The sequence below is a fragment of the Paeniglutamicibacter quisquiliarum genome, assembly GCF_019084045.1.
In the GTDB taxonomy this organism is placed as follows: Bacteria; Actinomycetota; Actinomycetes; order Actinomycetales; family Micrococcaceae; genus Paeniglutamicibacter; species Paeniglutamicibacter quisquiliarum.
On record NZ_JAHRED010000014.1, the window covers coordinates 1 to 97,823 of the forward strand.

The following is a 97,823-nucleotide window of genomic DNA, read 5'->3' on the forward strand; positions in this document are numbered from 1 at the left end:
CTTTCGGGCTACGCTGCGGTGCTCGGTGCGAGAAACAACTCTACGCCCATCCCGCCCGAATGTCCAAACGGCAGGAACCCGCACCACCAAGGGTCCGCAAACCCCGCAAAGACGGGGAATAACCCCTTCTTGGAACGGCCTTTCGGGCCGTTCGGGGGGAATCTCCAACTGAGCCCTGCATCACAACGCCGCCACCTGGCCGGTCATAGACTGAAAACATGCCTGAACTTCCAGTAGACGCATCGGCCAGACTCCAGCCCCTTAACTCTTTGCAACAGATACTCGGCTACACGGAGCCCATCTTCAATGCCCCGATGGCCGGGGCGGCCGGCGGCGCGCTGGCCGCCGCCGTATCGGCAGCCGGTGGCTTTGGCATGTTGGGTATCGGCGGCAATGTCACCAAGGAATGGATCGACAGTGAAGCGTCACTGGCCGCGTCCTCCGGCCGGGGCTGGGGTGCCGGCCTGATGGCATGGGTCCTGGCGAAAAACATGGATCCGCTCGAGCATGTGCTGGCCCATGGACCATCGTTTGTCTGCATCAGCTTTGGCGAACCAGGACCCGCCGCCGCCCTGGCACATGAGTCCGGGTCCCTGGTGGGAATGCAGGTTGGCAATGCGGCAGAACTTTCCCGCGCCCTTGAGGACGACATCGACGTGGTGATCTGCCGCGGCAATGAAGGCGGAGGTCATGGGCGCAATGAAGTGTCCACCCTTCCCCTGCTTCAGCTGGCCCTGGAAAGGACCGGCAAGCCGGTCATTGCCGCCGGTGGCCTGGCCACGGCTGCCGGGGTAGCCGCCGTCCTGGGTTCGGGCGCTTCGGCCGCATGGATCGGCACGCGCTTCGCCGCGGCCACCGAATCCATGAGCCACCGAAATATCAAGGAGGCCATTGGGGCGGCCGGCATCGACGACACCGTATACACGAGCGCCTTCGACATCGCCCAGCGCATAGACTGGCCGGTCCATTACGGCGGCAGGGCCCTGCGCAACGACTTCAGCGACACCTGGGCCAGCGACATCGATGCACTCAAGGCAGCCGTCGGTGCCGACGACACCCTGACCAAGCATGTCGACGGCGCCCGTGCGAAGGGCGATATTTCCCTGGCCCCGGTCTATGCCGGCCAGTCAGCGGGGCTGTCGAAAGCGGGGCAAGGCGCCGCCGAGATTGTTGCGGACCTTGCCGGATTCCGTTCGGTGCTCCAGCGGGCCGCCCGGCGCTGGGAAACCGCCTGAGCGATTCGGGCCCGTCGGCTCAGTAGCCCAGTGTCATGTTGTCGATAAGCCGGACCCCGCCGACCTTCGCGGCCACCAGCAGCAGGCCCTCCCCGGTGAACGGGGTGTCCTGGCAATTGAAGGCCAGCTCCTTCAGGGTGCGCGGATCTACCAGCTCGAAGTAGTCGAGTTCCACGAGCGGTTCCATGTCGAAGAGCCCCGCGGCGTCCTCCAGGTACAGCGGTTCGTGGCGGTCGGCCCGTTCCTTGACCAGGACCAGGGCCCGGTGGATCACCAGTGCCGCTTTCGCCTGCTCCCCGGTGAGGAACTGGTTCCTGCTGGAAAGCGCCAGGCCCTCGGCGCTGCGGATGATGGGCACCGAGCGGATCTCGACCGGGTAGTTCAGGTCCGCCACCATGCGGTTGATGAGCACCAGCTGCTGCGCATCCTTTTGCCCGAAGTAGGCGCGGTAGGAGACCGGGACCCCGAGCGTGGCCGGCGGCATGGCAAAGTGAAGCAGCTTGGCCACCACCGCGAGCATCCCGTCGAAGTGCCCCGGGCGCGAGGCACCCTCGAATTTCGATCCCAGTTCACCGGAATCGAGCCTGACCAGCGGACGCCCGTCGGGGTAGACCTCGGTCGCCTCGGGGGCGAAGACGATGTCGGCGCCGGCGCGGGCCAGGATCTCGACATCGGCCTCGAGCGTGCGCGGGTACCTGGCAAAATCCTGGGCATCGTTGAACTGCAGCTCGTTGACGAAGATGCTGACCACCAGCACGTCGTTCTGCGCCCGGGCGGTGGACACCAGCGACTCGTGCCCCGAGTGCAGGGCGCCCATGGTGGGCACCAGGCCCAGGGTGGCGGTGCCGTGCTCCGGTGCCTTCGCTTCGATGGCCTGCGCCATGGCCGCCGAAAGCTCGGCCGCGGTGCGGACGATGCGGGGGGTGCGGTCGGCTGGGTCTGCTGGGATGCTCACCGGTCCAGTTTATCCGCGGGTGCCGTCGATGGCCCTAGTCCGTGGGCGCGCCCAGCGCGGCCAGGATCCCCTCGAGGGTTTCCCGGCCGATCAATCCGCGGGCATGGGCACGCAGCGCCGTCGCCCGGCTCATCGCCAGGTAGCCCGCGCGGGTGTCCTCCCCGATGTCCTCCCCGGCCAGCGCGGCACGGTGCGCGGCAACAGTTTGCACGTCCCCGCGGGCCACCGGCCCGGTCAGTGCGCCCTCCCCGGAGGCCAGCGCATTTTCCAGCGAGGCGCGCATGAGTGCGGAGAGCACCCGTTCGGGGCGTTCGATGCCGATGCCAGCCAGGATGCCCGCGGCCTGTCCGGCGACCGTGACCAGGTGGTTGGAGGCGTGCGACAGGGCCGCGTGGTACTTGACCCGGTCCTGCTCGGCGATGACCACCGGTTCGCCGCCCATCTCCACCACGAGCGCCTGGGCGATGGGCAGAACCATGTTCGAGGCGCTCACCCCGAAGACGCAGTCGCCGAGCCGCTCCAGGTCCATGCTCATCCCGGTGAAGGTCATGGCCGGGTGGATGGCCAGCCCGATGGCGCCTGCGGCCATCGCCGGGGCCAGCACCTCGGTGCCGTAGCGCCCGGCGGTGTGCACGACCAGCTGGCCGGCCTGCCAGTGGCCCGCCGCGGCGAGCCCGGAAACCAGGTCAGCCAGCGCGTCGTCGGGTACCGCCAGGATGACAAGTTCGGCGCGGCGCAGGATCTCGGGGATCTCCAGCACCGGCACGTCGGGAAGGAGCAGTTCTGCGCGTTCCCGTGAGGCCTGAGAGACGGCATGGACGCCGACCACCTGGTGCTCGGCGGCGCGCAGTGCGGCCCCCAGCACGGCGCCGACCTTGCCGGCGCCGATGACGCCGACCCCCAGCCGTCCCGGCTTGCCCGTGTTCCTCATGCGTCCCCCAGCCAGTGGTTTGAATCGGTTTGCCTTCGTGCCGCGGCGGCACGGTCGGCCTGCTCCAGGAACAATTCCCGTCCCGAGCCGATGTCGAGCTGGCGCACTATCGGCACGACCGGACCGGGGATGGTGGCCAGCCACAGGTCCACCACGTCCAGGCGCCGCGCCAGCGGGCCCTGGCGCAGGGACAGGCCCTGGGTGCGCGCGTGCGGCACGATGGCGACGGTGCGGTGCAGCGCGCCGTTGCGCGCCACCAGTGCGGTGTCGGTCAGCGCGTATCCCTGCCTGCGGTAGGCCAGCGGCGCGAGCGGCCGGATCCTGGGCGGTGAGACCACGAAGCCGTGGTCGGTGCCGCTTCCGTTGAGGGCGGCGGCAAAGAACTCGCGCGGCGCCTCGACCCCGGGGGCCGGCAGCACGACCGAAAGCACAGCCAAAACGTCCTCGAAGGTGCCCACCGGCAGCAGCACGCTGCGTTGTTCGGCGTCGTTGGCGGCCCCGCCCCCGATGCCGGCGACGTTCACCGAGACCTTGTACCAGCCCAGCTTCCGCCAGAGGAAGGGGGCGGAGACCTTGATGGCCTGCACCCTGCCCGGGGGAACCGTCTGGTGGCGGGTGTCGAGCAGGCCGTAGCCCAGGCGCAGCCCGTCGGCGCTGGTGGCGGCCTTGAAGTTGTAGCCGGTGTTGAGGTTGTTCCACAGCGCCCCGGCCATGCCCAGCAGCGCCGGCAGCAGGTAGAACGGGGCGAAGCCGTCGATGTTTGACATGGCAATTCCGAGCCCGATGATGGCCAGCACCATGAACACCGTGGAGGGGCGCAGCAGGATCGAGCCCGCGAGCCGGCCCAGCGGGACGCTGGCGACCACGCGCTCGCTCGCGGCCAGGGAGATGTAGGGAGCCGCCTCGGCGGAAACCACCGGAGCCGCATCGGCCGGGGCGGTTTCCGGGCTCCCCATATCCGCCCCGTCGCCGGCCGGTGCCGCCGACGGGGCGACGGGTGCCGGGGGCACGGAGCTGTCCTTCAGCCCGGCGGCGCGGGCCAGGATGGCATTGCGCAGCTCGTGGGCCTCGGAGAGCTTCACGAAGGCCAGGTTCATCGCGGCGGAGCCCGAGTCGGCGACGTCGAAGCGCAGCTCGGCGAGCCCGAAGATGCGGGCGACCAGCGGCTGGACAATGTCGATCGACTGCACCCGGTCGATGCGGGCCTGGCGCTGCTGGCGGAAGACCATTCCGGAATTCACGTTCACGTGGCGGTCGGTGATCTGGTACTTGGTGAACCACCAGGTGCCGAAGAACCCCAACAGGATCAGCAGCAGGATGCCGCCGCCGATGAGCAGCGACACCAGCAGCGGGGCGCCGGAGACGAAGTCCGGCCCGGGATTTGGCTCTTCCTCGCCGAAGAGCGAGGACAGCGTGTTTTGCCCGTAGACGAAGGCGATGGCGACCACCGCGAGCCAGCCGCGCACCAGGGGGGAGACCGGGTGGACCCGGTGCCACGGCGCCTCGGACCCGCCGTGCCCCGGGGCCGGTTCGGGGTTCACAGCCCGGCCAAACGCGATTCGCCGCGGGCCGCCAGCTGCTCCCGCAGGCGCGTGCCCTCGGCCAGGGGCAGTCCGGGGATCTCCGCGGTGGCGTCGGCCGCGGCGGTGTGCAGCTTGACCTTGCACAGCCCCAGCATCCGGTCGATCGGGCCCACTGCCACGTCGACGAATTGCATCCGGCCATAGGGAACCACCAGGACCCGTTGGAACATCAGGCCCTGGCGCACCAGCAGGTCGTCCTCGCGTTCGGCGTAGCCGATCGCGGCGACCTGCCGCGGGATCAACAGCAGGCGCACGATTTCGATCGCCAGCACGACTGCGGGGGCGGCGATGGCCAGCCAGAGCGGGAATCCGCTCCACACCCCGAACCGGTTCAGCACCAGCGGCACGCACAGCACCACCAGTGTCACCAGGGCGCCAACGGCCCAACCCGCCATGCGGACCTTCGCGTAGCTCGGGGACACCCGGGTCCAGTGGATTCCGGCCGGGTCAATTGGTTCCTGCGGCATAGCCTTCCTCGTCCTTGCCCTCGGTCTTGGCCGCCGGGTCTGAGGGATCTTCCGGGGGCAGCTTGCAGAACTGTTCCACAACCCATCCCACGATAACCATCACCAGGGCACCGCCGATCATCACCAAGGATGATTTCACCGCCGCGCTGCCCATTCCGCCGGCGGCGAGCAGGCCCAGCAGGATCCCGCCGTGCCATCCGGCGATCGTGGATCCGGCGTACACGCTGGCCTGGGCGAGCACCAGGGTCCGGGCCGCGGCAATGGGGTTCACGCGCTTCTTGGTTCGTCCGCTCGTGTAGGCCTTGATCCGGATGCCCATGACCAGGGTGAGCAGGCAGGCGGCCCCCATGGTCACCAGGGAGGTCCAGTGCAGCACCGGCACCGGGTAGCCACGGGTCGTGGCAAAGATCTGCAGGGCGTAGCCGCCCACGACGCCTATCACCAGCACCGTGAAGACCCACAGGGGCCGCAGCGAGTTCATGGCCCTAGGCCCCCGCTTCGGCGCGGACGATGTCCGGGGTGTCGGCCGCGGCGGCGGCCAGGGAGGCCACCGGCTTCCCGGAAAGCAGGGCGTCCGGTTCCATCCAGGACCACGGCAGCAGCACGAAACCGCGTGTCGCCGCCCGCGGGTGCGGCAACGTCAGCACCGGGTCTTCGCTGGTTTCATCCCCGTAGGTGATCACGTCGATGTCCAGAGTGCGCGGCCCCCAGCGCACCTCGCGGGTGCGGTGGTGCGCGGCCTCGATCTCCTGGCAGGCCAAGAGCAGTTCACGCGGGGCCAGGTCGGTGTCGATGCGCACCACCAGGTTCAGGAAGTCGGGTTGCCCGGCCGGCCCGCCCACGGGCTTGGTCACCGCGGTGTCGGAGACCTTCAGCACCTCGATGCCCTCGGTGGCGGCCAGCCGTGCAACGGCGGCCTGGAGCGTTCCGGCACGTTCGCCCAGGTTCGAGCCCAGGGCAAGGATGCAGGAAACCATGGGGCTCACTCCCGTTCGCGGTAAATATGGATGGTGACGTCGGTAAACGTCACGGTGATCGGGGCCTTGGGCTTGTGCACGATGACCTCCACCGCCGAGACGGTGCCGAAGGACGCCAGGATCGCCGCGGCGGTCTTCTCCGCCAGCGTCTCGATCAGGTCCCAGGGCCCGTCCTGGATCTGGGCCACCACCAGCTCACCGAGCTCGCCGTAGTGCGCGGTGTCGTCGACGTCGTCGCTGGCCGCGGCCTTCCGGATGTCGGTGTGCAGCACCACGTCGAGCGTGAAGGGCTGCCCGTCGCGCTTCTCGTGCTCGAAGACGCCGTGGTGCCCGATCGCGGTGATGCCCGAAAGGGTGATGGTGTCGCTGCGCATGCTGCCCCCGGTCCCCGAGTCCTAGAGTGCCGGAACGCGGGCCGCGGACCAGGCGCGGGCGACCTTGATGGCGTCAAGGGAAGAGGGCACGTCGTGCACGCGCACACCCCAGGCGCCGTTGGCGGCGGCCAGCGCGCTGGTCGCCGCGGTTGCGGCGTCGCGCTGGGCCGGGGCGGCGGGCTTGCCGTCGACCGTCAGCAGGGCGCCGAGGAAGCGCTTGCGGCTGGTTCCCACCAGCACGCGGTGGCCCAGTGCGGTGAAGCGGTCAAGCGCGTTGAGCAGTTCCCAGTTGTGCTCGTGGTCCTTGGCGAAGCCGAGTCCCGGGTCCAGGATCAGGGCCTCGGGCTTGACCCCGGCTGCAATGAACCGCTCGCGCAGTTCCGTCAGCTCCGCCAGGACCTCGGTGACCACGTCGGTGTAGCTGGCCTCGGTGACCATCGAGGCGGCGTCCCCGCGGCGGTGCATCAGCACGTAGGGCGCGCCGGTCTCGGCCATCAGCGCGGGCATGTCCGGCTCGTGGGTCAGCCCGGAGACGTCGTTGATGATGTGGGCGCCGGCCTCCAGGGCGGCGCGGGCGGTGGAGGTGTGCATGGTGTCGACCGAGATGATCGCCCCGGCCTTGGCCAGCGCCTTGATGACCGGCAGGATGCGCTTCTGCTCCTCGGCGGGGTCGACCGGGTCGGCCCCGGGGCGGGTGGATTCCCCGCCGACGTCGATGATGTCCGCACCGCCGTAGTACATGCGCAGCCCGTGGGAGATGGCATCGTCGGCGTTGGTGTACTTCCCGCCGTCCGAAAAGGAATCCTCGGTGATGTTCAGGATGCCCATGACCAGGGTGCGGTCGACGGGCAGGTCGGCCAGGGTGCGGGCCGTGATTTTCTTGATGACAGGCAGCGGGCTGGTGGCCGGGCCGGTTCCGGGGATTGCTCCAAGTGACATGGGGTTTACCTACTTTCCGAGGATGAGGCTCATGGCCTCTGCGCGGGTGGCCGGCTCGCGGAGCTGGCCACGCACGGCGCTGGTGACGGTCTTGGCGCCCGGCTTGCGGACGCCCCGCATGGACATGCACATGTGTTCGCATTCGACCACGACGATGGCGCCGCGCGGGCTCAGGTGCTCCATGAGCGCCTCGACGATCTGGGTGGTCAGGCGCTCCTGGACCTGCGGGCGGCGTGCAAAGACCTCCACCAGGCGGGCCAGCTTGCTCAGGCCCGTGACCTTCCCCTCTGGTCCGGGGATGTAGCCGACGTGGGCGGTGCCGTGGAACGGCACCAGGTGGTGTTCGCAGGTCGAGTAGAACGGGATGTCCTTGACCAGGACCAGCTCGTCGTGTTCGATGTCGAATGTGGTGCTCAGGTGGTCCGCGGGGTCCTGGTGGAGCCCGGCAAAGAACTCCGCATAGGCCTTGGCAACGCGCTTGGGCGTCTCCACCAACCCGTCGCGGTCCGGGTCCTCGCCGATGGCGTGGAGGATCTCGCGCACCGCGTTTTCGATGCGGAGCAGGTCCACGCCGCCGAGGTCCTGGACGTTGTCATCTTCAAACTGATCGATCTCGTTCACCCTTCAGATCCTAGCCTGTGTGTGCGATCGGTTACTCGCCGGTGACGTCGCCGGACGTGGAGGCGGCGGCATCGGCGGCGATTTCCTTCGCGGAAAGGACCGGTCCGGCGGCGTGCACGGGGCGGGTGTCCTTGCTCAGCCAGACGTCGCGCTCGGGGCGCTTGGTGAGGTCGTGGAAGATTTCCTCGATCTCCTTCTGGTTCAGCGTCTCGTGCTCGAGCAGCGCCAGGGCCAGGCGGTCAAGCACGTGGCGGTTCTCGGTCAGCGCCGCGTAGGCCTCGTCGTGTGCGGTGTCGATCAGCGCGCGGACCTCTTCGTCGACCACGTTGGCCATGGTCTCGGAGTAGTCGCGGCTGCCGGACTGCCCGTACATGGCGTCGCCCGAGGAGGAACCCAGCTTCACGGCGCCCACGCGCTCGGACATGCCGTAGTCGGTGACCATCTTGCGCGCGGTGGCGGTGGCCTTCTCGATGTCGTTGGAGGCTCCGGTGGAGGGGTCGTGGAAGACGATTTCCTCGGCCACGCGCCCGCCCATGGCGTAGGCCATCTGGTCGAGCAGCTCATTGCGGGTCACCGAGTACTTGTCGTCGTCGGGCACCACCATGGTGTAGCCCAGGGCGCGGCCGCGCGGCAGGATGGTGACCTTGGTGACCGGCGCGGTCTGGCGCATTGCCGCGGCGACCAGGGCGTGGCCGCCCTCGTGGTACGCGGTGATCTTGCGCTCGTGTTCCTTCATCAACCGGCTGCGCTTCTGCGGGCCTGCCATGACGCGGTCGATGGCCTCGTCCAGGGCGCGGTCGTCGATCAGCTGGGCGTTGGAGCGCGCGGTCAGCAGCGCCGCCTCGTTGAGCACGTTGGCCAAGTCGGCGCCGGTGTACCCGGGGGTCTTCTTGGCCACGGCCTTCAGATCCACGTTGGTGGCCATCGGCTTGCCCTGCGCGTGGACCTTGAGGATCTGCTCGCGGCCGATCATGTCGGGGGCCTCGACGGGGATCTGGCGGTCGAAGCGGCCCGGGCGCAGCAGCGCCGGGTCAAGGACGTCGGCGCGGTTGGTCGCGGCGATCAGGATGACGTTGGTGGTCGCGTCGAAGCCGTCCATCTCGACCAGCAGCTGGTTGAGGGTCTGTTCGCGCTCGTCGTTGCCCCCGCCGATGCCGGCACCGCGGTGGCGACCGACTGCGTCGATCTCGTCGACGAAGATGATGGCAGGGGAGTTGGTCTTGGCCTGCTCGAAGAGGTCGCGGACACGCGAGGCGCCGACGCCGACGAACATCTCCACGAAGTCCGAGCCGGAGATCGAGTAGAACGGGACGCCGGCCTCGCCGGCGACCGCCTTGGCCAGCAGCGTCTTGCCGGTGCCCGGAGGGCCGTAGAGCAGCACGCCCTTGGGGATCTTGGCGCCGACCGCCTGGAACTTGCCCGGTTCGCGCAGGAACTCCTTGATTTCGTGGAGCTCCTCCACGGCTTCCTCGGCGCCCGCGACGTCGACGAAGGTCACCTGGGGCATGTCCTTGGTGATCAGCTTGGCCTTGGACTTGCCGAACTGCATGACCTTGGATCCGCCGCCCTGGGAGCGGGAGAGGATGAACCAGAACAGGCCCACGATCAGGATCATCGGGATCATGAAGCCGAGCATGGAGGTGAACCAGTTGCTCTGCACCGGCTGGTCGGTGTAGCCGGAGAGGCTGGCCTCGTTGACGGCCTCCACCACCTGGGTTCCGCGCGGCTGGGAGTAGAAGAACGAGACGTTCTTGCCCTTGTCCTCGCCGTCGAGGTTCAGCGGTTCCTTCAGCGTCAGGTCCACGCGCTGCTCGCCGTCGAAGATCTTCGCCTCGGTGACCTTGTCGTCCTTGAGCAATTGCATGCCAACGGAGGTGTCGATGCGCCCGGAATTGCCGCCCAAAAGCGTCGGCAGGAAAATCAGCAGCACCGCGGCGCCCAGAAGCACCCAGACGATCCAGCTGTTAAAGATCTTTTTCGCGTTCATTGATTGGGGGTCCCGCCCCATCCCTCCTGCTTTCAGGCCCTTGGCGGCCCGGGCGCCTGGGCGACGCCGGCATCTTGCTACAAGTTAATTAAGTAAACGCCCTCATGTGTACCCACGGATGGGCTTCACGGTAAGTTCCCCTTTGGGCGTAAGAACACCAATGGCCGCCCCCGGGGAACCGGAAACGGCCATGCACACCCCGCAGGGCGCGGGCGCGGCGGGTGCCGCGCGCTACTGGTAGACGTGCGGAGCCAGGGTGCCGATGAAGTCCAGGTTGCGGTACTTCTCGTCGAAGTCCAGGCCGTAGCCGACCACGAATTCGTTGGGGATTTCCATGCCGACGTACTTCACGTCGATCTCCACCTTGGCTGCCTCCGGCTTGCGCAGCAGGGTGCAGATTTCCACCGAGGCCGGGCCGCGGGAGTGCAGGTTCGCCAGCAGCCAGGACAGGGTCAGGCCGGAGTCGATGATGTCCTCGACAATCAGCACGTCCTTGCCCAGAAGGTCGGTGTCGAGGTCCTTGAGGATCCGCACGACGCCCGAGGACTGGGTGCCCGAGCCGTAGGAGGAGACCGCCATCCAGTCCATGGTCACGTGGGAGTGCAGGGCGCGGACCAGATCGGCCATGACCATCACGGCGCCCTTGAGCACGCCGACAACCAGGATGTCCCGGCCTACGTAGTCGGCGTCGATCCGTGCGGCAAGCTCATTGATCTTGGCCTGGATTTCTTCCTTGGTGTAGAGGACATGCGCCAAATCGGCGCTGACATCTTTCGAATCCACGAGGGCTCCTGGTTCTGGGGTCGGCGATATACCGGTCGAAGGGGGTTTTCTACCCACGAACTAGAGTGCCACAGTCTGGCTTGCGGTGGGGAGCGCGGCACCCCGGTGTTGCCGCGGCCTTGCGGCTGGCGGCCCGGGATTGTGAGGCAATTCTCACCCTCTGCCGCGCCGCAGGGCCGTGGCGTCAAGCCGCAGGACCGGGATCGCACCCGCCGGCAGCCTGGCCCCGGCGAGGCGGGTGGCAAACACCGGGCCCTCGAGCTGGACCGGGCCGGCGGACTTGGAGCCGAGCACCAGGGCCTCGAGGGCGGCCAGGCGCTCGAAGTCGGGTGCCGGCGCCCCCGCTTTCACCACGGCAAGGCGCAGGGCGCGCGAGCGCAGCGGCTCGGGCATGGCGCGCAGGCGGGCCAGGTCGAGGTCGCACACCGTGGCCGCGGCCCCGTCGTCTGCCCCGCCAGCGGCAGCCGGCGCGGCCAGGGTCGCCTCGCTGAGCGCGCCCGCGGCCAACCCGTCGAGGTATTCGGCGTCGGCACGGGCCAGCGCGGCGGTCCGTGCCAGCGCGGCGGGCACGTGGTCCCCCAGCACGCCAAGCAGCACCGGCATCAGTTCGTGGCGCACCCGGTTGCGCAGGTAGCGCGGGTCGGTGTTGCTCGGGTCGTTCCAGTACTCAAGCCCCTCGTGGCGGCAGATCAGTTCGACATCCGCCCGTCCCAGGGCCAGCAGCGGGCGCAGGTAGGGCCCGCGCGCGGCCGGCATCCCGGCAAGCGAGAGCGTCCCGGAACCGCGGGCCAGCCCCAGCAGCACCTGTTCGGCCTGGTCGTCCAGGGTGTGCCCGAGCAGCACGTGGTCGGCGCCGGTTTGCCTCAGGGCCTCCCCGAAGGCGGCGTAGCGCGCGGTGCGGGCCGCCTGTTCGCTGCCTCCGTCCACGTTGACCCGGAGCACCAGCACCTCTCCGAGGCCAAGCTCCCGGCATTGGGCGGCCGCCCGGTGGGCCACCTCGGTGCTGCCCGGCTGCATCCGGTGGTCGATGATGACTGCCCCGGCGTCGATCTCCATCTTGCGGTGCAGGAATGCCGCGGCAGCGGCCAGCGCCAGCGAGTCGGCCCCGCCGCTGCAGGCCACCAGCACCTTGCCGCCCGGCGGCACCATGGCGCGGATCGAGTTGCGGGCCTCGGCCAGCGCGCGCGGCAGCTTCCCGCCCATCCCTGCCCCTCTCCCCCGGTGGGGTGCGTGCCTAGTCGTTTGCCGGTGCCTGCGGCCCGGCCGGGTTCCCGCCCATGCGCGCCACCCATTGCTCCGGGTGGTGCAGCTCGTGCTCGGTGGGAAGGTTTTCCGGGCCCTCCCAGACCCGGTTGAAGCCCTCCATGCCCATGAGCTTCACCGCCTTGGAGACGAAGCGCTGCCCGTCGGCATATTGGCGCATCTTCGCGTCCAGTCCCAGCAGCTTGCGCAGCCACTTCTCCACCATGCCGCGGTCCTTGCCGCGGGCGCCGAAGCGCTGGCGGATGGTGCGCACCGAGGGCACGATCGAGGAGTCCACGGCGTCCATCACCACGTTGGCGTGCCCCTCCAGCAGGGACATCACCGCGGTGATGTGCGAGAGGATCGCCTTTTGCTCGCCGGTGCGCAGCGAGGCCAGCAGCCCGGTCTCCCCGGTTGGTCCTCCTGCCTCCCCGAGGTCGGCGCCTGCCGTCTCCAGGTCCTTCTTGCCGCGGATGACCTCCGACGCGGCGGCGCGCAGGCGCTCGCCCAGCGCCTCGGGCTCGGCCAGCAGCGAGGCCAGCAGCTCGGCGATCTTGGACTGCAGGTGCTCGCGCAGCCACGGGGCGGCGGCGAATTGCACCCGGTGGGTTTGCTCGTGCAAAGTGACCCAGAGCCGGAAGTCGTCGGTGTCGACCTTCAGTTCCCGCTCGATGGCCACGATGTTCGGCGCCACCAGCATCAGCCGGCCCCCGGCCGGAAGGTCCGCGCGCAGCAGGCCCGCGAAGGGGTCGTACTGGCCCAGCACCTTGGAGGACATGAAGGCCAGGATGGCGCCCATCTCCACGCCGGTGGCCGTGGAGGAAAGCAGCTGGGTGGCTTCGCTGATCTTCTCGCCGCGGGTCTTGGCCAGGTTCTCCATGGCCGGGCCCAGCATCGCCTCGAAGCTTTGGGTGTTCGCCTTGGCCCAGCCGGGCCGGTCGACAATGAGCACTTGCGAATCGCGCAGGTCCGCGGCCGCCGCCAACCCGGTGATGCGGTGCACGTGCTCGACCGATGCCTCGGCCTTGGCGCGCAGGTCGGCGACCACCGCGGCAATTTCGGGGCCGGTGAGGCTGGGTCCGGCGCCGGCCAGCTTGGCCGCGGTGGTGGCGGCGAGGTCCCAATTGATCAGCCGGAAGTCGGTGGTGTCCATGCCTTCCATCCCATCACGCTTTTCGCCAGCGCGGCGGGATTGCGCGCTGGGCAAAAAATCCCCGGCCCTGGCGCGGCGCGGGAGCCCGCACCTAGCTGCACCCGCAGCGGGTGAGTGCCGCCCCGGCGGCATCGAGCAGCTGCCGCTGTGGCCCGATGGTACGGTCACGGGTGTTCACGAGGATCGAGAAGGCCAGTGCCCGTCCGTCCCGGGTCACGGTGAGGCCACTGAGGCTGGAGACCTCCATGAGCGATCCGGTCTTGGCGCGCACCATCCCGCGCGTGTCGACTGCGCCGAGCCGGGTGGACAGGGTTCCGGTCGCTCCTGCAACCGGGAGGCCGTAGCCGAGGTTGCGCAGCGCGGCGTGTTCCGAGGTTGCCGCGTATGCCAGCGCCCGAGCCAGGGCCAGCGGGCTCACGCGGTTGGTGTTGGCCAGCCCGGAGGTGTCCGTCAGTGCCATCCCCGTGGTGTCGATGCCCAGGTCGGCGAGCGCCTGCTTCACCGCGGCGGCTCCGTGGGTGTAGTCCCCCGGCTGGCCCAGCTTCACCGCGACGAGGCGGCCGAGCGCCTCGGCCACGTAGTTGTCCGAGACCTCCAGCATGAACCTGACCTGTTCGCCCAGCGTGGCGGAGGTGACTGCACCCAGCTCGGTGCCCTGCACACCGGGGGCGGAGCGCGTGACCTCGGTGGCGACCTGCGGGCCGCCGGCCGCCGAGCCCACGGCGGTGCGCAGCGCCTTGGCGAATGTCGTCGCCGCATACATGCCCGGGTCCCCCACCCGTTCGGCCTTCGGATTGGCGTTGGCGCGGGCCCCGTACAGGGCGACGGGGGAAAGGGGCGCGATGTTGTTGGTGGTGACAAGCGACGCGTCCCAGTCGGGGTTCAGCGCCGGGCCGGCAAAGAGCGAGTCGTCCAGCTGGACTGACACCGCGTCGGCGGTTTCCCCGGCGGCGCGGGCCGCCACCAGCGACTTTGCGGCACGACGTGCGAGCGTCTCGAGCCCGGCCCGGCCGCTGGCTGATTCCGCACCCGTGCCGGCGCCCAGCAGCACGTCTCCGCCACCCACCAGCACCACGGTGTTCGGGTCCGCGAGCACCGCCCTGGTGGTGAAGCGATGGTCTTCGCCGATCACCTGCATGGCGGCAATGGCGGTGAACACCTTCAGGCTCGAGGCCGGGATGCCCGGCTGGTCGCCGGCATGCGAATACAGTGTCTCCCCGCTTGCCACGTCGATGACGCCGGCGCTGACGGAGGCATCGGCGGGGGCGGCGGACAGGATCGGATCCAGCTTCGCTGCCAGCACGGCGGCAACCGGTGCCGGAGCCGCGGGATCAAGCGGAGGCAGCGCCGTGGCAGCGGCGGGGGCGAGCACCGGGGGAACCGGCTCCTCGACGGCCTCCTTGGCTGCGAACCCCGAAGCCGCCACGGGAATGAGGAAGAACGCCACCAGGCCCATCAGCAAGCCCAGGACCACCGCCGTGATGCCCAGGCGCCGGATTTGGCTCGCATGCTTCATTCAACATCCCCGAAATCGTCGTAGTCAGCGTGCGCCATATACCCTTAAGCGCAGCTACCTAAGACTAGACGGCAATCGGACGCGCCCGCATCCGTGAGTGCCGCTGGTCGCGAGAGTCGAGGAGACTTTTCATGAGCCACGACGTCACCATCGAGATCCCTGCCGGATCGCGCGTGAAGTACGAGATCGACCACGAGACCCACCGCCTGCGTCTGGACCGCGTGTTGTTCACGTCCATGCAGTACCCGACGCACTACGGCTTCTTCGATGACACCCTGGGCGAAGACGGCGACCCGTTGGACGCCCTGGTCTTCATCCCGGGCGTTGACCTGTTCCCGGGCGTCGTGGTGGAGTCCCGCCCGATCGCCGTGTTCAACATGACCGACGACGGCGGCGGAGATGCCAAGCTCGTCTGCGTTCCGGCCGACAAGCGCTTTGACCACATCCAGGAATTCGAGGACCTCGACGGGTGGCTCATCAAGGAAATCGAGCACTTCTTCCTGCGCTACAAGGACCTGGAGCCGGGCAAGTGGGTCAAGGCCGAGGGCTGGATGGGGCGCGCCGAGGCCGAGGCCGAGCTGGAGCGCTCGATCGAGCGCTACAAGGCCCAGGCCTAGGTTTTTCGCCGGCATTGCCGCATCCCGGGGACGGGGTCCGATTCATCGCGTTGACGCGTTGTTCGGGCCCCGTCGCCGTTTAATGCCGCGGGGCGGGGTTTTGCCGTGGGCGGGAATCAGGCGACAGCCTTCCAGGCCGCAACCAGCAGCGGCAGGGCCTGGCCCAGATGTTCACCGTCAAGGGCGTAGGGCACGCGCAACCAGTGGTCCAGGCCGTGGTCATCCACGGCGAAGGTGGAACCGGGGCTCAGCACCAGGCCGGCCTTCCGGGCCCGCGCCACCACGGCCATGGACCGGGGCGCAGGAAGATTGCACCACAACGACATGCCCCCGCCGGGCTTTCGGATCTTCCATTCGGGCAGTTCCGCCTCGAGGGCGCCGTGTAGCCAGTCGCGGCTTTTGCGGAGTCCGGCACGCGTCTGCCCGTCCAGGCCCGCGCGTTCGGTGATGAGCAGGTTCAGCACCAGCTGCTCGAGCACCGGTGCGCCGAGGTCAACGGTGGCCCGCACCTGGTTGATGGCCCCGACCAATGCCCGCGGCGCCCTGATCCAGCCGAGCCGAAGCCCTCCCCAATACGTCTTGCTGGCGCTGCCCACGGTGATCAGGTTCTCGCCGAACTTCGCCATGGGAAACACCGGCGGCCGCTCGTCCAGCCACAGCTCGGCGTTCGTCTCGTCAACGATCCCCTGCACGCCGTTGCGTGCCAATGCCCGCGCCCAGCGCTCGCGTCCCTCGTTGTCCAGCAACGTTCCGGTGGGGTTGTGAAAATCGGGCAGGCACAGCATGGCCCCGATGCCGCCGCGGGCCAGTGCCGCCTCGATGCCCGGGACGTCGCTGCCCTCGGGCCCGATGGGCAGTGCCGTCATGCGGGCGCCGTGCTGCCGCAGCGAGGTCACCGAGTTGGGGTAACTGGGGCTTTCGGCCAGCACCCGGGCACCGCGTGCAAGCACCGCCCGGGCCGCGGTGGCCACCCCCGACAGCGCGCCGGCGGTGACGATGATCTGTTCGGGTCCGGTGGGCAGGCCGCGCCGGGCGTAGTCCGCGGCTATTGCCTCGCGCAGCACGGGCAGCCCCATCGGGTAGTAGCCCATCCCGCCAATGTAGCCGGGCAGCTGGTCAAGGGCGCGTTCGTAGTAGCTGGCCAGTCCCAGCGGGGCCGTGGGAGCACCGCAGGTGAGGTCGATTCCCCCGGGCGGGAGTGTTTCCTGGACTCCCACGGCCAGCGGCTCGAACCCGCCGCCGATCTCCCCGCCGGGAATCCGGATCCTGGTCCCCGAGCCCTGCCTGGCCTCGGCAAAGCCGCGTTCGCGAAGCTCCTGGTAGGCGCGCGTGACGGTGGTGCGGCTCATTCCGAGCTCGGCCACCAATTCGCGTTCGCTGGGCAACATGGTCCCGTGAAGCACCCGGCCGTTGGCCACGAGGTGCCGGATTCCCTCCGAAAGCCAGGTGTAGGCGGGTTGTTCCCCGGCCCGCTCGCCCAGCATCCCGCGCAGGCGTCGGGCGGGAAGATGGCGCTGGATGACTGGCATGAGTCCAGTGTGCACCAATTGGCACTTTTTTTGAAGGCCACTTACCGGGATGATTGATCCATGACAAAGTTCCGCTCCCCCGAATTGGCCCGCCTGACACCACTCGCGCAATTGCGCGCCGGGCGACTTCCCCTGCGCCTGATCCAGCTCTTCGTGGGCCTGACACTCTTTGGCCTGGCCATGGCGGGTTTTGTCCGTTCGGGCCTCGGCCTGGCCCCGTGGGACGTGCTCCACTACGGCGTCACCCTGCACACCGGCCTCAGCCTGGGCACCGTGGTGATCCTCTTCGGGTTCATTGTGCTGCTGCTGTGGATCCCCCTGCGCCAGATGCCCGGACTTGGCACCATCGCCAATGTCCTCTGGCTAGGCGTTTCGGCCGACATCGGATTGGCGCTCATTCCCGAGGCCCACGGCCTGCCCGCCCAACTGGCCCTCTTCGTCGGGGCCCTGCTGGTGAACGGACTCGGCGGCGGGCTCTACATCGGCAGCCAGCTGGGCCCGGGTCCGCGCGACGGACTGATGACGGGGCTGCATGCACGCACCGGCGTCAGCCTGCGCCTGGCTCGCACCGGCGTCGAGGTCATCGTGCTGGTCATCGGCTGGTTCCTGGGCGGCATCGTCGGATTCGGCACCGTCCTGTACGCCGTGGCCATCGGACCGGTCACCCAATTGTTCCTGCGATTCTGCATCGTCGAACTCCGGCCAGAAAGAAGCACCGAGGAAGTCCGCTCTACCGCCCCGTAGGCTGCGTCTGGCCTCCGGCGGCCCACCGGCAGCGGCACTCCGCTTCGCCGTTTAGCCGGACGAAAGCGGCGTTTCGCTGCATAATTGGGAATGTGTACCTCGTAACCCTCAAACAACGTGATCGGCGCGGCGACGGCGACCTCGGCGACGAAATGCTTCGCTCGCTGTCCGGAATTTCCGCGCTGGCCCCGTTCCAGCGCTCCGGGCCGTCCCTGCTCATCGGCGTCCCCGAGCGCGCCGAGGACGCCGTCGACGCGACGCTCCGCGCACTGCGCAGCCACCATTGGCTGGTCGGCCTCGGCGTCGGAAGCCTGTACGAGCCGGTCCCGCGCGAGGCGCAATACCTCCAGGGCACCGCACTGGGCTACGCCCACACCGCCGTCGAGCGCTCCGAGCACACCGGGGAACGCATACCGCTGAGCGTCATCGGTCCGGACGCCGCCGTCGCCGCGGAGGCCGAGGCGGTGCTGCGCCTGCTCGGGCAAATTGTCAGCACCCGCAGCGCCGCCGAATGGGCAGTGCTCGATTTGCTCACCCCGGGGGTGCGCGGACAGCAAAAGCACGTCGCGGCGGAGCTGGGCATCAGCGCCCAGGCCGTCTCCAAGGCAGTGGTCCGCTCCGCATGGGTCGAGGAATGGGCCGCCCGCCCGGCGGCCGCCAGGCTCCTGCGCTGGATTGAATCCCCCGACGCCCCGTCCGCCCTCTAGTCCGCGTCAAAAAACTCCGGTTCCCTAGTCAACCTGTGGTTTTGCCCGTAGTATCGGCGATATTGACGACCCGTACACCGGGGTCGGGATTCCGTCCCCGCACGATGTCAGGAGGAGCAAACGATGGTTCCGGAAATTAATTGGATCGCCGTGGTTGTTGCCACGCTTTCGACCATGGTGGTTGGCAGCATCTGGTACACGCCGAAGGTGTTCGGCAACTACTGGATGCGGGTGGCCAAGGTGACCCCGGGCGAGGCCAAGAGCGCCGTCGTCCCGATCGTGGTGACCCTCATCGTCAGTTTCATCAGCGCCTGGGTGCTGGCCGGGGCGACGTACCTGTCGTTCGACTTCTACGGCGGCTCCTACCTCACCAACGCGCTGTTGACGGCCCTGATCCTGTGGGGCGGCTTCACGGCGGCGCGTTTCATCACCCACGACGCCTTCGAGGGCCGCCCGGTCGGGCTCACCGCGCTGAACTGCCTCCACGAGCTGGTGACATTCATGGTGATGGGCCTGGTCATCGGGCTATTCGGCGTCTAGCCGCCGGCCCGGGAGCCGGCCCTACTTTGTCGGTGCGGGCAGCAGTTCCTGCTCGAACTCGAGCCACCCGATCGTGTACTTCCCCCCGCGCTCGAACACGTCAAAGCGCTCGCCCTCGGGGTGGCTCGGGGTGCTCAGTTCCAGCTGCGACCAGTGGCCCATGGTCGAATCCTTCACGGGTTCCACGGTAAACCCGGCGGCAACGCCGAGCCGGCCGAGTTCGGCGCTCAACCTGTCGAACTGTTCCCCCACGGTGTCGGTCCCGCCCGTGGTGGTCACCCTGCACACCTCGATTTGGTCCCCGGCGAGTGTCGATTCCACCAGGTGGCCCATGGCTTCTTCGATACCGGGTTTGCCGGTGTTGCAGATGACGTCCGGGGACGTGCACCCGGTCACCAGCACCCCGGCGCCGAACAAGGACAGGGCAAGGATTCCGGCGCGTTTCATGGGTTTAAGCATAGGCCAGCGAATCGACGGCACGCATTCGGGTGCCGGTCCACACACCGCGGCCCGGGGACGGGGATTCCGCATGGATGCCCCCTCCGGTGCGCCCGCGACACCACTGGCGGTTAAACCGAACGTCCGCCCCGGCGATGTGCCGCGGCGGACGTTCTGGTCGTTCATGCGGGGACTAGGCGGCCTTGCGCACCAGAATGTCCTGCAGGACCGTCGCCAGTCCGTCGTCGTCAACGCCCGCGGCGATTTCGTCCGCCGCGGCCTTGACCTCGTCCGGGGCCTGGCCCATGGCCACGCCGCGTCCTGCCCAGGACAGCATCTCGATGTCGTTGCGGCCATCGCCCACGGCGATGGTCTGCTCGATGTCGAATCCGAGGCCCGTGCGCAGCGCCTCGAGGCCGCTGGCCTTGGTGACGCCCTCGGCGGCGATGTCCAGCCATGCCGTCCAGCCCACCGAGTAGGTGACCCCGGCCAATCCCAGGGTGCCCACCGCCTCGCCGAATTCCTCGGCGGTGGCGTCGGTGGAGAAGACCACCAGTCGGACGGCCGTGGCTTCGAGCATCTTGTCCAGCGTCACCGGGGTGGCGACGACGCCAAAGCTGGCATCCTCGAAGCGCTCGGTGGAAAGGAATTGGCCCGCGTCGTCTTCCAATGCGTACTTCGCGGTGGGTAGCGCCTTGAGCAGGGCGTGCAACGCGGGGGCGGGGTCGAAGGTCTTGCGTTCGATGACTTCGTAGCCGTCTTCAAGGGCTGTGTCGATGCGCACCGTGACGCCGCCGTTGCAGCAGACGGCATAGCCGTTTTCGATGCCGAGCATTTGGATGACCGGCAGGGTCGCACCGAGGGAGCGTCCGGTGGAAATGACGACCTCGTGGCCGGCCGCGACGATGGCGCGTGCCGAGTCCTTGACCGCCGGGCTCATTTCCCCGACGTGGTTGACCAGGGTGCCGTCGACGTCAAGGCAGATCATGTGGGTGTCGATTGCTTCTGACCGGTCTTCGATGCCGGTTCTTGTCATAACTGTCATTTATCCAGTGAAGCATCAAATCCGCTTTCTGGGCATGAGCCAACCCACAATGTGTCATGAACGATGCGTGAATGCCGCCCGAACCGCCGGTATTCCCAACGACGACACCGCCGTTAACCGCCGTTGGGAGGAGGCGGATGCCTCCTCCCAACGGTTGGTGCAGCGTTCTTCGGCCCCTGGGCTACAGGACGGGAAGGACTTCCATGCCACCGAGGTACGGGCGCAGTGCGACCGGCACGTTGACCGAGCCGTCGGCGTTCTGGTGGTGCTCCAGGATGGCGACGATCCATCGGGTGGTCGCCAGCGTGCCGTTGAGTGTCGAGACCGCGCGGGTCTTGCCCGGCTTGCCGTCGGCGCCGATTTCGCGTTCGCGGATGTTCAGGCGGCGGGCCTGGAAGGTGGTGCAGTTGGAGGTGGAGGTCAGCTCGCGGTAGGCGTCCTGGGTCGGGACCCATGCCTCGCAGTCGAACTTCCGTGCAGCGCTCATGCCCAGGTCCCCGGCCGCGGTGTCGATGACGCGGTAGGGCAGCTCGACCTTGGCGAGCATTTCCTCTTCCCAGGCCAGCAGCTTGGCGTGCTCAGCCTCGGACTGCTCCGGGGAGCAGTAGACGAACATTTCCAGCTTGTTGAACTGGTGGACGCGGATGATGCCGCGGGTGTCCTTGCCCGCGGAACCGGCCTCGCGGCGGTAGCAGGAGGACCAGCCGGCGTAGCGCGTCGGTCCATCCGACAGGTCGAGGATCTCGTTGGCGTGGTACCCGGCCAGGGCCACCTCGGAGGTTCCCACCAGGTAGAGGTCGTCGCGTTCGAGCTTGTAGATCTCGTCGTCGTGCTCGACGTCGAAGCCGGTGCCCTGCATGGTTTCGGGGCGCACCAGCGTGGGGGTGATCATCGGGATGAAGTCGTTTTGCACGGCCTGGTCCAGCGCCATGTTCATCAGTGCGATTTCCAGGCGGGCACCGATGCCCTTGAGGAAGTAGAAGCGGGATCCGGAGACCTTCGCGCCGCGTTCCATGTCGATCGCGCCGAGCAGCTCGCCGAGTTCGAGGTGGTCGCGCGGTTCAAAGCCCTCGGCGGCGAAGTCTCGGGGAGTTCCCACGTGCTTGACGACGGTGAAGTCGTCCTCGCCGCCGGAGGGCACGCCGTCCAGGATCAGGTTGGGAATGGAGCGCTGCAGCTTCGTGTAGGTCTCGGCCGCGGCGTCGGAGGCGGCCTGCGCCTCCTTGACGTTTTTGGCCAGGTCCTTGACCTCGGCCAGCAGCGCCTGCTTTTCCTCGCCCTTGGCCGCGCCGACCCTCTTGCTGAAGGCATTCTGTTGGGCACGCAGCGCCTCAAAGGATGCAATCGACTCGCGGCGCGCTGTATCTGCGGCCAAAATCGCATCAATCAGGGACTCATCCGCCCCGCGGGCGCGCTGCGATGCGCGGAAGGTATCTGGATTTTCACTGAGTACTTTTACGTCGATCACGTCCTAAGCCTAGCAATCCCCGTTAGTCTGGGGAGACTATGCAACGTAATCGACTCTTTGCCCTGATCAGCGCGGGTGCCGCGGGCACGGCGGCAACAATTAGTTGGCTCTCCGTGCGCCGGCTCGTGGACCGGAATCGGCCGGCATCCCTGGCTCCCGTCGTGGGGACTGCCACGTCCGCCCTCAAGGTGGCACTGGTGGTCAACCCTTCGAAGTCAGGAACGGATGAGGCGATATCCGCGGTGCAGCATGTGTGCGCCGAGGCTGGCCTGGTGGAGCCCCTGGTCTTTGAGTCCGAGGTGGATGACCCGGGACAGGGTGCCGCCCGCAAGGCCCTGGAAGCCGGCTGTGACGTGGTCATTGCCGCAGGCGGCGACGGCACCGTCCGCGCCGTGGCCGAGGTCCTGCGCGACACCGAGGCCACCCTCGGGCTGATTCCGCTGGGCACGGGGAACCTGCTGGCCCGCAACGTCGATGTGCCGCTCGAGGACATCGGCACCGCGGCATTCGGGGCAGTTCGCGGGCCGGTGCGCACCATCGACACCGGTTCGATCACGCTGGACCACCTCGACGGAAGCAGCAGCGAGCACGCATTCCTGGTGATTGCCGGCGTCGGCACGGATGCCGACGTCATGGACGACACCAACGAGGAGCTCAAGGCCAAGGTCGGCTGGCTCGCCTACTCGGAGGCCGGGTTCCGGCACCTGCCGGGCAAGCGCAAGAAGATCTCGATCGCCCTCGACGGCGGCAACGAGCAGACACGTAGCGTGCGCTCGGTGCTCTTTGCCAACTGCGGGAAGCTGCAGGGCCTGGACCTGGTTCCGGAGGCAAAGATCGACGACGGCGTGCTGGATGTGGTGGTGCTCAGCCCGCGCAGCGCCGCCGGATGGGGATGGATCTTCCTCAAGACGGCGTTCCGGGCCCGGGGCGCGATCCCGGTGATGGGCTTTTACCCGAGCGCCTCGTTGAAGGTGCGCTGCCACGAACCCATGAACACCCAGATCGACGGCGACGGCACCGGGCTGGTGACCGGGCTCCAGGTTTCGGTCAAGCCCGCATCACTGAAGATCCGCCTGGGCTAGAAGGCCATGTCGTTGCCGGGGAGCGGCGACCCGGTCCCCGGCAACGACGCACCGCCCTACTTGGGCAGGCGCGTCCTGAGTCCGGAAACCCAGGCCTGTGCCTTGGAAAACGCGGCGTCGGAATTGTGGGCATCCACCGATGAGGAAAGCCCCTCGGCCGCCGGATAGGATCCCAGGAACCGCAGGTCCGGGCAGACCCGGTGCAAGCCGGTCAGGGCGTCGGCCACGCGTTCCTGGGCCAGGTGCCCGTCGACGTCGACGGAGAAGAAGTACTTGCCCATGCCCTCGCCGGTGGGACGCGATTCAATGCGGCTGAGGTTGACCCCGCGGACCACGAATTGTTCCAGGATGTCCATCAGCGCACCGGGGCGGTCCTCGGCCAGCGGCAGGATCACGGTGCTTTTGTCCACGCCGGTGGGCGCAGGAATCGGGCCCGGGCGGGTGACCAACACGAAGCGGGTGACTGCTCCCTGGTTGTCCTCGATGCCCGTGCGCAGGACCTTCAGCCCGCGTTCCTCGGCGACCAGCGGCGAGCAAATGGCCGCGTCGTGGCTGGTTTCATCGTCCAGCAGGCCCAGCGCTCCGGCAGCGGTGGAGGAGGCGGGAACGAATTCCGCGCCCGGAATATTCGTTTCGGCCCACCCGCGGCACTGTGCCCAGGCGTGGCCGTGGGTGGCGACCGTGCGGATCTGGTCGATGGAGTCGATGTTCTTGCGCACGGCCAGCACAAAGGTGATTGTCACCAGGGCCTCGCGCATGATCTGCAGGGCCTCGCCGGTGGCGATCGCATCGAGGGTGGTGGAAACCCCGCCCTCGACCGAGTTCTCGATGGGGACCATGGCAGCGTCGGCTTCCCCGCTGCGGACCTTGTCCAGGGCCGCGTTGACGTTGGCAGCCGGGATGCGTTCGGAGTCCCCGGCGCCGGGAACCTGCAGCAGCGCGGCCTCGGTGAAGGTCCCCGCCGGTCCCAAGTAGGTGTAGATCATCGGACGTTGGGCTCCTGCCCGTTTTCGCTCTCCAGCTTCAGTCCGGCCTCGAGCCAGGCCCCGGAACCGCCCGCGATGTTGAGGGCGCTGTACCCCTGGGCGACCAGCCAGGCCGCGGCCTGGGCCGAGCGGCCGCCGGTGCGGCAAATGATGTATGCGTCGGTGTCGGGGTCGAGTTCCTCGAGGCGGAGCGGCAGGTCGCCCAGCGGGATGTGGATGGCTCCCGCGGCGTGCCCCTCGACCCATTCGTAGTCCTCGCGGACGTCAAGGATCAGTGCGCCGGCGGGAACCTGGTCGACCGTAACCGTTTCGAAATCACTCATGGCACTCCTTTGGCCCAGCAGTTGTTCTGTTGCCCACCAGCCTAGCGCCCGGGGGCACTTGCCCACGGGGTCGGTGAAGCGGATGTTGCGGTCCGCGCCCGGCCATTGGAGCCGGCTCCGGGGCAGCCCACGGCGCCCGCGCCCGTGGCCCGCGACCCGTACTACGCTCAAGGGGAGGGGCAACCGGAAGCCCGGGCCGCCCGCCACCGCAGAAGGAGTCGTTGATGTCCGAGATAGCCACGTTGACCGCACTGGAACTTCGCGATGCGTTGCGCCGCGGGGAGCTGGGGGCGCGCGAGGCCGCCGCGCACTTCCTGGCGCGCATCGAGGAGCTCAACCCCGCACTGGGGTCGTTCGTCACCGTCACCGCCGAGCGCGCGATGGCCGCGGCGGCCGCCGCCGATGAACGGCACGCAGCGGGGGTCGCGCCCGGCATGCTCCACGGCATGCCGCTGGGCTACAAGGACCTGCTGGATGTGGCCGGCGTGCCGACCGGCTACGGGACCGCCGCCTTTGATCCCGTGGTTCCGGAGAAGGATTCGCCCTTGGTGGCCACGCTGTCCCGGGCCGGTGCGATTTCCCTGGGCAAGACCCAGGTGCCCGAGTTCGGGTTGAGCTGTCACTCGGAGAACGACGTGGCGCCGCCGGCCCGCAACCCGCTGGACCCGGCACTGTCCGCCGGCGGTTCAAGCGGCGGGGAGGCGGCGGCCGTCGCATCCGGCATGCTGCCCTTTGGCCCGGGCAGCGACGGCGGCGGATCGGTCCGGATTCCCGCCTCGGCCTGTGGCCTGATCGGACTCAAGCCAGGCCTGGGAACCATCCCCAGCGACGTCCTTGACGGCACGGTCGACGGCTTCGGGGCACCGAAGCTCACGGTGTCCGGCCCGCTGGCCCGCACCGCCCTGGACGCCGCCCTGCTTATGGATGCCATGGTCGACCCGACCCGCGAGACCTACCTCGAGGCCCTGGACGAGGGCGCCGTCGATGCGTTGCGCGGACTGCGGATCGGGGTCAGCACCGCCAGCCCCTTTGCCTCGGTGTACGAAATCAGGCTTTCCGCTGATGCCCATGTCGCACTGAACCGCGGGATCAAGGTCCTGGGCGCCCGGGGCCACCACCTCGAGGAGGCCGAAATCTTCTACGACGCCGCCTACCCCCAGACGTTTTCCACGGTCTGGACCGGCGGACTGGCGGCCGCTCCCATCCCGGCGGGAAGCGAGGCAAAGCTGGGAACCCTGGCACGTTCCTTCCGCGAACGCGCCACCGCCCGCGAGGCGAAGACCTCCGTGGAGGCGGCACGCCGCCTGACCCAAATCGCCGCCGACTTCCGCACCCAGTGGGGCCGCTATGACGTGGTGCTGACTCCGGCGATGGCGTTCGCTCCCCCGGAAATCGGCTTCTACACCTCGCAGGACGCCGACACCGACTACATGCGCCAGTGCCAGTACACCCCCTTCACCTCGATGGTGAACGTCTCCGGCCTTCCGGCGATCACGGTTCCGACCCTGACCACCGCCGGCGGGCTGTCGATGGGCGTGCAATTGATCGGCAGGACCGGCTCGGAAGCCCAGCTCCTGGCCCTGGCGGAGCAACTGTCCAAAATGTGAGATTGGTCTACAAAGTGGGCATGACGCGCGTCACGGGCGAAAAATTGGAGACATGTCTATATCCACCTCGCTGAAGGATCAGTCCTCGACCGGTTTCTTTGGCCACCCCAAAACGCTCTCGAACCTGTTCAGCATCGAGATGTGGGAACGTTTCTCCTTCTACGGGATGCAAGCGATCCTTGCGTACTACATGTACTTCTCCGTCGCCGACGGCGGGCTCGGGATCCCCCAGGACCTGGCGCTGTCCCTGGTCGGCGCCTACGGCGGCGCCGTCTACCTGAGCACCATCCTCGGGGCCTGGCTCGCCGACCGCCTGCTCGGATCGGAAAAGGTCCTGCTCTGCTCGGCCTTCCTGATCATGGCCGGACACCTTGCCCTGGCGGCCCTGCCCGGCGCCACCGGTCTGGCCGCAGGCCTGGTGCTGGTGGCCATCGGCTCCGGCGGGCTGAAGGCCAACGCGACCGCCCTGGTCGGTTCGCTCTACTCCAAGGAAGACACCCGTCGCGACGCCGGCTTCTCCATCTTCTACATGGGCGTGAACATCGGCGGCCTGCTCGGCCCCCTGCTCACCGGCTTCCTGCAGCAGCGCTGGGGCTTCCACGTCGGCTTTGCCGCCGCCGCGATCGGCATGGCCATCGGCGTCGGGATCTACCTCACCGGACGCAAGAACCTGCCCGACTCCGTCAAGGCGGTCGGCAACCCGCTGCCCGCCGGCGAGCGCAGGAAGTACCTGCTCGGCCTCCTGGCCTTCATCGCCCTGGTGGTGGTCGCCTTCGCGTTGAAGATCGTCACCGCCGAGTCCCTGGCACGCACCATTGCGTACGCCGTCATCCTGGCCTCGGTCATCTACTTCACCTTGATGCTGCGTTCCAAGCGCGTCACCGCGGTTGAACGCAAGCACGTGCTCGCCTTCATCCCGCTGTACATCGCCTCGGCCGCGTTCTGGGCGCTGTTCCAGCAGCAGTTCACCTTTATCGCCGTGTACTCGCAGGAGCGCCTGGACCGTTCGCTCTTTGGCTGGGAAATGCCCGCCTCCTGGGTCCAGTCGATCAACCCGGTCTTCATCATCGTGCTGGCCGGCGTGTTCGCGGCCCTGTGGACCAAGATGGGCACCCGGCAGCCGGGCACCGTCGTCAAGTTCTCCCTGTCGCTGGTCCTGGTCGGCCTGGCCTTCCTGGTCTTCATCCCGATGAATTCGCTGGAGAAGACCCCGCTGCTGGTGCTGGTCGGCATCCTGTTGCTGTGCACGCTGGCCGAGCTGCTGCTCAGCCCGATCGGCCAGTCCGTGACCACCAAGCTGGCCCCGGCCGCCTTCGGCACGCAGATGATCGCGCTGTTCTTCCTTTCGGTGTCACTGGGCACCACGCTGGCCGGCATCCTGGCCGGCTTCTACACCGAGGGCAACGAGGTCGCCTACTTCCTGGCCCTGGGCGGAACCGCGATCGTGCTGGGCGTTGCCCTGCTGCTGGCCGCCCCGGCACTGAAGAAGCTGATGGGCGAGGTCCGCTAGGAACCCCACCCCTCCGCCCGCACAAAAGCAGCGGCCACAACCGGTCTTCGAGATCCCGGTGTGGCCGCTGCTCGCGTCTGGGGCCGGTGTTCCCGGCTAGGAGGAATAGGAAGAAAACGAGGCGGTCAGGACGACGATGAGGAAAAGCGCGCCCAGCACGATGAACCCCAGCATCAGGTAGCCGGTCACAAGTCCCGCAATGGCGATTCCGCGCATGTGGGGTTCGCGGCGAAGGGCCAGGTGCCCGCAGATGATCGCGGCGATCTGGGGAAGAAGCAGCATCCCGCCGGTGACCACGCCGATGATTCCGGTCACCAGTGACACGATGGCCAAGACGCCCGCCGGCTGCTGGGCCTGCATCGGGTAGCCGGGCTGCGGGTGGGCCGGTGGCGGGTATTGCCGCGGATGGCCGGAGGGCCCGCCCGCCTGCTGTGCGGAGTTCTGTCCCGGCCTGCCGCCCTGGCCGGCGAATCCGTATCCGCGTCCGTCCGGGCCGCCGGCGACCGGCGGCGCATCCAGCGGCATGTCGAGGTACGGGTTGCGCGGCGGTGCCGCGTGCGGGTTCTGCGACCAGCGCGGGTCGTTGGGATCGCCAAACGACGGTCCGTTCTCGGGTTCGTGCGCTGCGTCCTCTGGATTCCCCATGGTCCCTTTTCCTCACCGGCACCCGGCCGACCGGGCGCTCCCAGGCGCCGGCGCGGCGCCGTACCTGGCCCCCAGTTTAGCCACGATTCCCCGGCACAGCGCACTCACATTCGCCGCTCAGGAACCGGTGGGAGAGTTGGCCCCATGTACAAGGCAACACATCCTCCGGCCGCGGACCCCCTACCCCGGCACCATGCCGTTCCCCCGTATCTGCTGATGTCGATGGCGGCCTGCGACGGCGCCTGGGAGCCGCCGGAGGGAATGCGCGCATTCATCTCCCCGCCGCCGCCTCCCGAAGACCATAAGGATCCCGGGAACGAGGTCCGTGCCCGCATCGCCACCAGGGCGCGCCGGACCCTGCTGCTTGACCAGGCCCTGTTGCATGACCGGGCCACCACGGCCACCGACATCCGTCGGCTCATGGGGCCCTCGGGGCGCCTGGCCCGAACCATCTCGGACGCACAGGGTGCCGAGACCACCCCCGGGTCGGCCACCCGCACGGAGGGCCGGGCACCCGTGGAGGACGAGGACGCCAACCGCGCCTACGAGGGGCTGGGCGCCGTCCACAGGTTCCTGGTCTCGATGCTCAGGCGCAATGCGCTTGACGGCGCCGGGCTGGACCTGGGCGGCACCGTGCACTACGGGCTGCACTACGCCAACGCGTTCTGGGACGGCACGCAAATGGTGATGGGCGACGGGGACGGGGAGATCTTCGAATCCTTCACCTCCTCGCTCTCGGTCATCGCGCACGAGCTGGGCCACGGCCTGCTGCAGTACACCACCAACCTGGAATACCGCGGCCAGTCCGGCGCCCTCAACGAGTCCATGGCCGACATCCTCGGGGTGCTGGTGGAGCAGTTCGTGGCCGGGCAGGACGCGGCGGACGCCAGCTGGCTGGTCGGCGAGGGGCTGTTCACCGACAAGGTGCGGGGCCGGGCCCTGCGCTCCCTGGCGGCCCCCGGCACCGCCTATGACGACCCCATCCTGGGCAGGGACCCGCAGCCGGCAACGATGGCCGGCTATGTGGACACGGAGGAGGACAACGGCGGGGTTCACCTGAATTCCGGCATCCCCAACCGTGCCTTCCATCTCTTTGCCACGGCCCTGGGCGGCAAGGCCTGGGAAACCGCCGGGTCCCTCTGGTTCAACGTGATCGCCACCCGCGCATTGCCCGGGGACGCGGACTTCGGCACCTTCGCCGAGCAGACCCTGCTCCAGGCCCGCCGCGACCACGGCGCAGGGTCGGCCGTGGAGCTCGCCCTGTCCGGGGCCTGGGACGCCGTCGGCGTGGTCCCCCGCGTGCTGGACACCGCAGGGCAGTAGCCCGTCGGCGCGCGGTTCCACGGCATCCCCGGGGACCCCTCCGCCACGCGCGGACCGTTTTGCGCGACCCGGTGCCGTGTTTTCTCCGGCCCCCGGCGGGCAATCAATGAGAAACTGGTCCCATGGCCCACCCTCGCGCCGGCAACCCGGCACTGCCCCAAGACCTGATCGATCTCTCCGCGGTGCGCGACGCGTACTTTGACATCCACCCGGATCCCGCCGACCCCGCCCAGCGCGTGGTCTTTGGCACCTCCGGGCACCGCGGAACCTCCCTGAACGGCTCCTTCAACGAGGACCACATCGCCGCCATCACCCAGGGAATCGTCGAATACCGGCGCGGGCAGGGCATCACCGGGCCGCTGTTCGTCGGCAAGGACACCCACGCGCTCTCGGACCCGGCACAGGACACCGTGCTCGAGGTGCTGGCCGGCAACGACGTCGCCATCCTCGCCGACGCGCGCACCGGCTGGACCCCCACCCCGGCACTGAGCCACGCCATCCTGGGGCACAACGCCGACCCGTCCGCTCCGCGCGCCGACGGCATCATCATCACCCCCTCGCACAACCCGCCGGCCGACGGCGGGCTGAAGTACAACCCGCCGCACGGCGGGCCGGCAGACACCGACGCCACCGCGTGGATCGCGAACCGCGCCAACGAGCTGCTGGAGGCCAAGCTGGCCGGGGTCAAGCGCATCTCGCTGGGAGTCGCACGCCTGAATGGCAAGATCGGCTCCTTTGACTTCATGTCCTCCTACGTCAACGACCTGCCCTCCGTGTTGGACCTGGACGCGATCCGCGACGCCGGCATCCGCATCGGCGCCGACCCGATGGGCGGGGCGGCCGTCGACTACTGGGGCGCGATCGCCGAAACCCACCGGCTGGACCTCACCGTGGTCAACCCGGGGGTGGACCCCCGCTTTGCCTTCATGTCCCTGGACACCGACGGGAAGATCCGCATGGACTGCTCCTCGGCCGACGCGATGGCGTCGCTGATCGCCGCCCGCGACTCCTTCGACATCGCCACGGGCAACGACGCCGACGCGGACCGCCACGGCATCGTCACCCCCGATGCCGGGCTGATGAACCCCAACCACTACCTGGCCGTGGCCATCGAGTACCTCTACACCCACCGCACCGGCTGGTCCCCGCAGGCGGGCATCGGCAAGACGCTGGTCTCCTCCTCGATGATCGACCGCGTCGCGGCCAAGTTGGGCCGCACCCTGGTCGAGGTCCCGGTGGGCTTCAAGTGGTTCGTCCCGGGCCTGCTGGACGGATCCGGGGCCTTCGGCGGCGAGGAATCCGCCGGCGCCTCCTTCCTGCGCCGCGACGGGCGCACCTGGACCACCGACAAGGACGGGATCCTGCTGGCGCTGCTGGCCAGCGAGATCACCGCTGTCACCGGGTCCTCCCCCTCGAGGCACTATGCCGCGCTGGCGGCCGAGCACGGCTCCCCGAGCTATGCGCGCATCGACGCCCCGGCCGACAGGGAGCAGCGTGCGCGGCTGGGGAACCTCGCGGCCACCGACGTGGCGGCCGAGATGCTCGCCGGGGAAAAGATCACCGCGCGGCTGACCGAGGCGCCGGGCAACGGGGCGAAAATCGGCGGGCTGAAGGTCACCACCGAAAACGCCTGGTTTGCCGCGCGCCCCTCCGGCACCGAGGACAAGTACAAGATCTATGCCGAGTCGTTCCTGGGCGACGAGCACCTGGCCCGGGTCCAGTCCGAGGCCAAGGACATCGTCTCCGCAGTGCTCGCCTAGCCGGCGCCGTCCCGGGGCGTCGCCGCTGCGGCACGGCGCCCATCCGGGCCGGGCTTCCGTCGGATCAGGCAGGTGAAAACTCTCCCACAAGCAAATATGCGTCTTGTGGAATGTCTACATCAGCCTGTCGATGAGCTTGGATTTCGCCCAGGTGTACGGCGGGTAGATTGCCTTGAGCGTGTCGACCACGGTGGTCTTGCCCATCACGGAACGCATCTGCGAGAGCCGCTCGAAGCCATGCCGCCCGTGGTATGAACCCATGCCGGAGTCGCCCACGCCGCCGAAGGGGAGCCCCGGGACGGCCAGGTGCAGGTTGGGGGCGTTGTGCACGATGGCGCCCGCGCGCACCTGGTCCCCGAAGGCGGACTGCAGCCGCGGGTTCTCGCTGAAGAGATAGGCGACCAGCGGGGTCGGACGCGCATTGATGAAGCGCACCGCCGCGTCGAAGCTTTCCACCTCGATGATCGGCAGGATCGGTCCGAAGATCTCCTCGCGCATCAGGGGCGAGCCCGGATCCACGTTGGCCATCACGGTCGGCTCGATCTTCAGGGTGTCGGCGTCGTACCCGCCGCCGACGAGGACCTCGCCGTGCTCCAGGTAGGAAACCAGCCTGTCGAAGTGGGCCTTGTTCACGATGCGGCCGTAGTCGCGGCTGGCCATCGGGTTCTTGCCGTAGAACGCGGTGATGGCCTTTGCCAGCTGCTTTTCCAGGTTTCCGGCGGCGTCGCCGACCGCCAGCACGTAGTCGGGGGCCACGCAGGTCTGCCCGGAATTCATGAACTTGCCGAAGGCCAGCCGGCGCGCCACCGTGGCGGAGGCCCCGTCCATCACCACGGCCGGGGACTTCCCTCCCAGCTCGAGGGTCACCGGTGTCAGGTGCTCGGCCGCGGCCCGTGCCACGATCTTTCCCACCCGCTCGCCGCCGGTGTAGAAGATGTGGTCGAAGTGCTGTTCCAGGAGCACCTTGCTGGTTGACGCCCCGCCCTGGATAACAGCGCACGCGCGGTGGTCCAGGAACTTGGGGACCAGCCGGCCCAGCAGCGCGGAGGTCGCCGGGGCCAGCTCCGAGGGCTTGAGCACCGTGACGTTCCCCGCGGAGATGGAGGCAACCAGCGGGGCGAGGATCAGCTGCAGCGGGTAGTTCCAGGCACCGATGACCAGCACCACTCCCAGCGGCTGCGGCTCGATCTTGGCAGCCGCGGGATGCAGGACCAGCGGGATCTTCACCGGCTTGGATTCCATCCACTCGGAGAGGTGCAGTTGCGCGTGGTCGATTTCCGCGCGCACCATGTCGATTTCCGTCATCTTCGCCTCGACCGCCCCCTTGCCCAGGTCGTCGGCCAGCGCGTCGATGAAGTCCTGCTCGTGCGCGTCGAGCATCCGCTCGAGCGCCTTGAGCTGCGAGGCCCTGAAGCGGCGCGGGTGGGCCAGCCGGGTTGCCACCACGTCGTGCATCGAGGCGACGATCTCCATGATGTTTTCCGGCAGTTCGGGCACCACCTCGGGCAGCTCGAGCTCGTTCAGCGCCGTCGACTCGCGAGGCGGCGAGGATTTATGTGAAGTGTCGGATGTGCCCATGTCCCGAGCCTACGGCCAGTGTGGCATCGGCAACAGGCCGCCACGCTTGGGGCCGGTGCCGGGGGCGGTGCCCGGAGACATCGACTGCCCGCCCCGGCGCCCGGTGGGATAGGCTCGCGCATAGTGACACGGGGTGTCGGCGCATGCGGCCGGCTGAGATGAAACCCGTAGAACCTGATCTAGTTCGTACTAGCGGAGGGATGTTGCTCATGGAATCCATGGCGCCTTCAATTGTTGTATCACCCGGCGAGCTCGCCGATGCCCTGGGCGCCTTGCGCGCCTCCACGCCCCTGGTCCAGTGCCTGACCAACACGGTGGTCACCAACTTCACCGCCAACGTCTTACTGGCCGCCGGCGCGTCCCCGGCCATGGTCGAGACGCCGGGGGAGGCGGGGGATTTCGCCGCGGTCGCGGCGTCGGTGCTGGTCAACCTGGGCACGCCGAACACCGAGCAGGCCGCCGCCATGCGCGAGACCGTTGCCGGCGCCGGGGCCGCCTCGACCCCGTGGGTGCTTGACCCCGTGGCCGTCGGATCGTTGCGCGTGCGCACCTCGCTGGCCCGTGAATTCGCGGCCGCCGGACCCACCCTGATCCGCGGCAACGCCTCGGAAATCCTGGCGCTGGCCGGGGAGGCGGCCGGGGGTCGCGGCGTCGAGTCAACCGACTCGGTTGCGGCCGCGGCCGACGCCGCCGGGGAGCTGGCCAGGCGCACCGGCGCCGTGGTCGCGGTCTCCGGGGAAGCGGACCTGGTGACCGACGGGATGCGCACGGTGTACGTGCACGGCGGCAGCGAGCTGCTGACCCGCGTCACCGGCGGCGGGTGCGCGCTGGGCGCGGTCTGCGCCGCCTTCCTCGCCACCGGCCCGGACCCGCTGGTGGCCACGGTTGCCGCGCACGCCTTCTACTCCGCCGCTGCCGAACGCGCAGCGGCCACGTCCGCGGGACCCGGGACCTTTGCCCCGCTCTTCCTCGACGCGCTGGCCGCCATCTCCCCCGCCGGCCTGGGCGCCACGGCGGTGCTCTCATGAGCGCCCGCGGCGTGTACCTGGTCGCGGATTCCGCCTCCACCGCCGGACGGCCGCTGGCGGAGATCGTGAAGGCCGCGGTGGACGGCGGGATCGAGACGGTGCAGCTGCGCTGCAAGGACCTGCCGGCGGCGCAATTCCTGGACATCGTCACCGCCTGCGCCCGGCACACCGCCGGGCGCGCGGCACTGCTGGTCAACGACCGCGTCGACGTGTACCTGGCAGCCCGTGCCGCCGGCGCCTCGGTGCAGGGGGTGCACATCGGCCAGTCCGACCTGCCCGCGGCGCTGGTGCGCGAACTGATCGGCCCCGACGCAATCCTGGGCCTCAGCGCCGCCACCGATGCGCAGATCGATGCGGCAAACAGGCTGCACGCCAACGCACCGGGCACCATCGACTACCTGAGCGTCGGCGCGGTGCACGCCACCCCGACCAAGAAGGACCACCCCGAACCGCTGGGCCATGCGGGCCTGGCCCGCGCCGCGGGACTCAGCGACCTGCCAGTTGTCGCCATCGGCGGGATCGACGCCGCCGATGTGGCCCCGCTGGCCCGCTCCGGGGCCGCCGGCGTCGCGGTGGTCCGCGCCATCTGCTCCGCGCAGGACCCGCGCGCCGCAGCCACGAACCTACGCACCCTCTGGGAGGGCACCAAGCCATGAGCACCCCGAACACCGTGAAGAACATCCTGTCCATCGCCGGCTCCGACCCCTCCGGCGGCGCCGGGATCCAGGCCGACCTGAAGTCCATTGCCGCCGCAGGCGGCTACGGGATGGCCGCCATCAGCGCCCTGACCGCGCAGAACACCCGCGGCGTGAGTGCCGTGCACGTGCCGCCGGCCGGGTTCCTGCTGGCGCAACTGCGCGCGATCTCCGAGGACATCTCCATCGACGCGATCAAGATCGGGATGCTCGCCAACGCGCGGGTCATCGACGAACTCGGCGGCTGGCTCGCCGGCATCCGGGCCGACGGATCCGCCGCGCCGGCCGTGGTGCTTGACCCGGTCATGGTCGCCACCAGCGGGGACTCGCTGCTGGACGCCGACGCGGAGGCCGCCCTGCGCCGCCTCCTGGCCCACGTCGACGTTCTCACCCCCAACATCCCGGAGCTCGCGGTGCTGGCACGCGGCCCGGTGGCCACCGACTGGGAGCAGGCCGTCGCCCAGGCGCGCGGCCTCGCGGCCGAATACCGCCTGCTGGTGCTGGCCAAGGGCGGGCACCAGGAAGGGGACACCTGCAGGGACGCGATCATCGGTCCCGACGGCGTGCTCTGCGAGGTCGCCTCCGCGCGGCTTGCCACCGCCAACACGCACGGCACCGGCTGCTCGCTCTCCTCCGCGCTGGCGACCTTCTACGCCCGCGGCAGCGACTGGGGATCGGCGCTGCGCCATGCGAAGGCCTGGCTTTTCGACGCGATCTCACGCGCCGACGAACTGGCCGTCGGTTCCGGGCACGGCCCGGTGAACCACCTGGCCGGACTCTGGGACGGGGTGCCCCCGGCGCAGGCGCAGGACCCACTGGCGCGGTGGTGGGAGGAGATCTCCGGCATCCGCGCGGGCATCGACGAACTCGCGTTCATCCGCCGGCTCAAGGACGGGACCCTGGAAACGGCCGACTTCGAGGACTACCTGGGCCAGGACGCCCTGTACCTGCGCGCTTATGCGCGGGTCATGTCGCGCGCCTCGGAACTGGCCCCCACCACCGGGGAACAGCGCTTCTGGGCAACCAGCGCCGCCGGCTGCCTGGAGGAGGAACTCGCGTTGCACCGCGGCCGGCTCGCCGAGGAAGTCCCGGAACCCTCGGACGCGACCACCGCCTACCTCAACCACCTGCTCTCCGGGGCCAACGACTACCCGGTGCTCGCCGCCGCGCTGCTGCCCTGCTTCTGGATCTACCAGGACGTGGGCAGCCGGCTGGCGGCATCTGGCCACCCCGCGCACCCCTACGCCGACTGGCTCGCCGCCTACTCCTCGGCTCAGTTCGACGAGGCCACGGCGCGGGCCATCGAACTGGTCCGTTCGGTGCACGCCCGGGCCGACGGGGCCACCCGCGAGCGTATGTGGCGCGCATTCGAGGCCTCGTCCGTGCACGAGCTGGCCTTCTTCGCGCAGACCTCCGCGGATGCGCCCGGTGCCGCCCACGGGGCGGGCCCCGCGGCCCCGGCTGTCGCACTGCCCGTGGGGTGAGTAAAATGCCACAGGGGGTTTGGCGCGCCGCGCGTGCGCTCCCCCGGCATTTACCCCACCCTGCGCCCGGAAGGCACCCATGAGCAACCGATTCGGCATTGGCTGGAGCCTGCACGGCGACGGCAAGTCCATCTCCCCCGGGACGGTGGTGGCCCCGAACGAGCGCCTGCACTGGCCGCAGACCATCTCCATCGGCGTGCAGCACGTCATGGCGATGTTCGGCGCCACCGTGCTGGTCCCGACCATCACCGGTTTCCCGGTGACCACCACGCTTCTCTTCACCGGCGTGGGCACCCTGCTGTTCCTGCTGATCACCGCGGGCCGCGTGCCCAGCTACCTGGGTTCCTCCTTCGCCTTCATCGCACCGGTTACCGGGGCCATGTCGGGCCACGGGATGGCCGGTGCCCTGGGCGGGATCGTGATGGCGGGGGCGTGCCTGTTCATCGTGGGACTGATCGTGCAGAAGGCCGGAACGGCCTGGATCCACGCACTGATGCCGCCCGTGGTCATGGGCACCATCGTCGCGCTGATCGGGCTGAACCTGGCCACCACGACCACCGAGAAGATCACGACCGTCCCGCTGACCACCTTCGCCACGGTGCTGGCCATCGTGGTTTCCACGGTGCTCTTCCGCGGCATGCTCGGGCGCCTGTCCATCCTGCTGGGCATCATCGTGGGCTACGTGGTCGCCTGGGCCCAGGGCCAAGTCGATTTCTCGGCCATCGGCGATGCCGCCTGGTTCGGATTGCCCGACTTCGCAGTTCCCTCGTTCCACCTGGAAACGCTGACCCTGTTCCTGCCCGTGGTGTTCGTGCTGATCGCCGAAAACGTGGGCCATGTCAAGACCGTGGCGCTGATGACGGGGCGCGAGCTTGACAACGTGAACGGCCGCGCGCTGATGGCCGACGGCGCCGCCACCATGATCGCCGGGGCCGGAGGCGGCTCGGGCACCACCACCTACGCGGAGAACATCGGGGTCATGGCGTCCTCGCGCGTCTACTCGACGGCCGCCTACTGGATCGCCGGTTCCGTGGCCATCGCGCTGGCTTTCTTCCCGAAGTTCGGCGTGCTGATCAACACCATCCCGGCCGGGGTTGCAGGCGGTGCGGGAATCGTCCTCTACGGGATGATCGCGATCGTCGGAGCCCGGCTCTGGGTGCAGAACAAGGTCGACTTCTCCAACCCGATCAATCTGATGACCGCCGGGACCGGGCTGATCATCGCCATCGCGCTCTTTGGCAACAACGTGCTGTCGATCGGCAACATGGAGTTCGGCGGCATCGCCCTGGGAACCGCCGCCACGCTGGTGGTCTTCCACCTCATGCGTTCCATTGCCAAGGTGCGCGGCACCGAGCCGACGAAAATCGAGGCTGTCGGCGGGGCCACGCACTCCAAGCTCGGCTAAGTAGGCCCACCGCGTCCGATCCGCACGCAAAAACCGGGCGGGGTCCCCCTTCGCGGGGTTCCCCACCCGGTTTTTGCGTTCGCGGCGACGCGGTGCCCCGGCTATCCGATGACGGTGATCGGCGGCTCCTTCGCCAGCTCCTCCTCGCGCGTGAGCTTCTTCATGCTGGAGGTCAGCGGGGAGCCGTCCTCGCGCTGCAGCGCGAAGACCGCGTCGATGGACGGCTCGCCCGCCAGCACCGGACCCTGCCCGTTAAGCACGACGGAGACCTCGGGCTTTTCCGGGGACAGCGTGTATTGCACCCCGCGCACGCTGAACGACACCTCGTCCCCGCCCTCGGCCAGCTTCGCTGACAGCGACCCGGCCTCGAGGCGGAAGCGGACCGAGGATTCGTTGCGGCGCAGGTTGAACTCCAGCCCGTCCCATTCCTCCGGCAGCCGCGGGTCGAAGAGCCATTCCCCGGTGTCGTCGCGCAGCCCGGCAAAGCCATACACCAGCGCCGCCCACACCCCGCCGGTCGAGGCCACGTGCACGCCGTCCGCCGCGTTTCCGTGCAGGTTCTGCAAATCCACGTTCAGCGCATGCTCGAAGTACTTGTAGGCCAGGTCCTGGTAGCCGACCTCAGCGGCGAGGATCGCCTGCACCGTGGCCGAGAGCGTGGAGTCCCCGGTGGTCAGCGGGTCGTAGTAGTCGAAGTCGGCGCGTTTTTCCTCCGCGGTGAAGTCCGCGGAACGCAGCCAGAGGGCCAGCACCGTGTCCGCCTGCTTGAGCACCTGGAAGCGGTAGATCACCAGCGGGTGGTAGTGCAGCAGCAGCGGGCGGTTCTCCGGGCCGGTGCCGCGCATGTCCCACACCTCGCGGTTCAGGAAGCCGGCGTCCTGCGGGTGGATCCCCACCTTCTCGGAGAAGGGGATGTACATCGCCAGGGCCGCGTCCCTCCAGTCCCGGACCTCCCGCGGCCCGATGGACAGCTCCTCGAGGACGCGCGCGTGCTCCGCGGGGAACTCCTCGGCCAGGTAGCCCATGAGGTTCACCGCGTAGTTCAGGTTGAAGCGCGCCATCACGTTGGTGAAGGTGTTGTCGTTGACCACCGCGGTGTACTCGTCGGGGCCGGTGACCCCGTGGATGTGGAAGCTGCGCCCGGTCTTGGTCTCGCGCCAGAACCCCAGCGAATTCCACATCCTGGCGGTTTCCACCACGATTTCCGCCCCGCCGCCCAGCAGCAGCCCGGTGTCCCCGCTGGCACCCACGTAGCGGGCCAGGGAATACACCACGTCCGCGTTGATGTGGTACTGCGCGGTGCCGGCCGGGTAGTAGGCGCTGGCCTCCTCGCCGTTGATGGTGCGCCACGGGAAGAGGATGCCGTGCTCGTTCAGCGTCGCCGCCCGGCGCCTGGCCGCCGGGATCATCGACACCCGGGCGCGCAGCGCATTGCGCGCCCACTGCGGGTTGGTATAGGTGAGGAACGGCAGCACGTAGATCTCGGTGTCCCAGAAGTAGTGCCCCGAGTACCCGGTGCCGGAGACCCCCTTGGCGGAGATCCCCAGCCCGTCGGCGCGTGCCGAGGCCTGCGCCAGGGCGTAGAGGTTCCAGCGGATCGCCCGCTGCAGCAGCGGGTGGGAATGCACCCGCACATCCGAGTGCCCCCAGAACTCGGTGAGGAACTCGCGCTGGGCCCAGAACAGGGTGTCGGCGCCGCGCGGGACCAGGTGGTTCAGGGCGCGCACGCAGCGGCTGATCATTTCCTCGGTGTCGTGCCGCCGGGAGGAGTGGAAGGAGGCGAACTTGTCGATGTGCAGCGCCTCGTCCTTCTCCAGGTAGGCGGAGACGGTGTGCTCGACGCGCTCGGGGGTGACGGTGGATTCCTCGACGAAGTCGCGGGTCTCCCCGGCGATGCGGGTGACGTGCGAGATCGCGGCGGCCACCGACATGTGCGAGCCGCGCACGTAGTAGCTCAGCGCGCAGATTCCGCCCTGCTCGTGGGTTCCGCCCGGGATCATCGACTCCTCGCCGCTGCCCTCGGACTTGCGCGGATCGAAGGGCACCTCCCCGGCGTCGGCCTCGGCGGGGGTGGGCACGGGACGGGAACGCGACTGGCCGATTAGCGCCGATTGCACGAAGACGTGGGCGGGGGCATCGAGCAGCCGCACGGTGACGCGGAACAGGGCCAGGTGGCGTTCGGAGAAGGAGACCATGGACCGGGTGCGCACCATGACGCGGTGGCCCTCGGCGGTGCGCCAGAGGGTGTCGGAAATCAGGGTCCCGTCCTTGAAGTCCAGCCGCAGCTCGTCCTTGAGGATCTCGGTGCGCCCGATCTCCAGGGCCTCGTCGTTGATGTAGACGCGCACGGTGCGGGCGTCCGGGGCCGCGATCATGGTCTGGCCTGCCTCGGCGAGCCCGAAGGCCGATTCGGCGTGCCGGATCTTCCAGGTCTCGTGGAGCCCGTTGATGAACATCCCCTCGGTGCATTCACCGATGCCCAGCGAGTCCCCGCGCAGCCCGAGGAAGCCGTTGCCCAGGGAGAAGATCGTCTGTTCCACGCCCGGGTCGACGGGGCGCGGGTGGGACCGCGTATAGGACCACGTGTCCAACTCGAAGTCGTCGCGGGCCTGCTGGTTGACCAGGTCCTCTAGGTCGGCGACCACGATGTCGGCCCCGGCGGCCCGCAGCGCCTCTTCCGGCTGGTCCCGGGCCACGCCCACCACCAGCCCGAATTCCCCGGCGGCGGCCGCCTGGATCCCGGAGATCGCGTCCTCGATGACGACGCACTCGTTGACCGACCAGCCCAGGTCGCTGGCCGCGGCCAGGAAGGTGTCGGGGGCCGGCTTGCCCGGCAGGTTGCGCGCGGCTGCCTGCAGCCCGCCGATCACGACGGAAAATTCGCCGCGCAGCCCGGCGGCCTCCAGCACCTCCTCGGCGTTGCGCGAGGACGAGACGACTGCCACCTCAAGCCCCGCTTCCTGGAGCTGGCGCAGGTAGGACAGCGAGCCGGGGTAGGGCTTGATTCCCGTCTCGTGCAGGATCGAGCGGAAGACCGTGTTCTTGCGGTTTCCCAGGGCGCACACGCTGGTGTTGCCTGGCGCATCCGAGGCGGAGCCCCACGGCAGCTCGATCCCGCGGTCGGCGAGCACCGCGGCGACCCCCTCGTAGCGGGGCCGGCCGTCGACCAGCGCAAAGTAGTCGTCCTCGGTATACGGCTTCCCGATCCCGACCTCGTCAAAGAACCCGGCGAAAAGCTGGGCCCAGGCCTCCCGGTGGACCTCGGCGGTGGGGGTCAGCACCCCGTCCAGGTCAAAAAGCACGGCCTTGAAATCGCGGCGCCGGTAGGTGGCACCCGTGGGGAGGGCTTCACGCATGGTGTTGAATTCCCATCTCTGTCTCGCGGCGGCTCCCGGCCCACGGAACTTCGCGGGCGTTCGGGTGCGGAACCGCCTCAACGGATTTTCCCGCGGCCACGCATCGGGGGGAGCAAACGTGCGCCCCCGTGTCGCGCCGGCGGGCCCTGCACTGCCCAGCCTAGTCACCGATCAATGCGCGCGTGAAGCACGCCGGGAAATTGGGACGTGTCGAACCGGCCGAACGGGCCGCGGCTTCCCCGCCACCACGGGGCGCGGCGGGCCCGCCGCGGCGGGCCCGCCGCGGCGGGCCGTGCACGGCGCTTGGGCCGGACAAACCCGGCATCGCCGCCTTTTAGCCCAAAACTTCTAGTCAATTCGTAATTGTTACGTAGGTTTTATGCCCCCAACCCTTGAAAACCACCCCCTGGCTCTATAAGATGAGCAGTAGAAGAGCCTCGAGACCTTCATGACTGCGGGGCGCTTCACCTTCACGGGGGACTTCACGGTGTTCCTGCCGGGTCGGGACTTGCGTCCCCACCGGGCAGGGTCCGCCGCGGAGCTCACGGCCGGTGGAACATGCCCTTCCCCCGTCCCATACGTAGCGGGAGGCGACTGCCACCCGACCGAGCAGGAGGAATGATGAAAACATCACGACGGGGAAAGGCGTACGCCTCTCTCGCATCCGTGGGCGTCGCGGCCCTGGTTCTCACCGGCTGCGGCGGGGGCCCGGGCGCACCGGAAACCAGCCCGGCAGCCACGGGGGGAGCCACGGCGACCGGCAAGTCGGAGGTGACCTTGTACGGCACCATCGCCGACGCCGAGGCCAAGTTGCTGGAGAAGTCCTGGGCCGACTGGTCCAAGGAAAACAACATCAAGATCAAGTACGAATCCTCGAAGGAATTCGAGACCCAGATCGCCGTGCGCGCCCAGGGCGGCAACGCCCCGGACCTGGCAATCTTCCCGCAGCCGGGCCTGCTGGGCGACCTGGCCACCCGCGGCTTCCTCAAGCCGGCGCCCGAGGGCGTCAAGGCGAACGTGGCCTCCGGCTGGTCCGAGGACTGGGCCAAGTACGGAACCGTCGACGGGACCCTCTACGGGGCGCCGATGATGGCCAGCGTCAAGGGCTGGGTCTGGTATTCCCCGGCCGAGTTCAAGGAGAAGGGCTACGCGGTCCCCACTACCTGGCAGGAACTGCTTGACCTGACCGCGCAGATTGAAAAGGACAAGGGCGAGCCGCCCTGGTGCGCCGGCTTCGGCTCGGGCGATGCCACCGGCTGGCCCGGCACCGACTGGGTCGAGGACCTGGTGCTGCGGCAGTCCGGCAAGGACGTCTACGACCAGTGGGTTGCCAACGAGGTGAAATTCACCGATCCGCAGATCAAGTCCGCACTCGATGAGGTCGGAAAGATCCTGAAGAACCCGAAGTACGTCAACGCCGGCTACGGCGACATCTCCTCGATCAACGCCACCGCCTTCGGAGACGTGGCGGACGTGATGGTCAGCGGCGACTGCTCGCTGACCCACCAGGCCTCGTTCTTCAGCGGATTCATCACCGACGCCGGCGGCGAGGTTGGCCCGGATGCCGATGTCTGGGGATTCCTCACCCCGTCCATCGACGGGTCGGGCAACGCCGTCACGGGCGGCGGCGAGATCATCGGCGCGTTCAGCGACGACCCGTCGGTGGTGAAGGTGCAGGAATACCTTTCCAGCCCCGAATGGGCCAACTCCCGGGTGAAGCTCGGCGGCGTGCTTTCGGCCAACAAGGGACTTGACCCGGCAAACGCCGCGGACCCGCTGCTTGAGGAAGCGGTGAAGATCCTGCAGGATCCGGCGACGACGTTCCGCTTTGACGCCTCCGACCTGATGCCCGGTTCCGTGGGCACCGGCACCTTCTTCAAGGGCATGGTCGACTGGATCAACGGCTCGGATTCCGGGACGGTGCTCGAGCAGGTCGAGAACGGCTGGCCCTCGAGCTAGTCCGCACGCGGCCCGGTCCAGGCGGGTTAGTTCCGCCCGGACCGGGCACCGCCGCCACAAGCGTTTCCCGCCCCGCCTCCCGTGCCGGGCCCGCCGCCCGCTGCGGCAGCGGCCCGGCACGGGGGACTTTCCGAAAGGCCGGCACCCGGCATCATGACAATGTTCCTGCTATGGCTCAGCACCCTGCCCACGCTGGCGCAGATCCCCATCGTCATCGGGGTGTTCCTGGCCGTGGTGGCGCTGCTGCTCTTCCTCATCGAGCTGGCGCCGCGACGCGGCCGCAAGTACACCATCATTCGGGCGGCGGCCTGCGTTGTGTTCCCGCTGGCGATGGTGGCGATCCTGGATTCCTACACTTGGGCGATCATCGCGGCAGGCTTCCTGGGCCTGTTGCTGTTCTGGTTCGATCTTCGCTCGCGGCACGGGACCGGCTACGTTTTCGCCCTCTTCGGCTTCCTCTCCCCCGCGTTGATCCTGCTGGCGGCCGGGCTGGTCATCCCGACCATCCAGACCACCATCGCCTCGTTCATGAATTCCCGCGGCACCGAATTCGTGGGCCTGGAGAACTTCGCCTGGATCTTCACCCAGCCCTCGGGCGTGCGCACGGTGCTGAACACCGTGATGTGGGTGCTGATTGCCCCGGCGGTTTCCACCATCGCAGGACTGGCCTATGCGGTATTCATCGACAAGTCCCGCGGGGAGAAGTTCTTCAAGGTCCTGGTGTTCATGCCGATGGCGATCTCGTTCGTCGGTGCCTCGATCATCTGGCGCTTTATCTACACGGACCGCCCCGCCAACGCCGAACAGATCGGCCTGCTGAACCAGCTGATTGTCTGGGCAGGAGGGGAACCGATCCGGTTCCTGCAGAACGAGCCGTTGAACACCGTGGCACTGATCGTCGTGCTGATCTGGGTGCAGACCGGCTTCGCGATGGTGCTCCTCTCCGCGGCGATCAAGGCGGTGCCGATCGAGCAGCTGGAGGCCGCCGAGCTGGACGGAGCCAGCGCGTGGCAGCGCTTCGCGAACGTCACGCTGCCGGGCATCCGCTCCACGCTGGTGGTCGTGCTGACCACCATCTCGATCGCCTCGTTGAAGGTCTTCGACATCGTGCGCACCATGACCGCAGGTGCCAACGACACCTCGGTGATCGCCAACGAGATGTACACCCAGTTCCGCAACTTCGAGGCCGGGCGCTCCGCGGCGTTCGCCGTCATCCTCTTCGTGATGGTGATGCCCATCGTCATCTACAACGCCCGGCAGATCAAGATGCAAAGGGAGCTGCGCTGATGTCCACGCTTTCCAAGGCCACGCCCCTGGCCCTCGACCCGGCCAACGGGTCCCCCCGCCGGCGCAAGACCGCCTCGCTGGCCAAGACCCGGCTGACCAACCGCTGGGCCACCCTCGCGGCGCTGGTCATTGCCGCGCTGTGGACCATCCCGACCATCGGCTTGCTGGTCTCCTCCTTCCGGCCGGCGCAACTGGTGCGCACCACGGGCTGGTGGACGATCTTTGAAAACCGGGGGTTCACCACCCAGAACTACACCGACGTCCTGCAGGCCGGCAACTCGCAGCTGACAATGGCCGGGTCGTTCCTCAACTCGATCGCGATCACCCTGCCGGCCACGGTGATTCCGCTGGTGCTCGCCACCCTTGCCGCCTACGCGTTCGCCTGGATGCGCTTTCCCGGCAAGGACCTGATCTTCGTCCTGGTCTTTGCCCTGCAGATCGTGCCCATCCAGATGGCGCTGGTGCCGCTGCTGCGGCTCTTCGCCGCCGGTGAGCTCTTCGGTTTTCCCGTCATCGGGGCATTCGGCCAGGCCGGCTACGCGCAGGTCTGGATCGCGCACACCATCTTCGCCCTGCCGCTGGCAATCTTCCTGCTGCACAACTTCATCGCCGAGATCCCCAACGAGATCATCGAGGCGGCCCGGGTGGACGGTGCCAGCCACGGGCAGATCTTCTTCCGCATCGTGCTGCCGTTGACCGCCCCGGCCATCGCCGCGTTCTCCATCTTCCAGTTCCTCTGGGTCTGGAACGACCTGCTGGTCGCGTTGATCTTCGCCGACGGCCCGGTCGCCCCGATCACCAAGCTGCTGGCGGAGATCACCGGCACCCGCGGGCAGGATTGGCACCTGCTCACCGCCGGGGCCTTCCTGGCGATCATCGTCCCGCTGGCGGTCTTCTTCGCCCTGCAGCGCTACTTCGTCCGCGGGCTCCTGGCCGGTTCCGCCAAGGGCTAGGGGCGCCCGCAGCGGCCCCGGAAGCGGTCCTCACAGGAAAGCCGACGATTCACTGGCTAGGATGGATGACGTGGCTCAGTGGATAAATACTTGGATTGACGACGGCTGGCGGGCCGAGGTGCTCGCCTGGGTGGACATGGCCTGCGAGGCATATTCCCTCAAGCGCATAGGTGCACTTCAGGACGCATCTTCGTCGATCCGGGCAAAGCACCTGCGCGTTCCCACCGACGCCGGGACGCTCTTCTTCAAGGCAGTGGCCCCCGGGCAGTACTTCGAGCCGCCGTTGACGGCCGCCGCGGCCACCCTGGTCCCGGACCGGCTGGTCATGCCCCTGGCGATCGACCCGGAACGCGGCTGGATGCTCTCCCCCGACTACGGCGCCACGCTCGACGAGCTGGCCACCACCCCCGAACTGTGGGCCCGGGCGCTCGGCGCCCTCGGTGCGCTGCAGCGCGAGGTGGTCGACTCCGAGGAGGCCCTCTTCGACGCCGGGCTGCAGATCCTGGATCCGGCATGGATCCCCGAGGAGTTCAACAACGCGCTCACGCTGCATGCCTCGCTGCCCGCCGAGCACCCGCTGGGCATTCCGGCACGCGACGCCGACCACGCCTTCGCCGCCTACAAGGACATCGAGGAGGCCTGCGCGGCGCTGATCGCCGGTCCCGTTCCGCTGAGCCTGGAGCACGGCTCCTTCGACCGCCGCAGGATGTTCGCACCCACCGACGGGCACACCCCACCGCGGATCCTGAACCTGGGCGACGCGCACTGGGCGCACCCCTTTGCCTCGCTGGCCCGTGCCATCGAGCGCATGCGGATCGATTTCCGCGCCCCGGCCGACGATCCGAGGATCATGGCCGCGATCGGCGCATACCTTTCCGCGTGGGACGACTACGGGTCCCCCGACGAACTCTACGAGCTGGTGGCCCCGGCCCTGCGGATCTCCCCGCTGCACACCCACGAGACCTGGCTGCAGTTGCTGGCCGATGCCGACGAACCGGCGCTGCGGCGCTGGGCCCCGAAGGTGCTCGAGCCGCTGGCGTCCCTGGCCACGGCCACCGCCTGAGCCCCGCCGCAGGCAGGCGGCGTTCAGCCGTCCCGTCGGTTTTGCGGCCAGATGCCGTGCCGCCCCATGACGCGGGCCAGGACGTCGGCGCGGTCGCTCATGATCCCGTCGACGCCCATCTCCAGCAGCCGGAGCATGGCCGGCTCATCGTTGACGACCCACACGTGGACTTGCAGCCCCGCGGCGTGGGCATTGTCGATGAATTTTTGCGTCACCACGCGGATTGGCCCGCGCCTTTCGGGGACCTGCAGGACATCGACCGCCCGGAACGCGGAACGCGGCAGCGGGGCAAGGTTGCCCAGCAGCACCGCCGCGGCCACCCCCGGCACCCCGGGGCTGGCAGCCAGCCGCGGACCCCGGTGCCCGCTGCCGGCCAGCAGGCGCTGGACCGTGCGCCGACGCCGTCCGCCGAAGGAGGCCACCAGCACCCGCTCGTGCGCGCCGTGGCGCACAATGGCCTTGGCCAACAACGCGGCCGAGCCGGCATCCTTCACGTCGACGTTGAAGTGCGCCCGCGGAAACGCCAGGAGCAGTTCGTCAAAGGTGGGTATGGGCTCGCCCTTGACCCGCAGCGCGGAGAGTTCGGCGGCGGTGCAGTCGGCGATCCTGCGCCGGTCCCCGGCAAGCCGGGACAGGTCCTCGTCGTGGAACACCACCAGCACCCCGTCCTTCGTGGCGCGGACGTCGGTCTCCAGGTAGGCGAAGCCCAGCTCGTGTGCGGCGGCGAGGGCCTTCAGGGTGTTCTCCGCGCCATCGGGCGCGAACCCGCGGTGGGCGAAGGCCAGCGGGGATCCGGCCAGCGCGGAGCCCGCGGTGTTGAGCAGGTAGGGTGCGGTGCCCACGCGTGCGGTGTCCATCAGGTCCTGTTCCTCGAAGGTGGATCGCCGTGTCCGTGCCCGGTCCCGGGGGGGCGGGCACGTTCCCCCGGAGCGGCTGCTAGCGCTCCCCGGGCAGCTGCCCGTTGGCGGCGAGGATGTCTTCCAGGATGCAGGCAACCCCGTCGTCCTCCACCCCCGGCGCCCGGTGGGCGGCGGCGTCCAGCGCCGAGCGGTGCCCGGAAGCCATCGCGTAGCCGTGCCCGGCCCAGGCCAGCATCTGCAGGTCGTTGGGCATGTCCCCGAATGCCACAACCTCTCCCGGGTCGATCCCCAGGTTCGCGGCGTAGGCCGCAAGGGCCACCGACTTGTTGACCGCCACGTGGGCCATTTCCAGCAGCGAGACGTCGAACGCGGAGTGGGTCACCGACACCAGGTGCCCCAGGTCCTCGGCGACCGCCGCCATGAAGTCGTCGGAGTTCCGGGTGCGGGACTTGGCCAGGAACTTCACCACCCCCTCCGCGCGCAGTTCCGCCGAGCGCAGGTCAAGGGTGCTGACGGTGTCCAGCCTGGCGCTTTCTGCGCTGTCGGCAAAGCCGGGTTCCAGGTGCAGGCCGCGGGTGGTTTCCGCGGCGAACGTCGCGCCGGGTTCGGCCTGCAGGATGATCCGCTTCGCCTCGATGAGCAGCTCCGGCTCGATGGTTTCGGCGCTCAGCAGCCGCTCGGTCTCCAGGTCGTAGAGCACCGCCCCGTTGGAGCAGATCACGGCGCCCAGGTGGCCAAACGCCTCGCGGATCGGTTCGAGCCAGCGCACCGGCCGCCCGGTGACGAACACGATGTGCATCCCGGCCTCGCGGGCGTGCCTGAATGCCTCGATGGTGCGCGGGGAGATCGTTCCGTCCGCGCGAATAATGGTTCCGTCCAGGTCGCTGGCGACCAACCGCACTTCCATGTCCGATTCGCCTTGCTAGGAAATTTCGTTCCGGGTCGGCGGGTTGGCGCCGGGCCGCGAGACGGTGATGGCTGCGGCGCGCGCCGCGTAGTCAAGGATCTCGGTGAGCGTGCCGGTGTCCAGCTTGTGCAGGGCCTCGCGCCGCGCGCTGCCCAGCAGCCCGCGGACCTCGAGGGCGGAAATCATCGCCGAGATGAACGAGTCGCCGGCGCCCACGGTGTCGGCAACGTCGACCACCGGGGCCGCGACGCGTGCGGTTCCCGCCTTCACCAGCCCCCAGGGGCCGCCGGAGCCGTAGGTTGCGATGACCAGCGCCGGACCCAGGGCCAGCCAGGCGGCGGCGGTGTCCTCGACGCTGCGGTGCGGGTAGAGCCATTCGAGGTCCGAGTCCGAGGCCCGCACCACGTCGGCCAGCGCGACGAAGCGTTCGACGTCGGCGACGGCCCGGGCGTGGTCGGTGACCAGCGAGGGCCGGATGTTGGGGTCGTAGGAGATCGTCGCGTGCGGGCGGGCGGCCTCGACGAGGCGCAGCACCTTTTCCGCGCCCGGTTCCACCAGCGTTGCAAGCGAGCCGGTGTGCACCAGTTGGGCGTCTGCCAGCGCCGGGGTGTCGGCCGGCAGGTCCGGCAGGTCCCAGTGCACGTCGAAGGTGTAGCTGGCGGCGCCAACGGGGTCGAGGATGCCCCGGGCCGTGGAGGTCGGGTGGCCATCGGGGCCGGCAATGTGCCGCACGTTGTTCGAGTCCAGCGCGTGCTGGATCTTCATGCCGAATTCGTCGTGCCCCCAGCGTCCAATGAAGGTCACCGGGTGCCCCAGCTTGGCCAGGCCCACCGCGACGTTCAGCGGGCTGCCGCCGACGAAGGAACGTGGCGCGCTGATCCCGCCGGACAGCACATCGACCAGGGCCTCGCCTATGACCGTCAGCACATCGGGCTCCTCATCGTTTTTCAGGGGGTGACGACTTCAATATACCGGTCGGTAGCCGGTCGGCCGGCAGCGTGTGGAGATGCCCGCCCCGCGCGGCTCCGCCGCCAAGTTCCAACAGGGCCGCCACGGTGGCCTCCCAGGCCGGGTCCCCCGGGGTGATCAGCCCGTAGTGGTCCCCGTCGAATTCCCGGTAGTCGACGTGCGACCCGGCTTCCAGCGCCCGGGCGGCGAAGGATCGGGCGAGGTCAACCGGCACATCGGCGTCCGCGCGCCCGTGCAGCATCACCAGCGGGGCCTCGGGCAGGGGCCGGGCCGCGGGATCGGCGATGCGCCACGCCCCGGGGCCGGATTCCGGCGAGCAACCCATGAGCTCGCCCGCCGCGTCGCCGCTCAGGCCCAGTTCGTGGGCCAGGTGGAGGTCAAGCACGCCGGCCTGCGAAACGACCCCGTCCAGGGCCCTGCCGCCTTCGGGCAGCGCGCCGGGCGCCCCGGCGGGCAGCCGGGAGCGGCCCGCCGCCCAGAGCGCCAGGTGGCCGCCGGCCGAATGCCCGATCCCGATGCGCGGGCCGTCGTGCAGCCCGGACCCGGACAGTGCCGCATCCAAGGCGTCGATTCCCGCCGCGACGTCGAGGAAAGTCCCGGGGTAGCCGCCGTCGCCCCCCGCGGTGCGCCGGTATTCCAGATTCCACGCCACGATGCCGCGGGCCGCCAGATCGGCCGCCAACGGGCGGCCCAGTTCCGCGCCATAGGACTGCCGCCAGAAACCGCCGTGCACGATGACGGCGACCACCTCGTGCAACCGGGTGCCGGGCACCCATAATTCGGCGTACTGGCTTGGGTGTTCCCCGTAGTCGAACCTGACGGGGCCTGCTGCGTCCGCCACTAGCGGCCCGGGAACTCCGGGGACGCCTTGGCCACGAAGGCCGCGCGTCCCACGACCGAGTCCTCGGTCTCGAAGGCCCTGACGAAGGAGCGGGCCTCGGCCTCGAGTCCGTCAACCACGTTCAGCCCGGCGATCTCGTTGAGGGCGTTCTTCACGTTTGCCACCGCGGTCGGGGCCTTGGTCGCGATTTCCGCGATGGTTTCCTCGGCGGCAGCAAGCAGCGCCGCATTGTCGTCGAGCACCCGGTTGACCAGGCCGATGCGCAGCGCCTCGGCGGCCTTGATGCGCCGGCCCGTGTAGATCAGCTCGCGGGCCATGCCGATGCCCACGCGCTGCTGCAGCCGCACGGATCCGCCGAAGCCCGGCACCAGCCCGAGGTTGACCTCCGGCTGGCCGAAGCTCGCGTTCGCCGAGGCGTAGAGGAAGTCGCAGGCCATGGCCAGCTCGCAGCCCCCGCCCAGGGCGAAGCCGTTGACGGCAGCGATCACGGGAACCGGCAGCGCCTCCAGGCGCAGCGTGACCTCATGCATGCGCCGCCCGTAGGCCAGCGCGGCCTCCGGGTCCATGGAGTTCATCTCCACGATGTTGGCACCGGCCACGAAGGACTTGTCCCCGGCGCCGGTGACGATGATGCCGCGCACGGGCCACCGGGCATCGGTCCCGATGCCCGCCAGCACCCCGGTGAGGGCGTGGAGATCCTCGACCACGGCCGCTGCCAACGCGTTCATCGACGCCGGCTGGTTGATGGTCACGAGCAGCGCGTCCTGGCGCTGCTCGACGAGCAATGTCTCGTAGGTCCCGAAATCCATGTGCACTCCCTTGTGATTGGCCATTTGAGACCAGCGTCTCATGTTTGCGAAGCACCACCGAGTTGGCGCGCTCAGGTGAAACGGGGCCGGACCGGCAGGGAGGCCGGGCGCGCAGCCGGGAGCCGGGTTAGCGCTTGCGCCCCCGGGAGGCCGGCTTGGTCCCGCGCTTGGCGCCGGGACGGCCCGAGCGGGCGGACTTCTTCTTGGCTTCCTTGGCGTTCTTGGCCGCGGCGGTGTCGGCGATCTGGCGCTTCTTGCGCGCTTCGACGGCCTGCTCCTGCTGCTTCTGCGCCACCGATGCCTGCCGGGAGGAGTTCTCCCCGCGGCCGCGGACCACGCCGATGAATTCCTCGATCAACGGGTCCGTGGGGTCGTCGCCCTCCGGGGCCAGCCAGGCGATGCCGATGGCGGTTTCCGGGACCCCGGACAGTTCCCGGTGCACGACGTCCTTGCGGCCGTGCAGTCGCGCCACGCCCAGCGGGAGCACCAGCAGGCCGGCCCCGGAGGAGCACACCTCCATGGCCATTGCGGTGCCGCCGACGGATTCGGGGTAGTCGGCAAGGTCCAGGAAGTTTTCGTCCTTGAGCTCGGCCAGCGGCACCGCCCCGTCGTGGAGCTCGATGTCGTGGTCCTTGGGCGCACAGACGACCTGTTGCTCCTCATAGAGCGGAATCACGTGGATCGCGGGGGTCTTGGGCGAGGTTCCTGCGGCAAAGCGGACGAAGACGATGTCCGATTCGCCGCTCAGCAGGCGCGCCAGGATCTCCCCGCCGTCGTAGCGCAGGGCCAGCAAGGGGTTTTGTGGATAGCGTTCGTTCCACCGGCTCAGCCATTTGCCGGGCGTGACACCCGGTACATAGGCGATTTTTAGTCCTGTCACCACCCCAGCGTACCGGTACGCTTGTTCACATGAGCGAGAAAACCCCACAGAACATGAAGCCGGCGACTGCCGCAAAGAAATTGGGCATCTACCTGCCCGCAGCTCCGGCCGAGTTCCAGGAGGGTCCGGTGTCCCGGGCCGAGCTCGACGAAATGCTGGCGAACCCGCCCGCGTGGCTTGAGGAATTGCGGGCCAACGGCCCGCATCCGCGCCCGGTCGTGGCGCACAAATTGAACGTGTCGATTTCCGGCCTGGCCCGGGCGGAAATCACCGAGGCGCTGACCACCGCGGAAATCGAGGCCTTGCTGGCCGATCGCCCGCAGTGGCTGCAGGATGAGCGCGCCTCGCTCGCCGCGGTGCGCGCCGAGGAAAAGCGTGTCCGTGATGCTGCGGCCGCCGAAGGCGACCGCAGCTAATCAGAAACGAATCAGGGCCGTGGGGTCTTACTTCACGGTCTTGACGATGTAGACATCGCACGGGGCTGCGTGTGCCACGGAGGTGGCCACGGAGCCAAGCACGCGGCCCAGGCCCTTCATGCCGACGTTGCCAACCACGATCAGGGTGGCGTTCAGGCGCTCGGCCTCGGCGACGAGCACTTCCTGCGGCTTGCCGTGCGCGGCGCTTGCGGTGATCTTGGCGCTCGGCTCGGTGATGCGCAGCCCGGCCGCGCACTGCTCGGCGACCTTTCCTGCCTGCTCCGCGTCGTCAAGGATCCAGGTGTCGGTGCCGATCTTCACGACCTCGGTGTTGTCCGAGGTGTGGGCGGTCACGACAACCAGTTCCGCATCCATGCTGGTGGCGATGCGTGCCGCGCGTTCGGCGGCCCGCTGTGCGGTTTCGCTGCCGTCAACACCGACGATGATGGTTTCTGCCATGTTCTGACGCTCCTTTTGGTGTGGCCACCTGCGGCGGCCGGGGTTGGGTGGGAAAACTGTCTAGGAAATATTCTGCCGGAGGAAGTCAACTGCCCGATCCCACGCCAGGCGCGCGGCCTCGGGCCGGTAGTTGCCCGACGGGTTCTCGTCGTTGTGGAAGGCGTGCGGGGCGTCGTAATAGTGGAACACGACCTCGGACCCGGATTCGGCGCGGATCTGCGCCTCCTGGGCATGCGCCTTCGCCACGGGGTAGGAAGAGTCGTCGTTGGCGTAGTGTCCCTGGATCTTGGCCCGTACCCCCGCATAGCTTCGCGGTACGCCCTGGCCGACCCCGTAGAAGGGAACGGCTGCGGAGATCTTCTCCCCCTGCTGCGCGGCAAGCGCCAGCACAAATCCGCCGCCCATGCAGAACCCGATCGTTCCGAGGGCGGAGCCGGTGACGGCCTCGAGGTCCAGCAGGTAGTCGACGGCACCTGCAAGCAGCCTCGCCCCGAGCTCCTCGGGCAGCTTCGCCATCATTTCCGCGGCCTCCGCGCCGCCGTGGGCGACCGAGCCACCGTAGAGGTCGGGTGCCAGGGCAACAAAGCCCTCCGCCGCCAGACGGTCGGCCACGTCGCGGATGTGGTCGGTCAATCCCCACCATTCCTGGATGACGATGATGCCCGGGCCCCTGCCGCCCTCGGGCAAGGCGAGGTATCCGTGAGCGGTCTGCCCCTCGGAGGGAAACGAAACGTTCTGGCGCGCTGTCTGGGAAGGCATGGGACCGGCTGCTCCTGCTCTGCATGTCTTGGTGGCGATGAAAAAGCTTGAACGTCTCCCAGTCTATGCACCGGTATCGGGCGCCTCGCCGTGAATCGCCGGTAGTTTCCTCACATCGGTGCCTCCCCGCCGGAACCGGAACCGTGTATTGGCGATGAATTTCCCCTTTCAAATGATGAATTTTCGCCGGGGGTAGTGACCTCGGGGCCCTGGGCGGCATACGGTGGGGTGACAAAACCGTGCACTTTCAAGTTTGGAGCAAACGATGTCCCATCCCATGTCATCGCGTTTGGCAGCCGAGTTTCTCGGTACCGGCGTACTTGTTTTTGGAGGGTGTGGCGCCGCCATATTCTCGGCCAAGGTTGTCGCATCCAACACCATTAACATGGGGATCGGATTCCTCGGAGTGGCCCTCGCCTTCGGCCTGACGGTTCTGGTCATGGTCTATGCGGTCGGCCACATCTCCGGCGGGCATTTCAACCCGGCGGTGACCCTGGGCGCCGCATTGGCCGGTCGGGTTGAGTGGAAGGCCGTGCCCGCGTACATGGCCACGCAGATCGTTGGAGCCTCGGTCGCAGGTTTGGCACTCTTTGCCATCGCCACCGGGAAACACGGCTTTGATCCGGTCGCCTCCGGCTTCGCCACCAACGGATATGCGGACCGCTCCCCCGACGGCTACAGCATGCTTGCCGCCCTGCTCGTGGAAATCATCCTGACTGCGGTGTTCCTCTATGTCATTCTCGGCTCCACCGATGAGCGGGCACCCAAGGGATTTGCCGGAATATCCATCGGCCTCACACTGACCCTGATCCACCTGGTGTCCATCCCGATCACCAACACCTCCGTCAACCCGGCCCGCTCGCTGGGTGTGGCCTGGTTTGCCGGACCGGACGCACTCGGCCAGGTCTGGCTGTTCATCGTCGCCCCGCTGATTGGCGCGGCCATTGCGGGACTTACCTATCCCTTGCTGTTCGCCTCGCCGCTGATTGAATCCGCATTGAAGTCCTCGACCGATGATCCGGATCCCACTCTTTCGGAGGACGCCACCGCGGCCGAGGCCAATGCGGACAGCGACGCCAGATAGATTCCTGGCATTCACCGTCCACTGACGCCGCGCAACGGGTACCGGCCGGGCGCGCACGCCGGCCGGCGCCCGGAACCGGGGCCGTCAACCACTGGCCGCAGCAAACAAAACACCCCCGGTCCAAGGACCGGGGGTGTTTCCCATATGTGCGCGAAGGGGGACTTGAACCCCCACGCCCTTGCGAGCACTGGCACCTGAAGCCAGCGCGTCTACCAATTCCGCCATTCGCGCATATTCACTGCTGTTTTCGTCGATGACTTCAACAGCGAGATCAATCATATACACAGGTTGCCCGGATCCACTAATCCACGGCATCTTTGTGATCAGGGCCACGTTGGGGCAACCATTGGCACCGTCCATTCGTTGGGGAACTGAGGGCCGCTTTCACCACATTTCGACCCACATGATTTTCAAGCCAAGTAGTATCGAACAAGGCGCAAGGCATCAACGCTCTGCGACGCAATGCCAATAACCGTGCAACCACACGCGTTAGAACCAGTGAAGGGAGCGAAGCGATGGGCCTCATCGACAATGTTGAGCGCGGACTTGAAAAGCTTGTCACCAGCGTCTTCCGCGGCTCCGGCAGTTCCGAGGTCAAGCCCGTGGAGATCGCTTCACGCCTGCGCAACCAGATGGATGCGAAGTCGCTGACCATTTCCCAGGCCCGAACCCTGGCGCCGAACCTCTTCACGATCCGCCTGGCGGACGCCGATTTCGCCAGGGCTCGGGAATGGGGCGCCCCGCTCGCCAGGGAACTCTGCACGACCGCCCTGGACCACGCCAAGAGCCAGGGCTACACCCTGCAGGGCTCCGTCGAGGTGAATTTTCGCAAGGACAGTGAGCTCCGGCCGGGTGGCTTTGAGATCGATGCCACCTTCTCGGAGGCCTCGGCCACCGAGGTGCGCAATTCCCCCGCCGCACCGCCGGCGCCGCCCACCCCTCCGCGCGGGGCATCCAAGATGCGGCCAGTGCTCGACATCGCCGGCCAGCGCTACGCCTTGAACCATCCCAACATTGTCTTGGGACGTTCGGCGGAAACCGACATTCCCATTGAGGATCCCGGCGTTTCACGCCGGCACCTGAAGATCGAGCAGCGTGGCACGACGACGTGGGCAGTTGACATGGGCTCCACCAACGGGAGTTTCGTCAATGGCCAGAAAATCGTCGGCGAAACGGAGCTGCACGACGGCTCCAACATCGCCATGGGGCAAACGCGCATCATCTTCAGACTCCTCCCCCAATCGCAAGGAGACCGTGCGTGAACGACCTAGTGTTCACCGTGCTGCGGCTCGGATTTCTCATTTTGCTCTGGCTGCTCGTCTTGAGCATCGTGGGCGCGCTTCGGCGCGATCTTGCCATCGGCAGCAGGGCACGTGTCGGCGGCCCGTCCGCCCGGGAAATCCGCAAGGACCCCTCGCTGGCCTCGCCGCCCGAGGCCCCCGCCAAGCAGCAGGCCAAGACGCTGGCAATCCTGGAGGGACCGCTGACCGGCCTCGAACACCAGCTCACGGCCAGCCCGGTCCTGTTGGGCCGCGCCCAGGAGGCGTCGATCGTGCTCGAGGACGACTACGCCTCCGGCCGCCATGCACGCCTGTTCCCCCAGGGAACCCGTTGGTTCATCGAGGATCTGGGGTCGACCAACGGCACGTTCCTGGGTGAAGCCCAGCTCACCCGCGCCCAGCCGGTTGAACTCGGCCAGAAGATCCGGATCGGCAAGACGGTCATGGAGTTGAGGCCCTAGACATGGCGTTGATGCTGAAGTTTGCGGCGCGGAGCGATGTTGGCAAGGTCCGGTCCAAGAATGACGACTCCGCCTATGTGGGACGCTACCTGGCCGTGGTGGCCGACGGCATGGGCGGGCACGTCGGCGGCGATGTCGCCAGCGCCTCCACCGTGCTGGACCTCGTCCACCTGGATGTCCCCGAGACACCCGAGGCCGAAACGGTGCTGCCCGATGAAATCCAGGCGGCAAACCTTGTCCTAAACGAACTGGTGAATGCCAATCCCAAGCTCTCGGGAATGGGCACCACCGTCACCGCCATGCTGTTGACCGGCGACGTGCTGCAATTCGCGCACATCGGCGACTCGCGGGCGTACCGCCTGAAGAACGACGTGTTCGAGCAGATCAGCCACGACCATACATTCGTCCAGCGTCTGGTCGACGAGGGCCGCCTGCGTCCCGAGGAAGCGGAGCTGCACCCCCACAAGAACGTGCTGCTGCGCGTGCTGGGCGATTCGGACGCGAGCCCGGAACTCGATGTCAACCAATACCCGGTCGAGGCCGGGGAGCGCTGGATGCTGTGTTCCGACGGCCTAAACGCCGTGGTGCCCGATTCAATCACCGAACGCATCATGCGCGGCACCGCCTCCCTCGAGGAGACGGTTGAGGACCTCGTCGAAACGACGTTGGCCCACGGGTCCCCGGACAACGTGACCATCGTCGTCTTTGAGGTCGTCGAGGACGACGGCGCCGCCGAGCCGCTGCCGGCCGAGACCGAGACCCCGGCCAACGAGCCGGCACCGGACACCGGCCAGCTCAACATTGCCGCCGGTGGAGACCTTGAAGCCAGCGCTGCCCTGATCCGCCACGAGATGTCCAAGCGTCCGCACCTGTTGGTTGGAGCGGCCGAATTGGCCACCCAGACCGGCAAGATCCCGGTCGTCACCCAGCGCTCGGGCGAAAAGCGCGCCGCGGCGATCCTCACGCACAAGACTCCCGCCGCGCAGGCATCGGCGGAACAGGACGAATTCGCGGCCCTGGACCGCAGGCCCCGGCGCTGGCTCGTGCCGACCTTCCTGGCGCTCATGGCATTGATCCTTGCCGCGGTCTGCGGCTGGGGCTACCTGTGGACGCAAACCCAGTATTTCGTGGGCAACCAGGATGGGCACGTGGCAATCTTCAAGGGCGTTTCACAGGACCTCGGTCCGCTGAAGCTCTCGCATGTCGACACGGTGACCGAGATTCCCCTGGATGCCCTCCCCCAGTACACGCAACAGCGCATTGACGCCGCCCTGCCGGCACGGGACCTCGCACATGCCCAGACGATGATCGGAGAGCTGATGGTGACGGCCAAGCAACGCTGCCCCGTTGTCGTTCCGGAAAACCCAGGCGAGGCCGGGACCCTGCCGATCCTGCCCCCTTACTGCCAGGAGATCAGACCGTGAGCGAGCTGGAAACCGCACCCGTCCCCCGCCGCAACATGGAACTGCTGTTGCTCCTGCTGGCATTGGCGGTTGCCATGGGCGCCTACTACCTCGTGGGCATCAACAGCGATGACGGGCCGAGTCAGGAATTCATCACCCAGGGCCTGTTCCTGGCCGGGCTGGCCTTGGTCTTCCACGTCATCCTGCGCATCTGGGCAAAGTATGCCGATCCGGTGATACTTCCCGTCACCGTTGCCCTCAACGGCATCGGCCTGGCCATGATCCATCGTATTGACCTGGCCCGCAACGACGACCAGGCATTCCGCCAGATCCTCTGGACCGGGGTTGCGATGGCCGTGGCCTGCGTAACGCTGTGGGCCATCCGCGACCACCGCGTGCTGCGCCGCTTCACCTACATTGCGCTGGCGGTCTCGGTATTGCTGCTGCTGCTGCCGCTGATTCCCAAGGTCGGCGTGGTGCTGAACGGTGCCCGGATCTGGGTGCATTTCTTTGGCCTGTCATTCCAGCCAGGCGAGCTGGCCAAGATCACCCTGGCTATATTCTTCGCCGGCTATTTGTCCTCGAACCGCGAACTGATCCTGTTGGCCGGCCGCAAGATCGGCCCCTTGCAGCTGCCCCGCGCCCGGGACCTTGGCCCGATGGTCGTCGCCTGGCTGGTGAGCATCGGCGTGTTGGTAGTCCAGCGCGACCTAGGCTCCTCCATCCTCTTCTTCGGCTTGTTCATGGTGATGATCTACGTCGCCACGGCACGCGTGAGCTGGATCGTCATCGGCACCCTGATGCTGGTCGGCGGTGGCATCTTCGCCTACCTGACCATGAGCCACGTAACCCGGCGCATCGACGGCTGGCTCAACGCCTTCGACCCCGATATCTACCACGCCAGCGGCGGCAGCCGGCAGATCGTCGAAGGGCTCTTCGGTCTCGCCAACGGCGGGTTGATGGGAACCGGCCTGGGTAACGGCAGCCCCTACATGGTGCCCCTGGCCAACAGCGACATGATCGTCGCCTCCCTCGGGGAGGAACTTGGGCTCATCGGCCTGAGTGCCATCGTGCTGCTCTACCTGATCCTGGTCAGTCGCGGCATGCGTGCCGCCCTGGGATCGCGCGACACCTTTGGCAAGCTGCTGGCCACCGGGCTGTCCTTCACCATCGGGCTGCAGTGCTTCGTGGTGATCGGCGGCGTCACGCGCCTGATCCCTTTGACGGGACTCACCACGCCGTTCATGGCCGCCGGCGGTTCCTCCCTGCTCTCGAACTGGATCATTGTTGCCTTGCTGCTGCTGATTTCGCACAATTCACGCCGTCCCATGCTCTCCGGCGTCTCGGCCACGGCGGAGGTGGCCACCAAGGCTCCCCGCCGTTCCCGGGGCCTCCTTGAGTCGCTGAAGGAGACCAAGCGATGAACCAAGCCATTCGCAACACCTGGATCGCCGTGATGCTGCTGTTCGTGCTCAGCCTCGGCGCGCTGAGCTACGTCCAGTTCCTGGCCTCGGAGGACCTGAACGACAACGCGCTGAACAAGCGCCAGCTGTTCCGTGAATTCGATCTTCCGCGCGGCGCCATCTTGGTCGACGGCAAGCCCATTGCCGAGTCCAAGCCTTCGGAGGGGCAGTTCAAGTACCAGCGCGTCTACACCGATCCCGAGCTTTATTCGCACCTGACCGGCTTCTACTCGCTGTCCAATGGTTCGACTCAGCTCGAATCCGAGATGAACGAGGAATTGACCGGCCAGAGCCAGGACCAGTTCTTCGACCGCGTGATCAACCTGTTCTCCGGCAAGGCCAACGAGGGCGCCTCGGTCGAGCTCACCATCGACGGCGAGCTGCAGAAGCTGGTCTACGACCTGATCCCCGACGGAACCCTCGGGACCATCATCGTGTCCGAGCCCAAGACCGGAAACATCCTGGCCATGGCGTCCAAGCCCAGCTACGACACCAACAAGCTGGCGGTGCACAGCTCCAGCCAGGCCGCGGCCAACATGAAGGAGTTGTTGAAGGTCAACGGGCTGAGCCCCTACCGGAACCCGGCCATCGGCAACCTCACGGCCCCCGGGTCCACCTTCAAGATCTTCGACATGGTTGCCGCCCTGGAATCCGGGAAGTACACCGCCGACACGGTCCTGAAGAATCCCCCGAGCGTGACCCTTCCGGGAACCAAGACGCCGCTGAAGAACTTCTACGGCGGCAACTGCGCGGCGATCCCCGAGGCAACATTCGCGGACATCGTGTCCCAAAGCTGCAACACCCCCTTCGTGGGCATCAGCGAGGACCTGGGCAGGGGACCATTCGAGGACGTCACCGAGCGCTTCGGCTTCGGCCAGCAGCTGGAGATCCCGATGCGCGTGGTGCCCAGCGTCTTCCCCCCGGATCTCGACCCGGCCGCGCTCGGCCAGTCGGTGATTGGCGAGCGCGACGTGCGCGCCACTGCCATGCAGATGAACATGGCCGCCATGGGCATCGCCAACGACGGGGTGATCATGCAGCCGAACCTGGTCAAGCAGGTCATTGCCCCGGACCTGAGGGTGCTTTCGGAAAGCAAACCCAAGGAATTCAGCACCGCGACCAGCAAGGAGGTCGCCGACCAGGTCACCGACCTGATGCGCGGCCCGGTCAAGAACGGCACGGCGGTCCGGGCCCAGGTCCCGGGACTGGACGTTGCGGCGAAGACCGGAACCTCGGTAATCCCCGGCGGCCAGGGCCTCGTGAACTCCTGGATCACCGGGTTCGCACCGGCGGACGACCCGCAGGTCGCGGTGACAATTGTGTTTGAAAAAATTGATTTCAAGACTGGTTCCTCGTTGACCAGTCCCAACCTGAAGAAGATTCTAGAGGCGGTGTTCAACCAGTGAGGCCAATTTCCGGTATCACCTTGGGCGGTCGATACAAGTTGACCGACCGTATTGCCATTGGTGGCATGGGTGAGGTGTGGAGGGCCAGGGATCAGGTCCTTGGCCGCCTGGTGGCTATCAAGATCCTCAAGGAGGAATACACCGGCGACCCCGGATTCCTCCAGCGCTTCCGCGTCGAGGCCCGCCACACGGCCCTGCTGAACCACAACGGCATCGCTAGCGTCTTCGACTACGGCGAGGAAGAGGGCTCTGCCTACCTGGTCATGGAATTGGTGCCCGGTCAGCCGCTGTCCACCATCATCGAGCGCGAACGGGTGCTTTCGCCCGACCGCACCCTGTCGATCATCTCGCAGACCGCCAAGGCGCTTGCCGCCGCCCACGTTCAGGGCTTGGTGCACCGCGACGTGAAGCCGGGCAACTTGCTGATGCTGCCCGACGGCCGCGTGAAGATCACCGACTTCGGCATTGCCCGCATTGCCGACCAGGTTCCCCTCACGGCCACCGGCCAGGTCATGGGAACCGCCCAGTACCTGGCCCCGGAGCAGGCCACCGGGCAGCAGGCCACGGGCAGCTCGGACATCTATGCCCTCGGCGTGATCGGCTACGAGTTGCTGGCCGGACGCCGCCCGTTCACCGGCGAGTCCCAAATCGCCATTGCCCTGGCCCAGGTCAACGACACCCCGCCGCCGCTGCCGGAAAACATCCCGGTGCCGGTCCGCTCGCTGGTGATGTCGATGCTCGCCAAGGACCCGGCCGACCGTCCGGCCGACGCCGAGGCCCTGGCCGTGGCCGCCGACGCCATCCGCGCCGGGAACCCGGAGACGGCTACGCTCGCCGTGCCCGGGATGCTGCTCTTTTCGGGTTCCGATGCCGCCACGCAGGCCATCAACCACACCCCGGTGACCCGGGGCAACGAGACCGTTGCGCTCCCTCCTGTCGGCCCGACGGCCGCAGCCCCGGCCACCAACGCGCTGCCGCAGGTGCCCGCACAGGGCACCGACAGCGCGGACTCCGATTCGTTCATGGGAGCCTCACAGCGCTGGGAGGACGAACCTGTTGACGAATATGAGACCGAGGTCGCCGACCGACGCACCCCGCAGAAGAAGCGCAACCCATGGACCGCGCCGCTGATAGCGCTGATCGCCTTGGTGGTACTTGCGATCCTCGGCGCCTGGCTGTTCCCCCTGCTCACCGCCGACAACTCGCCGGAAACCAGCCAGAGCCCCACCACCGCCACGACCCAGAGCAGCGAACCGACCTCGGAAACACCGTCCGAGACGCCGTCCGAAACACCCACCCCTACACCGACACCGACACCCACGCGCTCGAGCACGCCCCCCGTCACCACGGTGGCGGTCCCCGGTTTGCTGGGCATGGACGAGGAACAGGCAATTTCGGAACTCGAGGCCCTTGGCCTGGAGCCGCGCGAGGGCCAGGCACAGGAAAACTCGCTGGCTGCGGGGACCGTGATTGCCCAGAGCCCCGTTGACGGCGCCAAGGTGACTCCGGGAACGACTGTCACCTACATCCTCTCGCTGGGCCCGGCGGAGCCGACACCCACCCCGACTCCGACCCCGACGGAAACTCCAAGCGAATCACCGACACCGCCCACGGAGAGCACCACGCCTACAACCGAGACCACGTCATCGTCGGCGGCCGCCGGCGCAACCGGTTCGCCCACGGTGACCGAATAGATGATGGTGTTTTCACAGTGACCGAGGAACGGATTCTCAACGGCCGCTACGTCGTCGGTGAGCTCATTGGACGCGGCGGGATGGCCGACGTGCACCTGGGCGTCGACCAGGTCTTGGGGCGCAAGGTAGCCATCAAGCTCTTGCGTGCCGAGATGGCGCGCGACCCCATGGTGCAGGCCCGTTTTCGACGCGAGGCCAAGGCGGTGGCCGGGCTGAACCACCCCAACATCGTCTCGGTCTTCGACACCGGCGAGGAGGAACAGGAATTCTCCGGTTCAACCGTCGAACTGCCCTTCATCGTGATGGAGTATGTCCGCGGACGCACCTTGCGCGACCTCATCAAGTCCGGAGAGATGACCAACGACTTGGCCATCAAGTACGTCCTCGGCGTGCTCGAGGCCCTGGCGCACTCGCATTCCATGGGAATCGTGCACCGCGACATCAAGCCGGCCAACATCATGGTCACCGAGCGCGGCAACCTCAAGGTCATGGACTTCGGCATTGCCCGGGCCCTGGCCGATTCGGCCAGCACCATGACCCAGACGCAGACCGTCGTTGGCACCGCACAGTACCTTTCGCCGGAGCAGGCCCGCGGCGAGGCCGTCGATGCCCGCACCGACCTGTATTCCACCGGATGCCTGCTCTACGAACTGTTCACCGGAAGGCCTCCCTTCACGGGGGACTCTCCCGTATCCGTCGCCTACCAGCATGTGGGGGAGTACGCCCCGGCCCCGAGCACGCTGGTTGCGGAGCTTGACCCGATCTTTGATGCTGTGGTGCTCAAGGCGCTGGCCAAGGACCGCGAGGACCGCTACGCCGACGCCACGGCATTCGCGACGGCGCTCTCCAATGCCCGCGGCGGGATCGCCCTGCCCCCGGAGGAGCTCACCGCTCCGCTGCCGCAATCCCGGGCAAACAACGGGGACCTGACCGCGGTCGCCCCGTTTGCGGCGGCGCCCACGGCAGCCATATCCACGTCGACCCCCGACAGCGCCGCATCGGTTCCGGTCAACCAGACCGGATACCTGGAACCTGTCGCCGAGGATTCCCGTTGGGAAACGCCACCGATCTGGGAACAAAACCTGCAACGTGAGCTCAATGAGCACCGCGCGAAATCCAAGCGCAACTGGACCGTGGCGATTTCGACGGTTCTGGTCCTCGCCTTGGTGGTTTCGGGCCTCTTCTTCTACAACTGGATGCGCGCCGAGGCAGAACGCAACGCCCCCGTTGCCGTCCCCGTTCTCCAGGAAATGACCCAAGCCAAGGCAGAGTCGACGCTTCGGGAGCTGCAACTGGTACCGAAGGTCGAAACGGTTTTCGACGACGAGATCAAAACCGGCTTGGTCGTTGAATCCGATCCGGCTGCTCCCAGGGAGGTCCGCAAGGGCACCACGGTGCGGCTCATGGTCTCCAAGGGGCCGGAGGCACGGGTCCTGCCGGAGAGCCTCTCCGGTCAGTCAGAGGCAGGGGCACGTCAGGTCCTGACCGACCTGGGATTCGAGATTGGCACGGTCTCCCGCGCCAACCATCCGTCGGTTCCCACGGACTGGCTGGTGGACACGGAACCAAAGCTTGGCAAGAAGGTCAAGGTCGGCACCAAGATCGATCTGGTTCTGTCGACCGGGATGGTCAGTGTTCCACAGCTGGTCAACCTGATGGTTCCCGAAGCCACGGAGCTTCTCGAGGATCCCGAGGTTGGTCTGGGAATCACCACCGTTGAGGAACCGAATGCCGCGGTTGAACCAGGAACGATCATCAACCAGGATCCCGTGCCCGGTTCCACCACCCCGCAGGGCGGCACCGTCAGGGTCACGGTTGCCGTGAAGCCCGAGGAACCCTCCCCGACGCCGACACCGACTGACACCGCCTCGGAAGGCCCCAGTGCCCCGAAGGAATCCTCCGGCACCCCCACTTCCCCGGCGCCGACAGAAAAGTCGGGGAAGGGCAAGGATCCTGCCCTTCCGCTACCGGTGTTGCCGGTGCCAAGCCCGTAGTCAGGCTGCTGCCACCGCTATGTGGCGGAAACGCCGAGGGGCCCTGAATCTGAGGATTCAGGGCCCCTCGGCGTTGGATCGGGTTATGCCTCGCGGATTAGCGGGCTCAGCGTTGCCGCATGCTCGGCGGCGCCGGCCAGGCCCAGGGATTCGAGCCAGTTGCCAAGCATTTGGTATCCACCTTCCGTGAGAACCGATTCGGGGTGGAACTGCACGCCCCACAGCGGGGCGTCGCGGTGTGCCAGTCCCATGATCACGCCGTTCTCCGTCTCGGCGGTGATCTCCAGGGAATCGGGAATGCTCGAGCGCACCGCCGCCAGCGAGTGGTAGCGGGTGGCGGTGAACGGGCTGGGGATGTGCGCGAAGATCGGGTGCCCGGTGTGGAGAACCGGGGAGGTCTTGCCGTGCATGAGCTCCTGCGCGTGCGTGACGACACCTCCGTAGGCCTCGGCCAGGGCCTGGTGTCCGAGGCAAACCCCGAGCATGGGCTTGGCGTGCACGCCGCACCACTTGATCGTCTCGATGCAGACCCCTGCTTCGGCGGGCGTGCCGGGGCCGGGGGATACCAGGACTCCGTCGCGGGCCTCGGCCAGTTCGATGACCTCGGCCAGGGACAGGTCGTCGTTGCGGATCACGGTGGTTTCGGCTCCCAGCTCTTGCAGGTAACCGACCAGGGTGTAGACGAAACTGTCGTAGTTGTCGATCACCAGGATCTTGGGGGTGCTCACAGCAGCATCAAGCCAATCGTTGATTCGGTCCACGGGCTGTACTGGCTCAGCCACGGGAAGACATAGGTCATGAGCAATAATACGGCGCTCGCTATCAGCAGCGCCGCCAGGATGACGCGGAACCACAACGGCCCGGGGAGTTTGGAGAAGATCCATGCATACATGTGTGGTGTTCCTAGTTTTCCATCGTCCTTGTCACCAGGTCGGCGATTTCCTGCGGCGGACCTGCATCGGCCGGCCGCCACGACTCCAGTTCGGCGTACGCGATGATGCGCATTCGTGTGGTGAAGGGCGGATGGCAACTGGTCATGGTCAGCATGGAGGCCGACGGCTCGGCGCCCGGCTGATGGGGAACTGGCAGCAGCACCTCGCTCTGCGAGGGGTGCACGATCTCGGTGTCGCGCCACTCATAGGTGTAGAAACCCTTGCGCGTCTGCAGGTAGACCTTGTCCCCGTCCTGGAACTTGTCGATGTTCCAAAACACCTGGCCATGAGTCTGCCGGTGGGCCGCAACGGCAAAGTTTCCTGGTTCGCCCGGCTCCTGGGTGTCTGGATAGTGGCCAATGCCCACCGAGTTCAGCACATCCATCCCGACGCCGTTGGTGACCGGGTGGGCGAAGTCCTTTCCGAAACGCGGGATGTAGAAGATCCCGAAGGTTTCCCCATCCGGGATCGTAGTGATCGGGGCCGTGCCGAAATCCTCATCCGCTTCCCCTTGCGCGTTCGAGGCTCCGGGACTGCCCATGTTGAGGTCCTGGACAAATTGGGAAGTCACCTGGGATTGGGTGCGACCGGCATCGATGTTGGTCCACCACAATTCCCAGCCGACGAAGAGCAGCAGGACGATTCCCAGCGTGATAAGGATTTCGCCGATTCCGCCCAAAAGGCGCTGGCCCGGCGTGGCCTTGGCCCTCGTCCGCAATGCGGATCGTGTCATGGGAACTTCCCTCACTGTCACTTGGACCACCCTGATACCCGGCGGCGTCCAGTTTGAGCGGATAGTATTGGATGTAAGCGTGTTGGCGGGAAGAACCTGCCGCCAACACCCACTTACCAGCCTACCGTTCGGACACGTACTCGTTGGATCGTGCCGGCGCCTGAAGACTCGAGGAGCAGCAGTGCCTGAATCCAAGACACGTCGGAAAAACCGCAAGCCACAGGATGGCGGCAACGCCCAGACCTACGACAAGCCGTTGCCCAAGTGGTACAAGCCCGTCATGTTCGGCCTGATGATCTTCGGCCTGGTCTGGATCATGGTCTACTACATTTCCCAGACCCTGCTCCCGATCCCGGACATCGGCGGCTGGAACATCGTCATCGGCTTTGGCGTGGCCATGGTTGGTTTCTTCATGACCACGGGCTGGCGCTAGCTCACGGCCTCCGGGCCGACGATGTAGCCCACCAGCCCGACCCTCAGCAGGATCTTGGTCACGCTGATGGTCTCGCCGCCAAAGAACGCGGTGGGAAAGAGCATGGTGAATCCCTCCGCGACTCCCAGGGCCATGGCCCAGGTGGCCTCAGAAGGGCCAGAGACGACTATCCACGACATGTAGCTAACACCGATTCCTTTCGTGGCCGACTTGTCGCCGTCCGGGTACGGCTCCCTCGTCCGGGGCGCCGGTGCGCTCAAATGCGCACGCCCTGGCCGTCTCCCCGGCCTGCACACGCCGTTCACACCAACGACCAGAAAGGCATGCCAAACCCCATGGTTCGCCCCAGTCTTGCCGGAGGGTCCCCCTCCGTCACCACCCAGTCAAAGCTCTCGCCGAAGCGCCTGTATGGTTTTCTTGCGGCCGCCGAGATGGTCACGTGGGCGCTGCTCATCATCGCCATGGTCATCAAGTACGGTGTGGGACCGGAGATCTTTGTCCGTATCTTCGGCATGGTCCACGGAGTGGTGTTCATTGCCTACGGTCTGGTGACGCTGTTTGTCTGGGCCAATGAGCGTTGGAGTGTTTCCCGCGGGGTGCTGGGCCTGACATCGGCGGTCATTCCCTTCGCCACCCTGCCCTTCGAGCGGGCAATGTTGCGGCGTGGGCTGCTCAGTGATTCCTGGCGCCTGGCCCCGGGCGGGGAGGCCCCCCAGGGGCTCGTCGAGAAGCTGCAGGCAACGGCATTGCGTCGCCCCTGGCTGGCGGCAATTGCAGGCCTGGTACTGGTTGCGGCGATCACCGCTGTGCTTCTGTTCATCGGCCCTCCCGGCGGAGGAAACTAGAACCGCGACGACGTACGATCGCCCCCGGGACGGTCAGAACCCGCTGCCAGATCCCGGCACCGACGGCGCTCCGCTTGCCCGCGGAACCTAGCTGAACCCCGGTCCTGACGTTGAACGGCCTGCTGCCGGAAGCCTCAACGATCCTGGCGCAGCCCCGCGGCCCCTGCCGCGTCGACGACCATCCCCGTCAGCAGGTCCAGTGCCTGGGAGGGCACTTTCCACCGCTGCCAGTAGAGGCGGACCTCGCTCGTCCATCCTTGATTGATGCACACCAGCGAACCGTCCCCCGGGTCTTGGATCTCGGGAATCATGCCCCAGCCCAGCGAAGCCGCCACCGCCGCCACGTAGACCCTTGAGTCGGGCACAAAATGTTCCACTGGTGATTCCGGGACCCGGGCGCCTACTATCCTTCGGCGAAGCTCCCGTTGCAGGTCGTCGCTCCGATCGAAACTCACCATGGGCGCGAGCCCGAATTCGGTCTCCGGGTCGGCACCCGGCAGCCATCGGTCCACGAAACCCGCACCGGCCATGGCCCGGTAGCGCATGGTTCCCAAATACACCGAGGAACACCCCTGGACGGGAGTGCGTTTCGTCGTCACCGCTCCCATGACCTGACCCGATCGAAGCAACTCGGTGGAATGGGACTGGTCGTGGCGCAGGATCTCGCAGTTCATGACGTCCTGGGCGGCCAGCCCATCGAGTACCGGGGCGAACCAGCTGGCCAGGGAATCGGCGTTCACGGCAACGCTGAGATCCGTGCGCCGGGACCCCTGGCCGCCGCTCGCGTCCAATCCAAGCTCCCGCTGCGCTTCCGTGGACAACATCTGGATCTCGCGCGCCAAACGCAGCAGCACCTCCCCGCTGCCCGTGGTCCGAATCGGCCGGGAACGAATGAACAGCACGCTACCTGCCCGTTTTTCCAGGGCCTTGAGTCGTTGGCTGACGGCGGATGCGGTGACGTTCAGTTGCCGCGCCGCCCGTTCCAGGGTTCCGGCATCGATCACGGCCTTGAATGTCTGAAGCTGCTCCGCGGGAAAGTCCATAGTTAGAAATCCTAATGGACCCTAATAATCTTTAGCTCGACACGTCTTAGCTGGTTCACCTAATCTCGGTTGGTGACGTTCCTTCCTTTTGTTTCCGGCCTGGCCACTGGCCTGTCGTTGATTGTTGCCATCGGCGCCCAAAACGCGTTTATCCTGCGCCAGGGCATCCGAAGGGAACATGTTGGCATCACGGTGCTGATTTGCCTGGTCTCCGACGCCGTCCTGATCTTTGCCGGGGTGGCCGGGCTTGGCGCCTTGCTGGCGGTGGCCCCGTGGTTCATTGACGTTGCACGGATCGGTGGCGCCGCGTTCCTGCTCGTCTATGCCTTCTTTGCCGCCCGTCGGGCCTTCAGCCCCCGGGGGATGGAAACCAACACCGCCATGGCACCGACACCGCGACGCTCAGCGGCACTCACGGCGCTGGCCCTGACGTGGCTCAACCCGCACGTCTACCTGGACACCGTGATCCTGCTCGGCTCCATCGCCGCGGCCCAAGGCGACACCGGGCGCTGGGTTTTTGGAGCGGGTGCGGCGCTTGCCAGCATCCTGTGGTTCATCGGCCTGGGATTCGGGGCACGCTACCTGCGCGGGTTCTTTGCCAGTCCCCGATCCTGGCGCATCCTCGATGCCGTCATCGCGTCGCTCATGGCCTTGCTCGCCGCTTCACTGTTGTTGCCGTTATTTGCCTGACAATTCCCCACGTCGGGTCATGGCGCCGCCCGCCAACTGATCATTGCGCCCGAACGGCCTTGCGGTACACCGTCCCCTGGCGGACCAACTCGAAGCCCAGAAGGGAGTAGAGCCCCGCTGCGCGGGTGGGGCTATGTACATCCACCGCCAGGTCCGCCTTGGTGAATCCGGCGGTGAATGCGGACTGGACGGTCGCGGAGAGGGCCCAGGCCGCATAGCCGCGCCCGCGGGCTGCCCGCGCGGTGCCCACACGGGAGATGTAAAGCTCCCCGGGCACCCATTCGGCGGCCAAGACATAGCAGAGCACCCGGGCGGATGCCGGGCCGGTGCCGTCTTCCAGGAGCACCGTGGAGTATTCGCCCCGGAAGGAGCGTGCGCCGGTCATGGCCGCCCATTCCTCGACGCTCTTCGGGGCAGAACCCCAGTGATCGGCGAATGCCTCGTTGTCCAGGAGCCTGACCGGCTCGGAGAGGGCGGGGGAGTAGGCAACCAGCCGCGCGCCCTCGGCTCCGGCCGCAGGGCGTCCCCGAGGCTTGAATTCGCCTGGTTTCATCGACATGTCCTGGAAATAGCGGGCCGCCTCATAGCCCCTGGACAGGGCCATGGCACCCGCGCTGTGCCCGGGCGCGTTTCCCCACATGTCGATGGTGAAGTCGATGCCGGGATGGCGTTCGGCCATCTTTGCCCCCGCCCGGGATTCCAGGGTGTCCATGATTGCCGAACCATGGCCGAGCCGCCGGTATTCGGGGGCGATGCCGCCGCCGATGGAAACTCGCCCGCGGCCGTCGCGCAACTGTTCACCGAGTCGAAGCTGGCCGAAACCGATCATGGTTTCGTTGTCCCAGAGCCCGAGGGTATCTCGCTCGGGATCGACGCCCGGTTCTTCGAGCTCTTCAGCGAGATCCTCGACTTCGTAGAATTCCCCGGTATCGTCAACGACCGCCAGCCGGTTCGTCAGCCCGGCCCACGCGGCTACCTGCTCGGGATGGATCCAATCTCGGCGCATTTGGGGCCTCCGGTGACTACGTGAAGAAGCATGGTTGGTGCGAAGGTGCGGACAGGGTCCAGTTTTGCATTTTCGCCCGATCATTCACAGGGATGCGAGTGTCGGAGGGTGGCAAAACTTAGTAACAAGCTGTGCACGAAAGTTATCCACAGCTGGGGACAAGGCTGTGGGTTTCGCCTCGCAGCACACGGGATTCGTGGCATTCCGCGCTTTTCTCCAGTGTGAATTACATGTGCGTAAGTTATTAACACTGTGGATAAGGCGTGTGGACAACGGGGGTCGCACACCCCTCCGGACGCCCTATTTTCCGCGCGCTCCCGCGGATTAGGTTATATTTTCGAAGAATGCGGTTCGTCCTGTTTTCGAATCGGAGACCAAACACTGCACAGGTTGTGCACTAAGTTATCCACAGGTGTGGATGAAGTTGTGAATACGTGCCAAAAACTGTCCACAATAAAGCCTGACCGGCGTCAGCGCGGGCGCCAAGGCCGGTCAGGCTCGTGTGAATTACATGGTTGTGAGTTATTAACAGTGTGGATAACCCGTGTGGACAACTTTTGCTGCAGCCGCGTCCGTTTTCCTATCCAAGTCGAATGTTGGCTGCCCCATAGAAAGTCAAGGCCACCAGCAGCAAGACCAGCAGTGCAGTCCCCGCCCACTGCATCAGGGCCTGCTGGGGTCCCTTCGGCGCGTAGGCCATGATGGCTGCGGTGGCGGCGCCGACCGCCAGCCCTCCCACGTGGGCTTCCCAGGCGATCCCCGGGAAGATGAAACCAATGGCAAGGTTGATCGCGATGAGGACCAGGATCTGCATGGTCTGCACCCCGCGTGAACGCAGGAGCACGAACATCGCAGCAAAGAGTCCGAACACCGCACCGGAGGCGCCGAGGACCGGAATCCGCGGATCGGCGATCAAGAGCACCGCTACGGAACCACCCAGCCCGGCGACCAGATACAGGGCCAGGAAGCGCAACCGTCCCAACATTGGTTCGAGCACTCGCCCACAGATATACAGGGCGTACATGTTAAAGGCGATGTGTCCGATGAAGGATGTCGAGTGGGCAAAGGTCGAGGTGAGCATGCGCCACGGCTCGGGCTCCAGGTATGGGCTGGTGTAGAGCCCCGCATAGACCACGTAGGTGCTGACGTTTGGCAGCAGCATCTGCAGTCCGAAGACGATCACGTTGATTGCGATCAGCACGTACGTCACCAGGGGCCGGCCGTCCGTCGTTCTGCCGCCAAACACCGTCCGGGTGCTCGGCAACTGCCGGTTGGCCTCGCGCACGCAGTCCACGCATTGGGTCCCGACCGCCGCCGTCACCTGGCATTCGGGGCACGCCGGGCGCGAGCACCGTTGGCAGCTGACGTATGAGATCCGGTCGGGGTGCCTCGGACACACCGGGGCCTTGGCGGACTGGTTCGGGTTGGACAGTCCATAGGACATGGAATCGATGCTCCTGGGTAAGTACGTTCATTGTCCCGTTTCACGGGACGGGGTTCGGGTGCCGCGGTCCAGGGGCTGGAGCCGGGAACGTTGCATGGGCGCACGGCCTGTCCGGCCATGCAAAAGGCCCCATCCACACGTCCCGCCGTCATCTTTCACTTTGCAGGGCGAGGTGAAAAACAAACGTGCGAGGCGGCAGACGGGGCCCTTCACGGTCAACGGCGCGTGAAGCGCGCCGAATTCACGTGACTAGACGGCGGCGATGTCGATGCTGCTGATGACGACGTCTTCCAGTGGCTTGTCGCGGCCGTCGGTCGGAACGACGTTCAGCTGGTCAACGAGCTTGCGCGAAGCCTCGTCGGTGACGTCACCGAAGATGGTGTGCTTGCCCTGCAGCCAAGTGGTCGGGATCGAGGTGATGAAGAACTGGGAACCGTTGGTGCCCTGGCCCATCTGGATGCCGGCGTTGGCCATGGCCAGCTTGTACGGCTCGCGGAAATCAAGCTCGGGGTTGATCTCGTCGTCGAAGCGGTAGCCCGGGCCGCCGGTGCCCTGGCCCAGCGGGTCCCCGCCCTGGATCATGAAGTCGGAGATGATGCGGTGGAAGATCGTGCCGTTGTACAACGGGGTGTTGGTCTTCTCCTCGCCGCTGCGCGGATCGGTCCAGGTCTGTTCACCGGTGGCAAGCCCGACGAAGTTTTTCACGGTCTTGGGGGCGTGGTTGCCGAAAAGGTTCACGACGATGTCGCCCAAGTTGGTGTGGATGGTGGCTGTATGCGTAGGGATTGCAGTCATGAAGTCATTCTTCCATGCGCGCTTGGACCGCCGCTGCGAATGGCTACGCGCTCAGTGAACACGGATAATCGATTGTTTATATGCCGGGCAGGTAATGGCTGTAAGCCGAGCGTAGGTCGTAGGCTAGGACGAAGCTTACGAAACGATCAAAGGGGTTCACTGTGAAGTCAGAACGTATTGCTCGAGACTTTGGTGAAAGTGTTGCCACTGGCGCCGAACAGGCAATGGATTGGGCAGCGCCAAAGGTGGACACGGCCGTGAAGTGGGCCGTTCCGCGCATAGAAAAGGGCATCGAGACCGCATCCCCGAGGATCCAAGAGGGTCTGAACTGGGCTGCCCACGAACTGTCCGAGACCGTCGCCAAGGTCAGCCCGATGATCCAGGAATCCCTTGAGCGGGTGGGCCCCCGCATCTCCGCGGCCATCGACGAAGCGACCCCCCGTGTTCAGAAGGCCGTCGATCGTGCCACCCCGGCCCTGAACGAGGCACTCGGGAAGGCAGCCCCCGCGCTTAGCCACGCGCGCGATGTCGTGCTGAATGAATACCTGCCGACCGCCAACGAAAAGATCGGCCAGGCGGCCGAGTTCACGACCCGCAAGCTCGAACAGGCCAAGTCTTCCGAGGCACTGCACCAGGTCGCCGACAAACTCACCCCGAGTGCTGAAACCGTTCAGCGTCTCCAGGGCACGGCAAGTGCCGCCGCCGAAACCGTCAGCAAGGAGATTGAAAAGGTGCAGAAGCCCGCGAAGAAGAAAAAGGGCTGGCTCGTCGTTGCGGTCATTGCTGCCGCGGGAGCCGCGGCCGTAGCCGCATGGCGCGCGTCAAAGCCCATCGATGACCCGTGGAAGACCCCGGCACCGGTGGAACCGACCACAGTGCGCGCCAGTGGCCCGGTGGAGGTTCCGGCAAGCGTGGAGGAGGTTCGCGACGAGGTGGCCTCGTCCGCGGCCGAGGCCAAGGAGAACACCTCAGTAGCAGCCAAGGAAGCGGTCGCCGACACCAAGGAGAAGCTCTCCGAAACCGCTGAGGAAATCTCGGAGGCAGCCACCACCGCCAAGCACAAGGCCGAGGAGGCCGTCGACACGAGCGAATCCAAGGTCGCCGAGGCCAACGATGCAGACACCGCGCCGAAGCCGGGTCCCCGCACCAAGAAGTAGTGTTGTCAGCCCCTGGCGTCCACACGGAAGCCGCGGGGCAACGGCATCCAGCTGCAGGGCGGCACCTCACCCGTCGCTTGCCCCGGACCACGGGAGAAGCGACGGGTCAGGTGCCGCCCTGTTCCTTTGCCGGAGGTTCCGCGAGAGACGCTGCCTTGGCCTGGGCGCGGCCCTGGCCACGCACCACGAAGAACAGGCCCACCAGGATGACCGCCAGCCCCACGACCGTGCCCGCGGGCAATACCTGGCCGAGGAACAATGCGGCCAGCAGGGCTGCCCCGGGGATCTCGAGCAGGATCAGGGTGGAGACGGTCAACGGCCCCAGCGAGCTCAACAGGTGGTTGAATGCCGAATGGCCAAGGATCTGCGAGCACACGGCCAAGGCCAGGATGCCGATCCAGCCATTGAGGTCGAATCCCCAGATCGGTTCGCCGGCCAGCAGGCACATCAGCAGGAGCAGGACCGAGGTCAGGCCATAGCAGATGGTGGTGTAAGAACTGGTGCTCATGGTGGCGCGGGCCTTGGAGCCGGACAGCGTGTAGGCGGCGGCCAGGACGCCGCCGACAAGGGCCAGCCCGTCACCGATGAGGGCCTCCGTTCCCGAACCGATGTCGAACCCGGTAATGACCAGGACACCGGAGAAGGCCAGTAGCACCCCGAGCCCCACCCGCCAGCCGTATCTGGTTCCCCGCAGGGACTGGAAGAGGGCAATCCAGGCCGCCTGCAGGCATACGAGAGCTGTTGCCGCCGCAACCGTGGTCATCCGGATCGAGGTCATGAAGAACGCGAAGTGCAAGGCCAGCGACACCGCCGCCAGCGCGCTCCAGCCCCATTCCCGGCGGCGGAGCCGGCCGAAGCCACGCGGGTCGGTCACCAGGGCGGGAACGGCCATGACGGCGGTTCCCACCGCGTTGCGCCACAGGGCCATGGAAAGGGCCGGGACCGCGGGAAAGGCGGCAATGAGCGGGCCAGACGCGGCAACACCCAGGACGCCCACCAGGGCCAGAAGAAAAGTCACTTGACCACTCTATGGTTCCGTGTGCGGCGGCACCGAATGCGGGCAGCGAGGCACCGGTTCGGGGCTCCCTTCCCGGGCACGGACCCAGCTTCGGTTTAAGCGCAAAAGGCCCGGAACTTTCGTTCCGGGCCTTTTCCTTCGGTGGAGACTAGGGGGGTCGAACCCCTGACCTGAAGCTTGCAAAGCTACCGCTCTACCAACTGAGCTAAGTCCCCGTATTTTTTTATACACCGCATGCCTGCTAGCAAGTGCGCGATGTTCCTGAATGAATTCAGTTTACCTTATCGGTACCCTGGCTCCAGGTGGCCTTTTCAGCCGAAGATTCCTTGTACTTCCGATAACCAAAAATGCCTGCGGCTACTGCCACCAACACCAGAAATTTCCGCATGGAGATTTCCTTTCACCTATCGGTCGGACGAGGGAATCCGTGGGCGTACCTGGACTTGAACCAGGGACCTCTTCGTTATCAGCGAAGCGCTCTAACCGCCTGAGCTATACGCCCTCTTTGTTCCCGCTGGGAACGAGATAAAACAATACCCGAGAAACCGCCCAAGAAACAAATCGGCCCTCCAAGCCCCCCTTGCAAAGGGCTTCGAGGGCCGATTTTGGCGTGTTTTCGCGAATTAATCGTCGGTCAGGGTCACACCAATGCCGCCGACAAGGGTCGACGAGAGGTTGTAAAGCACCGCTGAAAGCATGGACAGCGCAGTGAGTAATACCACATTAACCACGGCGATGATGGTGGCGAACGAGGCAACCTGGCCCAGCGAAGCGATCTCCATCAAGTCGAACCCGGTTTCGGAGCCGATGATCTCGCGCAACAGCCCGTTGATGGACTCGAATATTCCGGTCAGGTCAAGCACCGACCACAGGACAACGCTGGCAACGACAGTGACGATGCCCAGGGCCACCGAAAGGAGGAATGCCATCTTCAGCACCGACCAGGGGTCGACCTTGGAGATGAGCAGGCGTGCCTTGCGGACCTTTGCCTTGGGCGCCGGGCGCACCAGCTGCTGCGGGCGCCCCTGGGCCGCCCCGGCGGGGCGCGGGGCCCCGGGGCGGGGGGTGCCGGCCGGGCGCTGCGCGGCCGCGGGCCGGGGTGCGGATCCTGGCCGCGGCGCTCCGGCGGGGCGCTGGGCGCCTACGGGTGCCTGTCGTGGCGGTGCGGGACGGGTACCACCAGTGCCGCCCGCCGGGCGGGGCGTATTCGGGGTGCTCACGCGTTACCTCCGTCGTTGGTGGCCTCGTCGTCGTGTCCAAGGATTTCCTCGGTTCCCGCAGGGTTTTCATCACCCGGCAGGGCCTCGGAGGCCGTTTCTTGTGTCTTTTCCGCGTTCAACGGTACTGCATCTTCCTCGGGGTTCTCTCCGAGACCGCGCTCGGTGTTCTTCGCCACGGCGATGATGCGGTCCTTCTTGTCCGGCTTGGCGAAGATGACGCCCATGGTGTCGCGGCCCTTGGCGGGAACCTGCGAAACGTCGGAGCGGACGACCTTTCCGCCCTCCATGACCACCAGAACCTCGTCCTCATCGTGCACAATCAGTGCACCGACAAGGTCCCCGCGGTCCTCCGCGAGCTTCGCTACCTTGATCCCGATACCGCCGCGGGACTGCACGCGGTATTCGCCCACCGAGGTGCGCTTGGCATAGCCGCCCTCTGTGACCACAAACACATAGGAATCCTCTGTCACCACGTCGGCGGCCAGCAGTTCGTCCGCCTCGCGGAACTTCATGCCGGTCACGCCGCTTGTGGCTCGTCCCATGGGGCGCAGCGCCTCGTCGGTGGCGGTGAAGCGCACCGACTGGCCCTTGCGGGAAACCAGCATCAGGTCGTCGGTCTCGGAAATCAGCTGCGCGGAGACGAGCTCGTCGCCCTCGCGCAGGTTGATGGCGATGACCCCGGCGGTGCGGTTGGTGTCGTAGTCGGCCAGGCGGGTCTTCTTGACCAGGCCGTTGCGGGTGGCGAGCACCAGGTACGGGGCCTGCTCGTAGTTGCGCAGGTCAAGGACCTGGGCGATGTGCTCGTCGGGCTGGAAGGCCATCACGTTGGCCACGTGCTGGCCCTTGGCGTCGCGTCCTGCCTCGGCCAGTTCGTAGCACTTGGTGCGGTAGACGCGGCCGTGGTTGGTGAAGAAGAGCAGCCAGTCGTGCGTGGTGGTGACGAAGAAGTGCTCCACCACGTCGTCGCCGCGCAGCTGTGCGCCCTTGATGCCCTTGCCGCCGCGGTGCTGCGAGCGGTAGTTGTCGCTGCGGGTGCGCTTGACGTAGCCGCCGCGGGTGATGGTGACGACCATTTCCTCCTCGGGGATCAGGTCCTCGACGCTCATGTCGCCGTCGTAGCCCATCAGGACCTTGGTGCGCCGGTCATCGCCGTGCTTCTCGACGATCTCGGCGAGCTCCTCGGAGATGATGGTGCGCTGGCGCTGCGGATCGGCGATGATGACCTTGAATTCGGTGATCATGCCCTCGAGCTCGGCGTGGCGGTCCTGGATCTTCTGGCGTTCCAGGGCGGCCAGGCGGCGCAGCTGCATGTCCAGGATGGCCCTGGCCTGCAGATCGTCGATGTCGAGCATTTCCATCAGCCCGTCGCGTGCCGCCTCGGTGGTGGAGGAACGGCGGATCAACGCGATGACCTCGTCCAGTGCGTCGAGGGCCTTGAGCAGGCCGCGCAGGATGTGCGCCTCCTCCTCGGCCTTGCGCAGGCGGAACTGGGTGCGCCGGATGATGACTTCCATCTGGTGCGTGACCCAGTGGCGGATGAACGCGTCCAGCGAGAGGGTGCGCGGCACCCCGTCGACGATCGCGAGCATGTTCGCGGAGAAGTTGGACTGCAGCTCGGTGTGCTTGTAGAGGTTGTTCAGCACGACCTTGGCCACGGCGTCGCGCTTGAGCACGATGACCAGGCGCTGGCCGGTGCGGCCACTGGTCTCGTCGCGCAGGTCGGCAATGCCGGAGATCTTGCCGTCCTTGACCAGCTCGGCGATCTTCACCGCCAGGTTGTCCGGGTTGGCCTGGTAGGGCAGCTCGGTGACGACCAGGCAGGTGCGTCCCTGCAGTTCCTCGACGGAAACCACGGCGCGCATGGTGATCGAGCCGCGGCCGGTGCGGTAGGCATCGGCGATGCCCTTGGTGCCCAGGATCATGGCGCCGGTGGGGAAGTCAGGGCCCTTGACGTGGCGCATCAGCTCTTCGAGCAGTTCCTCGCGGTTGGCCTCGGGGTGCTGCAGGTACCACTGCACGCCCGCGGCGACCTCGCGCATGTTGTGCGGCGGGATGTTGGTGGCCATGCCCACGGCGATGCCGGAGGAGCCGTTGACCAAAAGGTTCGGGAAACGCGCCGGCAGGATGGTGGGTTCCTGGTTCTTGCCGTCGTAGTTGTCCTGGAAGTCAACGGTGTCCTCGTTGATGTCCCGGACCATCTCCATGGCCAGCTGGGCCATCTTGGTTTCGGTGTAACGCGGGGCGGCGGCGCCGTCGTTGCCCGGGGAGCCGAAGTTGCCCTGGCCCAGGGCCAGCGGGTAGCGCATGGTCCAGTCCTGGATCAGGCGGACCAGGGCGTCGTAGATCGCGGTGTCGCCGTGCGGGTGGTACTGGCCCATGACCTCGCCGACCACGCGGGCGCACTTGTTGTAGGAGCGCTCGGGGCGGTAGCCGCCGTCGTACATCGCGTAGATCACGCGGCGGTGCACGGGCTTCAGGCCGTCGCGCACATCCGGCAGCGCGCGGCCCACGATGACGGCCATGGCGTAGTCAAGGTAGGAGCGCTGCATCTCGGTCTGCAGGTCGATCTGGTCGATCTTGTCGACGCCGAGGTTAACCGCCACGGCGTCGTCGATCACTGCGCCCTCGACGATCTCGTCGCTGCCGGGTGCGTTGTCCTGCGGGTTTTCGGGAGTCTGATCGCTCATCGATTTCTTCCTCTAGTCAAAAGTCTGTGTCTAAAACGCGGGGGAGTGCGGGAAATCGAGGACTAGATGTCCAGGAAGCGCACGTCCTTGGCGTTCTGCTGGATGAAGTTTCGACGCGATTCGACGTCCTCGCCCATCAGTACGGAGAAGATCTGGTCCGCTGCCGCGGCGTCGTCCATGGTGATCTGGCGCAGCGTGCGGTGCTCGGGGTCCATGGTGGTGTCCCAGAGTTCCGAGTAGTCCATCTCGCCCAGGCCCTTGTAGCGCTGGATGCCGTTGTCCTTGGGCAGGCGCTTGTTCTTCGCGGCCCCGGCGACCAGCGATTCGTCGCGTTCCTTGTCCGAGTACACGTATTCGTGCGCGGCGTTTGACCACTTGATGCGGTACAGCGGCGGCTGCGCCAGGTAGACGTAGCCGTTCTCGATCAGCGGGCGCATGAAGCGGAAGAGCAGGGTCAGCAGCAGCGTGGTGATGTGCTGGCCGTCGACGTCTGCATCGGCCATCAGCACGATCTTGTGGTACCGCAGCTTGGCCATGTCGAATTCCTCGCCAATGCCCGTGCCGAAGGCCGTGATCATGGCCTGGACCTCGGCATTGCCCAGCGCGCGGTCAAGCCTGGCGCGCTCCACGTTCAGGATCTTGCCGCGCAGCGGCAGGATGGCCTGGGTGTGCGGGTTGCGCCCGCGCTTGGCCGAGCCGCCTGCGGAGTCGCCCTCCACGATGAAGACCTCGCACTCGGCGGGGTTCTTCGAGGAGCAGTCCGAGAGCTTGCCCGGCATGCCGAAGGATTCCAGCGGGGACTTGCGGCGGGCGTTGTCGCGGGCCTTGCGTGCCGCCATGCGCGCCTGCGAGGCGAGCTGGGCCTTGCGGATGATGTCCCGGGCGGTGTTCGGGTTGCGCTCGAGCCAGTCGCCGAGTTCCTCGTTGACCACGCCCTGGACGAAGCCCTTGGCCATCGAGTTGCCCAGCTTGGTCTTGGTCTGGCCCTCGAACTGCGGCTCGGAGAGCTTGACGGAGATGACCGCGGTCAATCCCTCGCGGATGTCGTCGCCCGTGAGGTTCTCGTCCTTTTCGCGCAGGATCGTCTTTTCGCGCGCATAGCGGTTGATCAGCGAGGTCATGGCGGCGCGGAAGCCCTCTTCGTGGGTGCCGCCCTCGTGGGTGTTGATGGTGTTGGCGTAGGTGTGCACCGACTCGGAGTACGAGTTGGTCCACTGCATGGCGACCTCGACGCTGATGCCCTTGGTGGTGTCCTCGGACTCGAAGGCGATGACGTCCTCGTGGACCAGCTCGACCTTCTTGGAGGAGTTCAGGTGCTTGACGTAGTCGAGCAGCCCGTCCTTGTAGAGGTAGTCCACCACGCGGTGCTTCGGGGCGGCGTCGTTGGCCTCGTCTTCCTCGGTGGCGATCTCGTCGGCGTCGATCTCGAGGGTGCGCTCGTCGGTGAGGGTGATGCGCAGTCCCTTGTTCAGGAACGCCATCTGCTGGAAGCGGGCTCGCAGGGTCTCGAAGTCGAACTCGACGGTCTCGAAGATCGAGGCATCCGCGTAGAACGTCTGCGTGGTGCCGGTCGCGTCGGTGTCTTCGCCCTTGACGAGCGTGCCCTGCGGCTTGCCGCCGTCGGCGAAGGACATGTGCCAGGAACTGCCCTGGCGGCAGATCTCGGTCTCCACGCGCGAGGACAGGGCGTTGACCACGGAGATGCCCACGCCGTGCAGGCCGCCGGAGACAGCGTAGCCGCCGCCGCCGAACTTGCCGCCGGCGTGCAGGATGGTCATGACGACCTCTACCGTGGGCTTGCCCTCGGTGGGGTGGATGTCGACCGGGATGCCGCGGCCGTTGTCCTCGACGCGCACGCCGCCGTCGGCCTGCAGGTTGATCTTGATGTGGTCGCAGTGCCCGGCCAGGGCCTCGTCGACGGAGTTGTCGACAACCTCGTAGACCAGGTGGTGCAGGCCGCGCGGCCCGGTGGAACCGATGTACATGCCGGGGCGCTTGCGCACCGCTTCGAGGCCTTCAAGAACCGTGATGTCCTGGGCGCCGTAGGTGTGCTCCACTCGGCCGCTGACCTGCTCTTCTGCAGGTTTTGCGGCGGGTGTTTCAGCTGCCTCTACGGAATCGATTGGTTCCTGGGGTGTGGTGTTATCGGTAGACACAGGTGCTACAGACTCCTCAAACAGTGGAAGGCCGAACACCGAAGGTGCCCGATCATGAACCAGCGTCTTGTCGCACGGACAAAACGCCTGTTCCAATTCTACCGCGCCGGTCCAAATTATCCCGCCATTGACGGGCGGCTATATACCGCCACTGGCCGCCAAGCAGGGTTGGGAGCGATTGGTCCGGCCTCGCGTGGGGGGCTATGTGGCTCGGGCCGTCCCGGTGCGCCAGTCGGCCAGCTACGCGTTTTGGCTCTGCTACCCGTAGGTGTCGCGCGGACCGCGGCCCTTGACCGATCGGCCGCCGTGGCGCCAGGAGGGCGCGGCGGGCCCGAGGACCCGGATCACGGTGATCACTCCCGCGCCCAGTTCCTTGTCGAAATGCTTCAGCAGTTCGTGGGAGAGCAGCCGCATTTGCGTGGCCCAGGTCGTGGAGTCGCAGCGCACCACCACGGTGGAATCCTCGAAGGACTCGGGGGTGCAATGCGCGGCAATCTGCGGACCCACCAGCTCGCTCCAGCGCGAGAGCACCGAGCCGACGGCCACCGGGGCGCTCCAGCCCCGGTCGCGCACGATCTTGCCGAAGAGGTTGCCGATTTCCTGGGGGTCCCGTCCGTCGGTGTATTTCGCCGGCGCGGAACTCGCCCGCCGCCGCGCCTTACGCGCCGCGGCGTTCTCCTCGAACTTGGCGGCCTTGGCGGCGTCGATTCGGGCTTCGCCCCGGCTCAGGGCCGACTCGCGCATGCGGTTGAGGATCGCGCGGGCTGCGTCCAGCGCCTCGGGGGCGTGTGGATCCTTCTCCTCGCTCACGAGTGCACCACTCCCGGGCTGACCTTCAGGAACGTGCCGCCGAGCTCCTCGGGCACGTCCCCGGCGACCGCGGCGGTGACAATCACCTGGTCGGCGCCGGCCACGATGGAGGCCAGGCGCGTGCGCCGCGTGGCGTCGAGTTCGGCAAACACGTCGTCCAGGATCAGGATCGGTCCGGCGCCGGGCCGCGGATCGTCCTCGCCCATGACCTTGTAGGCGGCTAGCCGCAGCGCCAGGGCCAGGGACCAGGTTTCGCCGTGGCTGGCGTAGCCCTTCGCCGGGGCACCGCCCAGCGTCAGCAGGACGTCGTCGCGGTGCGGACCAACCAGTGTGATGCCTCGTTCAAGTTCCTTGGTACGCGTTTTCAACAGGGCCGCGAGGAACATTTCCTCGAGTTCCTCCGTGCTGGCCTCCAGCAGCGCGGCCGGGGCCACCCGCGCGCTGTCGTCTTCCCCCGCAGTCGCCCCTGCGGGTGATTCCTCGCCGTCGAAATCGTCCAGGACCGTGGCCTGGTAATAGGCGCGGGCTTCCTTGTTGGCGTCGGCAAGCGACGCGTAGGCGGCACCCATGTAGGGGGAGAGCATGCGCAGCACCTCCAGGCGCCCGCGCAGTACCCGGGCACCAGCACGTGCGAGATGGGTGTCCCAGACGTCGAGCGTGGATTCGTGTGCGGTGGAGGGCTTGCCTCCCGCCCGGGCCGACTTCAGCAGGGCGTTGCGCTGTTTCAACACCCGATCGTAGTCCCCGCGCGTCGCGGCCTCGCCGGGGCGCAGGGTCACCAGCAGCTCGTCAAGGAAACGGCGGCGGTTGGAAGGATCGCCCTTGACGAGGGCCAGGTCCTCCGGTGCGAAGAGCACTGTGCGCACGATCCCGAGGATGTCGCGGGCCCGCACCGGGTTGGCGCGGTTGATCCGGGCGCGATTTGCCTTGCCGGCGGTGATTTCCACCTCGAGGGTGGTGACCAGATTGGCCCGCTGGACGCGTGCACGGACCAATGCCCGGTCGGTGCCAAATCGCAGCAGCGGTGCATCATTGGTGACCCGGTGGGAGGAAAGCGTTGCCAGATAGCCAATGGCCTCGACAATGTTGGTCTTGCCGACGCCGTTGGAACCTACCAGGACGTTGGTGCCAGGCCCCAGCTCGACATCGGCTTGCGCATATGAGCGGAAGTCGGTGAGAGAGACATGTGAGATATACACCTATACGTCCTGCGGTGGGATCAAGGGGCGGGGTGCCAAAGATCTGGTGATGAAGCCTTGGCTGGAACCGCCAAGAAAAGTTGTGTTCGACCGCTCCGTTTGGAGCGGACGTGGAGCGGTCGAACACGAGATTGCGACGGGTGGAAAAACCAGGTTTTCCCCCGCGGGCAACCTAATTGGGCAAGTTTGGTAGGCGCACCGGCATGACCAGGTAGCGGTATTGGTCGCTGTCCTGTCCGTCCAGGGAGGATTGCGCCGTCATCATGGCGGGCTTCGGTGCACTGGTGAAGGAGAAACGCACGAATTCGCTGTCGAATGCGTTCAGTCCCTCGCTCAGGTATGCGGGGTTGAATGCGACGGTGATTTCCTCGCCGTCGATCTGCGCCTCGATGGATTCCTCGGCCTGGGCATCCTCACCGGTGCCGGCATCGAGGGAGAGCTGGCCGCCGGAGAAGGAAAGCCTGACCGGGGTGTTGCGTTCGGCAACAACCGCCACGCGGCGGACGGCCTCCATGAGATCGGAGGTGCGCACGGTGGCATGAATCGGCGTGTTTTCCGGGAAGAGTGAGCGGATCTTCGGGTAGTCACCGTCCACGAGCAACGAGGTTGTCCTGCGGTTTCCGCTTTCGAAACCGATGAGTTCGTTGCCTTCGCCCAGGGCAATCTTCAGTTCGCCTGCGGATCCCAGGGTCTTGGCAACCTCGTTCAGGGTCTTCGCCTTGACCAGCGCAGATGTGGAAATGCCTGCTTGTGAGGGCTTCCAGTGGACTTCACGCATGGCCAGTCGGTAACGGTCAGTGGCCAGGAAGGTGATCAGGTCGTCTTCGATCTCCATCTTGACACCCGTGAGAATCGGCAAGGTGTCGTCCTTGGACGCGGCAACGATCACCTGGTTGATTGCATGGGCAAAAGCCTCGCCATCGACGACACCTGTGACCTCGGGAAGCGATGGAAGTTCCGGATATTCCGCCACCGGCATGGTGGCCAGGTGGAAGCGGCTTCGACCGCACGTCAGGGTGACCTTGGTGCCGTCGGTTTCAATGACCGCGGTGGCGTTTGGAAGACTTCGGCAGATTTCCGCCAGCAACTTGCCAGAGACCAAAATGGTTCCCTCGGCGGCGACATCTGCAGCGATTTCGAGGTGGGCAGAGATCTCGTAGTCGAACCCGGCCAAGGAAACGGTACCGCTGGTTGCGGTGATGAGGATGCCTGAGAGCACCGGGGAGGGCGGCCGTTGGGAAAGTGAACGGGCGGTCCAGGACACGGCTTCGGCCAATACATCCTTTTCAACGCTGAACTTCACGAAGTGGTCCGCCTTTCACGACGAAGTCGACAGTACATGACTTAAAGCAAGCTTAGCGGCTCGGAAAAAATCCAAACGCAGAACCGATTCGGGAAACGGTATGAGTTGGCACGCTCGCTTTGTGAACCGACTGCATCTGATGGCAGAACTACGGCACAGCCTTCGAGCATACCGGCTTTTACAAGTCCGTGATGATGATCGGGCTTCTGGCTTGGAGTGAAACGTGGCTTTGGGGCTCGAAACCAGAATCCCATGCGCGCCGTGGATCAACGAGGCAGCGATTGCATCCGGGTATTCGGGAAGCGCCACTTTAGAAACCAGACCAAATCAACAGAAGCCAGGGAAATCACATGTCCGGCGTATGCCGGAGACCAGTGGATGTGGTTCGCGAAGCTTCCCGGAGGGGTTTGCCTGCGGTGAATCATTCTGACGAACGCTTTTCAGCTCATGGACAAGGAATTCAAGTGGCTCGGCCTTGCCCTTGGCAGCAAAGAAGATCCAGTGACGAAGTTCCGGCAAGCAGCAATCCAGAGGAGACGTTTCCACGAATTGATCTCCTGGCCAACCGGTACTCGGCAATCCAGACAAAGAGGTCGACGAGGAGGCATTTGACGCAGTTTGGACGCATGGGTGCAGAAGTGGACTTGTTATCTGGATGAATAAGAAAGATGGGATTAGTAGTGTTAATAACCCCTGTGGATACTGTGGATAAGCACTCCCGGCCGCGGGAACGCACCAATTATGCATGTGCACAACATGTGACTGGGCGTGACACTGAGTGTCACGGCTCCGTGGATAACTTTTCCCGTGAATTAAGGGATCCACAGCTGCCCCTGTAGTTATCCGCAGGGAATCGATGTAGTCCACTTAATAATCCACAGGTTTATCCACACCTGTGGTTATTGGATTTGTGGGCCTTCTAGCCTTCGCGTTGCCGTTGCTTGATTCGGTTGGTCAGCTCGGTCACTTGATTGAAAATGGCCCGCCGCTCGGCCATGAGTTCGCGGATCTTGCGGTCGGCGTGGATCACGGTGGTGTGGTCACGGCCACCGAGTTCCTGGCCAATCTTCGGCAGCGACATATCCGTGAGTTCTCGCAAGAGGTACATCGCGATTTGTCGTGCAGTCACCAGGGTCCTGGTTCTGGATTTGCTGTTGAGCTCTTCAATCGTGAGGTTGAAGTACTCCGCTGTCTGGGCAACGATGGTCGCCGGCGTAATCTCCTGGGCGCCCTCGTCGGTGATCAAGTCCTTCAGAACCGTTTCTGCAAGGCTCATGTCAACGGTTTGGTTGTTGAGCGACGCGAAGGCAGTAACGCGGATCAAGGCGCCCTCGAGCTCCCGGATATTCGTGGAGATCTTGGAAGCGATGTATTCCATGACCTCATCGGGCGCGGAAAGGTTCTCGGCCGTGGCCTTCTTGCGCAGAATCGCGATGCGGGTTTCAAGCTCGGGCGGCTGGATGTCGGTGAGCAGGCCCCATTCAAAACGCGATCGCATGCGGTCTTCGAAGCCCGAGAGTTGTTTTGGCGGCAGGTCAGAGGTGATCACAACCTGCTTGTTGTGGTTGTGCAGGGCATTGAAGGTGTGGAAGAACTCTTCCTGGGTTGCGTCCTTGTTGGCCAAAAACTGGATGTCGTCGATCAGCAGGATGTCGACGTTCCGGTAGGTCTGCTTGAAGCTGGCACCCTCATCGTCCCGAATGGAGTTGATGAAGTCGTTGGTGAACTCCTCGGAATTCACGTAGCGGACGCGGATGCCGTTGTAGAGATGGCGGGCGTAATGTCCGATTGCGTGAAGCAGGTGAGTCTTGCCAAGACCGGAATCGCCATAGATAAACAAGGGGTTGTAGGCCTTGGCCGGAGCCTCTGCAACCGCCACGGCGGCGGCGTGGGCAAAACGGTTCGAAGAACCAATGACAAACGTATCGAAGATGTACTTGGGGTTCAGCCGGCCGAATTCCTGGGAATTGGAAGGAGGCGAAGGCTGAGGAAGCACATCGCTGATCCGTGCCTTGGGAACGGGTGGAAGCTCGACCGGGGGAGCCGGGACCTCTTCCGGGACCAAGTCCGAGTCGATGCTGAACGCGCACCTGATATCCGACTGGAAAACAAGCTTCAGCGACTGTTCAAGCGGATCCTTGAGCTGGGTTTGGAGAACGTCACGAGTCAACTCGTTGGGAACCGCCAGCAAGAGCGTCGTTCCGATGAGACCTTGGGGCTGTGCCAAGGCGGCAAATGCACGCTGCATGGGCGTCACACGGTCGTCTTGTTCGATATGGCGAACTACCTGGCGCCAGGCACTGCCGACACTATTGGTCTCGTCCGTGCTCACAATTAGGCCCCTTCGTTCTGTTACATCGACCAAACGGGCGACGAATGGGGCCCAGAACTGCCGGACCCCAACGGAATGATTCTAGCCGTCATCCACAGCGTTATGCACAGACGGTGGATAACTCGGGGTGGATATCTCCCAAGGGCTTGCAAATCTGCGGGGTTCCAAGTAAAAATTGATCTCTAGGATCAAGGTGTCAGGCCCGCTATTCGGATTTTTTGGCCGCTTATCCACCGCGGTATCCACAATTAAGATCACATTGTGCACAGGGTCCCGGTGGGCCGTCGCTGGGCTCAATTTGACGTACCTTCACTTGCACCCCTATCGTTGTGTAGTCCTATGTGCGCACTTTTGGCACTGTGAGATGCCTTCGAAGACCTATTGGCCATCGAAAGCATGGAACAGTCCATGAGGGCCACCTGAATACGAGCGTCGGCCTGTTCTTCCCTACTTATTAGCAACGGGCAAGGCGCATCACATGATCGTCTTGGAGTTACTACCGTGAGCAAGCGGACTTTTCAGCCGAATAACCGTCGTCGTGCCAAGAAGCACGGTTTCCGACTTCGTATGCGTACCCGTGCAGGCCGTGCCATCTTGGCAACCCGCCGCGGCAAGGGTCGCGTCGAACTTTCTGCATAACCATTAAGCACTACTGTCCTGGAATGGCGCAGGTTTTCGTGGGTTCTTTGTTTTTCAGACTCGACGCGTGACGTCGTGTTGCCAAAGAACCAACGTTTGCGCCTTTCGCAGGACTTTACAGCCACTGTACGTTCCGGCGCCCGCACTGGGCGCCGGAACGTAGTGCTATATGCACGGGTTCGCTCCGACGAACCCCAGGGCAATAACCGTTTTGGTTTTATCGTTTCCAAGGCCGTTGGCAATGCCGTGCACCGCAACCTCGTCAAGCGACGGATGCGTGCATTGGCCAAGCAGTTCTCTGCGGATGCCACCGGTCTCGACGTCGTGCTCCGGGCTTTGCCTGGCTCCGCCGGCACCGATTGGAACGATTTGAGCCAGCAGGTCCTCTCCGGACTTGAATCGGTTGTCCGTAAGGCAGGTGCTAAGCATGAAAAAGGATCCTAGACCCAGAACCGGGCTCATCTGGTTCCTGATAGATATCCCCAGAAACCTCCTCATCGGGTTCCTGATGGTGTATCGCAAGATTATTTCGCCGGTCTATGGCGATGTTTGTCGCTACTTTCCCAGCTGCTCGGCCTATGGCCTTGAAGCAGTTACGGTACATGGCGCCATCAAAGGCATCGGATTAACCATCTGGCGTGTCTTAAGATGTAATCCTTTTAGCCATGGCGGGATCGATTACGTTCCCGACGGCCGACGAATTTGGCCAGAAGGCAAGACCCCCAAGATCATGGTGATGAATCATCCTCCGATTCCCGCCGACGAAGATGCCGCAGATGCGGCCTGAGGAGCATGACCGGTAATGACAAACTTCTTTGACCTGCTACTGAGCCCTTTTCGGTATGTAGTCTCGTGGATCCTTTGGGCCTTCCACGAATTGTTCACTCGAATCGGACTTGACCCCAGCTCGGGGTGGACCTGGGCGCTGTCCATCGTCTTCCTGGTGCTCTTGATTCGTACGGCCTTGATTCCGGTCTTCGTCAAGCAGATCAAGGCACAGCGCGCCATGCAGGCCCTGCAACCTGACCTGCGCAAGCTTCAGGCCAAATACAAGGGCAAAAAGGACCAGCTCTCGCAGCAGGCCATGATTGCGGAGCAGCGACAGCTGTTCAAGAAGCACAAGACGAACCCGCTTTCTTCATGCCTGCCCATGCTCGTGCAGATGCCGTTCTTCTTTGCGCTGTTTACTGTTTTGAACAACGCTTCCAAGGCCAGTGCGACCAATTCGGCTGTTGGCGCGCTTTCTGCCGATCACATCCGTAGTTTTGACAATTCGTCGATTTTTGGCGCCCGTCTTTCCGACACCTTCCTGAACACCTTGAACTCGGGATCCCCAAGCGCCGCGGTGATCATTGTTGCCGTCATCATGATTCTTGCCATGACTGCCTCGCAGTTCATCACGCAGAAGCAAATCATGTCCAAGAACATGACGAAGGAAGCCCTCGAGGGTCCCTTCATGCAGCAGCAGAAGATCATGCTCTATATCCTTCCGCTGGTCTTCGGCATCGGCGGGATCAACTTCCCGATCGGTGTCCTGATCTACTGGACGGCCACGAACCTTTGGACTTTGGGCCAGCAGTACTACGTAATTCGCAACAACCCGACTCCCGGTTCGCAGGCAGAGCGCGAGCTCAATGAGCGCCGTGCCGCCAAGGGACTTCCTCCGATCGGCCAGAAGAAGGCTGAAGCCGAAGCTGCAGCAGCGGTCGTCGAGGAGCCAAAGGTGCAGCGCGTGCAGCCCCAGCGCAAGAACAGGAAGAAGAAATAGTCATGAGCAATGTTGAGCAGAGCGAAACTGTCGATACCGCAAATCCGGTACAGGAAAACGATGTTCCCGATGAAGCGAGGAACATCGAAGAGGAAGGCGACATCGCCGCGGACTACCTCGAGGAATTGCTCGATATTGCGGACCTCGACGGAGACATCGACATTGAAGTCCGTGGTGGGCGGACCTACATTTCAATCGCCGGTGAACCCGAAGACGAAAAGTCGCTGCGTCGCCTGATTGGTGCCAAGGGCGAGGTTTTGGACTCCCTGCAGGAGCTCACCCGGCTGGCCGTCTTGACAGCGACCGGCAACCGTTCGCGTCTAGTCCTGGACATCACTGGCTACCGCCAGGGGCGAGCCGGTGAACTCAAGCGCATTGCCGAGGAAGCCGCCGCCAGGGTCAAAGCCAACGGCGAAAGTGTAGCCCTCGAGCCCATGAGCGCCTACGAACGCAAGCTGGTACACGATTGTGTGGCTGCCCTGGGCATGCAAAGCGAGTCCGAGGGTGAAGGCCCCGGCCGCCACATCGTTGTGTCTCCAGCCGACTCTTAAGCCCGGAACCAAGGAACAACAATTCTATGAGCAACGAAGTAGAACTTACCGCAGAAGAGAGCCAAGCCGCCCGGACAGTGTTTGGTGATCGCCTGGGGCTTGCCGAGCGCTATGTTCAGCATTTGGCCACCTCCGGCATGGAACGCGGACTGCTAGGCCCTCGTGAAGTTCCACGCCTGTGGTCCCGGCATGTCTTGAACTGTGCCGTCGTTGCCACCCTAATTGACGAGGGCGCTCATGTGGCTGACGTAGGCAGTGGGGCAGGTCTCCCGGGACTGACGTTTGCCTTGGCTCGTGCCGACCTTGAGCTGACCTTGATCGAGCCATTGGAGCGGCGCTGCATCTGGCTGCACGAAGTCGTCGAGGACCTTGAGTTGGAAAACGTCACGGTGATGCGTGGGCGCGCCGAGCAAGTCGTGGAGCACGTGAACGCGGACTTTGCCACGGCTCGCGCGGTGTCGGCTCTGACGAACCTCGCAGGGCTCACCATCCCGCTACTTCATGGGAAGGGGACTGTCCTGGCCATCAAGGGGCGCTCTGCGGCCGAAGAAGTCGAGAAGGCTGCGAAGATGATTCGTCGTCTCGGAGGTAAGAAGACCGAGGTCGTAACGGTGGGAGAAGAGATTCTCAGCGAACCAACCACCGTGGTGCGTATCAACGTAGGTTAGCGCATTAGCGATAGGCTGTATCAGGTGGCTCCATGCCACCTGTTGAGTTAGTAGAAAGAACTGTTTTGAAGCGTAGCGTTAACAAGATTCCACCGTTTGCAGCGCTTTTCGCTAGTTTTGGCTCATCAAACTCTCAAGAACAACCTAAAACGATTGATTCAACCGAGTCCGATGTTGTTTCACGTGAAACAATCTTTACCACTGCAATGATTCTCGACGAGATCGAAGCGGTGGAATTGGCGGATTCCGATGGAGAGGACCCAGTGGTGGCGAAGGAACCTGTGATGGCACGAAACGTTTTCGATACCACTGACGATAGTTCTCCGCTGGCAAGCCAGCTGGCAAGCGAACACAAAAGGCGGGAAAAGTTGAGCGGCCGGCAGTTGCCCAAGCCGGACACCACCCGCTACATGACTGTCAGCAACCAAAAGGGTGGCGTCGGCAAGACGACGACCACTGTAAACATTGCGGCCGCCCTGGCCATAGCGGGCCTCAACGTCCTGGTGATTGATATTGATCCGCAGGGAAACGCTTCGACTGCGTTGGGCATTGAACACCACGCGGATGTCGACAGCATTTATGATGTGCTCATCAACGACTTACCTCTCGCTGAAGTTGTGGCCACATGCCCTGACATCAATAACCTGACCGTGGCACCTGCAACCATCCACTTGGCTGGGGCGGAAATTGAGCTCGTGTCGCTGGTGGCCCGCGAGCAACGGCTGCGACGAGCCCTGGAACAGTATGCTGAGTATCGCGATGCGAACGGCATGGACCGCCTGGATTACGTTTTCATCGATTGCCCGCCCAGCCTCGGGCTATTGACAGTCAACGCGTTTGTTGCCGCCCGCGAGGTCTTGATTCCTATCCAGTGTGAATACTATGCATTGGAAGGCCTCAGCCAGCTCCTCAAGAACATTGAAATGATCCAGAAGCATCTCAATTCGGATCTCACGGTCTCGACGATTCTCCTGACCATGTATGACGGCAGGACAAACCTCGCCGCTCAGGTTGCAAGCGAGGTTCGCGAGCATTTCCCGAACCAGGTGTTGCAGGCCTTGATTCCCCGCAGCGTGCGCATCTCCGAAGCACCCAGCTATCAGCAGACGGTCATCACTTATGATTCGAGCTCTACGGGTGCGCTTTCCTACTTGGAAGCAGCTGCCGAGATCGCCGAGCGCGGCAACCACTAGGTTTTGTTGCGCTTCCGGTAATTTTCCATGTCTGACCCACGCCAAAGCGAGAATAGTCTGGCCACGGTTCGATAAGTGCCCAATTTAAGTTGTTTTAGAGTAAGAATGCCGAAGAAGCGTCTCTTTGGCGGATAGCTACATGACCTGGGGTCGGGTAGGGTGCAAAAAGTCGCACTTCGGGCTTCTGCGAGCCACACCCGTGAGCCGCGTCCTCAACAATCAATCACCACCCAGTAGAATTGCCTTGGGTCAGGGTAGTAACGGTGTCGAAAGGGAGTAACATCCAATGTCGGAAAAGCGACGTGGTTTAGGACGAGGTCTTGGTGCATTGATTTCGAGCAGCCCGGTCGCGGAATCCGAGGAGGAGACTCCAGCGAATGTTTCACGTGAAACATCAAAGCCGGCCACCGCGAAAACGGCAAAGAATCCGGAACTGATTCCTTCCAAGCCAAAGACCGCTGCCGGTGGCGCCAATGGCAAAAAGGCTCGGCCGGTCGATATGTTCTTCGTGCCGGGCAAGACCGAAGAAGAAGTTGCCGCAGAAAAAGCCAAATCGGCCCCAGCCACGTCCGCAGCTGCTAAAAAGCGCCGCGCCCAGATGCCGGGTCTCATTGCGTCTTCCGGCCGTGCTGGAGAGATGGAAGCGGTTGAAACTGACACCAGCAACCTAGTGGAGGTGCCAGGTGCCAGCTTTGCCGAGCTGTCGGTTGACCAGATCCACCCGAACCGTAAGCAACCGCGTTCATACTTTGACGAAGAACACATGGACGAATTGGTCCACTCCATTCGCGAAGTCGGCCTGCTGCAACCGATTGTGGTTCGTCCCTCCAAGGAGAATGACAAAGAACCATACGAGATCGTTATGGGTGAACGCCGATGGCGTGCCACCCAGGCAGCCGGCCTTACAACAATTCCGGCAATCGTCCGTGAAACGCAAGACGATGATCTCCTCCGGGATGCACTACTGGAAAACCTTCACCGTTCGCAGCTCAACCCGCTCGAAGAGGCAGCCGCGTACCAGCAGCTTCTTAGCGAATTCGATTGCACACAGGAAGTCCTGTCGGAACGTATAGGTCGTTCACGGTCGCAGATTTCCAATACAATCCGACTAATGAAGTTGCCCGCACTGGTGCAGCGTCGAGTAGCCGTGGGTGTCATATCCGCCGGACATGCGCGTGCGCTGTTGGGTCTCGCCGATGCCGCGGAGATCGAGCAGCTGGCACAGCGGATCGTCAACGAGGGGATGTCCGTCCGGGCTACCGAAGAAGCCGTGGCCATGAGTGATGGTCAGCAAAAGCCGCGCAAGACCGCGGCTCCGAAGCAGACGCCGCGCCATGAGCGGTTGGACTTCTTGGCAACTTCGCTCTCTGACCGGCTTGATACGAACGTAAAGATTTCGTTAGGTGCTCGGAAGGGTCGTGTCAGCATCGAATTCGCCAGCGTCGATGATTTGAACCGCATCATGAGCGTGCTGTCGCCGGAGTCCGAAGCGAAGTAGGCAATCAGGCGAAAAAAGGGTGGAGTGTTTCACGTGAAACACTCCACCCTTTTCGTTTAACCAAGTAGGGATACTTTGTAGCTGGACGTCCAGTGCTCTCGGAGTCGACGGCCACAGCACCGACCTGTGCCGCGTGGGGTCTCGCATGGCGTCAAGGAGCCCGCAGAAGCCCTCGAGAGCGACTGGGGGCATCTCCGGACTACGTACGGCACCAGACGTCCCCGAAGGCCCCTAGGGGGCCCTGGGGGCAGCCATGCGAGGGTCGGCATCGAATAGGGGAGTCGGACTTGTGTGGCGACTTATGGTGACTGCGAACCAGGACAAGTACGACAACTGCACCCATGCCTGAGTCCAGGAGCGGCGCGACAGTGCTGTCGCCATGAATTGAGACCGATCAAGCTCCAGCGCTTAGGACGCCTGTGCGGTCGAGTATTGGCAGAGGATGAGGCTGTCAGACACGAGCGAACACCCATCGTCGATGACGGGCTGCACCCGGTGGACGCTAGATCTTCGTTTCAATCGAATCGCTTGGAACTTGCCGGCTACCCAGGAAGTCCGTGATTCCACTCCAGAGAAGCGGTGGCTGGACTGCCCTCCACTGACGCCCAGACAAGATCAATCGTGCATGGTGGAGATGATGTTTCACGTGAAACAAGATGACGGCTGCCGAAGCGCTTCAGGAGTAGCGCTATCACGACCTGAGGATGACGCATGGTCCCACCGATTGAAAACGAGAGCGGTGATGAGGCAAGACAGCGGACGATTGCAGAGTTGTCCACCCAACTATTGGTCCGCAACGGTATTCGGCGCTTTGGGGGACACTGTCCAGTCCCCTTGGGGCCACTGATGCTGCCAATTCGGGCCAGCAGCGGCCTGGGTCGGAACCGGCGGGCTCCAACTCGTGAATTCATGCCCGGGAGGACCAGAGCGTCTCGCGCATGTTCCCATCTCCGGACTCGATCCAGGTGGCAGTTCGGCCGGCGGGCCCCCGGTGCGGCTCGGACCTGTCAAGTGGAAATCGCTCGCCCTTGGTGCTGGCCATGGTCGCCACGTCCAATATCGGTGGCTCCCGTCGAAGTAAATATCCATTCTCAGTTGAACGCCGACGCGCGAGGATGTCTTGGAAGGCTGCGAAAGGGCTGGCCTTTCAAAATATTTCGTGGCCTGAATCGGCGTGGGCCATGTTGTGAGCGGAGAGAACCGAAGACGGAATGGCCAAGACAAGCGTGCCTACCCTCGGCTACTCATGGGAGTGTCAGAGATGCTGGGCCTCATGGACTGACGATCGTTGGAACGGTAGGTACCGCCTGCCTGCCCCGAATCGCGTATTGTCCTCGGGACGTAACGCGAACAGACTGCTGGATTGTGCGATCCGGAGCCGCATGAGTCAAATCCATACGATTTCGGAGTCTGTCCACATCGAATTGGCACGCCCACCAACTTGGTGGCAAGGGCATCCCGGACGCGGCTTTTGGTCGCGATAGTTGGGCGAAGTGACCAATGCCCATGGGTCTGATGCGATGCGACGTAGCCACGCCTTCCGGGCAGTGTAACGACGGCGGAATCTCCGAAGGACTGAAGAGCCCGTACTCGTGCCCCGTGTCGCACAGGTGCAGGTGTGCAACGAGCCGACGGCGGAGTTTGTCCGACCACGGGGGCTGCAGCTGTGAGATGCTGCCCGACGTATTCAATAACCCGTGTCCGGATCCAGGACGCAGCAGTGGAGGATGCCGGAGGAGAGCAAGTTTCCATCGAGATCAATATCTCGGTTTCGTATGTGTCCTGCGCGGAGCGGACGATGGCCGTCCACACCCTGGGCCTCATTCCCTTATCGATGAGTCTTTCCATGGAGTCCAGAACGAGCTCACGGCGACTTTGCCTGCAACTCTGCACGAAGAGAGAATCCAAGTTCGCGGCCCTCCGCGCTTGTGAGCAACCGGATTTGGATGACGATGGTCGACGGCGTCCCCGGGATGGGCATTCGAAACGCTGACGAGGTCCAACGGCATTGCCGCCGGAGACTTCGAGCTCGTTGATCGACGCCGACGGCCATGGTGTGCAGTGGCGCGTAGACGGGGAGGAACGCTGCCCTGTCTGGGGCTACCGCACCGGACAGGGGAGTATGAATGTTGTCCCGGGCTCGCATCGCTGCCGGGACACCCGGACCAGCGGCACGCCAGCTCAGGTTGCCAACAGCCATGGATGGGAGCTGGAAGCCATTCCGATCGCACGTACAGCAGTGGAACCTGTGTCAGCGGCAACCGAACACTGCCCACGGGCGAAACTCTAGGGTGACCCTGCAGCAACCTTGTTGACCGCAGGCGGACATCCTCTTCTTGCCCGGCTGGGGCCCAGAGGAGTCCAGGCCTCCCATGACGGAGATGTTGGCATTCCCTGAGGCGGTCCATCCGAAGCTTCCACGTGAACGTTGTGCTGAATCGAGCCACCCGTGGGAGCTCCTGAGCATCCATCCATGTCTGGCGATGGTGCCGTCACAGAACCGAGCGCGACCGACCGATCCACGGTTTTAGAATGAACTGAGGCGGTCGCTGAACCGGGCACCCTCGTCCGCCCAGGCAGCAACTGAAAGAGGGGCCAATGCCTTTCGGCCGCCGGCACCTGCTCAGGGTTGCCGTCCACGATCGAGTCGACTCCGTGGCAAATTCAATTGCCGCTCATGGCTGTTTTCGACGTGGTGCTGACAACCCGCCACCGACTGTGTCCCGTTGCTGGTGACCAAGCTCGGTGCCTGGTCTCATTCCCCGCTACGCGCCCTGGTCGCCGACCCGGTGCGCGAGTGGCCGGACAAGGCCACGCCCACCGACCGGCGTCGGCTGTTCAATGCCGTGGATGCCGCGTCCGGGACCACCGGATTCCACCATGCGATACATGCGGCCGACACTCTGATCCAACGCGGGGACGGACCGGACATGGCCATGCTGGGCATGCTCGCCCGCCGGCTGGCCGACGGCACCGAACCACCGGCAGCGAACGTGGACTTGAGCGTCTATGACACCTTCACCACCCTGAACATCACCACAGGAGAGGTCGCATGAACCCGATCACCGACCAAGACCTCCTCGAGGCCGGTAAGCACGCCTCGCTCACCGGCAGCGTGTTGACCGAATGGGCCGAGAAGGGCACCCCGAAGCAACGCGAATACCTGCACGGGGTGCTGGTCGCCGAGCACGAATCCCGGCTCGAATCCCGGCGACAGCGGCTGCTCAAGGCCGCACGGCTGCCCGCGATGAAATCACTGACCGGGTTTGACTACAGCAACGTCAGGTTCCCCGAAGACTATGGAAGCCATCCCCTTGAATCCCTGGACTTCATTGACCGGGCGCAGGACCTGGTGCTTTACGGGGACGTGGGCACCGGCAAGACCCACATGGCCACAGCCCTGGTGGCGGCCGCGTGCCGGCAGGGCATCGCCGCGAGGTTCTTCACCACCTCGGCGCTGGTGATGATGCTGCGCCGGGCGAAGGAGGAGGACCGGCTGGACAAGGAACTCGCGTCCCTGGCCAAGAACCAGTTGATCGCCATCGATGAGCTGGGATACCTGCCGATCGACAACGAGGGGCCAGGCGCTTGTTCCAGGTGATCGCGGACGGGTATGAAAAACGGAGCCTGATCATCACGACAAATTTGGAGTTTTCTCGGTGGGGCAGCGTGTTCGGGGACGACAACATGGCTGCCGCCGTCATCGACCGGCTGGTGCACCATGGGCGGCTGTTGCAGTTCCGTGGCGAGTCCTACCGGGTCAAGAATGCGCTCATGAAGTAGGCCAAACGCCGACATGGCAGGAAACCGAGCCCACGTGGCCTGATTCTTAGCGCTTTAATGGCCGACTTAAATTTGACGAAACACAACCGACCCAAGGTGAAGGGATCAGCTCGGGGGGCGACGGAGATAGGCGCTTGGGTTCCACCTTTACGCTCGCCCCCTCGGTGGTAGTCCGTCGGCGAAGTACAAGCGGAGAGATAGGACCGGGCTGCCGGTCACAGAGACCTGTTGCCTTTCTCGGGGGAGTGGTCCCGAGTCCGGGCAGGCAGAGAAGGGGCTCGTGAATCGACCACTTTCGACCGGGGGCCCGGTAAACGTCAGAACCTTTTCCTGGGTGGCGCAGTAGGGGCCAGGCAAAGGTCTTGGTGTACCAGGCTGATGTCAGCCGACGTATTAGCCGTCCAGATCACGGTTTGGACCCCATGGCCGCAAACGCCTTCGGTATCTAACACCTCAGGGCCTGGGCTCATATTTGAGTGTATGAGCAGAAGTCATTGAACCGCGCCTCGAGGCACGACGTCAGTGATCCGGAGTCGGGTACAGGGGTAGCGGTTCCAACTGGGCCGCGAGTTCCAAGCTCGCACCGCTCACCAGGCCCGTCGTCGGACGGGGCGGGCCGAATTGACCGATGAATCGGTTCGAGACCGCGGTAGTTTCCTGACTGAGGTAGTCGTTGAACCCGCCGGACAAGCTCTGTCGGCACGGCATTATGCTGTTTCCTGTTTCAAGGTTCCGCAGGTCGCGGAGCATGGAGCCTGCCACCCAGGCAAGATTCTGCCGAACCGGACGTTGCGCGCACCTCGCCGGATGCCCCACCATGAACGACACCTGCCGCTCCCGGAACGGGAATTCGCAGTGGGCTTGGCCGTGTCATGTGGCGCTGCAATGTGTCGGGTGCATTGGCAGCGTGGATCAGGAACATCGCTTTGTGTACATCTGGACGTCGTTTCAGCCTTTGGTTGCGCCCTCTCGGCAATGCGGCCGACATCTATCGATCCTCGGCGACAGCATTAGGGGACCGATTGAAATGGCTAGGGGAGGACGAGCGATACCGGGACCGAGGGCCAGCAACCCAGCACTCACTATGCGACCTAAAGTCGGGGCGGGCTAAGAGGCAGCGCGGTGTCGGCCACTGGCAGCAGGTGACGGCCAATGCTCTGCTGCGGCTGCGGACCGTTGTCAGGCCTCGATGCGGGTTGCATGGACATATCCAAGGACATTCAACACAGCAACGTGTGCGATGCACTCCTCTACGACAAGGGCGCCCATGATCCGGTGGATATACGAATCCCGAGCCGCAGGGGTACCAGGCACACTGAAAGATCTGACCTCCCTTGGCCCACCAAGCCTTCCGCGATGTTCGCCGATCAACGATCGATTGAGGTACGGCAGGGACTCGACAGGGTGTCGGCCCTTCACCCGCTGGTCATACAACCGGCCCTAGGCAGGGATCTGGAGGCTCGAACGGGTACTGCAGAATCCCTAGGCAGGAAACCAATAGCGTGCGCCAACAAAAGTTTCACGTGAAACATGGACTCAGCTGCACCCGGGGGACACGGGTTCGCGAGCCAGCCAAACCGACAGATGTTTCACGTGAAACGGTTACGCCCATTGCCAATACTCCGCCCCGGCAATCCATGGTTACCCCTCCCTGCGGGGACGAAAATGGATCGCCACCCAGACACCGAGGTAGGCGCCCCACCGCGCCATGAACAGCCAGGGGTGGGCTGCAGGATGAGGCGAACGTTGTATGGTTGTCCGCCGAAAAATGCTTCCGACCGTGGCCATCACCTGCCACAAGATACATGCCGCGAACTGTCCACCAGGGCAAACGGGAGCAACCAACTCGCCGGGGGAGGGGCCCCTGCCCCGCGCCGGAGCAGACGCTGGTTTCATGCCTATGGACTACCTGGGGGCGGGGAGGCGACAAGCGAGCCCAGCACTCCGGGTCGCACGCAATAGGACCTGCCGTCAGCGCAGACGTAGACGCTCACTGGAGCGCGGTCCAGCACTCTCTACGACCATTGGCGCATCCATAGTCCTTCGTCAGCTCCCATGACCGGTCGTGAGATCCGGGTGCATGTCTGGGAGGCGTGGAGCCCGCGGATAGCGCGACTCGGGTCGCTACCGCCATTAGGTATCCGGGCAGCGAAGCCTGGAAATCCACTGGGTCCAGGCTTCCGCCCTAGGATTGGATCCTTGCCGTGGGACATGCAGTGGCTTATCGAACCTGGGGCACGCGCACAGCAGGTATCCAGCAGACAGGCCTTTGGCACCAGAAATCCCACGCGTCACCACAGGCAATCAGGCCGGGTGAGCAAGCGCGGAGGCATCGGCGTC

The 97,823-nt window shown here is 65.8% G+C and carries 88 protein-coding genes, 3 tRNA genes, 1 pseudogene and 2 riboswitches; of the genes and pseudogenes, 41 read left to right on the forward strand and 51 right to left on the reverse strand.

Annotated features, from left to right (window positions below):
• Window positions 1–218: 218 nt before the first annotated feature.
• Window positions 219–1,235: an NAD(P)H-dependent flavin oxidoreductase gene (locus KRR55_RS18560; protein WP_217390804.1), complete on the forward strand. Its 1,017-nt coding sequence runs from the start codon at window positions 219–221 to the stop codon at window positions 1,233–1,235.
• A 19-nt stretch (window positions 1,236–1,254) separates the two neighbouring features.
• Here KRR55_RS18560 and panC read toward each other — a convergent pair whose 3' ends face one another.
• The 14 genes from panC to dacB all read right to left on the reverse strand — a co-directional run bounded on the left by panC (window position 1,255) and on the right by dacB (window position 14,763).
• Window positions 1,255–2,190: a pantoate--beta-alanine ligase gene (gene panC, locus KRR55_RS18565; protein WP_217390805.1), complete on the reverse strand. Its 936-nt coding sequence runs from the start codon at window positions 2,188–2,190 to the stop codon at window positions 1,255–1,257.
• Between the two features lie 34 nt (window positions 2,191–2,224).
• Window positions 2,225–3,121, reverse strand: coding sequence for a Rossmann-like and DUF2520 domain-containing protein (locus KRR55_RS18570; RefSeq protein WP_217390806.1), 897 nt, complete (start codon window positions 3,119–3,121; stop codon window positions 2,225–2,227).
• The gene (locus KRR55_RS18575; protein ID WP_217390807.1) at window positions 3,118–4,662 is read right to left on the reverse strand and encodes a PH domain-containing protein; all 1,545 of its coding nucleotides are present in this window, start codon (window positions 4,660–4,662) and stop codon (window positions 3,118–3,120) included. The genes KRR55_RS18570 and KRR55_RS18575 overlap by 4 nt, the downstream gene beginning before the upstream one ends.
• The gene (locus tag KRR55_RS18580; RefSeq protein ID WP_217390808.1) at window positions 4,659–5,171 is read right to left on the reverse strand and encodes a PH domain-containing protein; all 513 of its coding nucleotides are present in this window, start codon (window positions 5,169–5,171) and stop codon (window positions 4,659–4,661) included. The genes KRR55_RS18575 and KRR55_RS18580 overlap by 4 nt, the downstream gene beginning before the upstream one ends.
• On the reverse strand, window positions 5,152–5,652 hold the full coding sequence (locus KRR55_RS18585; RefSeq protein ID WP_217390809.1) for a DUF3180 domain-containing protein: 501 nt from the start codon (window positions 5,650–5,652) through the stop codon (window positions 5,152–5,154). Before KRR55_RS18585 ends, KRR55_RS18580 begins: the two co-directional genes overlap by 20 nt.
• Window positions 5,653–5,656: 4 nt before the next feature.
• On the reverse strand, window positions 5,657–6,148 hold the full coding sequence (gene folK, locus KRR55_RS18590; protein ID WP_217390810.1) for a 2-amino-4-hydroxy-6-hydroxymethyldihydropteridine diphosphokinase: 492 nt from the start codon (window positions 6,146–6,148) through the stop codon (window positions 5,657–5,659).
• A 5-nt stretch (window positions 6,149–6,153) separates the two neighbouring features.
• Entirely contained in the window at window positions 6,154–6,522 is a 369-nt protein-coding gene (gene folB / locus KRR55_RS18595) for a dihydroneopterin aldolase (protein ID WP_217390811.1), read from the reverse strand.
• Window positions 6,523–6,543: 21 nt separating this feature from the next.
• Window positions 6,544–7,461, reverse strand: coding sequence for a dihydropteroate synthase (gene folP, locus KRR55_RS18600; RefSeq protein WP_217390812.1), 918 nt, complete (start codon window positions 7,459–7,461; stop codon window positions 6,544–6,546).
• 9 nt (window positions 7,462–7,470) lie between these two features.
• Window positions 7,471–8,073 (reverse strand): GTP cyclohydrolase I FolE, encoded by a 603-nt coding sequence (gene folE, locus KRR55_RS18605; protein ID WP_418888853.1) that lies wholly within the window; start codon window positions 8,071–8,073, stop codon window positions 7,471–7,473.
• Between the two features lie 40 nt (window positions 8,074–8,113).
• Window positions 8,114–10,069: an ATP-dependent zinc metalloprotease FtsH gene (gene ftsH, locus KRR55_RS18610; protein ID WP_217390813.1), complete on the reverse strand. Its 1,956-nt coding sequence runs from the start codon at window positions 10,067–10,069 to the stop codon at window positions 8,114–8,116.
• Between the two features lie 231 nt (window positions 10,070–10,300).
• Window positions 10,301–10,852 (reverse strand): hypoxanthine phosphoribosyltransferase, encoded by a 552-nt coding sequence (gene hpt, locus KRR55_RS18615; RefSeq protein WP_217390814.1) that lies wholly within the window; start codon window positions 10,850–10,852, stop codon window positions 10,301–10,303.
• Between the two features lie 153 nt (window positions 10,853–11,005).
• The gene (gene tilS, locus KRR55_RS18620) at window positions 11,006–12,055 is read right to left on the reverse strand and encodes a tRNA lysidine(34) synthetase TilS (RefSeq protein WP_217390815.1); all 1,050 of its coding nucleotides are present in this window, start codon (window positions 12,053–12,055) and stop codon (window positions 11,006–11,008) included.
• 31 nt (window positions 12,056–12,086) lie between these two features.
• Window positions 12,087–13,247 carry a zinc-dependent metalloprotease gene (locus KRR55_RS18625; protein WP_217390816.1) on the reverse strand — a complete coding sequence of 387 codons (1,161 nt, stop codon included), beginning with the start codon at window positions 13,245–13,247 and terminating at the stop codon, window positions 12,087–12,089.
• 91 nt (window positions 13,248–13,338) lie between these two features.
• Window positions 13,339–14,763 carry a D-alanyl-D-alanine carboxypeptidase/D-alanyl-D-alanine endopeptidase gene (gene dacB, locus KRR55_RS18630; RefSeq protein ID WP_217390817.1) on the reverse strand — a complete coding sequence of 475 codons (1,425 nt, stop codon included), beginning with the start codon at window positions 14,761–14,763 and terminating at the stop codon, window positions 13,339–13,341.
• A 131-nt stretch (window positions 14,764–14,894) separates the two neighbouring features.
• Between dacB and KRR55_RS18635 the strand changes: the two genes are divergently transcribed.
• Window positions 14,895–15,380 (forward strand): inorganic diphosphatase, encoded by a 486-nt coding sequence (locus KRR55_RS18635; RefSeq protein WP_217390818.1) that lies wholly within the window; start codon window positions 14,895–14,897, stop codon window positions 15,378–15,380.
• A gap of 116 nt (window positions 15,381–15,496) precedes the next feature.
• On the opposite strand, the gene yczR is transcribed toward KRR55_RS18635, so the two are convergent.
• Window positions 15,497–16,909 (reverse strand): MocR-like transcription factor YczR, encoded by a 1,413-nt coding sequence (gene yczR, locus KRR55_RS18640; RefSeq protein WP_217390819.1) that lies wholly within the window; start codon window positions 16,907–16,909, stop codon window positions 15,497–15,499.
• A gap of 60 nt (window positions 16,910–16,969) precedes the next feature.
• Here yczR and yczE point away from each other — a divergent pair, with 60 nt between their 5' ends.
• From yczE to KRR55_RS18655, 3 genes are all read left to right on the forward strand, one after another.
• Window positions 16,970–17,653, forward strand: a complete 684-nt coding sequence (gene yczE / locus KRR55_RS18645) for a membrane protein YczE (protein ID WP_217390820.1) — start codon at window positions 16,970–16,972, stop codon at window positions 17,651–17,653.
• Window positions 17,654–17,745: 92 nt separating this feature from the next.
• Window positions 17,746–18,360, forward strand: coding sequence for a hypothetical protein (locus KRR55_RS18650; RefSeq protein ID WP_217390821.1), 615 nt, complete (start codon window positions 17,746–17,748; stop codon window positions 18,358–18,360).
• Between the two features lie 123 nt (window positions 18,361–18,483).
• The gene (locus tag KRR55_RS18655; RefSeq protein ID WP_217390822.1) at window positions 18,484–18,900 is read left to right on the forward strand and encodes a DUF1761 domain-containing protein; all 417 of its coding nucleotides are present in this window, start codon (window positions 18,484–18,486) and stop codon (window positions 18,898–18,900) included.
• Window positions 18,901–18,921: 21 nt separating this feature from the next.
• On the opposite strand, the gene KRR55_RS18660 is transcribed toward KRR55_RS18655, so the two are convergent.
• The 3 genes from KRR55_RS18660 to serS all read right to left on the reverse strand — a co-directional run bounded on the left by KRR55_RS18660 (window position 18,922) and on the right by serS (window position 21,851).
• Window positions 18,922–19,347, reverse strand: a complete 426-nt coding sequence (locus KRR55_RS18660; protein WP_217390823.1) for a hypothetical protein — start codon at window positions 19,345–19,347, stop codon at window positions 18,922–18,924.
• A gap of 184 nt (window positions 19,348–19,531) precedes the next feature.
• Window positions 19,532–20,383 carry an HAD family hydrolase gene (locus KRR55_RS18665; protein WP_217390824.1) on the reverse strand — a complete coding sequence of 284 codons (852 nt, stop codon included), beginning with the start codon at window positions 20,381–20,383 and terminating at the stop codon, window positions 19,532–19,534.
• A gap of 181 nt (window positions 20,384–20,564) precedes the next feature.
• Window positions 20,565–21,851, reverse strand: a complete 1,287-nt coding sequence (gene serS, locus KRR55_RS18670; protein ID WP_217390825.1) for a serine--tRNA ligase — start codon at window positions 21,849–21,851, stop codon at window positions 20,565–20,567.
• A 38-nt stretch (window positions 21,852–21,889) separates the two neighbouring features.
• Here serS and KRR55_RS18675 point away from each other — a divergent pair, with 38 nt between their 5' ends.
• Window positions 21,890–22,933, forward strand: a complete 1,044-nt coding sequence (locus KRR55_RS18675; RefSeq protein WP_217390826.1) for a diacylglycerol/lipid kinase family protein — start codon at window positions 21,890–21,892, stop codon at window positions 22,931–22,933.
• A 56-nt stretch (window positions 22,934–22,989) separates the two neighbouring features.
• Here KRR55_RS18675 and pheA read toward each other — a convergent pair whose 3' ends face one another.
• Window positions 22,990–23,919 (reverse strand): prephenate dehydratase, encoded by a 930-nt coding sequence (gene pheA / locus KRR55_RS18680; RefSeq protein ID WP_217390827.1) that lies wholly within the window; start codon window positions 23,917–23,919, stop codon window positions 22,990–22,992.
• Entirely contained in the window at window positions 23,916–24,242 is a 327-nt protein-coding gene (locus KRR55_RS18685; protein WP_217390828.1) for a rhodanese-like domain-containing protein, read from the reverse strand. The genes pheA and KRR55_RS18685 overlap by 4 nt, the downstream gene beginning before the upstream one ends.
• Before the next feature lie 224 nt (window positions 24,243–24,466).
• Between KRR55_RS18685 and KRR55_RS18690 the strand changes: the two genes are divergently transcribed.
• Complete coding sequence (locus KRR55_RS18690) at window positions 24,467–25,849, forward strand: amidase (RefSeq protein WP_217390829.1); 1,383 nt, start codon at window positions 24,467–24,469, stop codon at window positions 25,847–25,849.
• 52 nt (window positions 25,850–25,901) lie between these two features.
• Complete coding sequence (locus tag KRR55_RS18695; protein ID WP_217390830.1) at window positions 25,902–27,359, forward strand: peptide MFS transporter; 1,458 nt, start codon at window positions 25,902–25,904, stop codon at window positions 27,357–27,359.
• Window positions 27,360–27,455: 96 nt separating this feature from the next.
• On the opposite strand, the gene KRR55_RS18700 is transcribed toward KRR55_RS18695, so the two are convergent.
• Complete coding sequence (locus KRR55_RS18700; RefSeq protein ID WP_217390831.1) at window positions 27,456–28,004, reverse strand: DUF4190 domain-containing protein; 549 nt, start codon at window positions 28,002–28,004, stop codon at window positions 27,456–27,458.
• Between the two features lie 144 nt (window positions 28,005–28,148).
• On the opposite strand from KRR55_RS18700, the gene KRR55_RS18705 reads away from it, so the two are divergent.
• The gene (locus KRR55_RS18705) at window positions 28,149–29,327 is read left to right on the forward strand and encodes a M4 family metallopeptidase (protein WP_217390832.1); all 1,179 of its coding nucleotides are present in this window, start codon (window positions 28,149–28,151) and stop codon (window positions 29,325–29,327) included.
• A 122-nt stretch (window positions 29,328–29,449) separates the two neighbouring features.
• Window positions 29,450–31,087, forward strand: a complete 1,638-nt coding sequence (gene pgm, locus KRR55_RS18710) for a phosphoglucomutase (alpha-D-glucose-1,6-bisphosphate-dependent) (protein ID WP_217390833.1) — start codon at window positions 29,450–29,452, stop codon at window positions 31,085–31,087.
• A gap of 114 nt (window positions 31,088–31,201) precedes the next feature.
• Here the strand turns inward: pgm and KRR55_RS18715 are convergent, their stop codons facing one another.
• On the reverse strand, window positions 31,202–32,665 hold the full coding sequence (locus tag KRR55_RS18715) for an aldehyde dehydrogenase family protein (RefSeq protein WP_217390834.1): 1,464 nt from the start codon (window positions 32,663–32,665) through the stop codon (window positions 31,202–31,204).
• Window positions 32,666–32,784: 119 nt separating this feature from the next.
• Window positions 32,785–32,883, forward strand: a riboswitch (TPP riboswitch).
• On the opposite strand from KRR55_RS18715, the gene thiM reads away from it, so the two are divergent.
• From thiM to KRR55_RS18735, 4 genes are all read left to right on the forward strand, one after another.
• Window positions 32,875–33,693 (forward strand): hydroxyethylthiazole kinase, encoded by an 819-nt coding sequence (thiM, locus tag KRR55_RS18720; RefSeq protein ID WP_217390835.1) that lies wholly within the window; start codon window positions 32,875–32,877, stop codon window positions 33,691–33,693. It overlaps the preceding riboswitch by 9 nt.
• Window positions 33,690–34,349: a thiamine phosphate synthase gene (gene thiE, locus KRR55_RS18725; RefSeq protein ID WP_217390836.1), complete on the forward strand. Its 660-nt coding sequence runs from the start codon at window positions 33,690–33,692 to the stop codon at window positions 34,347–34,349. The genes thiM and thiE overlap by 4 nt, the downstream gene beginning before the upstream one ends.
• Entirely contained in the window at window positions 34,346–35,872 is a 1,527-nt protein-coding gene (gene thiD, locus KRR55_RS18730; RefSeq protein WP_217390837.1) for a bifunctional hydroxymethylpyrimidine kinase/phosphomethylpyrimidine kinase, read from the forward strand. The genes thiE and thiD overlap by 4 nt, the downstream gene beginning before the upstream one ends.
• Window positions 35,873–35,951: 79 nt before the next feature.
• Window positions 35,952–37,277: a uracil-xanthine permease family protein gene (locus KRR55_RS18735; protein WP_217390838.1), complete on the forward strand. Its 1,326-nt coding sequence runs from the start codon at window positions 35,952–35,954 to the stop codon at window positions 37,275–37,277.
• Between the two features lie 101 nt (window positions 37,278–37,378).
• Here the strand turns inward: KRR55_RS18735 and KRR55_RS18740 are convergent, their stop codons facing one another.
• Complete coding sequence (locus KRR55_RS18740; RefSeq protein WP_217390839.1) at window positions 37,379–40,633, reverse strand: HAD-IA family hydrolase; 3,255 nt, start codon at window positions 40,631–40,633, stop codon at window positions 37,379–37,381.
• A 621-nt stretch (window positions 40,634–41,254) separates the two neighbouring features.
• On the opposite strand from KRR55_RS18740, the gene KRR55_RS18745 reads away from it, so the two are divergent.
• From KRR55_RS18745 to KRR55_RS18760, 4 genes are all read left to right on the forward strand, one after another.
• Window positions 41,255–42,592 carry an ABC transporter substrate-binding protein gene (locus KRR55_RS18745; RefSeq protein ID WP_217390840.1) on the forward strand — a complete coding sequence of 446 codons (1,338 nt, stop codon included), beginning with the start codon at window positions 41,255–41,257 and terminating at the stop codon, window positions 42,590–42,592.
• A gap of 153 nt (window positions 42,593–42,745) precedes the next feature.
• Entirely contained in the window at window positions 42,746–43,879 is a 1,134-nt protein-coding gene (locus KRR55_RS18750) for a carbohydrate ABC transporter permease (protein ID WP_217390841.1), read from the forward strand.
• Window positions 43,879–44,832, forward strand: a complete 954-nt coding sequence (locus KRR55_RS18755; RefSeq protein WP_217390842.1) for a carbohydrate ABC transporter permease — start codon at window positions 43,879–43,881, stop codon at window positions 44,830–44,832. The genes KRR55_RS18750 and KRR55_RS18755 overlap by 1 nt, the downstream gene beginning before the upstream one ends.
• A gap of 70 nt (window positions 44,833–44,902) precedes the next feature.
• Window positions 44,903–45,895, forward strand: coding sequence for a hypothetical protein (locus KRR55_RS18760; RefSeq protein ID WP_217390843.1), 993 nt, complete (start codon window positions 44,903–44,905; stop codon window positions 45,893–45,895).
• Window positions 45,896–45,918: 23 nt separating this feature from the next.
• On the opposite strand, the gene KRR55_RS18765 is transcribed toward KRR55_RS18760, so the two are convergent.
• The 6 genes from KRR55_RS18765 to KRR55_RS18790 all read right to left on the reverse strand — a co-directional run bounded on the left by KRR55_RS18765 (window position 45,919) and on the right by KRR55_RS18790 (window position 51,161).
• On the reverse strand, window positions 45,919–46,752 hold the full coding sequence (locus tag KRR55_RS18765) for a glycerophosphodiester phosphodiesterase family protein (protein ID WP_217390844.1): 834 nt from the start codon (window positions 46,750–46,752) through the stop codon (window positions 45,919–45,921).
• A 79-nt stretch (window positions 46,753–46,831) separates the two neighbouring features.
• On the reverse strand, window positions 46,832–47,662 hold the full coding sequence (locus KRR55_RS18770; RefSeq protein ID WP_217390845.1) for an HAD family hydrolase: 831 nt from the start codon (window positions 47,660–47,662) through the stop codon (window positions 46,832–46,834).
• 15 nt (window positions 47,663–47,677) lie between these two features.
• Window positions 47,678–48,589 carry a carbohydrate kinase family protein gene (locus KRR55_RS18775; protein WP_217390846.1) on the reverse strand — a complete coding sequence of 304 codons (912 nt, stop codon included), beginning with the start codon at window positions 48,587–48,589 and terminating at the stop codon, window positions 47,678–47,680.
• A 10-nt stretch (window positions 48,590–48,599) separates the two neighbouring features.
• Entirely contained in the window at window positions 48,600–49,472 is an 873-nt protein-coding gene (locus KRR55_RS18780; RefSeq protein WP_217390847.1) for an alpha/beta hydrolase family protein, read from the reverse strand.
• Entirely contained in the window at window positions 49,472–50,281 is an 810-nt protein-coding gene (locus tag KRR55_RS18785) for an enoyl-CoA hydratase/isomerase family protein (protein WP_217390848.1), read from the reverse strand. Before KRR55_RS18785 ends, KRR55_RS18780 begins: the two co-directional genes overlap by 1 nt.
• Window positions 50,282–50,408: 127 nt before the next feature.
• The gene (locus KRR55_RS18790; RefSeq protein WP_217390849.1) at window positions 50,409–51,161 is read right to left on the reverse strand and encodes a substrate-binding domain-containing protein; all 753 of its coding nucleotides are present in this window, start codon (window positions 51,159–51,161) and stop codon (window positions 50,409–50,411) included.
• Window positions 51,162–51,190: 29 nt separating this feature from the next.
• Between KRR55_RS18790 and KRR55_RS18795 the strand changes: the two genes are divergently transcribed.
• Entirely contained in the window at window positions 51,191–51,577 is a 387-nt protein-coding gene (locus tag KRR55_RS18795; RefSeq protein ID WP_254456401.1) for a DUF5997 family protein, read from the forward strand.
• 27 nt (window positions 51,578–51,604) lie between these two features.
• Here KRR55_RS18795 and KRR55_RS18800 read toward each other — a convergent pair whose 3' ends face one another.
• Complete coding sequence (locus KRR55_RS18800) at window positions 51,605–52,036, reverse strand: universal stress protein (RefSeq protein WP_217390850.1); 432 nt, start codon at window positions 52,034–52,036, stop codon at window positions 51,605–51,607.
• 60 nt (window positions 52,037–52,096) lie between these two features.
• Window positions 52,097–52,795, reverse strand: a complete 699-nt coding sequence (locus tag KRR55_RS18805; protein ID WP_217390851.1) for a dienelactone hydrolase family protein — start codon at window positions 52,793–52,795, stop codon at window positions 52,097–52,099.
• Window positions 52,796–53,060: 265 nt separating this feature from the next.
• On the opposite strand from KRR55_RS18805, the gene aqpZ reads away from it, so the two are divergent.
• Window positions 53,061–53,879 (forward strand): aquaporin Z, encoded by an 819-nt coding sequence (aqpZ, locus tag KRR55_RS18810; RefSeq protein WP_217390852.1) that lies wholly within the window; start codon window positions 53,061–53,063, stop codon window positions 53,877–53,879.
• 147 nt (window positions 53,880–54,026) lie between these two features.
• Here the strand turns inward: aqpZ and KRR55_RS18815 are convergent.
• Window positions 54,027–54,110: transfer RNA gene (locus tag KRR55_RS18815), tRNA-Leu, on the reverse strand.
• Window positions 54,111–54,394: 284 nt separating this feature from the next.
• Here KRR55_RS18815 and KRR55_RS18820 point away from each other — a divergent pair.
• The 7 genes from KRR55_RS18820 to pknB are packed head-to-tail and all read left to right on the forward strand — an operon-like array spanning window position 54,395 to window position 63,580.
• On the forward strand, window positions 54,395–55,141 hold the full coding sequence (locus tag KRR55_RS18820; RefSeq protein WP_217390853.1) for an FhaA domain-containing protein: 747 nt from the start codon (window positions 54,395–54,397) through the stop codon (window positions 55,139–55,141).
• A complete protein-coding gene (locus KRR55_RS18825; RefSeq protein ID WP_217390854.1) occupies window positions 55,138–55,620 on the forward strand; it encodes an FHA domain-containing protein FhaB/FipA in 483 nt (160 codons plus the stop codon). Before KRR55_RS18820 ends, KRR55_RS18825 begins: the two co-directional genes overlap by 4 nt.
• Window positions 55,621–55,622: 2 nt before the next feature.
• Window positions 55,623–57,044: a PP2C family protein-serine/threonine phosphatase gene (locus KRR55_RS18830; protein ID WP_217390855.1), complete on the forward strand. Its 1,422-nt coding sequence runs from the start codon at window positions 55,623–55,625 to the stop codon at window positions 57,042–57,044.
• Complete coding sequence (locus KRR55_RS18835) at window positions 57,041–58,447, forward strand: FtsW/RodA/SpoVE family cell cycle protein (RefSeq protein ID WP_217390856.1); 1,407 nt, start codon at window positions 57,041–57,043, stop codon at window positions 58,445–58,447. Before KRR55_RS18830 ends, KRR55_RS18835 begins: the two co-directional genes overlap by 4 nt.
• Entirely contained in the window at window positions 58,444–59,892 is a 1,449-nt protein-coding gene (locus KRR55_RS18840) for a peptidoglycan D,D-transpeptidase FtsI family protein (RefSeq protein ID WP_217390857.1), read from the forward strand. The genes KRR55_RS18835 and KRR55_RS18840 overlap by 4 nt, the downstream gene beginning before the upstream one ends.
• Complete coding sequence (locus tag KRR55_RS18845; RefSeq protein ID WP_217390858.1) at window positions 59,889–61,586, forward strand: protein kinase domain-containing protein; 1,698 nt, start codon at window positions 59,889–59,891, stop codon at window positions 61,584–61,586. The genes KRR55_RS18840 and KRR55_RS18845 overlap by 4 nt, the downstream gene beginning before the upstream one ends.
• 17 nt (window positions 61,587–61,603) lie before the next feature.
• Window positions 61,604–63,580 (forward strand): Stk1 family PASTA domain-containing Ser/Thr kinase, encoded by a 1,977-nt coding sequence (gene pknB, locus KRR55_RS18850; RefSeq protein WP_217390859.1) that lies wholly within the window; start codon window positions 61,604–61,606, stop codon window positions 63,578–63,580.
• A gap of 83 nt (window positions 63,581–63,663) precedes the next feature.
• On the opposite strand, the gene KRR55_RS18855 is transcribed toward pknB, so the two are convergent.
• The 3 genes from KRR55_RS18855 to KRR55_RS18865 are packed head-to-tail and all read right to left on the reverse strand — an operon-like array spanning window position 63,664 to window position 65,245.
• Entirely contained in the window at window positions 63,664–64,308 is a 645-nt protein-coding gene (locus KRR55_RS18855) for an anthranilate synthase component II (protein WP_217390860.1), read from the reverse strand.
• Window positions 64,305–64,472, reverse strand: coding sequence for a hypothetical protein (locus tag KRR55_RS18860; protein WP_217390861.1), 168 nt, complete (start codon window positions 64,470–64,472; stop codon window positions 64,305–64,307). Before KRR55_RS18860 ends, KRR55_RS18855 begins: the two co-directional genes overlap by 4 nt.
• 11 nt (window positions 64,473–64,483) lie before the next feature.
• Window positions 64,484–65,245 (reverse strand): class E sortase, encoded by a 762-nt coding sequence (locus tag KRR55_RS18865; protein WP_217390862.1) that lies wholly within the window; start codon window positions 65,243–65,245, stop codon window positions 64,484–64,486.
• A gap of 181 nt (window positions 65,246–65,426) precedes the next feature.
• Here KRR55_RS18865 and KRR55_RS18870 point away from each other — a divergent pair, with 181 nt between their 5' ends.
• Window positions 65,427–65,678, forward strand: a complete 252-nt coding sequence (locus KRR55_RS18870) for a cell division protein CrgA (RefSeq protein WP_217390863.1) — start codon at window positions 65,427–65,429, stop codon at window positions 65,676–65,678.
• On the opposite strand, the gene KRR55_RS18875 is transcribed toward KRR55_RS18870, so the two are convergent.
• A complete protein-coding gene (locus KRR55_RS18875; protein ID WP_217390864.1) occupies window positions 65,675–65,857 on the reverse strand; it encodes a hypothetical protein in 183 nt (60 codons plus the stop codon). The genes KRR55_RS18870 and KRR55_RS18875 overlap by 4 nt on opposite strands.
• A 19-nt stretch (window positions 65,858–65,876) precedes the next feature.
• Window positions 65,877–65,939, reverse strand: a riboswitch (guanidine-III (ykkC-III) riboswitch).
• A 74-nt stretch (window positions 65,940–66,013) separates the two neighbouring features.
• Between KRR55_RS18875 and KRR55_RS18880 the strand changes: the two genes are divergently transcribed.
• Window positions 66,014–66,523, forward strand: a complete 510-nt coding sequence (locus KRR55_RS18880; RefSeq protein ID WP_217390865.1) for a DUF3817 domain-containing protein — start codon at window positions 66,014–66,016, stop codon at window positions 66,521–66,523.
• Window positions 66,524–66,657: 134 nt separating this feature from the next.
• On the opposite strand, the gene KRR55_RS18885 is transcribed toward KRR55_RS18880, so the two are convergent.
• Entirely contained in the window at window positions 66,658–67,566 is a 909-nt protein-coding gene (locus KRR55_RS18885; RefSeq protein ID WP_217390866.1) for a LysR family transcriptional regulator ArgP, read from the reverse strand.
• 72 nt (window positions 67,567–67,638) lie between these two features.
• On the opposite strand from KRR55_RS18885, the gene KRR55_RS18890 reads away from it, so the two are divergent.
• A complete protein-coding gene (locus KRR55_RS18890; protein WP_217390867.1) occupies window positions 67,639–68,256 on the forward strand; it encodes a LysE/ArgO family amino acid transporter in 618 nt (205 codons plus the stop codon).
• 40 nt (window positions 68,257–68,296) lie between these two features.
• Here the strand turns inward: KRR55_RS18890 and KRR55_RS18895 are convergent, their stop codons facing one another.
• From KRR55_RS18895 to KRR55_RS18905, 3 genes are all read right to left on the reverse strand, one after another.
• Window positions 68,297–69,262: a GNAT family N-acetyltransferase gene (locus KRR55_RS18895; RefSeq protein ID WP_217390868.1), complete on the reverse strand. Its 966-nt coding sequence runs from the start codon at window positions 69,260–69,262 to the stop codon at window positions 68,297–68,299.
• 580 nt (window positions 69,263–69,842) lie between these two features.
• Window positions 69,843–70,706: a rhomboid family intramembrane serine protease gene (locus KRR55_RS18900; protein ID WP_217390869.1), complete on the reverse strand. Its 864-nt coding sequence runs from the start codon at window positions 70,704–70,706 to the stop codon at window positions 69,843–69,845.
• Between the two features lie 249 nt (window positions 70,707–70,955).
• Window positions 70,956–71,501: a peptidylprolyl isomerase gene (locus KRR55_RS18905; protein WP_217390870.1), complete on the reverse strand. Its 546-nt coding sequence runs from the start codon at window positions 71,499–71,501 to the stop codon at window positions 70,956–70,958.
• Between the two features lie 257 nt (window positions 71,502–71,758).
• Between KRR55_RS18905 and KRR55_RS18910 the strand changes: the two genes are divergently transcribed.
• Window positions 71,759–72,658: a hypothetical protein gene (locus tag KRR55_RS18910; RefSeq protein WP_217390871.1), complete on the forward strand. Its 900-nt coding sequence runs from the start codon at window positions 71,759–71,761 to the stop codon at window positions 72,656–72,658.
• A 106-nt stretch (window positions 72,659–72,764) separates the two neighbouring features.
• On the opposite strand, the gene KRR55_RS18915 is transcribed toward KRR55_RS18910, so the two are convergent.
• The 11 genes from KRR55_RS18915 to dnaA all read right to left on the reverse strand — a co-directional run bounded on the left by KRR55_RS18915 (window position 72,765) and on the right by dnaA (window position 85,383).
• A complete protein-coding gene (locus KRR55_RS18915) occupies window positions 72,765–73,676 on the reverse strand; it encodes a DMT family transporter (protein ID WP_217390872.1) in 912 nt (303 codons plus the stop codon).
• A 142-nt stretch (window positions 73,677–73,818) separates the two neighbouring features.
• A tRNA-Ala gene (locus KRR55_RS18920) sits at window positions 73,819–73,891 on the reverse strand.
• A gap of 56 nt (window positions 73,892–73,947) precedes the next feature.
• On the reverse strand, window positions 73,948–74,064 hold the full coding sequence (locus tag KRR55_RS18925; RefSeq protein ID WP_217390873.1) for a DLW-39 family protein: 117 nt from the start codon (window positions 74,062–74,064) through the stop codon (window positions 73,948–73,950).
• Between the two features lie 40 nt (window positions 74,065–74,104).
• Window positions 74,105–74,178, reverse strand: a tRNA-Ile gene (locus tag KRR55_RS18930).
• A gap of 121 nt (window positions 74,179–74,299) precedes the next feature.
• A complete protein-coding gene (locus KRR55_RS18935) occupies window positions 74,300–74,896 on the reverse strand; it encodes a DUF3566 domain-containing protein (RefSeq protein WP_217390874.1) in 597 nt (198 codons plus the stop codon).
• Window positions 74,893–77,583, reverse strand: a complete 2,691-nt coding sequence (gene gyrA, locus KRR55_RS18940; RefSeq protein ID WP_217390875.1) for a DNA gyrase subunit A — start codon at window positions 77,581–77,583, stop codon at window positions 74,893–74,895. The genes KRR55_RS18935 and gyrA overlap by 4 nt, the downstream gene beginning before the upstream one ends.
• A 62-nt stretch (window positions 77,584–77,645) precedes the next feature.
• On the reverse strand, window positions 77,646–79,739 hold the full coding sequence (gyrB, locus tag KRR55_RS18945; RefSeq protein ID WP_336245169.1) for a DNA topoisomerase (ATP-hydrolyzing) subunit B: 2,094 nt from the start codon (window positions 79,737–79,739) through the stop codon (window positions 77,646–77,648).
• 258 nt (window positions 79,740–79,997) lie between these two features.
• Window positions 79,998–80,549 (reverse strand): DciA family protein, encoded by a 552-nt coding sequence (locus KRR55_RS18950; RefSeq protein WP_217390876.1) that lies wholly within the window; start codon window positions 80,547–80,549, stop codon window positions 79,998–80,000.
• On the reverse strand, window positions 80,546–81,748 hold the full coding sequence (gene recF, locus KRR55_RS18955; protein ID WP_217390877.1) for a DNA replication/repair protein RecF: 1,203 nt from the start codon (window positions 81,746–81,748) through the stop codon (window positions 80,546–80,548). The genes KRR55_RS18950 and recF overlap by 4 nt, the downstream gene beginning before the upstream one ends.
• A 172-nt stretch (window positions 81,749–81,920) precedes the next feature.
• On the reverse strand, window positions 81,921–83,051 hold the full coding sequence (dnaN, locus tag KRR55_RS18960) for a DNA polymerase III subunit beta (protein WP_217390878.1): 1,131 nt from the start codon (window positions 83,049–83,051) through the stop codon (window positions 81,921–81,923).
• 919 nt (window positions 83,052–83,970) lie between these two features.
• Entirely contained in the window at window positions 83,971–85,383 is a 1,413-nt protein-coding gene (gene dnaA, locus KRR55_RS18965; RefSeq protein ID WP_217390879.1) for a chromosomal replication initiator protein DnaA, read from the reverse strand.
• A gap of 501 nt (window positions 85,384–85,884) precedes the next feature.
• On the opposite strand from dnaA, the gene rpmH reads away from it, so the two are divergent.
• The 10 genes and pseudogenes from rpmH to istB all read left to right on the forward strand — a co-directional run bounded on the left by rpmH (window position 85,885) and on the right by istB (window position 95,483).
• The gene (gene rpmH / locus KRR55_RS18970; RefSeq protein ID WP_217390880.1) at window positions 85,885–86,022 is read left to right on the forward strand and encodes a 50S ribosomal protein L34; all 138 of its coding nucleotides are present in this window, start codon (window positions 85,885–85,887) and stop codon (window positions 86,020–86,022) included.
• Between the two features lie 75 nt (window positions 86,023–86,097).
• Window positions 86,098–86,466 carry a ribonuclease P protein component gene (gene rnpA / locus KRR55_RS18975; RefSeq protein WP_217390881.1) on the forward strand — a complete coding sequence of 123 codons (369 nt, stop codon included), beginning with the start codon at window positions 86,098–86,100 and terminating at the stop codon, window positions 86,464–86,466.
• Window positions 86,450–86,809: a membrane protein insertion efficiency factor YidD gene (gene yidD / locus KRR55_RS18980; protein WP_217390882.1), complete on the forward strand. Its 360-nt coding sequence runs from the start codon at window positions 86,450–86,452 to the stop codon at window positions 86,807–86,809. The genes rnpA and yidD overlap by 17 nt, the downstream gene beginning before the upstream one ends.
• 15 nt (window positions 86,810–86,824) lie before the next feature.
• The gene (gene yidC, locus KRR55_RS18985; RefSeq protein ID WP_217390883.1) at window positions 86,825–87,790 is read left to right on the forward strand and encodes a membrane protein insertase YidC; all 966 of its coding nucleotides are present in this window, start codon (window positions 86,825–86,827) and stop codon (window positions 87,788–87,790) included.
• A gap of 2 nt (window positions 87,791–87,792) precedes the next feature.
• Window positions 87,793–88,341 carry a Jag family protein gene (locus tag KRR55_RS18990; RefSeq protein ID WP_217390884.1) on the forward strand — a complete coding sequence of 183 codons (549 nt, stop codon included), beginning with the start codon at window positions 87,793–87,795 and terminating at the stop codon, window positions 88,339–88,341.
• Window positions 88,342–88,367: 26 nt separating this feature from the next.
• Window positions 88,368–89,009, forward strand: coding sequence for a 16S rRNA (guanine(527)-N(7))-methyltransferase RsmG (gene rsmG, locus KRR55_RS18995; RefSeq protein ID WP_217390885.1), 642 nt, complete (start codon window positions 88,368–88,370; stop codon window positions 89,007–89,009).
• 284 nt (window positions 89,010–89,293) lie between these two features.
• Complete coding sequence (locus KRR55_RS19000; protein WP_254456422.1) at window positions 89,294–90,202, forward strand: ParA family protein; 909 nt, start codon at window positions 89,294–89,296, stop codon at window positions 90,200–90,202.
• A gap of 286 nt (window positions 90,203–90,488) precedes the next feature.
• Window positions 90,489–91,700 (forward strand): ParB/RepB/Spo0J family partition protein, encoded by a 1,212-nt coding sequence (locus KRR55_RS19005; protein ID WP_217390886.1) that lies wholly within the window; start codon window positions 90,489–90,491, stop codon window positions 91,698–91,700.
• A gap of 2,726 nt (window positions 91,701–94,426) precedes the next feature.
• Window positions 94,427–94,756 carry a hypothetical protein gene (locus tag KRR55_RS19010; protein WP_217390887.1) on the forward strand — a complete coding sequence of 110 codons (330 nt, stop codon included), beginning with the start codon at window positions 94,427–94,429 and terminating at the stop codon, window positions 94,754–94,756.
• A pseudogene (istB, locus tag KRR55_RS19015) lies at window positions 94,753–95,483 on the forward strand (IS21-like element helper ATPase IstB). Before KRR55_RS19010 ends, istB begins: the two are co-directional and overlap by 4 nt.
• Window positions 95,484–97,823 lie beyond the last annotated feature (2,340 nt).

Excerpts from the sequence above, each read along its gene's own strand:
- KRR55_RS18560 (WP_217390804.1), top strand. The coding sequence starts at position 219 with ATGCCTGAACTTCCAGTAGACGCATCGGCCAGACTCCAGCCCCTTAAC.
- KRR55_RS18570 (WP_217390806.1), bottom strand. The coding sequence starts at position 3,121 with ATGAGGAACACGGGCAAGCCGGGACGGCTGGGGGTCGGCGTCATCGGC.
- KRR55_RS18580 (WP_217390808.1), bottom strand. The coding sequence starts at position 5,171 with ATGCCGCAGGAACCAATTGACCCGGCCGGAATCCACTGGACCCGGGTG.
- KRR55_RS18585 (WP_217390809.1), bottom strand. The coding sequence starts at position 5,652 with ATGAACTCGCTGCGGCCCCTGTGGGTCTTCACGGTGCTGGTGATAGGC.
- folK (WP_217390810.1), bottom strand. The coding sequence starts at position 6,148 with ATGGTTTCCTGCATCCTTGCCCTGGGCTCGAACCTGGGCGAACGTGCC.
- folB (WP_217390811.1), bottom strand. The coding sequence starts at position 6,522 with ATGCGCAGCGACACCATCACCCTTTCGGGCATCACCGCGATCGGGCAC.
- folP (WP_217390812.1), bottom strand. The coding sequence starts at position 7,461 with ATGTCACTTGGAGCAATCCCCGGAACCGGCCCGGCCACCAGCCCGCTG.
- ftsH (WP_217390813.1), bottom strand. The coding sequence starts at position 10,069 with ATGAACGCGAAAAAGATCTTTAACAGCTGGATCGTCTGGGTGCTTCTG.
- tilS (WP_217390815.1), bottom strand. The coding sequence starts at position 12,055 with ATGGGCGGGAAGCTGCCGCGCGCGCTGGCCGAGGCCCGCAACTCGATC.
- KRR55_RS18625 (WP_217390816.1), bottom strand. The coding sequence starts at position 13,247 with ATGGACACCACCGACTTCCGGCTGATCAATTGGGACCTCGCCGCCACC.
- dacB (WP_217390817.1), bottom strand. The coding sequence starts at position 14,763 with ATGAAGCATGCGAGCCAAATCCGGCGCCTGGGCATCACGGCGGTGGTC.
- KRR55_RS18635 (WP_217390818.1), top strand. The coding sequence starts at position 14,895 with ATGAGCCACGACGTCACCATCGAGATCCCTGCCGGATCGCGCGTGAAG.
- yczR (WP_217390819.1), bottom strand. The coding sequence starts at position 16,909 with ATGCCAGTCATCCAGCGCCATCTTCCCGCCCGACGCCTGCGCGGGATG.
- yczE (WP_217390820.1), top strand. The coding sequence starts at position 16,970 with ATGACAAAGTTCCGCTCCCCCGAATTGGCCCGCCTGACACCACTCGCG.
- KRR55_RS18655 (WP_217390822.1), top strand. The coding sequence starts at position 18,484 with ATGGTTCCGGAAATTAATTGGATCGCCGTGGTTGTTGCCACGCTTTCG.
- KRR55_RS18660 (WP_217390823.1), bottom strand. The coding sequence starts at position 19,347 with ATGAAACGCGCCGGAATCCTTGCCCTGTCCTTGTTCGGCGCCGGGGTG.
- KRR55_RS18665 (WP_217390824.1), bottom strand. The coding sequence starts at position 20,383 with ATGACAGTTATGACAAGAACCGGCATCGAAGACCGGTCAGAAGCAATC.
- KRR55_RS18675 (WP_217390826.1), top strand. The coding sequence starts at position 21,890 with ATGCAACGTAATCGACTCTTTGCCCTGATCAGCGCGGGTGCCGCGGGC.
- pheA (WP_217390827.1), bottom strand. The coding sequence starts at position 23,919 with ATGATCTACACCTACTTGGGACCGGCGGGGACCTTCACCGAGGCCGCG.
- KRR55_RS18685 (WP_217390828.1), bottom strand. The coding sequence starts at position 24,242 with ATGAGTGATTTCGAAACGGTTACGGTCGACCAGGTTCCCGCCGGCGCA.
- KRR55_RS18690 (WP_217390829.1), top strand. The coding sequence starts at position 24,467 with ATGTCCGAGATAGCCACGTTGACCGCACTGGAACTTCGCGATGCGTTG.
- KRR55_RS18695 (WP_217390830.1), top strand. The coding sequence starts at position 25,902 with ATGTCTATATCCACCTCGCTGAAGGATCAGTCCTCGACCGGTTTCTTT.
- KRR55_RS18700 (WP_217390831.1), bottom strand. The coding sequence starts at position 28,004 with ATGGGGAATCCAGAGGACGCAGCGCACGAACCCGAGAACGGACCGTCG.
- KRR55_RS18705 (WP_217390832.1), top strand. The coding sequence starts at position 28,149 with ATGTACAAGGCAACACATCCTCCGGCCGCGGACCCCCTACCCCGGCAC.
- pgm (WP_217390833.1), top strand. The coding sequence starts at position 29,450 with ATGGCCCACCCTCGCGCCGGCAACCCGGCACTGCCCCAAGACCTGATC.
- KRR55_RS18715 (WP_217390834.1), bottom strand. The coding sequence starts at position 32,665 with ATGGGCACATCCGACACTTCACATAAATCCTCGCCGCCTCGCGAGTCG.
- thiM (WP_217390835.1), top strand. The coding sequence starts at position 32,875 with ATGGAATCCATGGCGCCTTCAATTGTTGTATCACCCGGCGAGCTCGCC.
- thiE (WP_217390836.1), top strand. The coding sequence starts at position 33,690 with ATGAGCGCCCGCGGCGTGTACCTGGTCGCGGATTCCGCCTCCACCGCC.
- thiD (WP_217390837.1), top strand. The coding sequence starts at position 34,346 with ATGAGCACCCCGAACACCGTGAAGAACATCCTGTCCATCGCCGGCTCC.
- KRR55_RS18735 (WP_217390838.1), top strand. The coding sequence starts at position 35,952 with ATGAGCAACCGATTCGGCATTGGCTGGAGCCTGCACGGCGACGGCAAG.
- KRR55_RS18740 (WP_217390839.1), bottom strand. The coding sequence starts at position 40,633 with ATGCGTGAAGCCCTCCCCACGGGTGCCACCTACCGGCGCCGCGATTTC.
- KRR55_RS18745 (WP_217390840.1), top strand. The coding sequence starts at position 41,255 with ATGAAAACATCACGACGGGGAAAGGCGTACGCCTCTCTCGCATCCGTG.
- KRR55_RS18750 (WP_217390841.1), top strand. The coding sequence starts at position 42,746 with ATGACAATGTTCCTGCTATGGCTCAGCACCCTGCCCACGCTGGCGCAG.
- KRR55_RS18755 (WP_217390842.1), top strand. The coding sequence starts at position 43,879 with ATGTCCACGCTTTCCAAGGCCACGCCCCTGGCCCTCGACCCGGCCAAC.
- KRR55_RS18765 (WP_217390844.1), bottom strand. The coding sequence starts at position 46,752 with ATGGACACCGCACGCGTGGGCACCGCACCCTACCTGCTCAACACCGCG.
- KRR55_RS18770 (WP_217390845.1), bottom strand. The coding sequence starts at position 47,662 with ATGGAAGTGCGGTTGGTCGCCAGCGACCTGGACGGAACCATTATTCGC.
- KRR55_RS18785 (WP_217390848.1), bottom strand. The coding sequence starts at position 50,281 with ATGGATTTCGGGACCTACGAGACATTGCTCGTCGAGCAGCGCCAGGAC.
- KRR55_RS18795 (WP_254456401.1), top strand. The coding sequence starts at position 51,191 with ATGAGCGAGAAAACCCCACAGAACATGAAGCCGGCGACTGCCGCAAAG.
- KRR55_RS18800 (WP_217390850.1), bottom strand. The coding sequence starts at position 52,036 with ATGGCAGAAACCATCATCGTCGGTGTTGACGGCAGCGAAACCGCACAG.
- KRR55_RS18805 (WP_217390851.1), bottom strand. The coding sequence starts at position 52,795 with ATGCCTTCCCAGACAGCGCGCCAGAACGTTTCGTTTCCCTCCGAGGGG.
- aqpZ (WP_217390852.1), top strand. The coding sequence starts at position 53,061 with ATGTCCCATCCCATGTCATCGCGTTTGGCAGCCGAGTTTCTCGGTACC.
- KRR55_RS18820 (WP_217390853.1), top strand. The coding sequence starts at position 54,395 with ATGGGCCTCATCGACAATGTTGAGCGCGGACTTGAAAAGCTTGTCACC.
- KRR55_RS18830 (WP_217390855.1), top strand. The coding sequence starts at position 55,623 with ATGGCGTTGATGCTGAAGTTTGCGGCGCGGAGCGATGTTGGCAAGGTC.
- KRR55_RS18840 (WP_217390857.1), top strand. The coding sequence starts at position 58,444 with ATGAACCAAGCCATTCGCAACACCTGGATCGCCGTGATGCTGCTGTTC.
- KRR55_RS18860 (WP_217390861.1), bottom strand. The coding sequence starts at position 64,472 with ATGTATGCATGGATCTTCTCCAAACTCCCCGGGCCGTTGTGGTTCCGC.
- KRR55_RS18865 (WP_217390862.1), bottom strand. The coding sequence starts at position 65,245 with ATGACACGATCCGCATTGCGGACGAGGGCCAAGGCCACGCCGGGCCAG.
- KRR55_RS18875 (WP_217390864.1), bottom strand. The coding sequence starts at position 65,857 with ATGTCGTGGATAGTCGTCTCTGGCCCTTCTGAGGCCACCTGGGCCATG.
- KRR55_RS18880 (WP_217390865.1), top strand. The coding sequence starts at position 66,014 with ATGGTTCGCCCCAGTCTTGCCGGAGGGTCCCCCTCCGTCACCACCCAG.
- KRR55_RS18885 (WP_217390866.1), bottom strand. The coding sequence starts at position 67,566 with ATGGACTTTCCCGCGGAGCAGCTTCAGACATTCAAGGCCGTGATCGAT.
- KRR55_RS18895 (WP_217390868.1), bottom strand. The coding sequence starts at position 69,262 with ATGCGCCGAGATTGGATCCATCCCGAGCAGGTAGCCGCGTGGGCCGGG.
- KRR55_RS18900 (WP_217390869.1), bottom strand. The coding sequence starts at position 70,706 with ATGTCCTATGGACTGTCCAACCCGAACCAGTCCGCCAAGGCCCCGGTG.
- KRR55_RS18905 (WP_217390870.1), bottom strand. The coding sequence starts at position 71,501 with ATGACTGCAATCCCTACGCATACAGCCACCATCCACACCAACTTGGGC.
- KRR55_RS18925 (WP_217390873.1), bottom strand. The coding sequence starts at position 74,064 with ATGCGGAAATTTCTGGTGTTGGTGGCAGTAGCCGCAGGCATTTTTGGT.
- gyrA (WP_217390875.1), bottom strand. The coding sequence starts at position 77,583 with ATGAGCGATCAGACTCCCGAAAACCCGCAGGACAACGCACCCGGCAGC.
- yidD (WP_217390882.1), top strand. The coding sequence starts at position 86,450 with ATGAAAAAGGATCCTAGACCCAGAACCGGGCTCATCTGGTTCCTGATA.
- yidC (WP_217390883.1), top strand. The coding sequence starts at position 86,825 with ATGACAAACTTCTTTGACCTGCTACTGAGCCCTTTTCGGTATGTAGTC.
- KRR55_RS18990 (WP_217390884.1), top strand. The coding sequence starts at position 87,793 with ATGAGCAATGTTGAGCAGAGCGAAACTGTCGATACCGCAAATCCGGTA.
- rsmG (WP_217390885.1), top strand. The coding sequence starts at position 88,368 with ATGAGCAACGAAGTAGAACTTACCGCAGAAGAGAGCCAAGCCGCCCGG.
- KRR55_RS19000 (WP_254456422.1), top strand. The coding sequence starts at position 89,294 with ATGGCACGAAACGTTTTCGATACCACTGACGATAGTTCTCCGCTGGCA.
- KRR55_RS19005 (WP_217390886.1), top strand. The coding sequence starts at position 90,489 with ATGTCGGAAAAGCGACGTGGTTTAGGACGAGGTCTTGGTGCATTGATT.